The sequence below is a fragment of the Aeromonas sp. sif0611 genome (assembly GCF_019218845.1).
Lineage (GTDB): Bacteria > Pseudomonadota > Gammaproteobacteria > Enterobacterales > Aeromonadaceae > Aeromonas > Aeromonas media.
In genome coordinates, this window is the sequence record NZ_JAHUWU010000009.1 from 55,922 (window position 1) to 141,134 (window position 85,213).

Sequence of the window (85,213 nt, forward strand, 5' to 3'; positions counted from 1 at the left end):
TGATCTGGGCGCCGCTCTCCACCTGCTGCTTGGCCACGTCCAGGGCCTCGTCGTAGAGCCCCTCCTTGATGAGGCGTTTGAACTTGGCCGAGCCGGTGACGTTGGTGCGCTCCCCCACGTTCACGAACATGGACTCAGAGGTGATGATGAGGGGCTCGAGGCCGGACAGCCGGCAGGCCACCGGCAGCTCGGGCAGGACGCGGGGCTTGATGCCCGCCACGGCGTCCGCCATGGCGCGAATATGGGTCGGGGTAGTGCCGCAGCAGCCCCCCACCAGGTTGAGAAAGCCGCTCTGGGCCCATTCGCGGATATGATCCGCCATCTCACCCGCGTCCAGATCGTACTCGCCGAAGGCATTGGGCAGACCGGCGTTGGGGTGGGCGCTGACGCAGGATTCGCTGATGCGGGACAACTCTTCCACGTACTGGCGCAACTCGTCCGGGCCCAGCGCACAGTTGAGACCGAACGAAATGGGTTTGACGTGGCGAAGCGAATGATAGAAGGCTTCCGTGGTCTGACCCGAGAGGGTGCGACCGGAAGCATCCGTGATGGTGCCGGAGATCATCACCGGCAGGCTGTAGCCCAGCTCTTCGAACACCAGATCCACCGCGAAGGCGGCGGCCTTGGCGTTGAGGGTGTCGAAGATGGTCTCGATCAGTATGAGGTCGGCGCCCCCCTCGATGAGGGCATGGGTCGATTCTGTGTAGGCGGCCACCAGCTGGTCATAGGTGACGTTGCGCTTGCCGGGATCGTTCACGTCCGGCGAGATGGAGGCGGTGCGGTTGGTGGGGCCCAGCACCCCTGCCACGAAGCGCGGCTTGTGGGGCTCTTTGGCCGTCCACTCGTCTGCCACGGCGCGGGCCAGACGGGCCGCCTCCCGGTTGATCTCGGCCGAGAACGCTTCCATCTCGTAGTCGGCCATGGCGATGCGAGTGGCGTTGAAGGTGTTGGTCTCGAGGATGTCGGCCCCGGCGGCACAGTATTGATCGTGGATCTCGCGGATCACCGCCGGCCGGGTCAGCACCAGCAGATCGTTGTTGCCCTTGATGTCGGTATGCCAGTCGGCAAACCGTTCACCGCGATAATCCGCCTCACCGAGCCTGTACCCCTGGATCATGGTGCCCATGGCACCGTCGATGATCAGGATCCGCTCCTTGAGACAGGCTTCCAGTTTCTTTGTTACGTCCGACTTCTTGCTCGACTCTATGCTCGACACCGCTTCTACCCCTTACATCCATGCAACTGCGTGAGGTCCATCCTAGCAGCAAAAAAATCAAATGGAAATCTAGCCGTCTATCTGTCCGAAATATCGAGCATATACTCACAAATAGGTAATGAGTAAGATGTGGCCCGAGAGTACCCTATGCCCGTCCTCAACGGGGATACGTGCTTGCTGTTTACTAAAGAGAAAAATAACTATGAGCGTCTACTACACACTCTGTTTCTTGGCAGCGTTGGCGATCTTCATCGCCTTTGCCAACCAGTATGTCGTGAAGATCCAGACCACCATCGCCATCACCGCAGGATCCATGCTGATCTCCGCCCTGATGGTGCTGTTTGGTAAGTTGGGTTGGTTCAATCTGGAACCTCTGGCCGTCGAGACCATGGAAAGCATCGACTTCCAGAACTTCCTGCTGAAGGGGATCCTGGGCTTCCTGCTGTTTGCCGGTGGTCTCGGCATCAATCTGAAGGCACTGCGCAGCCAGAAATGGGAGATCACCATTCTCTCCATCGCGGCGACCCTGCTCTCCACCTTCATCATCGGCTACGGCTTCTGGTTCATCGCCAAGCTGCTGGGCTGGGAACTGCCGCTGGTCTATTGCATGCTGTTCGGTGCCCTGATCTCCCCCACCGACCCCATTGCCGTGCTCGCCATCGTCAAGAAGATGAAGGCGCCTCCCCAGATCGCTATCCAGATCGAAGGGGAGTCCCTGTTCAACGACGGGGTCGGCCTGGTGATCTTCGCCACCGTCTTCGCCGTGGCCTTTGGCGGCGTCGAGCCCACCTTTGGCAGCGTGGCCGGCCTGTTCCTGCATGAAGCCCTCGGCGGCATCCTGTTCGGCGCCGTGCTGGGCCTCATTGCCCACGTGATGATCAGCGCCACCGACGACGGCTCCCTGGAGCTGCTGCTGACGCTGTGCATCCCGACCGCGGGCTTCGCCTTTGCCAACATGATCGGCGTCTCCGGTGCCCTGGCCATGGTGGTCACCGGCATCATGATAGGCAACTGGACCCGCCAGTCCGGCTTCTCCGAACAGAGCCGCCACCACCTGGATCACTTCTGGGAGTTGATGGATCAGTTCCTCAACGCCCTGCTGTTCCTGCTGATCGGCCTGGCGCTGGTGCTGCTGGATCTGGCCTGGCAAGACTGGATCCTGCTGGTCATCGCGGTGCCGCTCTGCCTCGCCGCCCGCTTCATCAGCGTCTCCCTGCCCTATGTGGCCTTCCGCAAGTTCCGCAGCTACAACCGCTTCTCGGTGCGCATCCTCACCTGGGGCGGCCTGCGTGGCGGTCTGGCCATGGCCATGGCGCTGGCGCTGCCCTCCGGGGTCATGGTGCTGCCAGAGCAGGGCGTCGATCTGCGGGAGGTGATCCTGGTGATGACCTACTCGGTGGTGATGTTCTCCATCGTGGTGCAAGGCATGACCATCACCCCCATGATCACCGCCGCCAAGAAGGCCAGCGGCGACTACTGAGTCAGCCGCAGGCAGTCACTGGCAAAGGCAGAAGGGCTCCCTCGGGAGCCCTTCTCGTTGGCGGTCTGGCAATGGAAGATGCGGCATCGTCGCGACATCGCACAATTAGTGTTTGCTTTTTATTCATTTCGAAGAGAGAATGCGCACCGGCTAGTTAATCAGCCCAGTTTATGTTCGCAATGCTTCAACGTTAGATGAATCCTGCCAGTACCCACATAACCTTCCTCTGATTTACTCGCCTTGAGAACCGTCAGGCTGTCTGCCTGCGTTGCCCGGCTCTCACGGTGCAGACCCGATCTGCCCACCCAATTTGAACTATGCATCCGCATATTCCTTGATAGTGCAGACGCCCTTATGGGGCTGGGTATTCCTGCGCGGATCTGACCGCGCCCATTGACCTACATTTGCAAATACAAGGAGCAATTATTTAATTTATATAGAGAAATACCATGATGAAAGCCGTACAAACACACAAACCCCTGCGTCGCAGCAAACCCATCAACCTGCCCGTGCAAGAGCATGACTATGATGCGTTTCTGATCCAGTTCAGCACCCGCTCCAGCGGTGGCTTCGCCATCTCCTGTGATGGCATCCCTGGCGAGTTCTCCATCGAAGAACTCAACTGATCCTGCCCACCGGCAGCACCCGATGCAGACAGGCCGCAACTCACGGCGGCCCCCTTGTCTCCCTCGCCTTCAGCCTTGTGATCCCCTCTTCTGATTGACGGCCCTGCCATCCCTCAGACAGTGCAGGCCTGGGTATCGGCCGCTTCCAGCAACAGGCACTCGTCGGCATCCTCGCTCAGCCTGACCAGACGGCTGCGCACCAGACCCAGCTTGCCCAGCAGCGCCACAGATCGCTCGTTGCCCGGGGTGACAATGGCGATGACCCGCTCGATGCCGAGCCGCTCCCGCCCATCCTTGATCGCCGCCTGCGCCGCCTCTATGCCATAGCCCTGACCACGCCAGGCGGGCAGGAAGGCGTAGCCGATGTCTTCGCACGGCAGGGTGTCGCGCTTGATGAGCCCGCAGATGCCCAACTTGGCCTCGTCTTCCCGTCGCATCACCAGATAGAGACCGTGCCCGTGCTGGGCATAGCTGACCGCCGGCCCCTGCTGGATGTAGTTTTCGGCGTCGTCCAGGGTGCGGATCCCGCGATCGCCGATGTAGCGATGGAAATCGGGGTCGTTGAGCAGTTCGAGAATGAAGGGGGCATCGTCGGTATTGAGCTCGCGCAGGATGAGGCGCTCGGAGAAGATCATGGCAAAGGGCTCGTGTGATGAGAACAACAGCCATCAAGACTGCCCCCACAGCCGGCGCTTGGCAAGATCCCCGGCCAAAAGGAGGCCATCATGGACCTCAAACCGGCGACCACAGCCCCCGGCAGCCGACATTTAGTCCCTGCCACATGAGTCGCACGGCGGTTCCGGCTATACTGCCCGCCCTATCCCAATCCACAGTACAACAAACAGGAGATCCCCCATGACGGACACCACCGAATTCTTTGACGAACAGACACTGCTGGAGATGGTGGACAACCAGCTCGCCGACGGCCATCCCCTGCAGGTGAAAGCCACCCTGATGCGGCTGGTGATGAAGGGCACCCCGCGGGACGAGGCGCTGCAATACATCGCCTGTGCCCTCGGTGCCGAGCTGATGGCCATGGAGGCCGAACAGGGCCCCTTCAACCTGACCCGCTACGCCGAGTTCCTCGACTGCCTGCCCGAGATGCCCTGGGCCGAATAACCCCCCCTCATCAGGCGGGCCGCGCCAGCAGCCATTATCATTATTGCCACCACCAATGACGGGAGTATGGGGCTATGCGCTGGCAAGATCGCCGTGAGAGCAGCAACGTGGAAGACAGGCGCCAACAGGGCAGTGGCAGCGGGGGCGGCGGCCTGCCCCTCGGCGGCAAGGGCCGCCTCATCCTGATTGTCGTGGTCATGGTGGCGGGTTACTACGGCGTGGACTTGAGCCCATTGCTCGACGAGCCGGCCCAGCAGAGCCAGGCGCCGCGCCAGAATGTGTCTCAGCTGGCCAGCGATCCCCTGGCCAGATTCACCTCTGTGATGCTCGCCTCCACCGAAGACACCTGGGGCGAGATCTTCTCCCGAAGCGGCAACCAGTATCAGCCCCCCAGGCTGGTGCTCTATCGCGGAGCCACCCAGACCGGCTGCGGTCAGGGCCAGTCGGTCATGGGTCCCTTCTATTGCCCCGCAGACAGCACAGTCTACATCGATCTCTCCTTCTATCAGGACATGCGCGACAAGCTCGGGGCCGATGGCGACTTCGCCCAGGGCTATGTGGTCGCCCACGAGGTGGGCCACCACGTGCAGTACCTGCTCGGCATCTCGACCAAGGTGCGCCAGCAACAACAGGGGCTGAGCCAGGCCGCGCAGAACAAGCTGTCGGTCAAACTCGAATTGCAGGCCGACTGTTTCGCCGGGGTCTGGGGTCACCATATGGAGAAGGAGCAGGTGCTGGAGCACGGCGATCTGGAAGAGGCCCTCAACGCCGCCCAGGCCATAGGTGACGACCGCCTGCAGCAGAGGGGTCAGGGCCGGGTGGTGCCCGACAGCTTCACCCACGGCAGCTCGGCCCAGCGCCTCGCCTGGTTCAAGCGGGGCTTTGACAGCGGCAAGCCCGCCAGCTGCGACACCTTCGCCGCCCGCTGAGCCGGACCAGACGACAAGGCCGGATCCCCAGGGATCCGGCCTTGTCGCATCCAGCAAACGGGAGATGAGCCTGCCGCCGTCAGGGGGCCTCATCCGGCAGCAGATCGGTAAAGACGAAGCCATCCCGCACCACTGTCTCCCCCACCCGGATCGCCAGGGGCCGTAGGAACATGGGGCCATCAAAGGCCAGGGTGTGGAACTCGCCGTTCTCACCGCACGGATCCACCCCGTCCGGCAGCGCCGCCAGCAACACCTCGTCGAACTCGTGCCCCCCCAGGCTCATATCCAGCTTCTTGGGGTCGAGCGTGCTGATCCTGGCCCTCAAGCCGGCGGCCATCATCTCCTGCGCCAGCTCGCTCGTGTCGCTACCCCAGAGCGGGAACAGGGGCGCTATGCCGGTGCCCGCCAGCTGTTTCTCTCTATAGGCGCGCACATCTTCGAGGAAGAGATCCCCGAATGCCATGTGGCGGATCCCTATGGCCAGCACCTCGGCGATGAAGCCGGTCATGATCCGGCCATACTCTTCGTTGCTGCAGGGCCAGGGCAGATCGATGCAGTGCAGTGGCAGCCCCACGCACGCAGCCTGCTCCGTCAGCAACTGCTTGCGCACCCCGTGCATGGCCACCCGCTCGAACGCCTGATTCAGGGTGGTGAACAGCCCCACCACCTCGATCGCCGGATCCTGGCGCAAGCGATGCAGGGCCCAGGCGCTGTCTTTTCCGCTGCTCCAGGAGAGCAGTACCTTTTTCTTCGTCATGACCTCTCCAATCCCTTGCCGCAAGGTGCTGCAAGACAGTGTTGCGAATTGTGCGATTTACATCGAGGGACACAAAAGCATACCCTCGTGGGTGAGCGTATCCCCGCAGAACGTGGGGGAGAATAACTAAAAAAACGATGGGAAACATAAGGATATGACCACAGTCAGCACACATTATGACCACAATCGCCCCCTCAACCGACAGGATTACAAGACCCTGAGCCTGGCGGCGCTGGGCGGCGCCCTCGAATTCTACGACTTCATCATCTTCGTCTTCTTCGCCGTGGTGATAGGCGAGCTCTTCTTCCCGGCGGACATTCCCGAGTGGCTGCGCCAGTTCCAGACCTTCGGCATCTTCGCCGCCGGTTACCTGGCCCGCCCGCTGGGCGGCATCATCATGGCTCACTTCGGCGATCTCATCGGCCGTAAGCGGATGTTCACCCTCAGCATCATACTGATGGCGCTGCCGACCCTGCTGATCGGCCTGCTGCCCACCTATGCCACCCTCGGCATTGCCGCCCCGCTGTTGCTGTTGCTGCTGCGGATCCTGCAAGGGGCCGCCATCGGGGGCGAAGTCCCGGGGGCCTGGGTCTTCGTGGCCGAACACGTACCCGCCCGCCGGGTCGGCGTCGCCTGCGGCACCCTCACGGCAGGGCTGACCGCCGGCATACTGCTCGGCTCCCTGGTGGCCACCGCCATCAACCGCGGCATGAGCCCGATCGAGGTGAGCGAGTGGGGCTGGCGTCTGGCCTTCGTGCTCGGCGGTGTGTTCGGCATCGTCGCCATGTACCTGCGCCGCTGGCTGCACGAGACCCCGGTCTTCGCCGAGATGCAGGCGAACAAGGCCCTGGCCGAGGAGCTGCCCCTGAAGACTGTGCTCCGTGAACACAAGGGCAGCGTCATCGTCTCCATGCTGCTGACCTGGCTGCTCTCAGCCGGCATCGTCGTGGTGATCCTGATGACCCCGACCTATCTGCAGAAAGTGCATGGCATCAGCCCCGCCGATGCCCTGACCGCCAACTCCCTGGCCATAGTGGCCCTCACCCTGGGCTGCATCTTCTACGGTCGCCTGATAGACAGCCTCGGCAGCGGCCCCACCTTCGTCCTGGGTTCCCTGCTGCTGGCCGGAGCCACCTATGCCTTCTACCACGGCCTGGCGGCGGGTATGGATCAGCTGATACCGCTCTACATGCTGGCGGGCTTTGCGGTGGGGATCGTTGGCGCCGTGCCCTATGTCATGGTCAACGCCTTCCCGCCCGTGGTGCGCTTCTCCGGGCTGTCGTTCTCCTACAACGTGGCCTACGCCATCTTCGGCGGGCTCACTCCCATGCTGGTCACCCTCTGGATGAAGAACGACGTGCTGGCACCCTCCCACTATGTGGTCAGTCTGGCCGGTCTCGGCTTCGTACTGGGCCTCTGGCTCTGGCTGCGCCAGCGCACTCGGCGTCAGGTCACGCCACAAACCGCCTGATCAATACGGACCCCGGACTGTCGGGGCCCGCTTGTTCCGGCTATATTCAGCCGGGCTCCCGTAGAGTTGCCCCCCCTTAAGGCCAGACCCGCGTCTGGCCCTGTTGTTTGCCAACCACCCCGAGGTGCAAGATGTTTTTCCAGGTCGTATTCATCGCCTTGCTCGCGCTGCTTCCCATGGTCAATCCCCCCACCACGGCGACCCTGCTGCTGGGATTGAGCAAGGGCATGTCCCGTGAGCACATACGCCGTCAGATCAATCTGGCCGCCATCTATCTGTTCGCCACCCTCTGCGTCAGCTTCTTCATCGGATCCTCCATCCTGGATCTGTTCGGGATCTCCATTCCCGGCCTGCGGCTGGCCGGTGGCCTCATCATCGCCTTCATCGGTTTTCGCATGCTGTTCCCGGCCCCCAGCCAGGCCGCCGGGGTCGACATCAACCAGAGCATCGCCTTCGTGCCACTCACCATGCCCAGCATGTGCGGGCCGGGCACCATGGCCCTGGTGATCAGCGGCGCCGCCCAGATTGCCGAGCTGCCCGACGAGTACAACCGTTTCGTCATCTATGCCGCCATGGTGACCGCCTTCGCCCTGATGAGCCTGCTCAGCTGGGGCGTGCTCAAGCTGGCGGATCCGGTCTGCAAGATCCTCGGCGCGACCGGCATCGACGCCATGACCCGCATCATGGGCTTCCTGCTGGTGTGCATGGGCATGCAGTTCTGCATCAACGGCATCAAGGAGGTGGCGCAGGATCCCGTGTTCCACGGCGCAACTACGGTGCAGACGGCCCCTGCGCAGTCACACCCCTCCGCCGCCCTCGATCACCTGCCGGCCCCGCACCAGCCCTGACTGAAAACGGTGTCATCTCGGCTCGGGAATCGTCACCGAAGTTGCGCCTGATCATGTTGTCCATGCACGGATGGGTTAGTCTGTTTTTTGTACAGGCAGGGTTCAGAGGGCCGCGGCTAACGTGACCGATGCAGACCCAATCACTTGAGGAGACATGCAAATGGAAGAGATGCTGACCGAGATTGGAAGCTACAGCCTGTTTCATGAATATCTGAACGTAGTCGGGGCCGCCAGCCCAGCCCTGACCCGGATCAAGAGCAGATGGGAATACAAGCGAAGCGATCGGCTGGTCGCCCAGATCAGGATAGATCCGCAAGGCCACGCGCGATTCTATATCGATGCCCGTGCCATATCGGTCAACTGATCCCCATCAACCCCCTCACCCGCCCCGGTCCACTGACCGGGGTTTTTTATTGGTGCGCCCCAAAGAAAACAAAACCCCGGCGGTGGGCCGGGGTTTGATTGCGTAGGGTCATGCCGCTGCGCGGCCAAGCCAACCTAGGAAGTGCCGCCCACGGTGAGCTGATCCAGCTTGAGAGTGGGCTGACCGACGCCGACCGGCACGCTCTGCCCCTCCTTGCCGCAGACACCCACCCCGCGATCCAGCGCGAGATCGCTACCCACCATGGAGACCTGACTCATGGCCTCGGGGCCGTTGCCGATGAGCGTGGCACCCTTGATGGGGGCAGTGATCCTGCCATCCTCGATGAGGTAGGCCTCGGAGGCGGAGAAGACGAACTTGCCGGAGGTGATGTCCACCTGACCGCCGCCGAAGTTGGGGGCATAGATGCCCTTCTTCACCGAGGCGATGATCTCCGCCGGATCGTGCTGGCCCGCCAGCATGTAAGTGTTGGTCATGCGCGGCATCGGCAGGGCGGCGTAGGATTCGCGCCGGCCGTTGCCGGTGAGCGGCACGCCCATCAGGCGGGCGTTCTGCTTGTCCTGAAGGTAGCCCTTGAGGATGCCGTTCTCGATCAGTACGTTGTAGCCCCCCGGCGTCCCCTCGTCGTCGATGGAGACGGAGCCGCGCCGACCCAACAGGGTGCCGTCATCGACGATGGTGCAGTGTTTGGAGGCGACCTGCTCGCCGATGCGACCGGCGAAGGCGGACGATCCCTTGCGGTTGAAGTCCCCCTCCAGCCCGTGACCCACCGCCTCGTGCAGCAGCACGCCGGGCCAGCCGGCACCCAGCACCACCGGCATGGTGCCGGCCGGCGCGTCTATGGCCTCGAGGTTCACCAGCGCCTGGCGCACCGCTTCGCGCACATAGCCAAACGCCCGGCTTTCCAGTCCGTCCAGCTCCAGGAAATAGTCGTAGCCGAAGCGACCACCACCACCGGCGCTACCGCGCTCCCGGCGATCGCCCTTCTCGGCGATGACGGTCACCGAGAGGCGCACCAAGGGGCGCACGTCGGCGGCCAGGGTGCCATCGGTAGCGGCCACCAGGATCTCTTCATAGACGCCACTGATGGAGGCCATCACCTGATTGATGGCGGGATCCAGGCTGCGGGCAAACTTGTCCATCTGCTCCAGCAGGGCGATCTTCTGCTGCTTGTCGAGGGTCTGCAGCGGATCCATGGCCGGATAGAGCAGGTTCGCTTCGGTTCTGGCCCAGGCCTTCACCTTGCCCTGGGCCCCGGCGGCGGCGATGCCGCGGGCGGCGGTCACCGACTGTTGCAGCGCCAGCAGGCTCAGCTCGTCCGAGTAGGCGAAGCCGGTCTTCTCGCCGCTGACGGCGCGCACCCCCACACCCTGATCGATGTTGTAGCTGCCATCCTTGACGATGCCGTCCTCCAGCATCCAGGACTCGTGCCAGCTGCGCTGGAAATAGAGATCGCCGAACTCCACCTGATGGCTCATCAGGCTGCCGAGCAGCTGCTGCAGCCGCCCTTCGTCGAGATCGTTCGGGGCCAACAATGAGGCACTAACCTGGCTCAATAGACTCAATCTTTCTCTCCACTCTCGCTGTGAGAAGTCGTAACGGTTAATTCATCCGGTGTGGGTTCGTCGGGTGCAATCAGCGGAGCTCATGGCCCCCGGCGCCAATCAATGCCACGGCATCACAACAGCCGGGCATGTTGCAGCACCGGCATGGTGCGTTTCAATTCGTCAACCAGCCCGGGCTCCATCTTCACTAGTACGGTGGCTGGGCCCGAATCCTGGCAGGCCAGCACCCGGCCCCAGGGATCGATCACCATGCTGTGGCCCCAGGTCTGGCGCCCCGTCTCGTGGGTACCCCCCTGATTGGCGGCCACCACATAGCACTGGTTCTCGATGGCGCGAGCCCGCAAGAGCGGCTCCCAGTGCGCCTCACCGGTCACGGCGGTGAAGGCGGCAGGCACCAGCAGCACGCGGGCACCGGCCCGGGCCAGCCGGCGATAGAGCTCGGGGAAGCGCAGATCATAACAGATAGAGAGGCCGAGGGGACCAAAGGGGGAGTCCAGCACCACGCACTCCTGGCCGGGGCTGAAGGTCTCGGACTCCCGGTAGCGGCCGTGGTTGTCGGCCACGTCCACGTCGAACAGGTGGATCTTGTGGTAGTGGCCTTTGAGCTCGCCGCTGGGATCGAACACCAGCGAGCTGGTGTGGATATGGTCGGAACCGGCGATGGTGGTGGGCATGGCCCCAGCCACCAGCCAGATCCCGTGCTCCCGCGCCCAGGCGGCCAGCTGGGTCTGGATAGGGCCCTCACCCAGGGCCTCTGCGCCATCCAGATAGCCCTGGCGCTCGCCAAACAGGGCGAAATTCTCCGGCAGCAGCACCAGCAAGGGGCGCTCCTTGGGCAGGGCCGCCAGCTCGGCGGCAATCTGTGCCCGGTTATCCTGCCAGTGACGGCCCGAGATCAACTGTATGGCGGCTAGCCACATGACGCGCTCCTTGTGATTGGGCAAGCCGCCGGACTCTGCATCCTCGGCTTGCGGGGGCATCCCAGCACTATGAGGGGTTCGGGCCCGGGACGAAAGGATTTTGGCACCGGATGCCGCTCCTCAGCGCCGGGCAGGTTCGCCGGGCTTGGGGGTCAGCAGGAAGGGGGTGACCTCCTCGGCGGGCAGGTTCGGCGCCACCGCATCCACCGCCTGCTTCTGCTGCTGGTTGAGCTTGATGCGGGCGCGATCCCGGCCGGCCTCGATCAGCTTGGGATCGTCCAGTGGGCCCGAGACCCGGAAGTCGATGCGGGTCACCACATCCACCACGGGCTCCAGCAGCTTGGAGAGGGCCAGCACATAGAGCCCGGTGATCGGAGTCAGGGAGAAGGCCGCCACCACCGGCAGGGTGCCGCCCAGGTTCGGGGAGAAGCTCAGATCGTAATCGAGATGCCAGCGCACCAGATCGGCGACGCCCTCGCCACGCAGGTTGCCCGCCGCCCCCTTCATGTAGAAGTCGTTGTTCTCCACCACCCCCTGCTTGATCCTGGCGGAGGCGGACATGGACTCGAAGTAGAAGCCCTTGTCGAACACGTCGCGAAAATCGAGGCGCAGCTTGCGCATCAGGGAGTCGAGGCTCAGCAGGGAGAGCAGGCGCGCCCCCTTGTCGTTGACCTCCCGCAGGGTGCCCCCCTCAAGCTGGTGATCGGCACTGCCTGCCAGGGTCGGCAAGTCCAGCCGGTAGGGCACGTCACGCCAGCTCAGATCCAGCGCCAGCTTGCCCGGCGCGTCGCCGATGGGCGAGGTGAAGCCGAGTCGCTTGAGCAGCAGTTCGCTGTTCTGGGTGCTGAGGTGGGCACGGACCCGGGTCTGCATCTGGCCGGGCTGCGCCAGCCACTCGGCGCTCCCGCTCAGGGTGCTGCCGGCCAGCCGCATCTCCAGCCCCTTGAGATCGAGCCGGTTGGCGCCGGGTACCAGTTCGCCTTTCAGCTCCCCGAGGGGCAACTCCCCGAAGCGACAATCCACGCAGCTGAAGGTGAGCCAGGGGATGGCATCCATGATGGCCTTGTCCTGACGGGCATCGGGCTCGGGGCTGAGATCGGATCCCTTGCCTGACCAGTGAATACGAGCGAACTTGGCGTCGATGGGCTGCCTGCCCGTCACGGGAATGCGCACCACCCCCATCACCTCGGGGCTGTCGATCATCACCTCGGTGGCCAGGTTCACCGGCCCCACGGTGAAGTACACCGCCTTGAGGTTGGCGCTGCCGATATCGGCCCGGGCGAGCAGACCATCGACCCCCCACTCCTGGGGCAGGAAGGCGGGGCCGACCACCGCGTTGCCGCTGGTCTGCGTCCCCTTGCCCGGCAACCAGCGCGTGAGCCGCGCCAGCCAGCCGGCCACGTCGGCCTGGGGCTGATTGATAGCGAGCAGCATGGGCTTGTCTTGCAGCACCCGGGCCCCGGGCTGGCCGACGTTGACCCGCACCCGGCTGAGGTAGGGAGCTCCCTCGCCGTACACCAGCCGGCTCTGCATATCCACATCGGCCCCCAGCACAGCGCGAATGTCGGCACTGCCGTCGCGGCCCCGTGCCGTGACTTTGAGGGGGAGCCGGCTCTCGGGCGCCTTGGTCAGTGGCACCGGCAGATCCAGCCCCATCCCCTGCAGGTTGGAGTCCAGCGCCAGCTGGAAGCTGAAGGCATTGTTCTCGGGCAGGGTCAGCCCCAGGGTCCCCGTCCAGTTGCTGCGCCCCTTGAGCATTTCGAGGGCGGGAATGTCCTGGCGCTGGCGGCGGCTGTCCCAGAGTCCCTTGAACTTGAGATCCGCCTGATAGCCGTGGGACAACTGTTTGCCCCGGTAATCCAGGGTCAGCGGCTGGTTCCACAGGCTGGCCTTGAGGTTGCTGAAGTGCGTGTGCTCGTTGTCGTATTCGAGTCGTCCCTGCACCTTCTCCAGGGGCAGATCCAGGGTGGCGATCCTGACACTGTTGTCATGGAAGCTCGCCTCCCCGCTGGCCTTGACCTCGCCCTTGCCATCCAGCGGTATGTCGAGCTTGACCGTGCCCTCCATGGGACCACGGATCTCGATCTCCCGCAGCGCCTGACCCACCGAGCCCGCGAGGGGAGAATCCTGCAGGTAACCGCTGATGGCCTGCCCCTCCCCCTGGACCCTGGCATCCACATAGAGGTGCGCCCCGGGGGAGAGATCCGGGATCCAGGCATGCACAGCGTCGGATCTGGCCTTGCCGAGGCGAGTGGCGCTGCTGCGCATGTCCAGACCCGCGTTCTGGAACAAGAGATCGATCTGCAGGTCGGTAAGGGGTTGCCAACCGGGGAAGAACTCGTAGGTGGCCTGCTCCAGCGGCACGGCGACCTGGAAGATCCCCTTGCCGTTGTCGTAAGGGAAGTCCCGGAACTCGCCATACCAGAGCAGGTCAGCCCCCTTGGCCTTGCCCCCCTTGATGGCACCGCTCAGGTAGTCAACCAGACCGTCGCTCATCACGGCCAGCGGATAATAGCGATCCGCATGGGCCGCATTCTTCACATTGATGCGGCCGGTCAGGGCGAGGAAGGGATGTTCGAACAGCTCGAGGCGGAAACGACTGGCGAGGTTCAAATCCTCGTTATCCAGCGCAATGTCCTGGCCGTAGAGCACCCAGCCTTGCGTCTCGCGCCACCAGTCGAGGCGCGCAAAGAGGCTGTCCACCGGGATCGGCACCTTGAAGTGACGGGCGGGATCCACCTTGCCCTTGCCCAGGGTCAGGCGGGCGCTGCCCCCGGCCGGGGTCAGCCAGAAGTCACCGTCCAGCTTCTGCAGGCCGGGCACATCGTGCCAGGCCTTGGTCTCGAAGCCCCTGAGCTGCCCGCTCAGGGAGAGCCCCTGCCAGTCGCCATCGGCCTGCAGCACCAGCTCCTGCAACTTGCCCTTGGGCTGGGTATGTTTGAGGGTCTTGGTCAACTCGGGATAGAGGCCGGACACCAGCTGGCTCAGGTTGGCGACCTGGTCGAGATCGATGGCGGGCACATAGCCCTGGATGCGGGAGCCGACCCGCTCTAGCTGCAACCGGCTCTGCAGCCAGGTCGCCCCGTCGAGCTTGAAGGTCACGTCGTGGCTGGCGAGCTGCCACTCCTCACCGTCGCGCCGCAGCTGGATCTTGCCGCCTCGCAGATCGAGCCGGTGCGGCTCACCCTTGACCTCGTCCTTCCAGATCAGGTGGTTGTTGCCAAAGGCCAGCAGGGAGTTGCCGAGCCTTCCCCCCTCGAACTCGCTCCACAGCTGGAAGTCGAGCTGCCCGGTCACCCTGGGTTCGCCGGCGTGGATCCGCGCCAGCATGGGACTGATGTCCAGCTCGCTGGCACCCAGGTAGAGCTGGCCCTTGAGCTTGTCGAGGCGCACTTGGGGGGCATCCACGTCGATGATGAGATCCAGGGTGCTCTCGCCCACCCCGTTAATCAGGTAGGCCTTGCCCACCCCCTGATGGCGCTTGCCGCGATTCTGCCAACGCAACTGGGCGATGTTGAGGGCACGCACCTCCCCCAGTGCCGTGGTGATGCTCAGTCGGCTGTCGTGAATGTCGAAGGTGGAGAGCTGGGTCAGCAGGAAGCGCAGCAGGGCCGCCTGCTGGCTGGGATTCTTGTCATTTTCCGGTGCCGCCGGCTGTGCCAGATCCAGCGCGATGTCGCCGTCGCTCAGCAACAACTGGCCGAACACCGGCTTCCAGTCGTTGAGGGAGCGCCAGAAGTCGAGGTGAGCCCACACCTTGCCGAGGCGCAGGGAAAAACGCCCCGAATCGGGGGCGATGGCGAGCTCTTGCAGCTCGAGGGCCGGGCCGCGCCGGGTCCAGCTCAACCCGACGTGCTCGACGCTCACCTCCAGCTGGTTGTCCCCCAGCAGGGTCGCTATCACGGCCTGCCGGTGCTGGTTGAGCAGGGGACCGCCAAGCCGTACCACGCTGACCAGGATGGCCAGCAGCACGAAGAGGACTCCGAGGGCCAACCAGCCCCGACTCAGCCAGCGATAGATCAATTACATCATCACCACATCGAATTGTTCCTGCCCACAGAGCGGCTCCGTCACCACCCTGACCTGCTTGCCGATGAAGACTTCCAGCTCCGCCAGACTGTGGGACTCCTCCCCTCGCAGGTAATCGGCCACCGAAGGCGCCGCATAGACGGTGAACTGATCCGCGTCGTAGGCACGGTTGACCCGGATGATCTCCCGCAGGATCTCGAAACAGACCGACTCCACCGTCTTGACCCGGCCGCGCCCCTTGCACTCGGGGCACTCGGAGCAGAGCACGTGCTCCAGGCTCTCCCTGGTGCGCTTGCGGGTCATCTCCACCAGGCCGAGCTGGGAGAAGCCATTGACGTTGGTCTTGGCCCTGTCTTTCGCCAGCGCCAGCTCCAGGCTGTGCAGCACCCGACGGCGGTGATCCTCGGACTGCATGTCGATGAAGTCGATGATGATGATGCCGCCCAGGTTGCGCAGCCGCAGGTGGCGAGCGATGGCGGCGGTGGCCTCGACGTTGGTGTTGAAGATGGTCTCTTCCAGGTTGCGATGGCCCACGAAGGCACCTGTGTTGATGTCCACCGTGGTCATGGCTTCGGTCTGGTCGATGATGAGGTAACCGCCGGATTTCAGCTCCACCTTGCGCTCAAGGGCACGCTGGATCTCGTTCTCCACATCGTAGAGATCGAAGATCGGCGACTCGCCGGAGTAGTACTCCAGCTTGCTGGCCAGCTCGGGCACATACTCGCCGGTGAAGTGCGAAAGCAGCTCGAAGCTCTGGCGGGAATCGACCCGGATCTTGTCGAGCTCGGCGCCGACAAAGTCGCGCACCACCCGGAAGGCCAGGCTGGGATCCTCGTAGAGGATCTTGCAGGGGGGGTACTTCTGCTTGCGCTCCAGGATCTTGCGCCACAGGCGCTTCAAGAAGGCGGCATCCTGCTCCAGCTCCTGCTCTCCCACCCCTTCGGCAGCGGTACGGATGATGTAGCCACCCAGCTCGTCCACATAGCCCGCCACGGTGCGCTTGAGGCGCTCGCGCTCCGCTTCGGACTCGATGCGCTGGGAGACGCCGACGTGAGCACTGCCCGGCATGAAGACCAGGTAGCGGGACGGCAGGGTGATGTCGGTGGTGAGGCGGGCGCCCTTGGTGCCGAGTGGATCTTTCACCACCTGCACCATGATGTCCTGGCCCTGGCGCACCAGCTCGGCGATGTTGCCCGCCTGGAACTGCTCCTTCTCCTTGATCGCCACGCACTCGGTGTGGGGCACTATGTCGGAGGCGTGCAGGAAGGCGGCCTTGTCCATGCCGATGTCGACGAAGGCGGCCTGCATGCCGGGCAACACCCGGCTGATCTTGCCCTTGTAGATGTTGCCCACGATGCCGCGCTTGGCCTGACGTTCTACATGCACTTCCTGCAGCAGCCCGTTCTCGACCAGGGCGACCCGGGTCTCTGAGGGGGTGACGTTCACCAGCAGTTCTACTGACATAAGTTACCTTGCCTTTCTAGTTTTGAATTCTGGCACGACGAACAACGGGTAACTCAGCAGCGAACTGCTGACGAGGGGATTACCGAGTCTGCTCGAGGTGCTGCTTGATCAACAGATCCGTCTCCAGCAGGGGCAGGCCGACCACGGCGCTGTAGCTCCCCTCAATGCGGCTGACGAACTTGCCGGCTATTCCCTGGATGGCATAGGCACCGGCCTTGTCACAGGGTTCACCGGTGCGCCAGTAGGCCTCGATCTCGGCCTCGTCCAGCTTGCGGAATGCCACATTGGTGGTCACCAACCGCACATCGCAGCGATCCGGGGTAGCCAGTGCCACCGCCGTCATCACCTGATGGACCTTGCCGGAGAGCGCTTCCAGCATGTCTTTGGCATCGAGCAGGTCGGAGGGTTTCTCCAGCACCCTGTCTCCCAGCACCACTATGGTGTCGGCCCCCAGCACCGGCAATGCGGTCGGGGCCGCGGCCACACCGGCCATCGCCTTGTCACGGGCCAGCCGGCAGACATAATCCTGGGGCTTTTCGCCCGCGTCCCGCTGCTCGGGCACATCCAGCCTGAGCACCTCGAAGCGGTAGCCCAGCTGGGTCAGCAGTTCATGCCGGCGGGGTGAGCCCGAGGCGAGATAGAGTTGCAGTTCGTTGTGCTTGTTCATATTCACTCAATGAGGCGAGACGCAGTTACAATCCGTTGTTTTTGCTCATGTTCACTTGATATTGAAGCGACGGCGTACCTTGCGCAAGACCATAAAAATCCAGGGCCATATTAACATCGTCGTCAACGTCGACCAAAAATAGGCCAGATTGAGACTGGCACGGCTGAACAGGTGCTCGGCCCAGAACACGGTGATCTTGCCCACCAGGGAGAGCAGACCGATGATCAACGCCTGCTGCCAGAGGGAGAAGTTGCGGATCTTCTGGAACTGGAAGGCCGCCAGATAGGTAGTGATGGCCATGGCCATGGCCCTCACGCCGAGCGTGCTGCCGAGCAGCACATCCAGCAGCAGGCCAGCCACCCAGGCGGTGCCGACGTTGGCCCGATGCGGCAGCGCCAGCGCCCAATAGATGAGCACCATGGCAAGCCAGTCCGGCCGGAAGGGTTCGAATTGAAAGGGAAGCGGCAGGATCGAGAGACACAGGGCCAGCAGGATCGAGATCCAGATCCAGATCCTGCCGCTGGCGGGTTGCAGCATCAGCGCGTCGCCTCCGCCGCCGAGGTGGCCGTCGCCGCAGAGGGCGCCGCCGCCGGCGTCATGGCCTCGTCGTCATGCACTTCCGGCTTCTTGTCGGTCCACAGCAGCAGCAGGTAACGCAACCTGTCCAGCGCCACCAGCGGCTTGGCCTCGATCTGGGCGAAGGGCTTGCCCTCCACGTAATCGGATCGAGTCACGGTCGCCACCGGATAGCCTTCCGGGAAGCGGCCGCCGAGGCCCGAGGTGACCAGCAGATCGCCAACCTGGACGTCGGTGTTGCGCGGCAGGTTGCGCAGCTCCAGCTTGTCCAGCTCGCCGCTGCCGGAGGCGATGGCGCGCAGATCGTTGCGCAGCACCCGCACCGGGATGCCGTGGCTGGAGTCGGTGATGAGCAGGACTCGGCTGGTGGTGGAACCCACGTGCAGCACCTGGCCGACCACCCCCTGATCGTTGATCACCGGCTGGCCGTTATAGACGCCATCCAGCGCCCCCTTGTTGATCAGCACCTGATGGCTGAAGGGGTCGGAATCCACCGACAGCAGCTCGGCCACCATCTTGCGGGACTCCTTGTGCACAGGCGAACCGAGCAGCTCGCGCAGACGCTGATTCTCGTGCTCCAGCTGATCCAGCTTGAGCAGGCGGGAGCGCAGAGTTAACAGCTGCTGCTCCTGCTGCTTGGTCTGCTCGATCAAACTGGATCGGGTCTGCACCTGGGTCGACATGGTGTCGAGCAGGGTACCGGGCGCATTGGCGATGTATTGCAGCGGGCTGACCAGCGAACTCAGATAGACGCGGACGTGCGTGAACACACCGAAGCGGGAATCCGCGACGATGGCAGCGACAGAGATGATGACGGCGAGAAACAACCGTAACTGAAGCGAAGGGCCTCTACCAAAGATGGGTTTCATGAGTCGTCAAAAAAGAGCCGGCGCTCGGCCGGCTTTGGGTCTTATTCGTAGTGGAACAGATCGCCACCGTGCATATCGATCAGTTCCAGCGCCTTGCCACCGCCACGGGCGACACAGGTGAGGGGATCTTCAGCCACGACGACCGGGATGCCGGTCTCTTCCATCAGCAGACGGTCGATGTCTTTGAGCAGGGCGCCACCACCGGTCAGCACCATGCCGCGCTCGGAGATGTCGGACGCCAGCTCGGGCGGGGACTGCTCCAGGGCGACCATGACGGCAGAGACGATGCCGGACAGCGGCTCTTGCAGCGCTTCCAGGATCTCGTTGGAGTTCAGGGTGAAGCTGCGCGGTACCCCTTCGGCCAGGTTACGACCACGGACTTCGATCTCGCGCACCTCTTCGCCCGGGTAGGCGGAGCCGATCTCGTGCTTGATGCGCTCGGCGGTGGCTTCCCCGATCAGGCTGCCGTAGTTGCGGCGCACGTAGCTGATGATGGCTTCATCAAACTTGTCGCCACCGATGCGCACGGACTGGGAGTAGACCACGCCGTTCAGGGAGATAATGGCCACTTCTGTGGTACCACCACCGATGTCCACCACCATGGAACCGGTCGCTTCGGAGACCGGCAGGCCGGCACCGATGGCGGCGGCCATGGGTTCATCGATCAGGTAGACCTCGCGGGCACCGGCGCCCAGCGCGGATTCCTTGATGGCACGGCGCTCGACCTGGGTGGAGCCGCACGGCACGCACACCAGCACACGGGGGCTGGGGCGGAAATAGTTGTTGTCGTGAACCTGCTTGATGAAGTGCTGCAGCATCTTCTCGGTCACGTAGAAATCGGCGATCACGCCGTCTTTCATCGGACGAATGGCGGAGATGTTGCCTGGGGTACGACCCAGCATCTGCTTGGCGGCATGACCGACGGCAGCGACCGATTTGGCGTTCCCGCGCTCTTGGCGAATGGCGACAACTGAGGGTTCGTTAAGGACGATCCCTTGATCTTTTACGTAGATCAGGGTGTTGGCAGTTCCCAAATCGATCGACAGATCGTTGGAAAAGACGCCTCTGAGCTTTTTGAACATGGCTACGGGAAATCCTAAGAATTTGGAGGTGCAGAAAACCGGCTAACTTTACCAATGCCCACCCCAATGGGCAAGCGCTCAAACTGTCGCCAGTCAATCAAGCGCGACAAAAATGCGAGTCATCACTCACCCGCTCAGGCCGACAAACACTACGAAACAAGGAGATAAGACGCAGGCTCACCCCAAAGCGCCCCTCTCCCCGTCCCCATATCATTTTCAGGGCATCACTTCGCGGCGATAAATAATGCGATCGTTGCCCCGATCCAGACCGAAAATGACCTCACCCAACAGGCTATTCGGGTCGGAAAGCCAGAGCGGGGCTGATGGTTGCAACAGCTGGTTCTCGAGCACTACCCGATAGGGGATACGAACAGCCGAATTCGGAACAGGTGCGGAAAAATGTAGCAAGAACTCACCTTTGTTTGCCGTCGCTACACTGGCTGGCGCAGCCAAACCACTGAGCGTCAAAGTGCTACTGAAAGATTGCGGCGGCATGGTTCCTGGTACCTGACCCGTGACTTCATAAGAACCATTGTTGAAACTAATCTTGTGCGTCGGATCCAATGGAACAAAACCTCCTTTGGCAAGAGATAGCTGTGTACAAACATCCGCTTGGTTGATTTTCCACGCCCCTCCTTCGAAATACTGCACCTGCAGCGGCAACGCCAGAGGGGCGCTGGCGACCCCTTGTCTGGTACTGGCCAGCAGGCGGCCGTAACGCAGTTGCTGGCTCCCAATTTTGACAGCGTTGCAGTTGCTCCCACAGGTACCGGCTCCATCAGCTTTCATGTCTACGCCAGCCAACAGTGTATAACCGCCGTCGTTGTCAGCCATCTTGACCCCGAAATCAAGCGACGGCAGCGGATCCTCGGCGCTGGCGCCGCGATCGAAGCGGGTATTGGCCAGCGGGATCGCCTGTTGATTGACGCTGGCAACCCCACCCACCCAGCTCAAACCCGGAGCCATACCGATACGGGCAGAGCGATCCACCCCATCGTTTCCGTTTTCCGCGACCAAGCTGACGCTGCCTTTGGCAAACTCACCTTTGTAATTCAGGGTGGTGCCCTGCTGTGCGTTACGGGCCGTGATGGCAAAACCGCTGGCGAAGGGTTGTCCCATGTAGCTGAACGGCGTGCAGGCCGGTGTGATAAAACCCCCGCTCAGGCTGTATTCGCTGGGGACGAAGCGACCAAGAGGCACACTGGTGGCGGCGGGGATGGTGTAACCGAAGTAGCCTGAGGCCGGCGGCGTCGCCGTCATCTGGAAGACCCCGACCTCGTTGACCGACTGGGTGACGGCGTTGAGGTTGCTGCTGCCCTTCTGATTGGAGTGGTCATAGCGGGGCGTGCCGACCACCGCCTCCTCACCGGGTTTAGGGGCCACCAGCTTGCTGCCGAGCACGATATTGGTCAGCGCGAAGTTAGGGGTCGCCAGATTGCCGCTGCAAAGATCGGTGTCGTTATCGGCCTGCCAGGCCACGCCCTGGATATTCAGTGAGAAGGTCTCCCCGGTTTTCTTGAATACCGGGCAGTTGGCGGCGTAGTCAGCGTTGGTCGCATTGACACCGCGCATGCATTCTCCCTGTGGTGCCTTGATGCAGAGCCCCACCGGGCGGCTGACGAACAGATCCGAGCCCGCCATCACCAGACCAGCGGTATCCCCGCTGCCATCGTGACGGGCATTGAGCCGTATCTGGCCCGCATCCGGATAGTTGACATTTTGCAGCGTCGCCTTGCCCTGACTATCGAAGTTCACGTTGATGACAGTGCCCGTCGGCGAAGCCACATTGGCGGCATAAGTCGAGACCGAATTGCCCTCTATCGTGACCTGACTGCCAAATGCATTGGCATTCGGGGTGACATAAGAACCCCAGAAGCTGACCGGCTTGCTCACGCTGGCGAAGCCGGGAACGCACTGCTGGGTCGCATCGTCTTTCTTGACGGCGCTGATCACCACATCCTGTGGCTTGTTGGCCAGGGTATCCAGCACATTGAATAGGAAGCCGCTGTCGGCAAAGCTCAGGGTACAGGCGGCGGCGCTCAACGCCCCGCTACCCGCCCGGCACAGGGTGGTGTTCAGGGGGTTGGTGGACGGAGTTGAACCGCTCACCCCAACGGTCACAGCTCCTGACAAGTTGTTGCGTAGTTGCAGGGACGTGCTGCCACCACTGAAGCTCACCATGGCGCTGCTGCCGTTGTAGCTCACCTGACCGCTCGCTATCCAGCCATTGCTGCCACTCTTTGCCGGTATCAGGGCGGCGCTCACCGGGTCCGTGAACAGCTGGCTACAGCTGGCATTGGCGCAGGCACGGATGGTCAGGGTCTCCGGGTTGCAGGTCAGGGCATTGCCGCTGTGGTCAAACTCGAAGTGATCGATCGCCGCGGTGACGGGGGGGGACATCTTGTCATTGATGGCGGTGGTGCCAGACATAAACAGGGAGCGACTGGTCGTTCTACCGTTGATAACGCTCGCGTTATTCATGTTCAATGCCTGATCGGAATATACCAGGCCGTTGACCAGGCTTTCACCATTCAAATTGACATTCTGGTATCCAAACAGCAGCACAGATCCCGTCTTGGCCGCGTTGAGACGCCCGCCATTAAACTCCACCGCGTTGACGAAGATACGTACATTGCCCCGGGTTTCAATCTCCCCGCCCTGATTAACGACGAGTCTGTCTATCCAATAATCCCCGGCGGGCAGCACCACTTTTGCTCCCCCCAAAGCGAGAGACTGGATTCTGTACTCTTGACGGGTGCTGGAGAAGGTCAGGGTGCAGGCACTGTAGAGGCTGATAGTCCCGAACTGGTATTGGCTGGCACTGCCCAGCGTCAATTGCTGCCCACTATTACAGTGACCGATGTCACCATCACTGCCCGAACTGCTCAGGAAGCTGTTATCCCCCGAGGTAGCCAATCCACGTATCGGATTTCCGGTGATGGTACAGAGCCGACGCGAGCCATTGGCATTGTCGCACGCATCCAGCGGCATGCCAGAACCCTGATTCGAGGCGCAGAAATTCAAGGCCATCCCTCCGGTCCCGGTGATCTTGGCCTGGTTGTTCTGGGTCAATGCGGGATAGCCCAGGCCATTGCAGGAGGCACTCGTATTGCCGCGGTGACCCTGGGCAACGGCAGGGAAATAGAGATTGTTGTCTATGGTCTCAAAGCCATGAGCCACGCCAGACAGTAGCGTGAGAGCCAATAGCCAGCGCGTCATGGATTCACCCCATCAAAGGCTTCCGCCACCAGGGTGCGGCTGACGGCAAAGTCCGGACTGGGATTGTTCAGATCGCGACGACCGCAGGCGCCCGTGCTCTGAAAGCGGTAACCGGTCTGGGTGACCCCAGCCACACTGACCACCACCGGCTTGCAGGTCAGAACCACGTTGCAATCCACCAGCCCCGGGACTGCAAAGGGGATGGATGTCAGGGCGACGCACTGTTGCGCGTCCCAGTGATCATTGGGGTAGAGGCGGTAGAGACCCACTTCCAGCCCGCTCTGGGCCGCCATCAGGGCGCGCACCCCGCGCACCTCCACCGTATTCTTCTCGCCGCTGTCCACCAGGAAGCGGCCCATGGCCGCTGCCAGCAGGCCCATGATGACGATGACGAAGAGCGCGATCATGATGGCGCTGCCGCGCTGGGGCGCCAACCTGCGAGGGGGCCTAAGGAACATTGAGCGTCTCCAGCTTGTGGTTGAAGAGGACGCGCTCGCCACGCTGCTCGAACTCCATCCGCAGTCCCACCTCGCTCTGATTGAAAGCGGCGGGCTCACGATAGAAGTAATAGGGCGAAAAACGGATATGCTCGGCCATCAGGACCGGCGTGCTCCCGTGAAAGTCAGTACCAATGGCGGCGCTGGCCCGGGTCAGGGAGGCATTCATCACGCAGTAACGCACCTGTTGGCGGGCAAAATAGATGCGCTGCCCCGGCGACTCCTTGGCGAAGGATCCATCCACCGTCAGCGGTAGCGCCCCCGACACGGATGCCCCAACAGAGGTGACGCTGGCCACGCAGTTGCCATGGAGGCACCCCTGCTCCAGGGTGATATTCGGATCGGCAAGGGGATAGACGATGGCCAGGTCCTTATTCCGCTCGGGCAGCACATCCGGCACCACTATGGTGAGCCCGGCGCTGGCCGCGGAGCCCAGATAGCGGCTGGCGGTGGCGATGGGCCAGAAGCGCAGACAGGCCCCCTGATCCAGAGGGTTGCCCGCCTCATCCTCGATGCGCACCGAGCCCGGCACCGCATCGCGCAGCTCGCGGTTGAGCCGCTCCAGGGCGAAGCGGGCATCGCTCATCAGCTGCTCCCGGCGGCTGGCATCCCCGTAAATCTGGGTGCCGATACCGATAAACTGGCTGGTAAAGGTGGCCATCACTCCGAGCAACAAGATCACCATCACCAGTTCCACCAGGGTGAAGCCCCGTGCAATGCGCTGGCTCATCAGTAGTTACCCCGGTAGAGCGCAAACTCGACTTCACTGCGATCAGGCAGCCGCACTGTCAGGGCGACGCGCTTGCCGATGAACTCGGCCCCCAGGCCCGGGCTCCCGAACAGGGTGTCCGGGGTGACGGCGATCCTGACCTGATAGTGGCGATACTCCTGGTCGCTGACCCCCTCGGCATTCGTCTGGGTAAACTGGTTGGCGTCCACCCAGTTGCCCGCGGTATCGAAATCATCCACGTCGTTGAAGGCGTAGGGGCGCGTCTCGCCCCCATCCGGACCGTAATCGGCGACTGGGGTGCAGGCGGGATAGATCACGGGAGGCGTGCCGACGGTCTCGCCACAGCGAAAACGGCCGCCATTGTGATCCGAGTGTTCATCGAAAGATGTTTGCAGCACCTCGTTCAGGATCCGCTGGGCCAGCTGGGCGCCCCGCACCTGCTGCACCGGATCCACTGACTGGGGCGCCTGATTGATGAGAAGCCCCAGGATGCCGGTCAGGGCAATGGCCAGCAGCACAATGCCGACCACGAACTCGATCAGGGTGAAGCCGCGACGGGCCTTAGGGGATCGCATGGATATACCCTTCCGGCTCGATGCGCAGCCGGGCGCTCTCCTGCCCGCTGCTCACCACCAGGTTGCAGCCATTGACGCAGGTGGAGGGTGAGAGCGGACGGCCGCTGCGCTTGTCGAAAGTAAAGCTGCCTTGCGGCAGGGTGATGCCGCCGGAGGCCGTGACGACGCGCCCCCGGCTCCGCTCGTCCGCCTTCCAGTTATCTATGATGGACCCGGGCGCACAACTGCCCGTCTGGGTCAGGTGAGCGAAGCGACTCTGCTCCAGCACCAGCTGGGTGCAGCGCGCCTCCCCTTCATGCATGTTCATGGTCTGCACCAGCCGCAGCCGGGTCACCAGCTCATCGCGCAGGGTATGGGTTTCAAAGCCGCCTTTGCCCAGCCACTTGGGCACGGCAAAGGCGGCCAGAATCCCGAGCAACAGGATCACGATCACCAGTTCAATAAGGGTGAAACCCTTGTGCATATGTGCCTTATGAAATAAAAAATGGACGGGGCAACATCAGATGCCCCGTTCATTTAAACATTACTTACAGGTTGCCAGAGAACCTGACACTGCGGCAGTAGCAATAGAAGTCGACGTCGCTGCAGTGTAGACAACATAGCAGCTATCGCCTTTGGCATTTGTGGGATAGAAATTAGCAGTGCCGCCAGCATCAGTAGAGCCGGAGCCACTGATCTCCCATCCATCCAGGTTAACGGCCTTCACAATCCCGTCAGCATTTGCAATCGGGTAACCAAACAGGACTTTCACAGTACCGCCAGCGACAGAAACTGATTTCTCTGTACTCGATGCCTCAACCCCTTCCAATGCAGCCTTGCTGTACACCAGACCTGATGCGCTTTGCAGTGCTGCCTGCACGCCTTGTGCTGCTGCTGCCTTGGCATCATCCTGCAGATTCAGGAACTTGGGCGCGGCGGTGACCGCCAGAATGCCCAGGATGATGATCACGATCACCAGTTCGATCAGGGTAAAACCCGCCTGCTTTTTCATTACGTTTTCCTCTGTTTATCAATTGATATGGGTGGTCACCTGGCCGGAGGCCGGGCGGTAGCTGAAACTCATGTAGGCATCGGTGCTCCCTTGCGGGTCCTGATAGCGCCCATCACTTCCCTTGCTCAGGCTGTTGACCAGATAGTAACGGCAGACCGAATCCAGTCCATTGTTGCTCACCGTGGCATAGAACTTCAGGTCATTGCCGCTACCGCGCACCTCGTCAAAGTTGGCAGTAGCCTTGGGAGGATTCTGCAACAAGCCCTCCCAAATATTGAGACAGCGGGCCGCCGTCAGATTGGCCGGGTCCACATCGGGAGCGCCGCTCGCCGCCGTGTCCATGGGGTAACCGGGGGAGAGCTCGCCATTGCTGACCTGGCTGTCGGTCGGCGTGGTCAGATAGAAACGGGAACCGTCGTAGAGCACGGTATTGAGACTGTCCTGTTTGGCACGCCCCTCGGCTTCCCACTGGGCCCGCACCAGGGAGACCCCGGTGGCGAAACCGCCGGACACCCCTTCCACGCTGGCCTTCTTCGCCTCGTCGGTCACGTCGAGAAAACGGGGCAAGGCGGTGACGGCCAGGATCCCCAGGATCACGATGACGATCACCAGCTCTATCAGGGAAAAACCGGCCATCTGACCTGGTCCCAGGCCGGTGCTCACTCTCTTTGCTGCCATGCTACCTCCGTAATGGTCCGCATTATTTCATGCAGATAGAAAAAAATCATGTGGCTGAAGCACTTGAGAGATCGCCTCACGGCTTTGCCAGCACCCGGCCATCGCTGAAACGGTAGCGCAACCAATGCCCCTCCCAACCAAACTCGCAGCCGCCCCCATCCTGGCTGGCGAGGGCCTGCCAGGATGGCGACCCCGGATCGTCCGGGCCGATCAGCATCAACCAGAGCTGGGTGCAGTTCCCGGACGGGGACTGCAGCGGCAACACCGCCAGCGGCCAGCCTCGCTCATCGAACTGCCAGGCCACCCCCTCTGCATGCAGCACGGCGGGTCGCCGCTCATCGAGCCAGCGCCCGTGCAGTCGCTGGGCCCGCTCGGTAAATTGCTCCCCCAGCAGGCTCAGGCTGACCGCCAGCGCCTCCTCCCTGTGGTTGCGATAGCTCAGTGCCAGAGTGGCAAGGATGACCAGCAGCAGGACGCAGGCGATCAACCGCCTGTAACCCCCCAGCCAGCGCTCATCCTGCTCGGACTGTCTGCTCATGCCTCTCTCGCCCCTTGTCTACCGCACACAGCATGCATCACTGGCTCCATTAGGAAGAGTGAAGATACCCCCTGCCATACCGGCAGTTTACTGACCGCGCACCGCTCGCATCACGCCCCCCACCAGGAGGAGTGAAGATACCGCCTACTGACCGCGCACCGCTCGCATCATGTCCCACATGGGCGTGAAGATACCGAGCGCCAGCACCAGCACCATGACGGCCACTATGCCGATCAGGATGGGCTCGATGCGGGCGGTGAGGCTCTTGAGGTCGTAATCCACCTCCCGCTCGTAGTATTCGGCCGCCTCGTGCAGCAGCTCGTCCACCTGGCCCGTCTCTTCCCCCACCGCGATCATCTGCATCACCAGAGGGGTGAACAGGCCACTAGCCCCTGCGGTGCGCAGCAGGCTCTCGCCCCGCTCTATGCCCGCCCGCATGTCGCGGATCTGCCCCGCCATCCAGGCGTTGTCCACCGCATCGGCCACCAGGGTCAGCGCCGTGTTCAGCGGCACCCCGGCCTTGAGCATCATGGAGAAGCTGCGGGCGAAGCGGGCCAGCAGGGAGCGCTCTATGATGGAGCCGACGATGGGCAGCCTGAGCTGCCATCGGTGCCAGGTCAGCTTGCCCCGGGCCGTGGCGACCCAGCGCCGCCAGCCGACGATCGTTCCCAGCAAGATGGCGAGCAGCAGCCACCAGTAGTGGACGAAGAAGTGGGAGGTGGCGAGCAGGATCCGGGTCGCGAGCGGCAGCTCCACCCCGAACTTGGCGAACATGCCGGCAAACACCGGGATCACCATGATGTTGAGGATCACCATGGCGATGCCGATGGCTATCATCACGAAGCTGGGGTAGCGCATGGCAGTCTTGATCCGCTTGCGGGTCTCCAGCTCCAGATCGAAATAGTTGGCGAGCTGCAGGAAGGCCTCCTCCAGCTGGCCGGTGTTCTCGCCGACGTGGATGATGGCCACGAACAGGCTGCTGAACACCTTGGGGTGAGCCTGCATCGAGCTCGACAGCGGCCGCCCGTTGCCAAGATCCTCCCCCAGGGCGTGGAGTGCCCGCTTGAGGGGCTTGCTGTGGGCGCTCTCCTCCAGCCCGGCGATGGCACGCAGTATGGGGATGCCCGCCCGGGTCAGGGCATACATCTGGCGGCTGAACACCACCAGCTCCTCCAGCTTGACGCCCCCCTCCAGCAGCAGCGACCAGTCGATGGCGGCGGATCTGGCCTTGCCCGCCTTCAGCTCGGTGGGCATCACGCCACGGCGCATCAGTTGCTCGGCGGCGGCCAGCTCGCTGGCGGCCTCCACCACGCCGTTGACGGCATTGCCTTGGCTGTCGCGGCCCTTGTACGCAAATGATCCCATGACTTAACCCAGATCCTCGGCCAGCCGCAGCACCTCGTCCACCGAGGTGATCCCCTCCCGGGCATAGTCGAGGGCGGTCAGGGCCAGCGGTCGGTAGTGCTCGTGCTCGCGCGCAGCCCGGGCAAAGCCCTCGGCGTCATTGCGACGCAGGGCATCCATCATGAATTGATCCAGCTCCAGCAACTCGTAGACCCCGATCCGGCCCGCATAGCCGGTGAAGTTGCAGCTCTGGCAGCCGCGCCCCTTGCGATAGACGTGCTGACCCGGCATCTCGCCGGAGAGCGCGCCAAGCCAGGTGGCCTGCCCCTCATCCGGCGCCGTCTCACAGGCGCAGTGTTCGCACACTCGCCGCACCAGCCGCTGAGCCACCACGGCCCGCAGGGCGCTCGCCACCAGATAGCCGGGAGCCCCCATGTCGATGAGGCGCAGGGCACTGGTGACGGCGTCGTTGGTGTGCAAGGTGGTCAGCACCAGATGGCCGGTGATGGCGCCGCGCAGGCCAATCTCCACCGTCTCGTTGTCTCGCATCTCCCCCACCAGCAGGATGTCAGGATCCTGCCGCAGGGTGGAACGCAGCACCTGGGAGAAGGTGAGGCCGATCTTGTGATTGACCTGCACCTGGTTGACGCGAGGCAGCCGGTACTCCACCGGATCTTCCACCGTGATGATCTTGTGGCTGGCCTGGTTGAGTTCGGAGAGGGCGCCATAGAGCGTGGTGGTCTTGCCGCTGCCGGTGGGCCCCGTCACCAGTATCATGCCGTGCGGGCGCTTGAGCTGGCGGCGGAAGCGGGTCAGGATGGCGGGTGGCATGCCGGTCTCGGCCAGCGACAGTATGCCGGTGGATTGATCCAGCAGCCGCATCACCACGGATTCCCCGTACTGCACCGGCATGGTGGACATCCGCACATCCACGTCACGACCGCGTACCTTCATGGCGAAGCGGCCATCCTGGGGCAGCCGCTTCTCCGAGATGTCGAGCCCGGCCACCAGCTTCAGACGCAGCACCAGCGCCTGGGCGATGCGCACCTCGCTCAGGATGTTCTCGTGCAGCACGCCGTCGATGCGCTGGCGGATGCGCAGCACCTTCTCGTCCGGCTCGATATGAATGTCCGAGGCTCCCACCTGCACCGCGTCTTCGAACAGGGAGCGCAGCAGCTTGGCCACCGTCGCCTCCCCCTCGTCTGCCCCGGCGTTGAGGCTGCTGGCACCCAGCTCGAAGCCGGTTTCCTGATGCTCCTCGTGCAGCTGCACCGCGAAGTTCTCTATCTCCCGGGTGCGGCGATAGAGGCGGTCGAAATACTCCAGCAACTGGCCTTCCCGGGCCACCGCCAGCACCAGCTCCCGCGGACTCAGCAGGGCGGCGATGGCATCGAGGGCGCTCAAGTCGGCGGGATCCGACATCACCACGGTGACCTTGTCGTCGCTGAGGTTGACCGCCAGCGCCCGGTAGCGGCGCGCCTGCACCTCGGGTAGCAGCATCACGGCCGAGGCGTCTATGGTGAGGTTGTTGAGATCGAAGAAGGGCACATCCAGCTGACGGGCGAGGAAGGTCAGCAGTTGCACCTCGCTGATGAAGCCGAGATCGATGAGGGTGGTGCCCAGCTTGCGGCCGGTGTGGCGCTGCTGCTGCAGGGCGAGCTGCAACTGATCATCCGAGATGATCCGCTCCTGTACCAGCAGGTCGCCGAGGCGCATTTTCAGTCTGGGTTGTGCCATGCAAACTCCAAAAAAGTGATCCCGGCTGCCCGTCAGGGGGCAAGCTGTGCAATTCGCTGTTCCAGCCAGCGGGTCGAGGCCTCGCCCAGGTTCCCGTGCAACTGGGCGTTGCGATAAGCATCCAGCGCACGCTGGCGATGGCCCTGGCCATCCTCGGCCACGCCGAGCCCCAGCCACCAGCGCCCCTGATCCGGCTGCTGGCGCAGCAGCTTGACGTAGAGCTCCGACGCCCGGGCAGGCTGACCCAGCTCCTGGGCAAGCCCGGCCCAGGTGGCGTAGTAATCCAGATTGGCGGCCAGATCCGGTTGATAGCCGGTCAGCCAGTCCAGCGCCTTCTGGCGATCACCGCCACCGATGGCCACCCGGGCCAACAGCAGACGCAGGTCGGCCTGCTCGGGATCCAGTCTCAACCCCTCTTCCAGCACCTGGCCGGCCTCCGCCAGCCGTCCCGCCCCATAGAGCAGGCCAGCCAGCTGTTCCCGTGCCCCCTGATTGTGCGGGTCATGGACCAGCACCTCGTAGTAGTTGTCCTGCGCTTCCTGCATCTGACCTTTGGCCATGGCGGTGGTCGCCTTGCGCTCGGCCAGGGCCGCCAGCTCAGGCTCGGAGAGCTCCACCGTCTCTATCTTCAAGATTCCGGGCTTGCGCGGGGCTGTCGACACTGGCGCCTCTTCGGCATCCTGCTCGGCCGCCAGCTCGGCATAGAGATCCGGCTGCAACTCTTCGTCGCTCGGGATGACGTCATCCTCTGGCGGCGTCTCGGCCAGAGTCTGCGGCGCCAGGTCGGCGGTATCGCTTGCCCTCGCCGCAATGGAGCCACCCACCCCAACCGCCCCGGAGGCGGCAGCCACCTGGGGCGCGGGGGCAACGGCAACCACCTCGGCGGCAGAGGAGGCAGGCAGCGTCTGCTCACCGCTCGCCGGGACGAGCCGGGTAGTCAACTGAACGGTCGGCTGCGCCGTCCGCTGGCTCTGCTGCCAGTAGATCCAGGTACGCCAGCCGAGGATGGCCAGCGCCAGGGTGCACAACAGGGTCAGCACCAGCATCCACCACCCCTGCTGACGCACCGGCGCCACATAGACGGCGGCGCCCTCGGATCCTGGCTGACGCTGCTCCAGATCTTTGAGCATCTGATTGATCACGCTCATGACCAGACTCCATAGGTCAGGGCAGCACCCAGCAGCAGCAACAGGGGCCACCAGCGTACCAAGGCGCCACGGCGGGCGTCGTCGGTATCGCGAACGGCGAGTCGCACCAGGGTGCTGTCGATCCGGCGCACCCCGCGACCATAGGCCAGCATCAGGCACTTCTGGGCCAGCACGTTGATGAGCCGGGGAATGCCGCGGGACGCCCGCCACAACAGGCGCAGGGCCGGGCCGCCAAACAGCGCCGCCCCGCGATAACCCGAGACGTGCAGCCTGTGCTCCAGATAAGCCCGGGTCTCGTCGCACCGCAGCGGCCGCAGGCAGTAGGAGAAGCCGATGCGCTGGCGCAACTGGCGCAGGTGGGGCTTGGCCAGCCGGACATCCAGCTCGGGCTGGCCGAACAGCACGATTTGCAACAGCTTGCTGGACTCCGTCTCCAGGTTGCCGAACAGCCGGATGGCCTCCAGGGTCTCGTCCGGCAGGGCCTGCGCCTCGTCGATCAGCACCACCACCCGGCTCCCCTGCTGGTGCAGGGTGATGAGGTGACGATGGATGCGATCCGTGAGATCCAGCTCGCTCTCTCCCTGCACCGCCAACCCCAGCTCCAGGGCCAGGGCGGTACGCAGCTCCCCCGGGGTGAGGTGGGGATTGGGCAACCAGGCCAGCCGCACCGGGCACGCCTCGGAGCCGAGCTCGCTCAGCAGCTTGCGGCAGAGCAGTGTCTTGCCGGTGCCCACCTCGCCGGTCACCTTGATGAAGCCCTCCCCCTGCGCCAGCGCCCAGTTCAGCACCTGCATGGCCTCCTCGTGGGGAGGCAGACCGTAGTAGAAGCCGGTGTTCGGGGTCAGGCCGAAGGGCGCCTCCTGCAAGCCGAAGTGACTCAGGTACATGCGCCCTTCCTGTGCCCATCACGGCCAGTGCCGACCAGGCCGAAGGAGAACACCTGCAAACCGGCATGGTTCAGGTACATGAGTCGTCACCGGCCTGGGGGCCTGTCGTGGCATCGAGCCACGGGCCGTAGGGGGCAAGGCCAATCGCATGCTGGTTCATGGCTTAACCCTTGGGCGGATACCATTTGTCGAGCAGCTCGGAGGAGCGTTGCAGCTCCTGCTGCCAGGTATCCTTCTCCACCACGGTCGGCTTGAGCAGGATCACCAGCTCGACCTTCTTGGTGCTCTCCCGGCGGTTGGTGAAGGCCTCACCGACCCAGGGGATGTCCCCCAGCAGCGGCACCTTGCTGACGATCTCCTGCTTGTCGGTCTTCATCAGACCGCCGATGACGATGATGTCGCCGTTGTTGGCCTGCACCACGGTATCCGATTCACGAATGGCGCTCTTGGCGAGCGGCAGCACCAGGGGATCCGCCGTGCCGACGTTGATGGTCTTGTTCTGCTCCTCGGTGTCGATGACGGAGGGATGGATGTGCAGCAGCACCCGGCCTGCCTCGTCGATCTGCGGGGTCACGTCCAGGGCGATGCCGGAGAAGAAGGGGGTCAGCTCCACGTTCGGCGTGACGATGGGCGCCGAGTTGCCCGAGGTGGTGGTGGTGGTCGAGGCGTTGGTGACGAAGTATTCGTCCGTCCCCACCTTGATCACCGCCTTCTGGTTGTTGGTGGCGGTGACACGCGGGCTCGAGAGGGTGTTCACGTCCCCCTGGGTCTTGAGCAGGCTGACCGCCACGTTGAAGTTGCCATCGGAGATGGTGAAACCGGCGCCGCCCCCCAGGGCCCTGAAGATCTGGTTGGGGGTCGAGGCGATGGGGCTGTCGAGCAGGGAACCGCCCCCCGTGATGCCCTTGTTGCCGTCCCAGCTGGCGGAGAGGCCGCTCCAGTCCACCCCCTGCTCGTAACCCTCGTTGAGGGAGACCTCCAGGATCCGCGCCTCCAGCACCACCTGGCGCTTGAGGTGTTCGCCGGACTGATCCAGAAACTCGCGCACCGCTTTCAGCTCTTTCGGATAGGCACGCACGGTGACCAGGCCCGCCTGGGGACTGGTGATGACGGCCCGCCCCTCGCCGGTACCGATCAGGGTCTGCAGGGCATCCCGCAGATCGGTCCAGTAGTCGTTGTTGCTGTCCGTCTCGATCCGGGTGCCGTTGCTGTTGTTGCTGTTGCCGTTGTCCCCGTTGGAAGAGCCGAGGTTGTTGTTGCCGCCGTTATTGTTGCCGCTGCTGTCGACGTTGTTGTTGCCGTTATTGTTGTTGTCGTTGGCGGTCACCCCGCCGGTACTGACCGAAGTCCGGGAGAGGCCGCGACGGGCCATCATCAGATAGTTGACCGGGATGGTCTCGGTGCGCAAACCCGCCGGATAGACATGAAACACGTTGCCCTTGCGCTGCACGTCGAAGCCGTACATGTCGCCGACCGTGGCCAGCGCCTCCTGCAGGGTCACGTCTTTCAATTCTACCGAGATGGCACCGGCCACCCCGGGGTGGACGGCCACGCTGTAGCGGGATCCCTTGAACAGGGAGCCGAAGAACTCCACCGCATCGACGTCATGGGCCGCGATGCGCAGCCGTTTCTCCGGAACCACCAGGGGCTGCTGGGGACGATTGAGCTGCAGCAGTTCGCTCTGCACCGAGGGAGGCAAAGTGGTCAGCGGCGCGGTCGGGGTCTGCTCGTTCATGGCCTGCTTGAGCGCGTCTTTGGCCTGCACCGGTTCGGGGTGCTGGTAGCTGGTACAAGCCGCCACCGCCAATGCGAGGGGAAGCAGACAGAAATGGTGTTTTTTCATGTTATTGGTGCACCTGACTCGCAATGAAACTCGACAAACCTGGCCCGCAGCATCCCGCGCGGAACCGACTTCACATCCGGATCTTGCTGCCAAACAGGGTCAATGTCTGACGCTTGCCCGCTTTCTCCAGTACCACGGCATCGGCGCTGATGCCCACCAGCAGAAAACCGTCGATCCGCTGGCCCACCCGATAGCTCTGACCGTTGAGCACCGCCAGCGCCGGTCCGTTGCCCAGGATGACGCTCTGCAACCTGGGCAGACCGGCGCCCTTGCTCGGGCTCGCCGCCGCGCCGCTGCCGGCCAGGGGGGCGGTCGGGTCCTGCAACACCTCTGCCTGGGCCAGCGGGCCCAGCAGGCAGCACAACAATGTCAGCCACTTAGCCACGAATGAACTCCTTGCTGGTGCTCAGGGTGTAGATCTCCATCTCCACCGCCGCCTTGGGGTGCTCAACCACCCTGTAGTCGAACCCTTTCCAGTAGAAGTGGCGAGGCAGGGCCTCCAGCGCCTTCAGGTACTGGTAGACATCGAAATAGCCCCCCTCCAGCTGGAGCCGGATCCCGTGCTTGAACAGGTTGGCCTTCTGCTCGCCAGCCATCAGCGGCTCGGGCTTGAGGGAGGTGAGCGCCAGCATATGCAGGTTGGCGGAGCGAGACAACAGGGCCTCCAGCACGGCCGGCATCTCGTGGGCCGGGATCAGATCCACCGTCTGGGCCTTGAGCTCTGCGTCCAGCCGGCCGAGGGATGCCTCAACGCCAGCCAGCTGCTGGCGCACCTGGGCGTTGGGATCCCGCCCCAGCCGGGCCTGCTTGCCCTGATTCTCCAGGGTCAGGATCTCCAGATCCCGCTGCGCCGCCGTCAGCGCCTGCCGCTCCTGGCTCAGGCGGGTGTCGGCGGCATCCAGCCAGCCGTAGATCCCGGCCGCCCCCAGCAGGATGATGCCCGTCAGCAGGATCAACACCCGCTCTCGCAGGCTGAGGGCGGCCACGCGCTGTGCCCAGGCCAGCCACTGTGCTTTCATCTCCATCATGGGGTCTCCCGTGCTATGCCGCTAAGCTGGAAGGCCAGCTGGCCAGCCTTGTCCCGGCTCAGGGTCAGCTCGCCAAACTGCTTGCCCGCCAGGGACGGGGTCTGCTTGAAGCGGTTCACCCAGGCGGGGACATCCTGACTGCGTTCGGCCACCCCGGAGAGGTTGATGCGCCCGTCACTTATCTCAATCCGTTGCAGGGAGAGGCGGGCATCCCGCAGACGGGCCAGATCCGCCATCACGCCGGCGTAGCCCTGGGATTTTTGCAGGGAGAGGCTGCCGAGCTGGCGTATCAGCGCCTGCTTGGCAGCCAGCTCCTCGCGCTTGTCGACCAGCTGCTGTTGCAGCTGACCGTCTGCCTGATGGCGCGCCAGCGCGGCATCGAGCCGTGTGGCCTCGCCGCGCTGCACATCGAGCAGCGCACGCACCTGGGCCAGCTCGCGGTCGACACCCCGCTGTTGCCAGCCATAGAAAAAGGTGGCCGCGACCAGCAGCAGCAGGCAGCCGCCCCAGACCAGGGCCATCTGATTGAGGCTGGCCCACAGGCGCCTTGGCCTGAATTCAGCGCCATAGAGATTGATATGGTGTTTCATCCTTCGCTCCTGCCCAGGGCGGCGCCGTAAGCGGAGAGATATTCGACACCGGCCTGCCACTGGGTCTTGTTGGCCATGGAGGAGTGAAGGATGACGTCAGCAACCCGGTTCATCGTTCGCCTCCCAGGGCCGCACCATAGGCACAGAGGTATTCGACACCGGCCAGCACCGCCTTGTTGGCCATGGCGGAGACCGGGAAACCGAAGACCTGTTCCAGGTGGCGGACCAGCAACCCGATGGCGGAGGAGGCGATGGCGAGTTGCAACTGGCCCGGCTCCGGCAGCTTGAGATGACCCGCCAGGTAGTCGAGGGAGCGCTGGATCTCCAGCGCCAGCCCGTCGAGCATCTCCTGATCGGGCTCATGGGTACCGGTGAGGCTGGCGAACCCGCGGAACTGACGGGAGAAGCAGAGCCCTCCCCGATGAAAGACCAGCAGTTGCAACTCCTGTCCCCTCGGCTGCCAGAGCAGCATGCGCACCGTCTGATCCGCCTCGTAGAGGGCCGTCATGGCCAACTCATCGCTGACGATGGCTTCCAGGGTCGCCACGCCGTTGACCGCGTCCGCCAGTTGCTGCACCCGCGCTTTGGGCACGCAGATCACGTTGATGCGCGGCCGACCCGCAGGGGGCGTCGGCAGGTCCACATAGTCCATGGCGAGCTGCAACACGGGTTCGTTGACGAAATCCTTGATGGCCCAGGGCAGGGCCCCCGCCATTTCGGCATCGGGCACGGCGGGCTTGTCGATCTGGATCTGCTGATAAAGGCTGGCGGCCAGGGCCACCCGCACCTTAGACTTGGCCAGGCCATGCTGGGCAAACAGCTCCCCCATGGCCCTGGGCCAGTCGTGAGGACCATGGATGGCGCGACTGGTAAAGATCGGGACGGGTTCCACACAAGCCAGCAGGATGCGATCGCTGGCCAGCAGGAGTCCCACCTGAGGGCTGGGGTGCGAACGTCGGAAAAGTGACTTCATCGAGACCTGGACCTGGCTGCATGAAACGGACTAAACCTTAACATAAACAGGCCATTAGCCTCCAACTTTATGACAAACGATGCATTGACGGCCAAGATGACCTCCCCCTGGGATGCGCCACTGGAACCCGCTCAGATCCCCTCCCCCCTGCACCCTGTCCACCACCCTCTGCTGGATGCCCACGGCGTGCGGCTCTGGTGCAAGCGGGATGATCTGATCCACCCGACCCTCTCCGGCAACAAGTGGCGCAAGCTCAAGTACCACCTGCAACAGGCTCGGGCGCAGGGCAAGACCCACCTGCTGTCGTTTGGGGGCGCCTACTCCAATCACATTCACGCCCTGGCGGCGGCCGGCCTCAGGTCCGGGCTGCGCACCACCGGCATCATACGCGGTGAGGCTGACAGCGTCAGCAACGCAACCCTGAGCGCGGCCAAAGGCTGGGGCATGGATCTCGTTTTTGTGGACCGCCAGAGCTACCGGCGCCGCCAGGATCCCGACTGGCTGGCCCAGTTCGCGGCACCTGACACCCTGATAGTGCCGGAGGGGGGGAGCAGCCCGCTCGCCATCCCCGGAGTCGCCGAGCTGGTGGCCGAGGTGCCCTTCTCGCCGGATCTCTGGGTGCTGCCCTGCGCCAGCGGTGGCACCCTGGCGGGGCTCATCGCGGGCAAGCGGGCACGGGAGCAGATCCTCGCCATCGCCGTGCTCAAGGGGGGTAGCTTCATCACCGACGAGGTGTGCCGGCTCTATCCTGCGGCGGCCATCACCGATGGCTGGCGCATTGCGCTGGATCATCACGACAGCGGCTATGCCAGGTTCAGTCCGGCCCTGTGGCAGTGGGTACAGGCCTTCAGCGCCCACACCGGGCTGCCGCTCGAACCCATCTACAGCGGCAAGGCGATGTGGGGGCTGTTCCGGGAACTGGCCACCGGGCGCATCCCCCGTGGCAGCGAGGTGGTCTTCATCCACACCGGGGGCCTGCAGGGGCTGGCGGGCCTCAAGGAGCAGGGCAGGCTGTAGGCCAGGGCGATTCAGGGGCCCGGAGAGGGGGCGGGCCGCCACTGAACCAGGCGGGCCCGTCAGGCGGGCATGATCAGCCGCTGTGGCTCGGCGAACCAGGGCCCCTGGCCCGCGTGCACGCCGAGATGACGCAGCATCTTCCACTCGTCGCCGCTCTCCACCCCGACCGCAATCACCCGGGTCTGGGTATTGGCGCAACCACCCACCAGGCTGCGCACCGCCATCTGGTTGACCTGTCGCAGGTGGATCTCCCGCACCAGGCTGGGGTGCAGCTTGAGGAAGTTGATTTCGAACTCCTTGATGTACTGAGTGCTCACCACATCCTGGCCCGCGTGATCGATGGCCAGCCGGCATCCCAACATGCGCAGCGCCCGCAGTGGCCGCTTGAGCGCCTCGTAGTGGCGGGTCACCTGAGACTCCGACAACTGCAGGATCAACCCCTCATTAAGGCTGCGCGGCAGTTGGAACAGCTCGAAGAAAAGATCCCGCTGGAACTCGCGATTGAGCAGGTTCTGGGCACTGAGCGACAGGCAGACGGGGCAGCTCGACTCCGGCCGCTGGCGCAGCAGGCGAAGGGTCTGGGCGACCACCAGCCGGTCCAACGGCAGCAGCAGGCCGGCCTTCTCCGCCATGGGCATGAAGACTCCTGCCTGCAACTCCCGCCCCTGCTCGTCATGAATGCGGATCAGCAGCTCCTGTTGCAGCACCACCTGGTCCCGCTCCTGCTGCACCGGTTGCAGATAGAAGGAGATCCCCCGCTCCTCGATGCGGCGGTTGATCAGGGTGCGCCAGCGCACCGTCCCCTTGTTGCTCGCCTCCTCGTCCAGCGACTTCTCGTAGAGGAACCAGCCGCTGTGACCCTGCAGGCGCGCACTCTTGAGCGCCAGCTCGGCCTCTTCCTGCACCTTGAGCAGGGAGTCCTCGGCCTGATAACAGACGGCACCGAGATAGACGGCCGTGTCCAGATTGACCGACTCGGGCCAGTGCAGCCGTTGCAGGCTCTTGAGCAACTGACTGGCGCCGTCCACCATCTCGCTCTCGGACATGTTGGGCAGCAGCACGGCAAAGACCTGGCCGGCGTAGCGGGCCTGCAGGGCGCCGCTGTGCTTGCGCACGAAGGTGCCGATGGAGGCGCTCGCCTCCATCAGCAGATCCTGGCTCGGGCGTCCGCTCAGTTCGGGATCCAGCTCCTCCAGCCCGGCCAGCTCGATCAGCAGGACACCACCACTGATCACGCTCGCCTCCATGATGGCGTTTTCCAGCCGGTTGTCGAAGAAGAGGCGGTTGCCAATGCCGGTGGTCTTGTCGACGAAGGCGTTGCTGCGGATGAAGTTGTCGAACCGGCTACGCTCCTTGCGGGCATCGGCCAGCTCGGCCAGCAGATGGGTGAGGGCCTGGCTGGCGGGGAGGGGCCATTCGTCGGCGGGATCATGGGCCAGCTTGGTGAGTTTGCCATCCAGGATCAGTTGGGCCCGCTCCGCCAGCAGCTCGGCACCACGCAGCTGCTGTCGCAACCAGCGAATTGAATACCAGAGACCGAACACCACGATGAAGACCCCGAGGGAGATGCCGAACATGGCCTGCATGGAGTACTCGAACTCCTTGAACGGCCTGTCCAGCTTGAACTCGGCCTGCATGCCGACCTGATTGGGAATGGGTTTGCTGTAGGGGATCAGCAGACTCTCGTCGGTCTGTTGCTGTACGTCGCGAAACCAGTAGACCCGCTGCCTGTCCTGGCGGATCTCCAACTCGACCACGTGGGAAGCCCGCAGCAGGGAGGGCAGCCAGCGGGCCAAGGCCTGCTGATCGTCGGTCACTCCCAGTTGCTTGTCGATGATCTCCACCAGGGAGTCGACCCGGTTCTGCTGCAGCTCCATCCCCATCTGGCGGAAACTGAATACCCCGCCCAGCATCACCACGGCCATGGCCGCGATCACGCACAGCGTAATAAAGGAGACGAGTTGAGTGGTCAGTTTCATGTGCCTTTCCGTAGCCGACAGCATCCATAGAGCCTCATGGTATCAGCCTTGGCCAAACCCCGCCTATGGATGAAGATCCCGCTTCTGCAAATAAGCGCGGCGGCCGCTCATGCCCGGGTGTGGGTCACTCGTACGGGGGGACTCGGGAGAGGAGAAAATCGGGCAACCGGCCAAACGGCGGGCAGAAAAATGGTCCCACTGCGGGGACCAAAAGAAACACTCATATCAAAACTAACACTCTGTGCTACTGACAAAAATAGATACAGGAGTATTGAACACACGGTGAGTCAAACCGCACTGCTACTCTAGCGATTTCAGATAAGCTGGACAATTGTCATTTATGACAGGTCAGCGATTGAATCTCCATCAATCAATTTGTCATATTTGTTGTATATCAATGGATTATGATTATTGTTCCAAGTGTGACCGATGTGACTCAAATCGAACCAGCTAATGCTATGATGTTGCCATCCATTTGCATCCCATGCGCCCACCGAGCAGGTATCCCTTGCGACGATCGTCTCCCTTCTGGATCAGTCTGCTGCTGCTCTGCCTGCCCGTGCTGGCAAGCCTTCCTCTCAGCCAGTTGCTGGGCAATCCCCTGTCCCACCAGCTGTTGCAGCAGAAAAAGGCGCAGATAGAGGCCGCGCTGACGGAACGCCACAAGACGCTGGATGACAATATCCGCACCCAGCTGTCCAGGTTCGCCTTCGATTGCGGTCCCGCAGACATGGCTCTGCTGCGGGATCCCCGCTTCTACAACAGTCATATCCGGCTGCAGGGGATCCTGCTCGCCTCCGGCCGTGGCTGTTCCAGCCTGGGGCTGGATCTGCCCTTCACCTTGGCCGAGCTGCCCCCCTATCCCGAACAGGAGCAGTTTGGCCTCACGGCCACCCAGGCCCGCTTCAACACCGAGCAGGAGCTGGTAGCCTATTTCAGACAGGGAGATCACGTTGCCTATTGGGTGCTGAACAACAGCTGGGGCCACGATCAGCTGCAATCCCCCTGCTCGGGCTGCTTCTATCTCGAGTTTGGCCAGCAGAGTCCGGGCAAGGTCACCGCTCTCTTCCCCCGTGGCGACAAATCCATCAAGCAGGAGCCCGGCAACCAGAGCCTGAGCTTCTTCGATGCGGATCCCCAGATCAGGCAGACCCTGTGGGCGGGCAAGGCACTGGAGGAGTATGCGAAGCAACAGGCCCGCCACTATGGCCTCTTGTATGGCGGTGCACTGGGACTCCTGCTGGTCGCCGCCTATTGGGTGCTGCGCAACTATCGCCGCTCCCTCAAGGGACTGCTGCAGGCAGGCCTGGTCCGGCGAGAGTTCATCCCCTTCTATCAACCCATAGTGGACAGTCGCAGCAGAAAGGTGGTCGGTTTCGAGGCGTTGCTGCGCTGGCAGCGGGGCCGGGAGCTGGTACCGCCAGGCACCTTCATCGACTATGCGGAAACACAGGGATTGATCCTGCCCATGACGGAGCAATTGCTGGAGCGGGTCATCGCAGATCTGCCCTGGCTGGAGCCGACGCAGTGGGTCAGCGTCAACATAGTGGCCGCCCACCTGGAACAACCCCATCTACGCCCTCTGTTGCAACGCCACGACTGGCCCTCCCCGGCCAGACTCACCTTCGAGCTGACCGAGCGCAAGCCGATCACCGATATCAAGGCGGCCATGGGGGAGATAGCGCTGCTGCAGGAGAAGGGGTATCACTTCAAGCTGGATGACTTTGGCACCGGTTATGGCGGTTTCGCCTACCTGCAGCGCCTCGGCATCCGCCAGATCAAGATCGACAAGATGTTCGTCGACACCATAGGCACCGACGATCTCAAACGCACCCTGCTGGACGCCATCATCGCCTTCGGCCATGAATCCGATATGGAGATGATCGCCGAAGGGGTCGAGACCCTGGAGCAGGTCGACTACCTGCACCGCCGTGGTGTCCACCTGATCCAGGGCTATGTCTATGCCAGACCCATGGCACTCCACAAGCTGAAGATCTGGCTGCTGGCATGGCGGCAGAGCCAGCCCGGCGGGCAATGAGCGCGAAACACGAGGGTTCCCGCCAGGAGACCCTCATTCCTTGCAACAAAATGATTCTCCTCTGACGGGACAACTCCCTTTATCATGGGCTGGCGCGCCCCTGTGGCGCGGCCTGTTGTCTCCCTACCCGTCGGCTACGGCCGCCCCGAGATGAGAACCACTGCCTATGAAGTCATTTATCCGGCAAGAGATTGCCCTGCCCGTTGGCCTGCTGACCCTGCTCTTCTTCAAGACCCTGGGCAGCAACCTGCTGACGGAAGCAACCCCTCTTGCGGTCTACCTGCCGGTGTCACTGGCCCTGCTCGCCATCGTCACCTGGGCCATCTTCTCCGTCGTACGTCACTCCGACGCCCTGGCCATCAAGCTGGGTGAACCTTTCGGCACCCTGATCCTGACCCTCTCGGTCATCTCCCTGGAAGTAGTCATGATCTCCTCCGTGATGCTGACCGGCGAGCCCAATCCCACCATGGCCCGCGACACCATGTTCGCGGTGGTGATGCTGGTGACCAACGGCCTGGTGGGCTTCACCCTGCTGTTTGGCGGCTGGCGCTATCACACCCAGAACTTCAATCTGGACGGGGTAAAATCCTACCTGGTCGCCATCATTCCCCTGGCCCTGCTCTGCCTGGTGCTGCCGAACTTCACCCGGGGCGGCACCCTCGGCAGCATGTCCAGCGCCATGTCCTGGATGCTGATCATCATCTCGGTGCTGCTCTACGGCGTCTTCCTGCTGATCCAGACCCGCAGTCACAGCCACTTCTTCGTCGACAGCGACCACGAGGATCACGAGGATCATCACGGCATACTGCGCAGCAACGTCTACCACACCCTGCTGCTGCTCGCCTACCTGGTGGTGGTGATCCTGCTGGCCAAGACCCTGGCCATCCCCATCAACTACGGAGTGCATGTGATGGAGGCCCCGGCCGCGCTGGGCGGTTTCATCGTGGCCTGTATCGTGCTTGCGCCGGAGGCGGTCGGCGCCATCAAGGCGGCCTTCAACAACCAGTTGCAGCGCGCCATGAACCTCTACTTCGGGTCCGTGCTGGCCACCATCGCCCTGACGGTCCCCTCGGTGCTGTTCATCGGCGCCCTGCTCGGGCAGGAGGTACGCCTCGGTCTCGACGCTGCCAACATGGTGCTGCTCATCACCACCCTGATGGTCTGCAAGGTGACCTTCAGCAGCGGCCGCACCCATGCGCTGCACGGTGCCACCCATCTGGTGTTGTTTGTCGTTTATCTGTTCCTGATGTTCGAACACGAATAACCGGCGCCAGCGCTCAGCGGGTGCTGTTCGTGGTCTACCTGTTCCTGATGTTCGAACACGAATAACCGGCGCCAGAAACGACAAGACCGCCCATCGGGCGGTCTTTTGTTATGTGCGGGCTGACCGCTTAGAGGCTGGGCAGCACCCCGGCCGGGATCAGATCGTTGTAGCTGGCGGCGCCCAGCAGGGCGGCGGCGGCCTCGATGTCCGGCGAGAAGTATCTGTCCTTGTCGTAGAAGCTGACCTCTTCACGCAGTCGCCCCTTGGCCAGTTCGATAAGCTCGGTGCTGCGCAGGGGGGCGCGGAAGTCCAGGCCCTGGGCGGCGGCGAGCAGCTCGACCGCCAGTATGCCGCGGGTGTTCTCCGCCATGTCCGCCAGACGGCGACCGGCGAAGGTGGCCATGGAGACGTGATCCTCCTGGTTCGCGGAGGTGGGCAGGCTGTCCACCGAGGCCGGGTGGGCCAGCGTCTTGTTCTCGGAGGCGAGCGCCGCCGAGGTGACCTGGGCAATCATGAAGCCCGAATTCACCCCACCATTGTTGACCAGAAAGGCCGGCAGGCCGGACATACGCGAATCGATCAGCAGCGCCATGCGTCGTTCGGAGAGCGAGCCAATCTCGGCGATGGCCAGGGCCAGGTTGTCGGCGGCGAAGGCCACCGGCTCTGCGTGGAAGTTGCCGCCGGAGAGGATCTCCTCGTCCTCGGCAAACACCAGGGGGTTGTCGGAGACCGCATTGGCCTCGCACACCAGCACCTCGGCGGCGTGGCGGATTTGTGCCAGACAGGCTCCCATCACCTGGGGCTGGCAACGCAGGGAATAGGGATCCTGCACCTTCTCGCAGTTGTGGTGGGACATGCCGATCTCGCTGCCATCCACCAGCAGGTGGCGATAGCAGGCGGCGGCGTCGATCTGGCCGCGCTGACCGCGCACCTCATGGATGCGGGCATCGAACGGCCGGCGGCTGCCCAGCGCCGCCTCCACACTCATGGCGCCTATGGTGATGGCACCGGCGAACAGATCCTCGGCATGGAACAACCCTTCCAGCGCAAACGCGGTGCTCGCCTGGGTGCCGTTGAGCAGGGCCAGCCCCTCTTTCGGCGCCAGGGCGATGGGCTCGAGCCCCGCAATCTTGAGCGCAGTGGCGGCGTCGATCAGCTCGCCCTTGTGGCGGGCCTTGCCCTCCCCGATCAGCAGACAGCTCATATGGGCCAGGGGGGCCAGGTCACCGGAGGCGCCGACGGAGCCCTTCTTCGGCACCACGGGATAGACTTCGGCGTTGATGAGGGTCATCAGGGCCTCGAGCACCGTCAGGCGGATGCCGGAGAAGCCGCGGGCCAGGGAGTTGACCTTGAGCACCATCATCAGCCGCACGGTAGCGTCATCCATGTACTCGCCAATCCCTGCGGCATGAGAGAGCACGATGGAGCGTTGCAGCTCGTCCAGCTGCTCCACCGGGATGCGGGTGTTGGCCAGCAGGCCAAAGCCGGTGTTGATGCCGTAGACCACGCGGTTTTGCTCTATCACCTTGGTGACCACGGCTGCGGAGGCGTGGATCCCCGCCAGGGCGGCCGGATCCAGGCTGACATGCACAGGCTCGCGGCTGACGCGGCGCAGGGTATTGAGGCAGAGCTTGCCCGGTTGCAGATTGAGTTCGAACATCTTATTTCGCTCCCTTGCCAGCTGTGTTCAGCATCGGCAGATCCAGTTTCGCCTCATGGGCACAGTTGATGGCAATCTCGTAGCCGGCATCGGCGTGACGCATCACACCGGTGGCCGGATCGTTGCGCAGCACGCGGCCGACCCGCTTGGCGGCATCATCAGTGCCGTCACAGACAATGACCACCCCGGAGTGCTGGGAGAAGCCCATGCCGACCCCACCACCGTGGTGCAGGGAGACCCAGGTCGCGCCGCCCGCGGTGTTGAGCAGGGCATTGAGCAACGGCCAGTCGGAGACGGCGTCGGAGCCGTCCATCATGGATTCGGTCTCGCGGTTCGGGCTCGCCACCGAGCCGGAGTCCAGGTGGTCGCGACCGATGACCACGGGGGCTTTCAGCTCGCCGTTCTTCACCATCTCGTTGAAGGCGAGGCCGAGGCGCACTCTATCCTTGACCCCGACCCAGCAGATCCGTGCCGGCAGGCCCTGGAAGGCAATGCGCTCGCGGGCCATATCGAGCCAGTTGTGCAGGTGAGGATCGTCCGGTATCAGCTCCTTCACCTTCTGGTCGGTCTTGTAGATGTCTTCCGGATCCCCTGACAGGGCCACCCAGCGGAAGGGGCCAATACCCTCGCAGAACAGCGGGCGGATATAGGCCGGTACGAAGCCGGGGAAGTCGAAGGCATTTTTCACCCCCTCTTCCAGAGCCATCTGGCGGATGTTGTTGCCGTAATCCAGGGTGGCCGCGCCGCGGGCTTGCAGGGTCAGCATGGCTTCCACCTGGCGCGCCATGGAGTGACGAGCCGCCTGGTTCACCTCCTGGGGCGCAGATTTTTGCAGCTCGCGCCACTGGGCGACGCTCCACCCTTGCGGCAGGTAGCCGTGGATCGGGTCGTGGGCCGAGGTCTGGTCGGTCACCACGTCCGGGGTGATGCCACGGGCCACCAGCTCGGCGAAGACGTCGGCGGCGTTGCCGAGCAGGCCGACGGAGACGGCGGTGCCGCTCTGTTTGGCTTCCTCGACCATGGCCAGCGCCTCATCCAGGCTATGAGCCTTCTTGTCGACGTAGCGGGTCTTCAAGCGAAAATCGATGCGGGTCTCGTCGCACTCCACGGCGATCATGGAGAAGCCGGCCATGGTGGCCGCCAGGGGCTGGGCGCCGCCCATGCCACCCAGGCCGCCGGTCAGGATCCAGCGCCCCGCAGGCGAGCCGTTGAAGTGCTGGTTCGCCACCGCGAAGAAGGTCTCGTAGGTGCCCTGCACTATCCCCTGGGTGCCTATGTAGATCCAGGAGCCGGCGGTCATCTGGCCGTACATCATCAAACCCTTCTTATCGAGCTCGTTGAAGTGCTCCCAGTTGGCCCAGTGGGGTACCAGGTTGGAGTTGGCGATCAGCACCCGGGGCGCGTCCTTGTGGGTCTGGAACACCCCGACCGGCTTGCCGGATTGCACCAGCAGGGTCTGGTCGTCCTCGAGACGGGTCAGCACCTCGACGATCTTGTCGTAGCAGGCCCAGTTGCGGGCGGCACGGCCGATGCCGCCATAGACCACCAGGGACTGGGGATGCTCGGCCACTTCCGGATCCAGGTTGTTCATCAGCATCCGCAGGGGCGCTTCGGTCAACCAGCTCTTGGCGGTCAACTCGGTGCCACGGGGGGCGCGAATGACCCGGCTCGGGTCGTGACGGGGATCCTGGTGTTGCACAGACATAGACACTCCTTGTTTATCAATGCAGCCGCCATGCGGGGGCACAGTGCCCCCTGGCGAGTCGGCCGACTACTTGGTTAGTTGATGGACCAGCCGGGCGGCCACGCGGGCGCTGCGGTTGTCCAGATCCAGACTCGGGTTGTACTCGGCCAGATCGGCGAGCCTGAGCTTGCCGCTGGCCCGGATATGGGCGATCAGGGGTTCGATGACGGCCAGCTCGACGCCGCGGGCGGCGGGTGCGCTCACCCCCGGCATCACGGCGGCAGGCAGCACGTCGAGATCCAGGGTGAGGTAGAGGTGGTCGCAGCGGGCGACAAAGGCATCCAGCCCGTTCAGAAGCTCGGGCAGGTCAGCCGGAGTCATCTCCTCGTCCAGCACGTGCCAGACCCCCAGTTCATTGGCGCGGGCAAACAGCGCTTGGGTATTGGCGGTCTCAGCCACCCCGAGGCAGGCGTAATGAAACGTTGTCCCCTGAGCGGCGCACTGCTCGGCAATCTGGAAGAAGGGGGTGCCTGAGCTTGCCAGCTCCTGCTTCATGCGCAGGTCAAAGTGGGCATCGAAGTTGATGATGCCGACCCGGCCACGGCCAGCCAGATGGCGATTGAGGCCGCTCCAGCTGCCAAACGCCACCTCGTGACCGCCCCCCAGCACCAGCGGGAAGTGACCCAGATCCAGCGCGCTCGCAACCCGTTCCGCCAGCCGGTCGTGGGCGGCATCGAGATCGCCGTCCTCGCAGCGCACGTCGCCGCCGTCATGGACGGGTCGGCCCAGGTGCCAGGCGGTGTTGGCCAGCAGCTTGCGTATCGCCAGCGGCGCGGCGGCGGCACCGACCCGCCCCTTGTTGCGGCGCACCCCTTCGTCACAGGCAAAACCGAGCAGCACCACGCCGGGCTCGCTGTCGGCTTGCCAGGGTTGCACCTTGTTGTGCCAGCGCAGGGCCAGTTCACCATCTTCCGGATCCTGGCGCCCCTGCCAGACCGACATATCGGCCATGTTGAACTTATCCATGGAGCGTCTCCTCCCCGTTGAGGACCCGGCTGACCAGTTGATCGACCCCGATCAGGTAGCTGATCTCGGAGGGGTGGGCGCAATTCCAGATCAGAAAATCGGCCTGCATACCCACCCTCAACTGCCCCAGACGCTCCTGCTCGCCGAGCGCCCGGGCGGCGTGGCGGGTCACCCCGGCCATGGCCTCCACCGGGGTCAGGCCGAACAGGGTGCAGGCCATGTTCATGGCCATGCGCAGGGAGACGATGGGGGCCGTGCCCGGATTGATGTCGGAGGAGACAGCCATGGGCACGCCCGCCTTGCGCAGGGCGGTGACCGGCGGCAGCTTGGTCTCCTTCAGAAAATAGAAGGCGGTAGGCAGCAGAGTGGCGACCACGCCACGGTGGGCCAGCGCCTGGATCCCGTCCTGATCCAGATACTCCAGGTGATCCACCGAGAGGGCGCCGAAGTTGGCGGCGAGCGTGCTGCCCCCCAGGTTGGAGAGCTGCTCCATGTGCCCCTTCACCGCGAGATTGTATTGATCCGCCGCCAGATAGACCTGCTCGGTCTGGGCCAGAGAGAAGCCGATGTGCTCGCAGAAGACATCCACCGCATCCGCCAGACCCGCCTCGGCCGCTGCCGGGATGATCTCCTGGCAGATGGTCTCGACCCAGGAGTCGGGATCGTCGCGGTACTCCGGCGGCACCGCATGGGCGGCCAGCAGGGTGGTCTTGACCCGGATGGGCAGTGCCTCCCCCAGTCGGCGGGCGACCCGCAGCATCTTGAGCTCGTCCGCCAGGGTGAGGCCATAGCCGGACTTGATCTCCACGGTAGTGACCCCTTCCCGGATCAGGGACTTGATCCTCGGCACCGCCAGCTCATAGAGCTGATCCTCGCTGGCCGCGCGGGTGGCCCGCACAGTGGAGAGGATGCCACCCCCCTTGCGGGCGATCTCCGCATAGGGGACCCCCTTCTGGCGCAGCTCGAACTCTTCAGCCCGGCTGCCGGCAAAGATGAGGTGGGTGTGGCAATCGATGAGGCCAGGGGTCACCAGCCTGCCCTTCATGTCGCGCCAGTGGGCGGGATGGGGCCCCTTGAGATCCTGCATGGGGACCAGGGCGTGGATCCTGCCCTCATGCACGCCGAGAGCATGGGGTTCCAGCAGACCGTAGTCCGCCAGATCGGGGCGCAGGGTGGCGGGTGTCACGTTGAGCCAGACCCGCTCGCAGTTCAACAGTTCCTTGTTCATACCGACCTCTAAATGTATATACAATAATTTATAGCCGATCTCTGATGAGAAAGAAAGGATCAAGTTCACATCTTGATAACAGCGGTTTCATTAGAGTTTAAGCACAAAAAAGCCCACCAATAGGTGGGCTTTGAAAACAAGATATGTATATACAATTAAGCCAGTCGGGTCTTGGAGCTCAACTTGTAGCGGGAGCCTGGCGAGAGCAGGCGGGCATAAGAGACCAGAAAGCCATCCGACCAGGTGCGGCGATGCAGCAGCAGGCAGGGGGTATCGACCCTCACCTGCAGCAAGCCCGCCTCGCCGGCGCTCGGCAGCACCGCCTCCACCACGTGCTCCATCTCGGAGAGGGGGCAGATTTCCATCAGATAGCTGTTCGGCGTCTGCCTCGTGAAGTCCTGCTCGCCATAGCCGGGCAGACGCTCGGCATCTACGAAACGCTCCTCCAGTTGCAGCGGCTCCCCATCGGCCTGATGGACGATAAGGCTGTGAAAGGTGGGCGCCCCGACCCGCAAACCCAGTCGCACCGCCACCTTCTCGTCGGCAGCCTGACGCTGCAGGCGGATCACCCGGGCACTGTACTGGCTGCCCCGCTCGGCGATCTCGTCGGCGATGTTGCGAATGGCCAGCAGCGGCGACTCGGCACGCCTGTCCGCCACGAAGCTGCCGGATCCGGCGGTGCGATTGAGCCAGCCCTCGGCCACCAGTTCACGCAGCGCCTTGTTGACCGTCATCCGGCTCACGGCAAACTGCTCGCACAGGGCGGCCTCGGTCGGGATCCTGTCGCCCGCCTGATAGTGGCGTTCGCGGATCCCGTCCAGGATGTGCTGTTTGATCTGCAGATAAAGGGCGGGTGCCACCAATGGATTCCTCAGCGACGACGGTGAGGCGGACGCATGTCCGGCCAGGCGCGGTAGACGTCCGGGATCTGATCAGGGCCGCTGATGCAGAGATCGAGATCGTGCAGCAGACCGTCCTTGATGCCGTAGATCCAGCCGTGCACCGCCAGCTCCTGCCCCTTGCGCCAGGCATTCTGGATGATGGTGGTGTGGCAGACATTGGCGACCTGCTCGGCCACGTTCAGCTCGCACAGGTAGTCGAAGCGCTCGTGCTCATCCTCGATGGCTTCGAGCTCTTCGCCGTACTTGAAATAGACATCCTTGATGTTGCGCAGCCAGTTGTCGATGAGGCCCAGCTCCTGGTTCTGCATCGCCGCCTTGACGCCGCCGCAACCGTAGTGGCCGCAGACGATGATGTGTTTCACCTTGAGCACCTCCACCGCGTATTGCAGCACGGAGAGGCAGTTGAAATCGGTGTGCACCACCAGATTGGCGACGTTGCGGTGGACGAAGACATCCCCCGGCAGCAGCCCCATCAGCTGGTTGGCGGGAACCCGGCTGTCGGAACAGCCGATCCAGAGGTACTCGGGCGCCTGCTGGGCGGATAGGGTAGCGAAGAACTCGGGATCTTCGGCCTTGATCCGTTCCGCCCACTCGCGGTTGTTGGTAAACAGGTCGTTCAACAGTTTCACTTCTGCTCTCCCTAACTGTGGCAGTGGCGGCAACATACCATACACAAGGGTAACCAAGGCAAGGCCGACCAGATCCCCGCGAAACAAAAACAGGGCCATCAGGCCCTGTTTTCTACAAGAGAATGCCCTCAGGCATCCATGGCGTCTTTCAGCTTCTTGAGTGCGTTCTTCTCAAGCTGGCGCACACGCTCGGCGAATGCCCTCAGGCGACCATCGCATCCTTCAGCTTCTTGAGAGCGTTCTTCTCAAGCTGACGCACACGCTCTGCAGACACACCGTAGTTGTCGGCCAGCTCCTGCAGGGTGGTCTTGCTCTCGTCATCAAGCCAGCGGGCACGGATGATGTGCTGGCTGCGCTCGTCCAGGGTGGCCATGGCCGCGCTCAGGCGACGGGTGGCATGGCTGTCCCAGTTGTCGTTCTCGATGGTGGCGGCCAGATCGGAAGACTTGTCTTCCAGATAATGGACGGGAGCGAAGCCACCTTCATCCTCATCGTCACCGACCAGGTCGAAGGCCTGATCGTAGTTGCTCATGCGCGCTTCCATCTCGGTGACGTCGGCAGCAGAGACCCCGAGATCCGCGGCAACGGCCTGAACCTCTTCGTGGTTCAGCCAGCCCAGACGCTTCTTGGACTTGCGCAGGTTGAAGAACAGCTTGCGCTGGGCCTTGGTGGTGGCCACCTTGACCATGCGCCAGTTGCGCAGCACATATTCGTGGATCTCGGCCTTGATCCAGTGCACGGCGAAGGAAACCAGGCGCACCCCGACACTGGGGTCGAAGCGCTTGACGGCCTTCATCAGGCCGATGTTGCCTTCCTGCACCAGATCGGCCTGAGGCAGGCCATAGCCGGAGTAGCTCTTGGCCACGTGAACGACAAAACGCAGATGCGACATGACCAGCTGACGGGCAGCCTCGAGGTCGCCACCCTGCTGCAAACGCATCGCCAGTTCACGCTCTTCCTCCGCGCTCAGCACGGGGATCGAGTTGACGGCCTGGATATAGCCTTCCAGACTACCTTGCGGAATCATAGCCATAGTGCGTTGCAATGAAGTTCCCATGTTCTACCTCTTACTTTTCAATCGAATCAGTCTAACACCCTGAGAGGGTCTGTCTACTGACCGGGAGTCATTCTGCGGCCCACATCAAACACAAGTCAAACATCGGCCTCAGCGTGAGCCCGGCCTATCTTAGGCCGACGGGATGAATCATAAATGAACGGTCAAAAAAAAGGGGTCACAATGAAGGACCCCTGAAAAGTAGCATGCTAAGTCCATTGTTGCGGAGCTCGCAACCTTCACATGCTTGCCAAGTCAGACGAGCAAGGCAGAGGGGCCACACCCGTATACATTCTGTTGCACTAGATAGACTGTTTATAAATCAAAAGGTTCACAGGATCCAAATATGATCCTTGGCGCAGGCATCATTCAGATTACTCTGAGAAAGTGGCCCGTGCCAGAAACGGGCCACTCTTTTACTTGATCCAGTTCGCAAAATCCAGCGCTTTAAAATGCTGATAAATTAATCAGGACGGTTCTATGTCACGAATGTGTCTGTGCACCGAGAACCAGGACGCGATCAACCCCAGCAAGGCCCCCAACAGTATGAGGTTGAAGCCGTCGAACGCCCCCATCCCCACCAACCGGAAGTTGCTGTTGTAAAGCCCCGCCAGCTCCTTCACCACCCCCTCGCTCCAGATCACCATCACCTCGGTCAGCCACCAGGCCAGCATGCCGCCGATGACCCCGAACCAGATGCCGGTGTAGAGGAAGGGACGGTGAATGAAGGCGTCGGTCGCCCCCACCAGCTTGAGCACTTCGATCTCGGAACGCTGGTTGAGAATATTGAGCCTGAGGGTGTTGCCGACGATCAGCAGCACGGCAGAAAGCAGCAGCACCGCTATGCCGGTGATGGTGTGGCGCAACAGGTTCATGATCCCCTGCAGCCGGGTCAGCCACTGCAGATCCAGCTTGCCCTGCTCGATGCCGGGTTCGTTCTCCAGCTTGGCGAGCAGCTCGGCGGCCCCTTCCGGATTCTGCCAGCGCGGATCCGGGATGACGCTCAGCACCGGCGGCAGCGGGTTGCTGTCGAGGTAATCGAGGGCATCGCCGAAACCGGAGATCTCGCGGAACTCCTTGAGCGCCTCGTCCCGGTTCATATAAGTGACGGATTCCACCTCGGGATAGAGCAGGATCCGCTGCTTCATGTCGAGGATGCTCTGCTCCGGCAGATCCTTGCGCAGATAGAGGGAGATCTGGGAGCTGGTCTGCCAGCTCCCTTCCACCACTTCGGCGTTCTTCAGCAGCACGTGAAAGCAGGAGGGCAGCGCCAGACTGACACCAAGCACCGCCAGCGTCATCAGGGAAGCAAGCGGATTGCGCCACAGCTCTCCCAAGCTGGCAAAGGCCTGACGCACGTGGTCCACACCGTACATCATCAGACGGCGCAGCGGCGGCTGTTTATGACGAACGATAGCCATCAGCTCTCCTCCTGCTCTTGGGAATACATGCGCCCTGCCTTCAGGGTCAGGGTGCGATAGCGCATGCGGGCGATCAGCCCCAGATCGTGGGTGGCAATCAGCACCGAGACCCCGAAGCGGTTGAACTCCTCGAACAGCCGCATGATGTCCATGGAGAGCTGAGGATCCAGGTTGCCGGTCGGTTCATCCGCCAGCAGCAGGGGCGGCTTGTTGACGATGGCGCGGGCGATGCCGACCCGCTGCTGCTCACCACCGGAGAGCATGCGTGGCTGGTAGCGCTCCTTGCCGAGCAGGCCGACCTTGTCCAGCGCCGCTGCCACTCGCTTGTTGATGTCCGCATGGCTGTAGCCATCGATCACCAAGGGCAGGGCCACGTTGTCGAACACGGTTCTGTCCATCAGCAGCCGGTGATCCTGAAAGATCATCCCGATCTGGCGGCGCACATAGGGGATCTGGCTGCGCTGGATATGACTGACGTCATCGCCATGGAAGAAGACGCGACCGTCGGTCGGCCGCTCCATCACGCTGATGAGCTTGAGGAGGGTACTCTTGCCCGCCCCCGAGTGGCCGGTCAGGAAGGCCATTTCCCCCTTGCGCAGGTGGAAGCTGACTTTCTGCAGCGCCTGATGGCCACCGCTGTATACCTTGCTGACCTTGTCAAAACGGATCATAACGGTTTCCTGATATTGACAAACCCCGACCTGGGTCGGGGTATGGAACACTTACTCATCGCGGCCGGACTCATTCATCGCGGCTGAAGAGTGCCTCGATAAAGTCGTTGGCAACGAAGGGACGCAGATCGTCGATCCCCTCGCCCACCCCGATGTAGCGGATCGGGATCTGGAACTTGTCGGCCACCGCGAAGATGACGCCGCCCTTGGCGGTCCCGTCCAGTTTGGTGAGGGTGATGCCGTTCAAGCCCACCGCCTCGCTGAACAGCTTGGCCTGGCTCAGGGCATTCTGGCCGGTGCCCGCATCCAGGGTCAGCATGATCTCGTGAGGCGCTTCCTCATCCAGCTTCTTCATCACCCGCACCACTTTCTTGAGCTCTTCCATCAGGTTGCTCTTGTTCTGCAGGCGGCCAGCGGTATCGGCGATCAGCACGTCGGCGCCGCGGGAGCGGGCAGCCTCGATGGCGTCATAGATGACGGAGGCGGAGTCGGCACCAGTGTGCTGGGCGATCACCGGAATGTTGTTGCGCTGACCCCACACCTGCAACTGCTCGACCGCAGCGGCACGGAAGGTATCACCCGCCGCCAGCATCACGCTCTTGCCTTCGGCCTGGAACTGCTTGGCCAGCTTGCCGATGGTGGTGGTCTTGCCGACACCGTTCACGCCGACCATCAGGATCACATAGGGTTTCTTGCTGGTGTCGATCACCAGCGGCTGCTCGACTTTCGCCAGCATCTCGCCCATGTCCTGCTTGAGCAGGCCATAGAGCGCCTCGGCATCCTTGAGCTGCTTGCGGTCCGCGTGCTGCACCAGGCTTTCAATGATGCGGCTGGTGGTATCCACGCCGAGATCGGCGGTCAGCAGCTGGGTCTCCAGCTCCTCGAACAACTCGTCATCGATCTTCTTGCCACGGAACAGGCCGAAGAAGCCGGAGCCGATATTTTCTCTGGTGCGCACCAGGCTGCGCTTGAGGCGGGCAAAGAAGCCCTCCCGCTGCGGCTTGTCCTGAGTGTCGTCATCCACGGCAGCGGCCAGCGGCAGGGCTGCCAGCGCGGCGGCATCCGCCTCCATCTCGGCCACCAGGCGCAAATCTTCCGCTCTCTGGGCCTCTTTGGCGATACGGGCTTCTTCCGCAGCCTGTGCCTCGGCGGCAACACGAGCAGCTTCGACAGCCTGAGCTTCAGCGGCAACGCGAGCAGCTTCCGCAGCCTGTGCCTCGGCGGCAGCGCGAGCGGCTTCCGCAGCCTGTGCCTCGGCGGCAATACGAGCAGCTTCGGCAGCCTGTGCCTCGGCGGCAACGCGAGCAGCTTCCGCAGCTTGGGACTCAGCGGCAACGCGAGCGGCTTCCGCAGCCTGAGCTTCAGCGGCAACACGGGCGGCTTCCGCAGCCTGGGCCTCAGCGGCAACACGGGCTGCCTCCGCAGCCTGGACCTCAGCAGCAACGCGAGCAGCTTCCACAGCTTGTGCCTCGGCGGCAACACGAGCGACTTCCGCAGCCTGAGCTTCGGCGGTAACACGGGCGGTTTCCGCAGCCTGGGCCTCAGCGGCAACGCGTGCAGCGTTGGCGGCCTCTGCTTCGGCGGCGATCAGCGCCTCATTGACGATGACGGGCTCGAGTTCGGAGGCAGGTTCCTCCACCACCAGGGGACCTTCATCAGGGGTCGCCAGGGGTGCCTCGTGCAATACAGCAGGGGCCTCGGTCAGGGAAACATCAGCGACGGGAGCGGGGGCAACGGGGGCCTCGGACTCGGCGACAGCCGGGGTGGCGTCAGGGGCCTGTGATTGGACGGCCTCAGCCTCTTCTTTCTTGCGGCCGAAACCCAGCCAGGAAAACAAACCTTTTGCCATCTAAAAAATACTCACTTCGTTGGCTGACTGCTAAGATAGCCGTCCCTTGGCGGGTCGGCATAAAAATGAACCGCCTTATACTACCACTTTATTTTCTGACGACGAAACGCGATGCCCAGAGTGAAATCCAGCCGTAACAGCCCGAGCAAGAGCCCAGCCCCCCAGGGGCGAGCGGGCGTGGTAAGAATCATTAGCGGCCAGTGGAAGGGCCGTAAACTGCCGGTCAGGGATGTGGACGGACTCAGACCCACCACGGATCGCGTCAAGGAGACCATCTTCAACTGGCTGGCCCCTCATGTCCGTGGCACCCGCTGTCTCGACCTGTTTGCCGGCAGCGGCGGCCTGGGGCTGGAGGCATTGTCGCGCTACGCCGAGCAGGTCACCCTGGTCGAAATGGACAAGGGGGCCGCCGATCAGCTCAAGAAAAACCTGCTCACTCTGGGTTCAAGCCAGGGACAGGTGATCCAGGCCGATGCGGTGAGCTGGCTACAAGGCCCCGCCACCCCCTTCGATCTGGTGTTCTTGGATCCGCCGTTTCGCCGTGAACTGCTGCCCCAGGTGTGCGATCTGCTGGAGCAGCGCGGCTGGCTGGCGCCGAATGCCCTCATCTATCTTGAACGGGAAAAAGAGATGAGCGATCTGCCCCTTCCTGCCAGCTGGAAACAACTCAAGGACAAACAAGCGGGTCAGGTCTGCTATCAGCTCTATCTGCGGGACATCCAGGATGACGCTGCGGTTTAAATGCCGGGTAGGTACGGGAGGTGGGCGCTATGCCCCTCCTCGTCAATCTGGGCAACGACTCAAGGACAAGCAGGCCGGTAGGTCTGTTATCAACTCTATGTACGGGAGGTAGGCGATGAAGCGGGTGTTTAATCTATTGGCGATGGGTGTGTTGCTGTTCTTCTGGTTCGGCGTGATGCTCGCCCTGCTGGGCACCCTGCCGGGCAAACTGAACGGCTTTCTGCCGGTTTGCGGCGTCATCGTGATACTGATGCACTGGGTACAGGCGAGCATGATCAAGGCCGCCTGCAAGCCCTACTTCGCGGTCACTCGCCTCGAATTCACTCAGGTGCTGATCTTCGGCGTGTTCGGCATGATGGAGATACGGGCCAAGCTGCAAGCCATCATAGATGCCAGACAGAGAGGCGAAACGCCGCCCAGGGTCGACTAACCACCGGCAAATCGAACCAGAAGGAGTGATGCGTCACTCCTTCGCTTTTTTCCCCAGGCTGATCCCGAGCTTGATGGAGAGCACCGCGAGCAGCAGCAGCATGGCGATGAGGGAGAAGAAGTTGCTACCAAGCTCCGGGTACTGCACCTTGAGCAGCGCCGAATGGCCGAACACCCCGATAAAGAAGCAGATCAGGATGCAACTGGGGGTATTGCCGACCATGGGCTCGTGGCGATAGTGCTGATAGAGCTGGTAGGCCGCCAACAACAGGGCGATCAGGGGGAAGAAGGAGAAGGGCACAACCGACTCGGTCAGCACCGACAGGAAGGCATCACCGCAGATGCCGATGAGCAGGGCCAGCAGCAGGGGTTTCTTCGGGATCGCGTTCGATTCATGCATGGGACTGTCCATCCTTGACTTATGAGAGAGATTCGCGGCGCTTGCGGTTCAGAACCTCGGCGCCCATGGCGATCATTCGCAACTGGCTGATGGTGCGTTCTGACAGGGCCCGGCACTCTTCGGGTGTCATGTCGAGGGCGTCGGCACCGGCGCTGAAGACGATGGTGACCATGGCTTCGGCCTGGATGTAGGCCTCTTCCCGTGGTGCCTGTGTGGTCGCCTCCAGATAATCGGTCAGCTCGGCGATGAAGTGCTGGATCTCGCGGGCCACCGCCTGGCGAAACGCCGCAGAGGTACCGGAACGCTCACGCAGCAGCAGCCGGAAGATGTTCGGGTTGTTTTCGACGAATTCCATGAAGGTTTGCACCGAGGTGCTGATGACGCTGCCACCACCGGCGATGCGCTGGCGCGCCTGGCGCATCAGCTGGCGCAGGGTCAGGCCGCCCTCGTCCACCAGGGTCAGCCCCAGCTCTTCCATGTCGCGAAAATGACGATAGAAGGAGGTCGGCGCAATGCCCGCCTCCCTGGCCACTTCCCGCAGGCTGAGGTTGGAGAAGCTGCGGTTGGCACAGAGTTGACTGAACGCCGCGTCGATCAGCGTACGCCGGGTCTTTTCTTTTTGTTGCGCGCGAATACCCACGAAAACAGTCACCTTGCGATTAGCGAGGCCAGATGATAACCCGAAGGCGGGGCCTGGATCAGGTTTGTCTCCGACTTTTTTACCATTGACCCGCATTCCGGCTCAATGGAGAATAGTGGACAGCTGTTCGCTGAATGGAGCCGAGTGAAATGGACCGCCCCCCGATCATCATGACCAACACCCTGCTGTTTGCCCTCTCCGGGCTGACGGCACTGATTGCGGTACCCTGGTACGGCCTGACCCATGGCTATGACCTCTGGCAGTGGAGCAGTTTCCTGCTGCTGTTCTGCTATTGCGGCATCTCCATCACCGCCGGCTACCACAGACTCTGGTCACACAAGGCCTACAAGGCCCACCCTGCCCTGCAATGGTTCTTCGCCATCGGTGGTGCCCTCGCCCTGCAAAACTCGGCACTGCACTGGTCGTCCGATCACCGCCGCCACCATCGCCACGTGGATGACAACCAGAAGGATCCCTACAGTGCGGGCCGCGGCTTCTGGTACTCCCACATCGGCTGGATGCTGCGGGAATACCAGCGCGAGATCTACCACGACTACAGCAATGTGCGGGATCTGCAGAACAATCCCGTGGTCGCCTTCCAGCACAGGCACTATCTGGCGCTGACCCTGGCCACCAACATCGGCATCCCGCTGCTGCTCGGCCTGATCCACGGCGATCTGCTTGGCATGCTGCTGCTCGCCGGGGTGCTGCGCATGGTGATGACCCATCACACCACCTTCTTCATCAACTCCCTGGCCCACATCTGGGGCAGCCAGCCCTTCACCGATCGCAACAGCGCCCGGGACAACGGCATCCTGGCCTTCTTCACCTTTGGCGAGGGGTATCACAACTTCCATCACCTGTTCGAGAACGACTACCGCAACGGCATCCGCTGGTGGCAGTTCGACCCCACCAAGTGGTTGATCCGCATCGCCGCCTGGTGCGGGCTGGCTAGGGATCTCAGATCCTGCCCTGAGGAGCGAATCGAGCAGGCCAGGCTGGAGATGCAGCTCAAACGCGCCCAGGCCAGACTGCACAAACAGGATGACAGGGAGCTGTGGCAGGCGCTGCTGCAGGAGGAGTACGACAAGCTGAGCCTGCAGATCCAGCACTACTACGCCAACCGCAAGCAGTTGCTGGAGCAGCGCAAGCGCAAGGCGCTGGCGCGCTACGACAGGCTCAAGCTGCAGCTGGAATATCGCAACCTTCGGGATGGCTTCCTCGTTGCCAAACGCAACTGGAGTCGCCTGCTGGCCGGCATCGCCTGAGACGCTCAGGAGCCCGGATCAAGAAGACCGCCAGCTGGCGGTCTTCTTGTATGCGCCCCAAAGGCGAGAAACAAAAAAATGGGGCGACACTCGCATGTCACCCCCTCGCAAATAGCATGTTCCGTATTGGGATCCGGCAATAACGGGGATCTTTTCTGCATCACGGGTTTCCGCTCCCGATCCGCAGTATCTGCCAGAACACTCCGGCCGACCCATTCCCTTACCCCCTTCACCCACACGGCAGGCGAGCCGCCGTGTTTGTCCTTGCAACCGAAATACTACGCAGTTAATTAAAATAAAAAACCGTTTTATACGGACCTCTATGCAGACCGGGTAGCGGCATCAGGGTTCACCACCAGATATAAAGTGATTAAAAACAATACGATAAAATCTCAATCCGGTTTTGGATGGCAAACGTTATCCTCGAAGGCGCACAAGGCTTTGCGAGATCTCGCACAAGCCAGGCCCCTCTCACAGCCAGGGGTGCAACGGCAACCAGTCGCTCAGTCGCGCCAGCAGACGCCGCAGCGTCGAGGGGGGCGCCACCACAGGATGCGCCGCTGCCTGTTGCCACCCGCAAAGCCAGTGCCTCAGCTCGGCACAGAGCGCCGTGCATCGCAGATGCAACATCAGCTCGGTGTTGAGCATCAGGGAGCGGGGATCCAGATTGAAGCTGCCGAGCAGGGCCTCCTCCTCCCCCATCAGGATCAGCTTGGCATGCAGACTGTGGGCCTCACCCGCCAGCTCGGCCAGCACTATGCCCTGCCGCTCGAGCCAGGGGCGGTGGCGCCGATAGGCGCCATACACCAGAGGCACGTCTGTGCTGGCCAGGGAGTTGGTCAGGATCTCGATGCCAACCCCCACCTGGCGTTGTCGTTTGAGATGGCGGCGCAGGCTCCGGGTCAGGATCAGGTAGGGGCTTACCAACCGCAGCGTCTCCCGATTGCCCGCCAGCTTGCGTCCCAAGCGGGGCGCCGTGGTCGGCCGGGAGATCAATCCCTTGCCGGGCCGGTCAAACCAGCACTCTCCGAACCCCGGATGCCAGCCAAGGGGAACCGGCACCCCATCGAACAGGCTGGCGGGCAGATCGTAGACCATGGCCACCACAGGGTCGGTCAGGGTGAGCAGAAAATCGTTCACTACGTGGATCTCGGCAGGCAGCAGGGGGCGCCGCAACAGGTGCCGGATGGGGTGGCTCCAGCGGCTGCGCCAGAACAACTCGAAGCCCTGCTCGACCTGGCGGCAGAGGGGGCCACGGCAGACCAGATCCAGATCGACGAAGTGAGGGGACGCCCCCAGCCCAAAGTAACGATCGCCGATGTTGCGACCCCCGATCACCGCCTCGCGGCCATCCACCAGCAGCAGCTTGTTGTGCATGCGGTGGTTGATGCGACGGAAGCTGAGCAGGCCTTCCAGCAGCAGGGTCAGGGGGCGCCAGCCCCTCAGCCAGAACGGATTGAACAGGCGAACCTCGATGCCGGGCTCTGCCGCCACCACCTCCAGGAAACGATTGTCGCCGGCATAGAGGTCGTCGATGAGCAGCTGAACCCGGACCCCTCGCCGCGCCGCATGGAGCAACTCCGACAGCAGCAGCTTGCCGCTGCTGTCCTCCTCCCAGCTGTAATACTGGGCCTGGATCCGGCTGCGGGCGCCACGGATCAGCTGGCAGCGGGCCTTGAGGGCGGTGCCGGGATCGTCGAGCAAAGCAAAGTCGGCGGTGAGCAAGGGTCATCTCCTTGTCATGAGGCAGTGGCATAACCCAGACAACCGCCCCGATTGCAGCATGTCAAGGAGTCGATGATGGAACTGCGCGACCACCCCTCCCTCAGCCAGCGACCACAGGCCAGCCAGCCGGATCCCACTCCCGCCAGGCTGCTGACCCCCTGGTACCAGCAGCACCGGGATCAGGGCTGGGAGACCCTCCCCCTTGCGCGTGAGGATGGCCTTTCCGACCGGCACTGACGCTCAGGGCTGCGCCGCCTCTATGGCCTCGGACTTGCCCTCCAACTGGGGCAGGCTGAAGCGGTAAGCCACGTAATACTTGTAGATGGTGCCGACGTAGTTGATGGGCCCCTGGCCGACCTCGTTGGCCACCAGCTGCTCCACGTTGCCAAACCAGACGTTCGGGTCCAGCCCCCTCTCCCTCGCCCTGGCCTGCAGCGCCTGCACCCGGTTCGGGCCCGCATTGTAGGCTGCCAGGGCGAACAGGTGGCGGTTGAGCCTGTCCATCCCGGGATCGTTGAAGTAGGTATCGAGAATGAGCCGCATGTAACGGCAGGCCGCCTCCACATTGCCTTCCAGGCTGGTGAGCCTGGCACCGCGGATCCCCACCTCGCCCCCTGTGCTCGGCAGCAGTTGCATGATGCCGACCGCCCCGCGGTGGGAGCGGACATTGGGGTTGAGCCCCGACTCCTTGTAGGCCAGCGCCGCCAGCATCAGCCAGTCGAGCTGATATTTGTCGGCCTGGGCTTCCAGCACCTTGCGGATGGTCGACAGCCGCCCCAGGGGATCCGGTGCCAGTATGTTGCTCATCTGGTCACTCTGGGCCATCAGGCGGCGCAGGGTCATGTCGCTGTAGAGGGTGCGTTTGCTCGACTCCGAGATATAGGCGTTCACCGCCTTGAGCAGTTCGGGGCTGTTGTTGCGCAGCGCCCAGGCACTGCGTCCCTTGTCCCGCAGCGGGATCAGCTTGTGGGCCTTGAGGCCCCCTATCATGTCGAGCCAGATCCGCCCCTTGAAGCTGTCGGTGACGGTCAGCGGTATGATGCCGGCCGCCACCATCTCCAGCAGATCCCCGTCCTGCAGGTACTCGGGCACCGTCTCTATGTAGACGGGGGGCAGCCCCAGCTCGCGGAACAGCCAGTTTAGCTGATGCAGGCTCTCGTAATAGCTGGAGCTGGCCCGTACCCAGATCCGCCGACCGGAGAGCTGGGTGATGCGGTTGAAGCCCGTCAGCTCCCGCTGGCTCACCACCCACTCCTCGATAGGCGAGATGAGCGGCTGGGAGAAGGTGACCTGCTCGCGCCGGGTCGGCGTCACCGTCAGGTTGGCCGCCACCAGATCCCCCCGCCCCTCGGTGAGATAGTCCAGCAACTTGTCCTGACGCACCGGGATGTAGATGATCTTGAGCTTGAGCTTCTCCCTGGCGAGATAGGTCTGGTTCAACCAGCGCTCGAAGCCTTGCAGTTGATTGACCAGGATGCCGTACTGGGCACCCTTGTCGAAGAAGAAGAAGCCCCGTTCATAGACCACCAGGGCCCTGAGTTCCTTCTTTTGCAGTATGTGTTCGAGATCCCCGGGTTGGGGCAGGAGTTTGGGTTTGACGTCCGCAGCGCGCGAAGGGGCATCACCAGGCTGGGAACCGAGATCCGCCGCCAGCAGAGGGAGAGAACAGAAGACCAACAGGGCCCAAAGCCATCGCATCATGATGTAGTCACCTTCTGTGGGTCGACTCGAGCCGGATGATTCCCCGCCAAGACAAGGCCTGGAACAGATGACAGAGTGCCATCAGGGTATCAGGTCACCCCTCTGCACCAGAGCGACGCGTGCCGGACTGGAACCGGAACGTCCGTGGGATAACTCACTATACAACGCAAAGAGAGGGAAAAGGCGAGGGGCAACGCAATACGGCAGGCAAGCCTGCCGTCTCATCAGGGGCTCAGATAGAGCGGGCACGCATCTCGAAAATCAGCTTCTCGGCGGTGCAGGTGAATTGCAGGCGGGCCTTCAGGATCACGCCGTCTGCGCCCTGGGTCAGTTCGCTGTCGATCACGGCTTCGGCGGTCACCTGCTTGGCCAGCGCCTCATAGGCTGCCAGCTTGGCACGGGCGTCGGCTTCTGCCGCAGCCTCGATCACCAGCTCCATCACATCGTCGCCTTCACCTATGATGGTGCCGATCTCGGCGAAACAGCCGCAGCTGTCGCAGGTTTCATTCAATTCCACTTTTTCGTCTACAGACATACTTCCACTCCTACTCATTTCGGATGTACTTCATCGTCACGCAAGGCTTTACGAAAATCCCTGATGGCGGTGCCCAGATCCTCACCGGCGCCGGCCAGGCGTTTGCTGCCAAACACCACGACGACGACCACCAGCAGGATCAACAGATGCCAGATATGAATTCCACCAAGTCCCATAGGGCGACTCCTGACAGATAGATACCCGTTGTTTGTATCAAAAGAAGGCGCAACGATTGTTGGGCAAAATCAAGGCAGGCGCAAGTTGGCAGGAAAATCGTCAAAAGACATAAAAAGATACGGCGGCCTTTGGCCGCCGTATGAGTCGGTGCTACTTGTCCCCTCAACCGCTACATCCTGTACCAGCCGCCATGAAGGCGAGAGACAGTTCGAGCATAGGGTCGCCAAGATATGAAAACAAATGGTATAAATTCATCTAAGAATTGAAGAGGATTCATATCATGTTGCTGGAACAGCTCGGGCGCATAGACCTTAATCTATTGATTATCCTGCAAGTCTTGCTGGAGGAGCGCAATGGCAGCCGGGCTGCCCGTCGCCTGCATCTGAGTCAGTCGGCCGTCAGCAAGGCGCTGGGCCGCCTGCGGGAAACCTTCGACGACCCCCTGTTCGTCCGTTCAGCCTACGGGCTGGACCCCACCCCGCGCGCCCTCGATCTGCAGCAGCAGTTGCAACCCATACTGCTGTCGCTGGACAACCTGATCCAGCCCCCCGCCTTCGATCCCGTCAGCACCGAGCGGGAGTTCGTCATCGCCAGCATGGACAGCGCCTTCACCCTGTTCGCGCCGCTCTACCTCAGCGAGCTCAAGCGTCAGGCACCGGGGATCCGGCTGCGTTACGAGGAGTGGACAGAGCACAGCCTGACCGAGATGAGCCAGGGTCAGGTGGACATCGCCTTCACGGTGCGTGAGAACTGCATCAATTCGGATTTCAGGCTGGATACCCTCCCCAATGCCATCTGCCAGCGACTGCTCGCCATCGATGATCTCACCTGTCTGGTACAGCGGGATCATCCGGCGCTGCGCGAACCCGAGTGGGATCTCCCCCGCTACCTGGCCTATCCCCACGTGCAGACCTATTGCGAGGGGCGCGACCGCTGGATGCTGGATCACAAGCTGGCGGAGCAGGATCTCTATCGCCGTATCGAGGCGACCGTGCCCTCCTTCGAGGCGGCGCTGCGCATGGGCATGCACTCGGACATGATAGTGACCCTCTCCCGGCTCTATGCCCGTCACGCGACCCAGGTCTATCCGCTGGTGCCGCTGCCGCTGCCCATCGCCCTCGACAGCATCTCCCACCTGCTCATCTGGCATCAGCGCCACGAGGAGGATCCGGGACACCGCTGGTTGCGGGAGACCCTGCTCGCCCTCATCATGGGCAAGCTGGAGAGCCCGCCCGGCGACCCGTCCCGCGCGGACGAGGCGCTGGCCGTCATGGACGCACAAGAAGAAAGGGGCTGCCTGGCAGCCCCTTTCTTCTTACCCCTTGCCCGTCACCGCCAGATAGTGGTGCACGCCATCCAGCAGCATCTGCACCGAGATCATCACCAGCAGCATACCCATCAGCCGCTCCACGGCGGTGAGTCCTCGCTCACCCAGCAGCTTGTTGAACAGCTCGTAGAACATCAGTATCACGGCGCTGGCGCCCCAGGCCATCAGCAAGGCCAGGGACCAGTCCGCCATCCGGGTCGGCTCCTGGTTCGCCAACAGCAGCAGGGAGGCCAGGATGGAGGGGCCCGCTATCATGGGAATGGCCATGGGCACCAGGAAGGGCTCCTCCCCCGCCGCCAGCCCGGTCACGCCACCGGGGCTCGGGAAGATCATCTTGATGGCGATGAGGAACAAGATGATGCCCCCGGCGATGCTGACCGCCTCCTGACGCAGGTTCAGGAAGCTCAGGATCTGCTGACCGGCAAACAGGAAGCCCAGCATGATGGCCAGAGAGAACAGCAGCTCGCGGATCATCACCTTGCGCCGCCGCTTGGGATCGACATGACGCAGGATGGAGAGGAAGACCGGCAGGTTGCCCAGCGGATCCATGATCAGAAACAACATGACGGCAGCGGAGAACGTATCCATACAGGTTCCCGGGCGTTGCCCAGGCCAAGCCTTTAACAGAGGGGGAGAGGGCGAAATATAACAAAGGAGACGGGATTCGGCGAGCGCCCCGGTGCGCTCGCCGCGGGATCAGCCGTGGTTGCAGATCTTGTCGGCCCGGGTCTGGAAGCCCTGTTCGGACTCGATGAACTTGCCGCGTTTGGCCAGAAAGTCGATCAGCGCCTCCACATCCATCTCGCTCGCGCTGCAGGTATGGAAACGGGCATCGGCGCCAAAGCGCGCCTCAATCGCCTCCTTGAGGCTGGCCCGGGTAAAATGGCCCCCCTCTTCCAGCATCATCTCCATTACTTCGTGACCGTGTATCGACTGGGACATCTCAAACCTCTTTAATCATCATGTCAGATGTTAATTAGAGCCTGAACCCCGTCTCCCGATCTTGATGTAAGCCAACAAAACGCCTTTTTTAGCGCCCCCGGGCTGGCCGGGAGCATCGCTTTGTCGATAATGTGGCAACCTGATCGGGGGATGGCTACACTAGCGCCCCTTTGCCATCGCAGACAGAAAATAAGGACATTGGCGTCATGCTGTTCCATGGATTGGTCTTCAAGCCCTGGCGGATCTGGACCCGCCGCCCACTCTGGTTGAAGACCCTGCTCGGCATGCTGACCGGGATCGGGCTCGGGCTCGGCTTCAGCGAGCAGGCACTGCTGCTCAAACCCATCGGCGTCCTGTTCGTGAACACCATACAGATGCTGATGGTGCCCCTCATCTTCTGCTCCGTCATCGCCGGTCTCACCGCCCTGCTCAAGGGCAAGACCCTGGACAGGATCGCCGGCAAGGCCATAGGTCTCTACCTCTGCTCCACCGCCGTCGCCATCTGCATCGGCCTGGTGATGGGCTGGCTGCTGGAACCCGGCATGGGCGCCAATATGGGACCCTACGAGCGGACCGGCGTGATGGTGCAACCGACCCTGGCCAGCGTGCTGAGTCATCTGGTGCCCCACAACCCGGTGCAAGCCATGGTGGATGGCAAGATCCTGCAGGTGATCGTGTTTGCAGTGGCCCTCGCCCTGGCCCTCAATGCCACCGGTCGGCGCGGCCGCCCCGCCATTCTGTTTTTCACCTCCCTGGCGGAGGGGATGTTCAAGCTGACCCAGATGGTGATGGCGCTGGCCCCCTATGGCGTCTGCGCCCTGATGGCCTGGATGACGGGCAAATACGGGGTGAGCCTGCTGCTGCCCCTGCTCAAGGTGATCGGCGCCGTCTACCTCGGCTGCCTGCTGCATGTGCTTGGGGTCTACAGCAGCCTGCTGATCCTGCTGGCCCGCCTCAATCCGCTGCACTACTTCAAGAGCATCGTCGACGCCCAGGCGGTGGCCTTCACCAGCAGCTCAAGCAGCAGCACCCTGCCCATCAGCCTGGCCTGCGCCGAGCGCCGGCTGGGGGTCTCCCCCGCCATCACCGCCAAGGTGCTGCCCATCGGCGCCACCATCAACATGGATGGCACCGCGCTCTATCAGGGGGTGACGGCGCTGTTCGTGGCCCAGGCGTTCGGGGTGGATCTGCACGTAGTGGACTACCTGACCATCATCAGCATCGCCACCCTGGCCAGCATAGGCACGGCGGGCACACCGGGCACAGGGCTGATGCTGCTGACCCTGACGCTGACCGCGGTGGGATTGCCGCTGGAAGGGGTGGCGCTGATCGCCGGAATAGACAGGATCCTCGACATGGCCCGTACCACGGTCAACGTCTCCGGCGACATCCTGGTGTCAGTGCTGATCGCCCGCAGCGAGAAGGAGCTGGATCTGGCGATCTATCACGATGCCAGCGCGGGGGAGGATATCGACTTCACCCTGCGCTGAGGGGCGAAAGAAGGGAGAGATCTCAGTGATCCTGGGGATCGTGATGGCAGCGCCAGCAGATATCGAAGTTGGCGCCGTTCTCCTCCCCGCACTGGCCGCACAACCAGCCGTTGCCCTGGCGCTGCTGGTAGCGCTCGATGATCCGGCCTGCCCGCCGGCGATCCTGCTCGCACACCATCAGGGTCACCTGCAGCAGATCCACGGGCAACTCCCCCAGCGCCCCCGAGAGTCCCTCCCCGCTTAGCCGCACCCGCACTCCTTCGACTTCCAGCGCTCCCTTCAGGGCATACGCCTCCAGGGAGTGAGAGGCCCGATACAAGTTAATCCACTGCTCCATATATCCTCTCCTCACAACAGCCTGCCTGATCATCGACCCGTCCCCAGAGGGTGGACCCCTCGATACCGGCTTCGAAGCCACTGCGCCGTGGCGACCCTCCACCGGCACTCAGGTTAATGGCCATTTTCATATGTCCGGCCATGCCGCTCACAGCAGATTGTCGATGCCGTAAGCCGGGCCATTGGCCACCAGAAAATCGATAAACACCCTTAACTTGCGCGGCATCAGCCGCCGCTCGGGAAACAACAGATAGATGGGCACCTTGGGCTGCTGCCAGTCCGGCAGCAGGGCCACCAGGGAGCCGTTGGCCAGCTCATCATGGCACAACATGGCGGGCAGAGAGGCGAGCCCCAGCCCGGCCTTCGCCGCCTCTCTGGCACAGGTGATGTTGTTGACCTGGAAACGGGACGGCGGATCCACCAGCACTTCCCGGCCATCCCGCTCAAAACACCAGTGTGAGGCGAGAAAACCGCTGCTCACCGCGACCCGCTCATGGCGTACCAGATCCTCGGGCCGGGCGATCGCCGGGCTGCGCGCCAGATACTCGGGGCTGGCGCAGAGCAGGCGTCCCGTGCTCCACAGGCGCCGCGCCGCCAGGCTGGAGTCGCTCATGTCGCCTATTCGCACTATGGCATCCAGCCCCTCGCTGATGGGATCCACGATGCGGTTGGTCAGCTCCAGATCCACTCTCAGCCCAGGATAGGCCTGCAGAAAGTGGGCCACCAGCCGGCCAACCACCAGTTGCCCCGTCTCGATGGGGACCGCCAGCTTGAGCGTCCCCGTCACCTCCTGCTGACTGGCGCTCAGCATCAGTTCGGCCTGGGCCAGCTCCTCCACCGCCTTGCTGCAGCGCAGGTAATACTGCTCCCCCGCTTCGGTCAGGGTGAGCTGGCGGGTGGAGCGATAGAGCAGCCGCACGCCGAGGTGCTGCTCCAGATCGGCGATGCGGCGGCTCACCGTCGCCTTGGTCATGCCCAGCTCCTGGGCCGCCGCGGTGAAGGAGCCCTTGTCGACGATGCGCACCAGAATCAAGGCTGCGTTCAGGTCCATTGTCTCACCAGTGAAACTGTATATCTCATGAATGGATACTAATCGAAACAGTGACACGATGTTAGCCTGCCCGCCACAGTTCAGGAAAAACCCATATCATGAGTCAACACAAGAAGATCCCCCTGCTGGCAGCCCTGCTGCTGGCCCTGCTCGGCATGTTGTTTGCCGCTTACTGGTATCTGCACGGCCGCCATTTCGAGAGCACCGACAACGCCTATCTGCAGAGCGAGGTGACCGGTATCGGCTCCAAGCTGCCCGGCTACATCGGCGAGGTGCTGGTGACCGACAACCAGAAGGTCAAGGCCGGCCAGCTCATCGCCAGGCTGGACGACCGGGAGTACAGAACCCGGGTGCTCGAGGCCGAGGCCGACCTGCACCTCAATCAGGCGACGGCGGAGAACCTGACTGCCACCCGCACCCAGCAGCTGAGCCTGATCCGTCAGGCGGAAGCAAGGGTCGCCTCGGCCAATGCCGAGCAGGTGCGGGCCCAGCAGCAGGTGCGCCGCGTCAGCCAGCTCAATCAGCGCCACTACAGCTCCCAGGACAGCCTGGACGAGGTGCGAGCCGGTCTGCAGGTCACTCAGGCCCAGGAGCAGGAGGCCAGAGCCGCCCTGCAGGCCGCTCGTGAGCGGCTGCTGGTGCTGGACGCCGAAGCCAAGCAGAACCAGGCCAGGCTGGCACTGAGTGAAGCCCAGCTCGAACAGGCCAGACTGGAACTCGGCTACACAGAGCTGCGGGCCCCGGCGGACGGCATCATCGGCAAGCGCAGCCTGCGGGAAGGGCTCTATGTGCAGTCCGGCATGCAGGTGGCCAGCCTGGTACCGCTGCAACAGGTGTGGGTCGAGGCGAATTTCAAGGAGACCCAGCTGCAGCACATGCAACCGGGCCAGCGCGTGGAGGTGATCCTGGATGCCTATCCGGATCAGCCGGTCGAGGGGATCATCGACAGCCTGGCCCCCGCCACCGGCGCCAAGTTCGCCCTGCTGCCGCCGGAGAATGCCACCGGCAACTTCACCAAGATTGTGCAACGGGTGCCGGTCAAGATCCGCATCCCCGAGCCGGGTGCACTGGCAGGCAAGCTTCGTCCTGGTCTCTCCACCGAGGTGATCGTCGACACCCGCACCCCTGATCCCGTGGTCGCCGCCCACTGATGGAACCCATTCCACGTCGCAACTGGATCGCGGTCATGGGGGGCCTCATCGGCGCCTTCATGGCCATCCTCGACATCCAGATCACCAACGCCTCCCTGAAGGACATTCAGGGCGCCCTCTCGGCCACCCTGAGCGAGAGCTCCTGGATCTCCACCTCCTACCTGGTGGCGGAGATGATCGCCATCCCCCTCAGTGGCTGGCTGAGCCGGGGACTGAGCGTGCGCCGCTACCTGCTGTGGACCACGGGGGCCTTCATCGTCGCCTCCGTGCTCTGCTCGTTCAGCTGGAACCTCACCAGCATGATCGTCTTCCGGGCGCTGCAGGGCTTCACCGGCGGGGCGCTGATCCCCATGGCCTTCTCCCTCATCGTCAGCCTGTTGCCACTGCACAAGCGGGCCACCGGCATGGCGCTGTTCGGCCTGTGCGCCACCTTCGCCCCCGCCATAGGCCCGACCCTGGGTGGCTGGCTGACGGAGCAGCTCTCCTGGCACTATATCTTCTACCTGAACGTGCCCCCCGGCCTGCTGGTGATGGCCATGCTGGCCCACGGTCTGGACAGGAAGCCGGTGGACTGGGAGGTGATAAAACGGGTGGATCTGGTCGGCATCCTCACCATGGCGGTGGGGCTGGGTCTGCTGGAGGTGGTGCTGGAGGAGGGCAATCGGGAGGACTGGTTCGGCTCGAGCTTCATAGTGCGGCTCACCGTCATCTCTGTGGTGGCTCTGGTGTTCTTCGTCATCAGCCAGTTGCTGCGCCGCCACCCCCTGGTCAATCTGCGGCTGCTGCACAGCCCGCGCTTCGCCCTGGCCTGCTTCGCCTACCTGGTGCTCGGCATGGCGCTGATGGGGTCCATCTATGTGCTGCCGCTCTACATGGCGCAGATCCACAACTACAACGCCCTTGAGATAGGTGAGGTGCTGATGTGGATGGGCCTGCCCCAGTTGCTGGTGCTGCCCCTGGTGCCCAGGCTGGTCACCCGGATAGATCCACGCTACCTGGTGAGCTTCGGCTTCCTGGTGTTTGCCATCAGCTGCTTCATGAATGTCAACATGAGCGCCGACTACGCCGGTCCCCAGCTGATCCAGTCGCTGATCGTGCGGGCCTTGGGCCAGCCCTTCATCATGGTGCCCCTCTCCCTGGTGGCGACCGCCAGCCTGACCCCGGAGGAGATCCCCTCCTCCTCCACCCTGCTCAACGTGCTGCGCAACCTCGGGGGTGCCTTCGGCATCGCCATCATCGCCACCCTGATCGACAACGACACCCGCATCCATGCCAGTCAGATCGGCAGCACCCTGGCCGCCACCAGCATCGAGGGGCAGAGCTACCTGTTGCAGCTGGCCCAGACCATGATGGCGCAAGGCTCGGATCCGGCGCTGGCGCAGCAGCAGGCCCAGGCCATGCTGTCGAACACCATCAACCGGGAGGCCGCCATCATGGCCTACAACCAGGTGTTCTACGTGATGGGCATCTTCCTGCTCATCGCCAGCGCCCTGATGCTGCTGCTCAGGCAACCGGCCCCCAGGGCGGCGGATGCAGAACCGCTGGAGGCGTAATCCAGAAACCAGAAACGGGCCGAGCGGCCCGTTTCTTTATGGTCGACGAAGCCTGCTTATCCCGCGAGAGAGGCGGCGATCAGGAACTGGGCGGCGAAGTAGCTGCTCATGATCCAGGCCGTGGCATGGGGGAAGGGGCGGCGGAAGCGATCGAGGGCCAGCATGCTGTCGGAGAAGAGGAACATCAGTGCCCCCACCAGGGCGGCGGCACTGCCCGCGGTGAGGGAGGCGTGCCAGGCCCCGGCGGCCACCCAGGCCATGGCGATGATCACCAGCATGTAGCAGAAGACGGGGATCTTCATCTCGCCGAGCCTGCCCCACAACAAGCCGAACACCATGCCGGCCACCAGCAACAGCAGCAGGCCGTCGATCAGCTTCAGCACCAGAGGGCCCTGGGCAAAGCCGACGATGTAGCAGAGGTGGGCGACAAAAAATGCCGCCAACCCCTGAATGAAGCGATCCCTTGGCAGCATCAGCAGCACGTCACCGGCCAGCGACAGGCAGAGGCCGAGCAGGATCCAGGCATGGGAGCCGTTGTGATCGTCACTCTGGTAACCGAATGCCAATGCGATGATGAACAGCATGGTCAGCGGCTTGCTGATGTAAAACTGACGGGAGTCTGAGCCATAAGCCGCGCGGATGTGCCACCAGCCAGATGCGATGATCAAGAAACTCAATAACATGCCCTGCTCCTCACCGATTGCTCGCACTCACACGGCAACCTCTTTAGTGCACGCAAGAGTAGCAAATTCCCCCGCCCAGTGGCAGGGGGCGAAGCAGATGACACCCTACACCTAAAGTCTAATTGCCCCCTGCTCGCGGCTCGGGCATAAGAGACAGCTCTGGAGGATCACCATGGAAGACGCAATGACCAACTACCTGCCCGCCATCGATATCATGATGTGCCATCTGGGGATCAGCTTCGAACAAGCCTGTGAGCAGCTTGGTCTGAGTCAGCAAGAACAGCAGAGCCTGATCCTGCTGCAGAAACAGACTCAATCAAACTAATCCGCCCGGTATGGACATCATGATGTGCCATCCGGGGGGGCAGCGTCGAACAAGCCTGTGAGCAGCTTGGTCTGAGTCAGCAAGAACAGCAGAGCCTGATCCTGCTGCAGAAACAGACTCAATCAAACTAATCCGCCCGGTATGGACATCATGATGTGCCATCCGGGGGTCAGCTTCGAACAAGCCTGTGAGCAGCCTGGTCTGAGTCAGCAAGAACAGCAGAGCCTGATCCTGCTGCAGAAACAGACCCAGTCACACTAACCCTCCTGGCATCACGCCCACGGTATTGAAAACGGCGCCCGAAGGCGCCGTTTTTATTGGATGAGGAGTTATCAGCGAGTGGCCCGCCGGCGTTGCAGCCAGACCACGACCCCGAACAGCAGGAAGCCAGGCAACCACATCAGCTCCTTGTGCCAGCGTTCGGTTGGGGCCTTGACGACAAGGATCTCCTGGTCAAACTCCATGCCGGCCGCCGCCGCCGGACTGCCGAAGGTAACGTTGTCGATCAGGGTCTTGCCATCCTGCTCGTACAGGGTCAGCCCCAGACTGGCCAATTTCTCTTCCCCATTGGCTCCGGCAGGTACCGCCAGCAGCACGGTGGACTGACGCAGCTTGCCCACCGCATCCTCCCCCTGGATCCGCAGTCGCAGCGTACTCTCCGCTTCCACCTCGCCCAGGGTCTGGGCCAGTTGGGCCGGCGGCGTCTCACGATAGGGATCGTGCACCATATCCATCCAGAAACCGGGACGGAACAGGGTGAAGGCCACCAGCAGCAGCAGCACGTTTTCGTACCAGCGACTCTTCACCAGGAACCAGCCCTGGGTGGCGGCGGCGAAGATCAGCATGGCGACGGTGGCCACCACGAAGATCAGCACGCCGTGGGCGAAGTCCACGTCGATCAGCAGCAGATCGGTGTTGAAGATGAACAGGAACGGCAGCGCCGCGGTGCGCAGGCTGTAGTAGAAGGCGGTGATCCCGGTCTTGATGGGATCCCCCTTGGAGACGGCGGCCGCCGCGAACGAAGCCAGTCCCACCGGCGGGGTCACATCCGCCATGATGCCGAAATAGAACACGAACAGATGGACCGCGATGAGCGGCACGATGAGGCCGTTCTGCTGCCCGAGCGTCACCACCACGGGGGCCAGCAGGCTGGACACCACGATGTAATTGGCGGTGGTGGGCAGCCCCATGCCGAGGATCAGGCTCAGCAGGGCGGTAAGGAGCAGCATCAGCAGCAGGTTGCCCATGGAGAGCATCTCTACCAGATCTGCCAGCACCAGGCCGACCCCGGTCTGGGAGACGGCACCGACTATGATGCCGGCGGTGGCGGTGGCGATACCGATGCCGATCATGTTGCGGGCACCGGCCACCAGACCTTCCTTCAAGTCCACCAGACCATCACGAGTCGAGCCGTAGTCATGCTTGCCGTCGGTGCGCAGCCAGTTCAGCAGCGGCCGCTGGGTCAGCAGGATGATCACCAGCATGACGGTGCCCCAGAAGGCCGACAGCCCCGGCGAGAGGCGCTCCACCATCAGGCACCATACCAGTACCACCACCGGCAGCAGGAAGTGCAGGCCGGAGAGCAGCACGGCACGGGTATTGGGCAGCTCGGTCAGCGGCTGGTCCGGATCCTCGGCGGGCAGTGGTGCATTGCTGGCCGCTATCTTCAGCAGGCCCAGATAGACGGCCGCCAGCAGCAGGGCGATCCCGGGCAGGGCATAGTCTCCCAGCGCCGGCTTGAGCCAGCCCAGGCCATGGTACACCGCCATCGACAGGCCGCTGATGAGGGTGGCACCGAAGGCGAAGCCAGTCAGGCGACGCAGCCAGGGCTTGGGTTGATGGCCGCCGATGGGCTCCATGCCGAGCTTGAGCGCTTCCAGGTGGACGATGTAGAGCAGCGCGATATAGGAGATGGCCGCCGGCAGGAAGGCGTGCTTGATGATCTCCACGTAGGGAATGCCCACGTACTCCACCATCAGGAAGGCCGCCGCCCCCATCACGGGGGGCATGATCTGGCCGTTGACCGAAGAGGCCACCTCGACCGCCCCCGCCTTCTCCTTGGAGAAACCGACCCGCTTCATCATGGGAATGGTGAAGGTGCCCGTGGTGACCACGTTGGCGATGGAGGAGCCGGAGATGACACCGGTCAGGGCCGAGGCCACCACGGCCGCCTTGGCCGGGCCACCACGCAGGTGACCGAGCAGGCTGAAGGCCAGCTGGATAAAGTAGTGCCCGGCACCGGCCCGCTCCAGCAGGGCGCCGAACAGCACGAACAGGAACACGAAACTGGTGGAGACCCCCAGGGCGATGCCGAACACCCCCTCGGTGGTGATCCACTGGTGGTTCGCCAACGCGGTGAAGCTCACCCCGCGGTGAGCCAGCAGCCCCGGCATCCAGGGGCCGGCCAGGCTGTAGGCGAGAAACACCAGGGCGATCACCGCCAGGGCCGGGCCCAGGGCGCGGCGAGCCGCCTCCAGCAGCAGCGGGATGCCGATGCAGGCGGTGACCAGATCGGCGGTGGTGAGGTTGCCGGGACGCTGGGCCAGGGCCTCATACATGACGAACAGATAAGCGGCCGCACTGGCGGCAATCAGACCGAAAGCGATGTCGCCGAGCGGTACCCTGTCTCTGGGGGAACGCCGGAAGGCCGGAAACACCAGATAGGCCAGCAACAGGGCGAAGGTCAGGTGAATGGCACGGGTTTCGGTGTCATTGAGTACGCCGACCCCGAAAATGAAGGGGAGCGGCGAGGCGATCCAGAGCTGGAACAGAGACCAGGCCAGCGCCAGCCCGGTGATCAGCCAGCCCATGAGACCCAGCGGTAGCCGAGCGCCCACATCCTGGGCGATCAGTTCCTCGGTAGAGAGTTGTTTTTCTTGCATAGGGTTAACTTTTGCCTGCGAGTACAACGACACGACACCCGCTGCCGGTGTGGCAGGCGGGTGTCGAAGAGAACGATGGAAGGCCGGCAGGCCTTCAATCAGAGCCAGCCACGCTCTTTGTAGTAGCGTACGGCACCTTCATGCAGGGGCGCGGAGAGACCCACCTTGATCATGTCGGCCTCTTTCAGGTCGGCAAAGGCCGGATGCAGACGCTTGAAGCGGTCCAGGTTGTCGAACACCGACTTCACCAGCTGGTAGACCACTTCAGGATCGGCCTTGGCACTGGTGGAGAGCACCGCCTTGCCACCGATGGACGGGGTCGGCTTGTCGCTGCCCTTGTAGATGCCACCCGGGATCTCGGCCTTGGTGTAGTAGCTCTTCTCGGCCAGCAGCTTGTCGATGTCGGCACCGGTCACGGGCACCAGTACGGCATCCGTGGTGGTGGACGCTTCCTGGATGGCACCGTTCGGGTGACCGACGAAGTAGCTCATGGCGTCGATGTTGTTGTCACCCAGAGCGGAGGCCTGCTCGGCCGGCTTCAGCTCGGAGACCAGGCCGAAGTCGCTCTTCTTCCAGCCCTTGACCGCCATGATCTCTTCCATGGTGTCACGCTGGCCGGAGCCCGGGTTGCCGATGTTGACGCGCTTGCCCTTCAGGTCATCGAAGCCGGCGATCTTGGCGTCGCGGCGGGCGAGAATGGTGAACACTTCGCTCTGCAGGGAGAAGACGGCGCGGATGTCATCCATGGCCCCCTCGGCCTGGAAGGGCGGCAGCCCCTTCATCGCCTTGTACTGGTGGTCGGACTGCATGATGCCGAAGTTGAACTCACCGCTGCGGATGCCGTTGACGTTGGCCACGCCACCGCCACTGGCCGGCGCGTTGCACTTGATCTGGTGATCGGCGGCGCCGCGATTGAGGAAACGACAAATGGACTGGCCCGCCACGTAGTAGACGCCGGTCTGACCACCGGTGCCTATGGTCACGAAGCGCTCCTGCGCTTGCAGCGGACCACCGAAAGTAGCACCGACCAGGGCAGCCGACAGGGCGCACGCCAAGGATAATCCTTTCATGTTCTTCATCCTTTTCATTGATTTATCTCACCCGATTCCCGGGTGAATATGAGACGGACCCGCATCAAGACTGGGTCTGCCTATACAGCCTCGTACGAGGAAATGGTCGAGCGGCGAACGCCCTTCCATAAGCCACCATCATCCTGCGGTGAGATAATCAGCGTCATGCCGATCGGAGGTGATCTGACCACAACCTGGTCAGTTCAAAAGATTTAACGCCCCTGATTAAGCACATAGCGCCAACATAAATCAAACAAAACAGCAAAATGGCGGATTTAAATAGCGAGAATTTTGAAGCGGATCATTTATTTCTCTGCCGAAGATTAATTACATGAGCCGGTGAATGGAAGCAATAAAAAAGCAGCCAGAGTCTTTTGTAACCCTTTGCTGGCAAGGGCTAGCATCTTGGTTCGTTATATCGAAATAACGGCCATATCCAGCATGAATACCATCTTGATGACGGCTATATCGCCAAGATGCAGGAACCCCGATCGACCGTCGTCACCGACGGCCTGACCGGGGTTCTGTTACAACTCGTTTTCATCTACCCCTGACGATCACGCCTTGCTACCGGCCAGCTCCAGGATAAAGGCGAACTCCAGAGCGATGTCTTCGTAAGCCTTGAAACGCCCCGACTTGCCGCCGTGGCCGGCGTCCATGTCGGTGCTCAGCAACAGCTGGTTGTTATCCGTCTTCAGCTCACGCAACTTGGCAACCCATTTGGCGGGCTCCCAATACTGCACCTGGGAGTCGTGCAGCCCGGTGGTGACCAGCAGGTTGGGGTAGGCTTGCGCCTTGACCTGATCGTAGGGGCTGTAGCTCTTCATGTAGTCGTAGTAGCGCTTCTGGTTCGGATTGCCCCACTCGTCGTACTCCCCGGTAGTAAGGGGAATGGACTCGTCCAGCATGGTGGTGACCACGTCGACGAAGGGCACCTGGGCCACCACGCCGCGATAGAGCTGGGGCGCCTGGTTGATGACGGCCCCCATCAGAAGGCCGCCGGCGCTGCCACCCATGGCGTAGACCTGATCCCTGGCACCATAACCCTGGGCCACCAGCGCCTCGGTCACGTCGATGAAGTCGTGGAAGGTATTCTGTTTCTTCAACAGTTTGCCATCTTCATACCAGGGACGCCCCAGCTCCTCGCCACCCCGGATATGGGCGATGGCATAGACGAAGCCTCTGTCCAGCAGGCTCAGGCGTGAGCTGCTGAAGTCGGGATCCATGCTGGCGCCGTAGGAACCGTAGCCATAGACCAGCAGCGGGTTCTTGCCCTCCTTCTTGAACAGATCCTTGCGATAGACCAGCGACACCGGCACGTCCACACCGTCGCGGGCGGTCACCCAGACTCGCTCGCTGGCATACTGATCCGCCTTGAAGCCCGCCACCGGCTGCTGCTTGAGCAGGGTGCGCTTGCCGCTGTCCATGTTCAGTTCATAGGTGGATGAGGGCGTGGTCATGGAGGAGTAGCCATAGCGCAGGGCGCTGGTGTCCGGCTCCGGGTTGTAGGCGAGCCAGGTGACATAGGCGGGATCGTCGAAGGCGATCTCTTTCTGCTCGCCGCTCTGCCAGTTGAGCTGGCGCAGCCGGGTCAGCCCCTTGCTGCGCTCCTCCAGCACCAGCCAGTCCCTGAACAGGGCATAGCTCTCCAGCAGCACGTCCGGATTGGGGGCTATCACCGCCTTCCAGCGATCCACCGGGCTCTCCCTGGTCTCGTAGAGGCCGAAGTTCTTGCCGTCCTTGTTGGAGCGCACATAGAAGCGGCCGCGGTAGTGATCCAGGCTGTATTCGTGATCCACCTGACGAGGCAGGAACAGCCGCGGCGCCTGGACCGGCGTGTTGGCATCGATGAGGCGCGCCTCGCTGGTGGTGGTGCTGGAGAGGGCGATGACGATGAAATCTTCCGAGGTGGTGGCGTAGAGGCTCACATAGAAGGAGTCATCCTTCTCCTCGTAGACCAGCTTGTCCTTCGCGGGATCGCTGCCCAGCTCGTGGCGATAGACCTGATAGGGCAGCAGGGTCTTGGGGTGCTTGCGCACATAGAACACCGTCTTGCTGTCGTTGGCCCACACCAGGTTGCCCGAAGTGTTCTCGAGCTTGTCGGCGGCCCAGGCGCCGCTCTCCAGATCGAGGAACTGGATCTGGTACTGACGGCGGGAGAGGAAGTCTTCCGCCACCGCCAGCCAGCGGTTGTTGCGGCTCACCTCCAGGGCCCCCAGCGAATAGAACTCGTGACCTTCGGCGCGCTGGTTGCTGTCCAGCATCAGGTTCGACGCCTGCTGGCCCTCCACCTTGCTGCGGGAGTAGATGGCGTACTCCTTGCCCGGCTCATAACGGGTATGATAGCGGTAGCCGTTCTTCACATAGGGCACCGACTCGTCCTGCTGGGGGATGCGGGCCACCATCTCCTTGTAGAGCTGGTCACGCAACGGCTGGACCGGCTTGAGCATGGCCTCGGTGTAAGCGTTCTCGGCCTTGAGATAGTCCAGCACCTCGGGTTTCTGCCGCTCGTCGTCACGCAGCCAGTAGTAGTTGTCGATCCGGACGTCCCCGTGCTTTTTCAGGGTATGGGGGTGCTTGGCGGCCACAGGAGGCAGGATGGGAGTTTCGCTTGTCGGCATGACGGGCTCTTCATTGGCATGGGTACAGGGCACGGCAACCAGACAAGCCAGCAGCAGCAACCCTCGGGGAAAGATGAACATGTCGCATCCTTTGCGCTGTAACAGGGCAGGCAGGCTCGCGGGGAGCGCCATGAATTGACGATCAAGCCGCCGCCGCTCGCTCCGCCGGTGCGGAATCAAGGCTGGCAAACCGGAACATCGCCCCTGAGAAAATAAATTGGCGATCAATCTGCCCCTTGTCGCCCTGGGTTGCAAGTGATCCCCTGACATTCGGCACGAAACCATGAAAAAGGGCCACCCTCTCACAAGGGTGGCCCTCCAACTCTGGTCATGAACGACACGGGTTCGCTCAGGTGTGCCTCACATGATGGAGTGGTGCCGACTCATGACCAGTGTTCGTCAGCCGGAATAGCTCGACCAGACGGTGGTCGCGCCCTCCTCACTGATGCTCAGCACCTGATAGGGCTGACCGGGGATGTCCATGCCTGGCGCACTCTGGGGCATGCCCGGAATGGTCAGGCCACGGATCGCCGGTTTTTCCTTGAGCATCTTCTGCACGTCGGCAGCGGGCACATGTCCCTCCACCACATAACCATTCACCACCCCGGTGTGGCAGGAGGCCAGTTGCGGGGTGATGCCATGCTGCTGCTTGATGGGATCGAGCTGCTCGGTTTCCACGACCTTGACCTCGAAGCCGTTATCTTCCATGTGCTTGACCCAGGTCTCGCAGCAGCCGCAGTACTTGGATTTGTAGACGGTCATCTGCTCCGTTGCCAGGGCAGAGAAACTGATGGTACCGGCCAGCAGGGCCAGTAACAGGGACTTGTACATAACTCACCTCAGATAAGAAGAAATACCCAATGAACAGGGGACAAATCGACTCAACCGAGTGTGCGAGGGGGACGCTCCAGCCGTGCCCTCGGGGCATCCGGCACATAGAGAGAAGGGGAGAGGTAATCCGGGGAGTCAGGTTCCAGCATGGCCACCGTCAGGCTGTCGCCGGTCAGCACCGTCATGGCGAGGGCCGACGTGAAGCTGCCACAGGGCATGGCCTTCTCCAGGGTGCGCTCGCTCTGGCTGCAGTGGGGCGTCAGGGTACAAAGATCGGTCGCGGCCCGGCTGCCAAACGACATCAACACCAGCACCAGACTCCACAGGGGGAGCCAGCGACGGGCGTGAGCGAGTTGGCGACGGGTAAAAACCATGACATGACTCAGTAATCAAAGGAGGCCTATGGTAACCCCTGGCCCCGGGGGAGGGTCAAGCCTGCCACCTGAGGGAGATCAAAAGAGGGTGAGATGGGCCGAAGGCCATGGCACACTCCCCCTGACAGCGTGGCGCCAAGAGAGGTGCGTACTACCAAGGCCTTCTCGTCCACCACTGGCGGCTCAGGGCGCTTCTTGATAACGTCGCCATTCGATGCATCTTATTCGCCGACACGAGTCCCGCTCAGGTTATGACCCCATGAAACGCATTCTGGTTATTTTCTCGCACCCGGCGCTGCAGAGCTCCCGGGCCAACCGGCAACTGCTGCAGGCCATCGACGGCCTGGAGGGGGTCACCCTGCACGACCTCTATCAGCAGTACCCGGACATGTATATAGACGTGAAGCGCGAGCAGGCACTGCTGGCGGAGCACGATCTCATCGTCTTCCAGCACCCCTTCTACTGGTACTCCTGCCCCGCCATCATGAAGGAGTGGATGGACCTGGTGCTGGAATATGGCTATGCCTACGGCCCGGAGGCTCATGCCCTGGCCGGCAAGCAGTGGCTCTCCGCCATCACCACCGGGGGCGCCCCCGAATCTTATTGCAGCGCGGGTTACAACCAGCGGCCCCTGCTCGACTTCCTGCTGCCGTTCCAGCAGACGGCGCAGCTCTGCGGCATGCACTGGCTGCCTCCCTTCGTACTGCACTCCTTCCACAAGCTCAAGGATCCCCAGGCCCTGCACCGCTGCGGCCAGGACTATCGTCAACTGCTCTGCGCCCTGCGCGATGAACAACTGACCCCGGCCCAGCTGGGTGCGAGCCCTTATCTGCGCGATCTGCTGGAGGTGCTCTGATGGGACATGGCTTGCTGTTTGACGCCTTGATCTACCTCTCGGCGGCGGTGATCGCCGTGCCGCTGGCCAAGCGCTGGGGGTTGGGGTCCGTGCTCGGTTATCTACTGGCGGGCATCATCATAGGTCCCTTCCTGCTGGGGCTGGTGGGGGAGCAGAAGGATGTGATGCACTTCGCCGAGTTCGGGGTAGTGCTGATGCTGTTCCTGGTCGGGCTGGAGCTGCGTCCCGCCCTGCTGTGGCAGTTGAAGGGCCCCATCCTGGGGACAGGTGGCCTGCAGGTACTGCTCACCACCGCCACCCTGACCGGGGTGGGCTATCTCATCGGCCTGCCCTGGCAACAGGGGCTCGCCATCGGCCTCATTCTGGCACTCTCCTCCACCGCTATCGTGCTGCAGAGCCTGCAGGAGCGCAAACTGATGCAGAGCGAGAGCGGCCGTTCCGCCTTCGCTGTGCTGTTGTTCCAGGACATCGCCGTCATCCCCATCCTGGCTATCCTGCCGCTGCTCGCCATCGCGCCGGTAGCCAGCAACGGCAATCCGGACCTGGCAGGCTGGCAACACGGTCTGCTGGTGGTTGCCGCCATCGCCGGCATAGTACTGGGCGGCCACTACCTGATGCGACCGGTATTTCGTGCCATCGCTCAATCCCACATGCGGGAGATCTTCGTCGCCGCAGCCTTGCTGCTGGTGATCGCCATCGCGGTGCTGATGGAGTCGGTGGGGCTCTCCCCCGCCCTGGGCTCCTTCCTCGCCGGGGTGGTGCTGGCCGACAGCGAGTATCGCCACGAACTGGAGGCGGACATAGAGCCGTTCAAGGGACTGCTGCTCGGCCTGTTCTTCATGTCGGTGGGGGCCGGCATCGACTTCGGCCTGTTTGCCGCCCATCCCCTGCTCATTCCGTCCCTGGTGGTAGGCCTGATGGTCTTGAAATGGGGGGTCCTGATGGTGCTCGGCCTGGTCATTCGCATCTCACCGAGCCAGCGCTGGACCTTCGCCCTGGCGCTTGCCCAAGGGGGGGAGTTCGCCTTTGTGCTGTTTTCATTCGCCACCCAGAACAAGGTACTGCCCAGTGACATCATCTCGCTGCTGACCCTGGTGGTGGCGCTCTCCATGGCGCTGACGCCGCTCTTGCTGATCCTCAACGATCGGGTGATCCAGCCATGGTTCGACTACCGCAACCAGGCCGACACACCCGAGCACGAACAACCCGAGCTGGTCGAGCACCCCGTCATCATCGCCGGTTTTGGCCGCTTCGGTCAGATAGTCGGACGTCTGCTGCACGGTCACGGCATCGGCACCACCATCCTCGAACAGGACGCCAGCCAGATAGAGATGCTGCGCAAGTACGGCTATCAGGTATTCTACGGGGATGCCAGCAGACTCGACCTGCTCCATGCCGCTGGCGCCCACAAGGCCAGGCTGCTGGTGCTCTCCATCAACGATCCGGCCACCTCTCTCGAGGTGATCGAGATGGTGAAGAAACACTTCCCGCACCTCAAGATACTGGCCCGCGCCCAGGACAGGCCCCATGCTCACGAGATCCTCCGTCACGGCGTCGACAGCGTGCACCGGGAAACCCTGGGTTCGGCCGTGGATCTGGGGGTAGAAGCACTGACCCAGCTGGGATTTCGGGCCAACCAGGCCTGGCGTGCGGGCCAGGTGTTCAAGCAGTATGACAACCGGCTGCTGCGGGAACAGGTCAACTACCTGGATGATGAACACACCTATATCAACAAGAGCCTGCAATACCGCGAGATCCTCTCCGATCTGCTGCAAGACGATCAGGAAGGACAGGAGCGTACCCACGCTCACAACTGGAACAGCGGTCTGCCCGACAACAACAAGGAAGCAATATGATTGCCTATTACCCCATGCTCAAACACCTGCACATGACCCTGGCCCTGGTCAGCCTGTTGCTGTTCATCTACCGCTGGAGCCTGGCACTGGCTGGCAGCGGGCGATTGCAACAGAAGTGGCTCAAGGTGCTGCCCCATATCAACGACACTTTTCTGCTGCTGTTTGGCGTGCTGCTGGCGGTGACCCTGCAGATGAGCCCGGGGCAACAGCCCTGGCTGATGGCCAAGCTGATCGCCCTGGTAGTCTACATAGGTCTCGGGGTCATGGCGCTCAAGCGCCCTGCTCGCGGCCAGAAGCTGGTGGCCGGTGTGGCGGCGCTGGCGGTGTTTGGTTACATGATTGGCGCCGCCATCACCAAGTCAGCCTGGTCCTGGGTGGCCTGACCCCCTCTTTGCCGGTGAGGGCTCAGTCCCTCACCCCCTTTCCCACCTCCCCCCTCTCATTCTCCCTACACATTTCCCCCCGACCGTGACAATAGGGGAAAAGAAGTGAACGCTTTATTTTGGCAAAAAAAGGCTCCACACAACCCCCTTCATTTTTGTTTTTATGATATTTATCAATTTCTTATCTCGATATGTATGAAAATGGCGACAGTTGTCGCAGCAAAACTTGCGACATAGACTGTCGCAAGCCATGGCTAGGATACACTCAACGCTAAACCAGTGAAGGCATGCACCATGAGTAAGAAGCTGTTACGACAACTGACCTTGGCGCGTTGCATCCCGCACCGCCCTTACAAGCTGACCGCCAGCCAGCTCCAGGTAAAACTGGAAGAGGAAGGCATTCACGTCAGTCTGCGTACCGTGCAACGGGATCTGGAAGAGATGTCCGGCATGGGACTGTTCGACCTCACCTCCGATGAGCGCAGCAAACCTCACGGTTGGTGCTTCGAGCGCCACGGACTGAACGACTTTGCCAACATCATGCCGCTCTCGCTGGCGGTGGCCCTTAAAACCTGGAGTGATCAGGCGAGCCAACTGCTACCGGCGAGTGTATTGACCGAGTTGAATCCTCTGGTCGACAAGGCCAGCCAGGTGATCCGGGACAGTCAGAGCGAGCTGGCGGAACGTTGGCTCGAGAGCGTGCATCAGTCGCCGCGCCCATTTGCCGGCAACCCGGAGATCCGCCGCAGCACCCTGATCCGCGACGCCCTCTGGCGTGGTCGCAAGTTCAGCGCCGAGATCCAGCGCGTCATCAAGGAGCGCACCGTGTGGCTCTGTTATGACCGTATCAATCCGCTCGGGATCCTGAACCAGCCCGATGGCCCCATCCTGCTCTGCACGTTGTCCGAGCTGGATCCCAAGGTCTACGGCATTCCGTTCGATCACATAAAAAATGTGGAACTGACCAACTTCAGCGCCACCCAGCCGAAGGATTTCAATGTCCAGAGGCTGATCCGCGACCAGGGCTATCAGGACGTCAGCGGTCCGATCCGCTTCGTCGGGCGCATCGACGCCAACTGCCCCACCCTGATCGATGGGCAGATCCCGGGACACAACCCGCGCATGACCCGCTACGACAAGCGCAGCGTGGTGGTGGAGACCGAGGTCCAGGATACACCCGAGTTCCGCTCCTGGTTGAACAACATGAGCGGCAACCTGGAAGTATTGGCACCGGAGTCCCTGCGCAAGGCATATCCGACACCGGGTACCCGGGTCAGCTGAGCACAATCGGATGAATGATGAAAAGCCGAGCATGAGCTCGGCTTTTGTCTGTTTTTCATACATAATTATTCAATTAATTTTTAACTCTTACATCCCAGATTGAACCTTCTGTACCATCGTTTTCCTCCCTGTTTTTGGTTGTAAGAGATCCGCCATTCCTCCTGTAAGACCCCTCAGTGTTGAGCCGTACGTGAAGCCATCCCGAGAGCCCCATGCTTTCCTGAGAAACTAAATAAGACACTGATAAAAAAGACAAATTAAGATTAATGGTTGATATCTATTCAGCATCCGACGCTATCTGATGGCCTTTCATGCCTTGTTCCTGCCCACGATTGCCTTAGTATGGGTCTCACAAGGATGGCTGGTTCGGCAGGATGCAGGAACAGCGCATAAATAGGAAAAGCCACAGGACGTGGCAGGACACCTCAGGATGAGGTTGATAACCCGGATGGTTATCACAAGGAATGACAGGACAACCGCAGGATGCGGTCGAAGGACACCTCGGGATGAGGCAGGGTGGCACGGATAGTCACTCTTCAGGATGACAGGAACCCCGCAGGAGCGGCAGGAACAGCTTCAGGATGAAGCGAGATGACCAGGGTGGTTATCTGTCAGGATGACGCAAGGAACACCACTGGATGTGGTAATGGACACCTCCAGGATGGAGAGGGTGAAGCAATCAGGAGTGATTGCCAGGCTAGGATGGCCACAGGACACCCCAATGGAATGGGAAGGGGAAATTCCAAAGGAAAGGATAGAGTCAAGGATTGCAGGGAGCATGGCAGTTCAGGGACTGGACGAGATGACTTGAGGGGACGGCACACGCCGTCCCCTTTTCTTTATACCCACTTCAGCGAATCAGCCCATCCTGGGGTCGCGCTTACCCCATGTCCCGAAGTGTTGCCTGAATCACCTCACCCGCAGGCATAAGGAGCATCGCGTGGACGACTCCTGGCCACAGTTATCGAAACCAATATCCATTGAAAGCAGAACGCCTTGGCTCCCCCAGAGACGCTACTTCATCACTTCTTTATTCATCGAGCAGCGCAGTCTGTTGAGTGGACGATTTGCCCCCTCCCTCTACATCATATGCACCAGAGAAAAATCAGTGGCGGAGTGCCTAGAAAAGCCGTGTGATACCTGGTGACAAATAGAGATCATGTGGCAACTCGCCGATATCTCGAGCTTTTAGTGGTGATAGTGGTGTTTCGGGGTGCTTGAAACGAAAAAAAGCCCAGTCGTGAGACTGGGCTTCTTGTTAGTGGCGGAGCGGACGGGACTCGAACCCGCGACCCCCGGCGTGACAGGCCGGTATTCTAACCGACTGAACTACCGCTCCGCTGTCTGGTTAGCTTTTTGCTAAATTGTCTGCCGCTTCATTGAGG

Annotated in this window: 77 protein-coding genes, 1 tRNA gene and 1 pseudogene (1 of these 79 only partly in view); 23 read left to right on the top strand and 56 right to left on the bottom strand. The window is 62.6% G+C overall.

What is annotated here, in order from left to right; genetic code table 11:
- Positions 1-1,216, bottom strand: partial view of a methionine synthase gene (metH, locus tag KW824_RS17775; RefSeq protein WP_218410572.1) — the 5' end (the start) only. It extends 2,480 nt beyond the left edge of the window; the window shows 1,216 of its 3,696 coding nt (coding positions 1-1,216); it begins with the start codon at positions 1,214-1,216; the stop codon falls past the left edge of the window.
- A 202-nt stretch (positions 1,217-1,418) separates the two neighbouring features.
- Between metH and KW824_RS17780 the strand changes: the two genes are divergently transcribed.
- Entirely contained in the window at positions 1,419-2,696 is a 1,278-nt protein-coding gene (locus KW824_RS17780; RefSeq protein ID WP_041206775.1) for a sodium:proton antiporter, read from the top strand.
- Positions 2,697-3,145: 449 nt separating this feature from the next.
- A complete protein-coding gene (locus KW824_RS17785) occupies positions 3,146-3,322 on the top strand; it encodes a hypothetical protein (protein WP_005326732.1) in 177 nt (58 codons plus the stop codon).
- 113 nt (positions 3,323-3,435) lie between these two features.
- Here the strand turns inward: KW824_RS17785 and KW824_RS17790 are convergent, their stop codons facing one another.
- The gene (locus KW824_RS17790; protein WP_041206779.1) at positions 3,436-3,957 is read right to left on the bottom strand and encodes a GNAT family N-acetyltransferase; all 522 of its coding nucleotides are present in this window, start codon (positions 3,955-3,957) and stop codon (positions 3,436-3,438) included.
- A 220-nt stretch (positions 3,958-4,177) separates the two neighbouring features.
- Between KW824_RS17790 and KW824_RS17795 the strand changes: the two genes are divergently transcribed.
- Both KW824_RS17795 and KW824_RS17800 read left to right on the top strand, forming a co-directional pair.
- Positions 4,178-4,441, top strand: coding sequence for a hypothetical protein (locus KW824_RS17795; protein ID WP_005331711.1), 264 nt, complete (start codon positions 4,178-4,180; stop codon positions 4,439-4,441).
- Positions 4,442-4,515: 74 nt separating this feature from the next.
- Positions 4,516-5,370: a neutral zinc metallopeptidase gene (locus KW824_RS17800; RefSeq protein WP_218410574.1), complete on the top strand. Its 855-nt coding sequence runs from the start codon at positions 4,516-4,518 to the stop codon at positions 5,368-5,370.
- A gap of 79 nt (positions 5,371-5,449) precedes the next feature.
- On the opposite strand, the gene KW824_RS17805 is transcribed toward KW824_RS17800, so the two are convergent.
- Positions 5,450-6,127, bottom strand: a complete 678-nt coding sequence (locus KW824_RS17805; RefSeq protein ID WP_218410576.1) for an adenine nucleotide alpha hydrolase — start codon at positions 6,125-6,127, stop codon at positions 5,450-5,452.
- A gap of 154 nt (positions 6,128-6,281) precedes the next feature.
- Here KW824_RS17805 and KW824_RS17810 point away from each other — a divergent pair, with 154 nt between their 5' ends.
- The 3 genes from KW824_RS17810 to KW824_RS17820 all read left to right on the top strand — a co-directional run bounded on the left by KW824_RS17810 (position 6,282) and on the right by KW824_RS17820 (position 8,810).
- Positions 6,282-7,598 carry an MFS transporter gene (locus tag KW824_RS17810; protein ID WP_218410578.1) on the top strand — a complete coding sequence of 439 codons (1,317 nt, stop codon included), beginning with the start codon at positions 6,282-6,284 and terminating at the stop codon, positions 7,596-7,598.
- 131 nt (positions 7,599-7,729) lie between these two features.
- Positions 7,730-8,446 (top strand): MarC family NAAT transporter, encoded by a 717-nt coding sequence (locus KW824_RS17815; protein ID WP_161507621.1) that lies wholly within the window; start codon positions 7,730-7,732, stop codon positions 8,444-8,446.
- A 160-nt stretch (positions 8,447-8,606) separates the two neighbouring features.
- Complete coding sequence (locus KW824_RS17820; RefSeq protein WP_041206780.1) at positions 8,607-8,810, top strand: hypothetical protein; 204 nt, start codon at positions 8,607-8,609, stop codon at positions 8,808-8,810.
- Positions 8,811-8,944: 134 nt separating this feature from the next.
- Here the strand turns inward: KW824_RS17820 and tldD are convergent, their stop codons facing one another.
- The 25 genes from tldD to KW824_RS17945 all read right to left on the bottom strand — a co-directional run bounded on the left by tldD (position 8,945) and on the right by KW824_RS17945 (position 36,778).
- Positions 8,945-10,393, bottom strand: a complete 1,449-nt coding sequence (tldD, locus tag KW824_RS17825; RefSeq protein WP_043129449.1) for a metalloprotease TldD — start codon at positions 10,391-10,393, stop codon at positions 8,945-8,947.
- 113 nt (positions 10,394-10,506) lie between these two features.
- The gene (locus KW824_RS17830; protein ID WP_218410580.1) at positions 10,507-11,313 is read right to left on the bottom strand and encodes a carbon-nitrogen hydrolase family protein; all 807 of its coding nucleotides are present in this window, start codon (positions 11,311-11,313) and stop codon (positions 10,507-10,509) included.
- A 120-nt stretch (positions 11,314-11,433) separates the two neighbouring features.
- Positions 11,434-15,336 carry a YhdP family protein gene (locus tag KW824_RS17835; RefSeq protein ID WP_218410582.1) on the bottom strand — a complete coding sequence of 1,301 codons (3,903 nt, stop codon included), beginning with the start codon at positions 15,334-15,336 and terminating at the stop codon, positions 11,434-11,436.
- The gene (gene rng, locus KW824_RS17840; RefSeq protein WP_005328020.1) at positions 15,337-16,806 is read right to left on the bottom strand and encodes a ribonuclease G; all 1,470 of its coding nucleotides are present in this window, start codon (positions 16,804-16,806) and stop codon (positions 15,337-15,339) included.
- 79 nt (positions 16,807-16,885) lie between these two features.
- Entirely contained in the window at positions 16,886-17,473 is a 588-nt protein-coding gene (locus KW824_RS17845; protein ID WP_005328019.1) for a nucleoside triphosphate pyrophosphatase, read from the bottom strand.
- Between the two features lie 51 nt (positions 17,474-17,524).
- Positions 17,525-18,010 carry a rod shape-determining protein MreD gene (gene mreD, locus KW824_RS17850; RefSeq protein WP_005328018.1) on the bottom strand — a complete coding sequence of 162 codons (486 nt, stop codon included), beginning with the start codon at positions 18,008-18,010 and terminating at the stop codon, positions 17,525-17,527.
- On the bottom strand, positions 18,010-18,918 hold the full coding sequence (gene mreC / locus KW824_RS17855) for a rod shape-determining protein MreC (RefSeq protein ID WP_218410583.1): 909 nt from the start codon (positions 18,916-18,918) through the stop codon (positions 18,010-18,012). The genes mreD and mreC overlap by 1 nt, the downstream gene beginning before the upstream one ends.
- Positions 18,919-18,959: 41 nt before the next feature.
- Positions 18,960-20,000 carry a rod shape-determining protein gene (locus KW824_RS17860; RefSeq protein WP_005308111.1) on the bottom strand — a complete coding sequence of 347 codons (1,041 nt, stop codon included), beginning with the start codon at positions 19,998-20,000 and terminating at the stop codon, positions 18,960-18,962.
- 216 nt (positions 20,001-20,216) lie between these two features.
- Positions 20,217-23,219 carry a DUF6701 domain-containing protein gene (locus tag KW824_RS17865; RefSeq protein WP_218410584.1) on the bottom strand — a complete coding sequence of 1,001 codons (3,003 nt, stop codon included), beginning with the start codon at positions 23,217-23,219 and terminating at the stop codon, positions 20,217-20,219.
- Positions 23,216-23,626 (bottom strand): MSHA biogenesis protein MshP, encoded by a 411-nt coding sequence (locus tag KW824_RS17870; RefSeq protein ID WP_218410631.1) that lies wholly within the window; start codon positions 23,624-23,626, stop codon positions 23,216-23,218. The genes KW824_RS17865 and KW824_RS17870 overlap by 4 nt, the downstream gene beginning before the upstream one ends.
- A 40-nt stretch (positions 23,627-23,666) precedes the next feature.
- The gene (locus KW824_RS17875; RefSeq protein ID WP_218410585.1) at positions 23,667-24,446 is read right to left on the bottom strand and encodes a PilW family protein; all 780 of its coding nucleotides are present in this window, start codon (positions 24,444-24,446) and stop codon (positions 23,667-23,669) included.
- Positions 24,446-25,021 carry a prepilin-type N-terminal cleavage/methylation domain-containing protein gene (locus KW824_RS17880; RefSeq protein ID WP_218410586.1) on the bottom strand — a complete coding sequence of 192 codons (576 nt, stop codon included), beginning with the start codon at positions 25,019-25,021 and terminating at the stop codon, positions 24,446-24,448. The genes KW824_RS17875 and KW824_RS17880 overlap by 1 nt, the downstream gene beginning before the upstream one ends.
- Positions 25,008-25,484 (bottom strand): Tfp pilus assembly protein FimT/FimU, encoded by a 477-nt coding sequence (locus KW824_RS17885; RefSeq protein WP_171273074.1) that lies wholly within the window; start codon positions 25,482-25,484, stop codon positions 25,008-25,010. Before KW824_RS17885 ends, KW824_RS17880 begins: the two co-directional genes overlap by 14 nt.
- Before the next feature lie 60 nt (positions 25,485-25,544).
- Positions 25,545-26,012, bottom strand: a complete 468-nt coding sequence (locus KW824_RS21120; RefSeq protein ID WP_218410587.1) for a prepilin-type N-terminal cleavage/methylation domain-containing protein — start codon at positions 26,010-26,012, stop codon at positions 25,545-25,547.
- An 18-nt stretch (positions 26,013-26,030) separates the two neighbouring features.
- Entirely contained in the window at positions 26,031-26,690 is a 660-nt protein-coding gene (locus tag KW824_RS17895; RefSeq protein WP_218410588.1) for a prepilin-type N-terminal cleavage/methylation domain-containing protein, read from the bottom strand.
- 76 nt (positions 26,691-26,766) lie between these two features.
- A complete protein-coding gene (locus KW824_RS17900; protein WP_218410590.1) occupies positions 26,767-27,228 on the bottom strand; it encodes a hypothetical protein in 462 nt (153 codons plus the stop codon).
- Positions 27,229-27,372: 144 nt separating this feature from the next.
- Entirely contained in the window at positions 27,373-28,593 is a 1,221-nt protein-coding gene (locus KW824_RS17905; RefSeq protein WP_218410591.1) for a type II secretion system F family protein, read from the bottom strand.
- 3 nt (positions 28,594-28,596) lie between these two features.
- Complete coding sequence (mshE, locus tag KW824_RS17910) at positions 28,597-30,309, bottom strand: MSHA fimbrial ATPase MshE (RefSeq protein WP_218410592.1); 1,713 nt, start codon at positions 30,307-30,309, stop codon at positions 28,597-28,599.
- Between the two features lie 32 nt (positions 30,310-30,341).
- Positions 30,342-31,457, bottom strand: coding sequence for a lipopolysaccharide assembly protein LapB (locus KW824_RS17915; protein ID WP_218410593.1), 1,116 nt, complete (start codon positions 31,455-31,457; stop codon positions 30,342-30,344).
- Positions 31,454-32,344, bottom strand: coding sequence for an ExeA family protein (locus tag KW824_RS17920; protein ID WP_171273068.1), 891 nt, complete (start codon positions 32,342-32,344; stop codon positions 31,454-31,456). Before KW824_RS17920 ends, KW824_RS17915 begins: the two co-directional genes overlap by 4 nt.
- Before the next feature lie 163 nt (positions 32,345-32,507).
- Positions 32,508-34,187 (bottom strand): pilus (MSHA type) biogenesis protein MshL, encoded by a 1,680-nt coding sequence (gene mshL / locus KW824_RS17925; RefSeq protein WP_218410594.1) that lies wholly within the window; start codon positions 34,185-34,187, stop codon positions 32,508-32,510.
- 70 nt (positions 34,188-34,257) lie between these two features.
- Complete coding sequence (locus KW824_RS17930) at positions 34,258-34,572, bottom strand: MSHA biogenesis protein MshK (protein WP_043129479.1); 315 nt, start codon at positions 34,570-34,572, stop codon at positions 34,258-34,260.
- Positions 34,565-35,212, bottom strand: a complete 648-nt coding sequence (locus tag KW824_RS17935) for an MSHA biogenesis protein MshJ (protein WP_161507878.1) — start codon at positions 35,210-35,212, stop codon at positions 34,565-34,567. The genes KW824_RS17930 and KW824_RS17935 overlap by 8 nt, the downstream gene beginning before the upstream one ends.
- Positions 35,212-35,805: a PilN domain-containing protein gene (locus tag KW824_RS17940; RefSeq protein ID WP_139439242.1), complete on the bottom strand. Its 594-nt coding sequence runs from the start codon at positions 35,803-35,805 to the stop codon at positions 35,212-35,214. The genes KW824_RS17935 and KW824_RS17940 overlap by 1 nt, the downstream gene beginning before the upstream one ends.
- A 109-nt stretch (positions 35,806-35,914) precedes the next feature.
- Positions 35,915-36,778, bottom strand: a complete 864-nt coding sequence (locus KW824_RS17945) for an MSHA biogenesis protein MshI (protein ID WP_218410595.1) — start codon at positions 36,776-36,778, stop codon at positions 35,915-35,917.
- Positions 36,779-36,874: 96 nt separating this feature from the next.
- On the opposite strand from KW824_RS17945, the gene KW824_RS17950 reads away from it, so the two are divergent.
- On the top strand, positions 36,875-37,795 hold the full coding sequence (locus tag KW824_RS17950) for a 1-aminocyclopropane-1-carboxylate deaminase/D-cysteine desulfhydrase (protein WP_218410596.1): 921 nt from the start codon (positions 36,875-36,877) through the stop codon (positions 37,793-37,795).
- A gap of 59 nt (positions 37,796-37,854) precedes the next feature.
- Here the strand turns inward: KW824_RS17950 and KW824_RS17955 are convergent, their stop codons facing one another.
- Entirely contained in the window at positions 37,855-39,774 is a 1,920-nt protein-coding gene (locus KW824_RS17955; RefSeq protein ID WP_218410598.1) for an EAL domain-containing protein, read from the bottom strand.
- 508 nt (positions 39,775-40,282) lie between these two features.
- On the opposite strand from KW824_RS17955, the gene KW824_RS17960 reads away from it, so the two are divergent.
- Both KW824_RS17960 and KW824_RS17965 read left to right on the top strand, forming a co-directional pair.
- On the top strand, positions 40,283-41,812 hold the full coding sequence (locus KW824_RS17960; protein ID WP_218410600.1) for an EAL domain-containing protein: 1,530 nt from the start codon (positions 40,283-40,285) through the stop codon (positions 41,810-41,812).
- A 166-nt stretch (positions 41,813-41,978) separates the two neighbouring features.
- Entirely contained in the window at positions 41,979-43,076 is a 1,098-nt protein-coding gene (locus KW824_RS17965; RefSeq protein ID WP_043129491.1) for a calcium:proton antiporter, read from the top strand.
- A 127-nt stretch (positions 43,077-43,203) separates the two neighbouring features.
- Here the strand turns inward: KW824_RS17965 and hutH are convergent, their stop codons facing one another.
- The 10 genes from hutH to ftsY form a co-directional block, all read right to left on the bottom strand.
- Positions 43,204-44,736, bottom strand: a complete 1,533-nt coding sequence (gene hutH / locus KW824_RS17970; protein ID WP_218410602.1) for a histidine ammonia-lyase — start codon at positions 44,734-44,736, stop codon at positions 43,204-43,206.
- 1 nt (position 44,737) lies between these two features.
- A complete protein-coding gene (gene hutU, locus KW824_RS17975; protein WP_042650568.1) occupies positions 44,738-46,441 on the bottom strand; it encodes a urocanate hydratase in 1,704 nt (567 codons plus the stop codon).
- A 66-nt stretch (positions 46,442-46,507) separates the two neighbouring features.
- The gene (hutG, locus tag KW824_RS17980) at positions 46,508-47,446 is read right to left on the bottom strand and encodes a formimidoylglutamase (RefSeq protein WP_218410604.1); all 939 of its coding nucleotides are present in this window, start codon (positions 47,444-47,446) and stop codon (positions 46,508-46,510) included.
- Positions 47,439-48,674, bottom strand: coding sequence for an imidazolonepropionase (gene hutI, locus KW824_RS17985; protein ID WP_218410606.1), 1,236 nt, complete (start codon positions 48,672-48,674; stop codon positions 47,439-47,441). Before hutI ends, hutG begins: the two co-directional genes overlap by 8 nt.
- Before the next feature lie 155 nt (positions 48,675-48,829).
- Positions 48,830-49,534, bottom strand: coding sequence for a histidine utilization repressor (gene hutC, locus KW824_RS17990; RefSeq protein ID WP_043131324.1), 705 nt, complete (start codon positions 49,532-49,534; stop codon positions 48,830-48,832).
- Positions 49,535-49,545: 11 nt separating this feature from the next.
- Positions 49,546-50,205, bottom strand: a complete 660-nt coding sequence (can, locus tag KW824_RS17995; RefSeq protein WP_041206790.1) for a carbonate dehydratase — start codon at positions 50,203-50,205, stop codon at positions 49,546-49,548.
- Positions 50,206-50,407: 202 nt separating this feature from the next.
- Positions 50,408-51,262, bottom strand: a complete 855-nt coding sequence (gene rpoH / locus KW824_RS18000) for an RNA polymerase sigma factor RpoH (RefSeq protein ID WP_218410607.1) — start codon at positions 51,260-51,262, stop codon at positions 50,408-50,410.
- A 464-nt stretch (positions 51,263-51,726) separates the two neighbouring features.
- A complete protein-coding gene (gene ftsX / locus KW824_RS18005; RefSeq protein ID WP_005323432.1) occupies positions 51,727-52,680 on the bottom strand; it encodes a permease-like cell division protein FtsX in 954 nt (317 codons plus the stop codon).
- On the bottom strand, positions 52,680-53,351 hold the full coding sequence (ftsE, locus tag KW824_RS18010; RefSeq protein WP_005323433.1) for a cell division ATP-binding protein FtsE: 672 nt from the start codon (positions 53,349-53,351) through the stop codon (positions 52,680-52,682). The genes ftsX and ftsE overlap by 1 nt, the downstream gene beginning before the upstream one ends.
- 70 nt (positions 53,352-53,421) lie before the next feature.
- Positions 53,422-55,200: a signal recognition particle-docking protein FtsY gene (gene ftsY, locus KW824_RS18015; protein WP_218410609.1), complete on the bottom strand. Its 1,779-nt coding sequence runs from the start codon at positions 55,198-55,200 to the stop codon at positions 53,422-53,424.
- A 111-nt stretch (positions 55,201-55,311) separates the two neighbouring features.
- Between ftsY and rsmD the strand changes: the two genes are divergently transcribed.
- Entirely contained in the window at positions 55,312-55,941 is a 630-nt protein-coding gene (gene rsmD / locus KW824_RS18020; RefSeq protein ID WP_182787320.1) for a 16S rRNA (guanine(966)-N(2))-methyltransferase RsmD, read from the top strand.
- A 115-nt stretch (positions 55,942-56,056) separates the two neighbouring features.
- Complete coding sequence (locus KW824_RS18025; protein WP_182787318.1) at positions 56,057-56,371, top strand: DUF1145 domain-containing protein; 315 nt, start codon at positions 56,057-56,059, stop codon at positions 56,369-56,371.
- Between the two features lie 33 nt (positions 56,372-56,404).
- On the opposite strand, the gene KW824_RS18030 is transcribed toward KW824_RS18025, so the two are convergent.
- Positions 56,405-56,770, bottom strand: a complete 366-nt coding sequence (locus KW824_RS18030; protein WP_182787316.1) for a YijD family membrane protein — start codon at positions 56,768-56,770, stop codon at positions 56,405-56,407.
- Positions 56,771-56,789: 19 nt separating this feature from the next.
- Complete coding sequence (gene fabR / locus KW824_RS18035; RefSeq protein WP_005323438.1) at positions 56,790-57,410, bottom strand: HTH-type transcriptional repressor FabR; 621 nt, start codon at positions 57,408-57,410, stop codon at positions 56,790-56,792.
- 149 nt (positions 57,411-57,559) lie between these two features.
- Between fabR and KW824_RS18040 the strand changes: the two genes are divergently transcribed.
- On the top strand, positions 57,560-58,678 hold the full coding sequence (locus KW824_RS18040; RefSeq protein ID WP_182787314.1) for a fatty acid desaturase: 1,119 nt from the start codon (positions 57,560-57,562) through the stop codon (positions 58,676-58,678).
- Positions 58,679-59,149: 471 nt separating this feature from the next.
- Here KW824_RS18040 and KW824_RS18045 read toward each other — a convergent pair whose 3' ends face one another.
- The gene (locus KW824_RS18045; protein ID WP_182787312.1) at positions 59,150-60,403 is read right to left on the bottom strand and encodes a phospholipase D family protein; all 1,254 of its coding nucleotides are present in this window, start codon (positions 60,401-60,403) and stop codon (positions 59,150-59,152) included.
- Between the two features lie 75 nt (positions 60,404-60,478).
- Between KW824_RS18045 and KW824_RS18050 the strand changes: the two genes are divergently transcribed.
- Positions 60,479-60,640: a hypothetical protein gene (locus tag KW824_RS18050; RefSeq protein WP_171268562.1), complete on the top strand. Its 162-nt coding sequence runs from the start codon at positions 60,479-60,481 to the stop codon at positions 60,638-60,640.
- Between the two features lie 3 nt (positions 60,641-60,643).
- Here KW824_RS18050 and KW824_RS18055 read toward each other — a convergent pair whose 3' ends face one another.
- The 3 genes from KW824_RS18055 to tatA all read right to left on the bottom strand — a co-directional run bounded on the left by KW824_RS18055 (position 60,644) and on the right by tatA (position 62,815).
- Positions 60,644-62,104, bottom strand: coding sequence for a lytic transglycosylase F (locus tag KW824_RS18055; RefSeq protein WP_042650557.1), 1,461 nt, complete (start codon positions 62,102-62,104; stop codon positions 60,644-60,646).
- A gap of 232 nt (positions 62,105-62,336) precedes the next feature.
- Entirely contained in the window at positions 62,337-62,639 is a 303-nt protein-coding gene (locus KW824_RS18060) for a YfcZ/YiiS family protein (RefSeq protein WP_042650556.1), read from the bottom strand.
- 14 nt (positions 62,640-62,653) lie between these two features.
- Complete coding sequence (gene tatA, locus KW824_RS18065; RefSeq protein WP_005323446.1) at positions 62,654-62,815, bottom strand: twin-arginine translocase TatA/TatE family subunit; 162 nt, start codon at positions 62,813-62,815, stop codon at positions 62,654-62,656.
- A 281-nt stretch (positions 62,816-63,096) separates the two neighbouring features.
- On the opposite strand from tatA, the pseudogene KW824_RS18070 reads away from it, so the two are divergent.
- Positions 63,097-64,062, top strand: a pseudogene (locus KW824_RS18070) (LysR substrate-binding domain-containing protein); the annotation flags it as partial.
- A gap of 69 nt (positions 64,063-64,131) precedes the next feature.
- Here KW824_RS18070 and KW824_RS18075 read toward each other — a convergent pair.
- Positions 64,132-64,731 (bottom strand): YhgN family NAAT transporter, encoded by a 600-nt coding sequence (locus KW824_RS18075; RefSeq protein ID WP_025325409.1) that lies wholly within the window; start codon positions 64,729-64,731, stop codon positions 64,132-64,134.
- A 108-nt stretch (positions 64,732-64,839) separates the two neighbouring features.
- Positions 64,840-65,085 (bottom strand): YecH family metal-binding protein, encoded by a 246-nt coding sequence (locus KW824_RS18080; protein ID WP_043131294.1) that lies wholly within the window; start codon positions 65,083-65,085, stop codon positions 64,840-64,842.
- A gap of 206 nt (positions 65,086-65,291) precedes the next feature.
- Between KW824_RS18080 and KW824_RS18085 the strand changes: the two genes are divergently transcribed.
- Positions 65,292-66,575, top strand: a complete 1,284-nt coding sequence (locus KW824_RS18085; protein WP_043131292.1) for a dicarboxylate/amino acid:cation symporter — start codon at positions 65,292-65,294, stop codon at positions 66,573-66,575.
- Between the two features lie 22 nt (positions 66,576-66,597).
- Here KW824_RS18085 and KW824_RS18090 read toward each other — a convergent pair whose 3' ends face one another.
- Together KW824_RS18090 and KW824_RS18095 are read right to left on the bottom strand one after the other, a co-directional pair.
- Positions 66,598-66,912 carry a DUF2007 domain-containing protein gene (locus KW824_RS18090; RefSeq protein WP_218410611.1) on the bottom strand — a complete coding sequence of 105 codons (315 nt, stop codon included), beginning with the start codon at positions 66,910-66,912 and terminating at the stop codon, positions 66,598-66,600.
- Positions 66,913-67,059: 147 nt separating this feature from the next.
- Positions 67,060-67,962, bottom strand: a complete 903-nt coding sequence (locus KW824_RS18095) for a LysR family transcriptional regulator (RefSeq protein ID WP_005332192.1) — start codon at positions 67,960-67,962, stop codon at positions 67,060-67,062.
- A gap of 98 nt (positions 67,963-68,060) precedes the next feature.
- Here KW824_RS18095 and KW824_RS18100 point away from each other — a divergent pair, with 98 nt between their 5' ends.
- Together KW824_RS18100 and KW824_RS18105 are read left to right on the top strand one after the other, a co-directional pair.
- Positions 68,061-69,113 (top strand): HlyD family secretion protein, encoded by a 1,053-nt coding sequence (locus KW824_RS18100; protein ID WP_218410613.1) that lies wholly within the window; start codon positions 68,061-68,063, stop codon positions 69,111-69,113.
- Positions 69,113-70,666: a DHA2 family efflux MFS transporter permease subunit gene (locus tag KW824_RS18105; protein WP_043131284.1), complete on the top strand. Its 1,554-nt coding sequence runs from the start codon at positions 69,113-69,115 to the stop codon at positions 70,664-70,666. The genes KW824_RS18100 and KW824_RS18105 overlap by 1 nt, the downstream gene beginning before the upstream one ends.
- Before the next feature lie 56 nt (positions 70,667-70,722).
- Here KW824_RS18105 and KW824_RS18110 read toward each other — a convergent pair whose 3' ends face one another.
- The gene (locus KW824_RS18110) at positions 70,723-71,349 is read right to left on the bottom strand and encodes a lysoplasmalogenase (protein WP_042650024.1); all 627 of its coding nucleotides are present in this window, start codon (positions 71,347-71,349) and stop codon (positions 70,723-70,725) included.
- A gap of 172 nt (positions 71,350-71,521) precedes the next feature.
- Between KW824_RS18110 and KW824_RS18115 the strand changes: the two genes are divergently transcribed.
- A complete protein-coding gene (locus KW824_RS18115; RefSeq protein WP_081934535.1) occupies positions 71,522-71,674 on the top strand; it encodes a hypothetical protein in 153 nt (50 codons plus the stop codon).
- Between the two features lie 332 nt (positions 71,675-72,006).
- On the opposite strand, the gene KW824_RS18120 is transcribed toward KW824_RS18115, so the two are convergent.
- The 5 genes from KW824_RS18120 to KW824_RS18140 form a co-directional block, all read right to left on the bottom strand.
- Positions 72,007-74,556 carry a TRAP transporter permease gene (locus tag KW824_RS18120; RefSeq protein WP_218410615.1) on the bottom strand — a complete coding sequence of 850 codons (2,550 nt, stop codon included), beginning with the start codon at positions 74,554-74,556 and terminating at the stop codon, positions 72,007-72,009.
- A gap of 98 nt (positions 74,557-74,654) precedes the next feature.
- Positions 74,655-75,626, bottom strand: coding sequence for a TAXI family TRAP transporter solute-binding subunit (locus KW824_RS18125; protein ID WP_042650028.1), 972 nt, complete (start codon positions 75,624-75,626; stop codon positions 74,655-74,657).
- A 557-nt stretch (positions 75,627-76,183) separates the two neighbouring features.
- Positions 76,184-78,328 carry a S9 family peptidase gene (locus KW824_RS18130; RefSeq protein WP_218410617.1) on the bottom strand — a complete coding sequence of 715 codons (2,145 nt, stop codon included), beginning with the start codon at positions 78,326-78,328 and terminating at the stop codon, positions 76,184-76,186.
- A gap of 318 nt (positions 78,329-78,646) precedes the next feature.
- A complete protein-coding gene (locus tag KW824_RS18135) occupies positions 78,647-79,078 on the bottom strand; it encodes a DUF411 domain-containing protein (protein WP_005332167.1) in 432 nt (143 codons plus the stop codon).
- A 50-nt stretch (positions 79,079-79,128) separates the two neighbouring features.
- Positions 79,129-79,452, bottom strand: coding sequence for a hypothetical protein (locus tag KW824_RS18140; protein ID WP_171273046.1), 324 nt, complete (start codon positions 79,450-79,452; stop codon positions 79,129-79,131).
- Positions 79,453-79,711: 259 nt separating this feature from the next.
- On the opposite strand from KW824_RS18140, the gene KW824_RS18145 reads away from it, so the two are divergent.
- From KW824_RS18145 to KW824_RS18160, 4 genes are all read left to right on the top strand, one after another.
- Complete coding sequence (locus tag KW824_RS18145; RefSeq protein ID WP_042650020.1) at positions 79,712-80,308, top strand: NAD(P)H-dependent oxidoreductase; 597 nt, start codon at positions 79,712-79,714, stop codon at positions 80,306-80,308.
- A complete protein-coding gene (kefC, locus tag KW824_RS18150; protein WP_218410618.1) occupies positions 80,308-82,164 on the top strand; it encodes a glutathione-regulated potassium-efflux system protein KefC in 1,857 nt (618 codons plus the stop codon). Before KW824_RS18145 ends, kefC begins: the two co-directional genes overlap by 1 nt.
- A complete protein-coding gene (locus KW824_RS18155; protein ID WP_005332163.1) occupies positions 82,161-82,547 on the top strand; it encodes a SirB2 family protein in 387 nt (128 codons plus the stop codon). The genes kefC and KW824_RS18155 overlap by 4 nt, the downstream gene beginning before the upstream one ends.
- A gap of 294 nt (positions 82,548-82,841) precedes the next feature.
- Positions 82,842-83,828, top strand: coding sequence for a YafY family protein (locus KW824_RS18160; protein WP_043131274.1), 987 nt, complete (start codon positions 82,842-82,844; stop codon positions 83,826-83,828).
- 1,262 nt (positions 83,829-85,090) lie between these two features.
- On the opposite strand, the gene KW824_RS18165 is transcribed toward KW824_RS18160, so the two are convergent.
- Positions 85,091-85,167: transfer RNA gene (locus tag KW824_RS18165), tRNA-Asp, on the bottom strand.
- Positions 85,168-85,213 lie beyond the last annotated feature (46 nt).

Excerpts from the sequence above, each read along its gene's own strand:
- KW824_RS17780 (WP_041206775.1), top strand. The coding sequence starts at position 1,419 with ATGAGCGTCTACTACACACTCTGTTTCTTGGCAGCGTTGGCGATCTTC.
- KW824_RS17785 (WP_005326732.1), top strand. The coding sequence starts at position 3,146 with ATGATGAAAGCCGTACAAACACACAAACCCCTGCGTCGCAGCAAACCC.
- KW824_RS17790 (WP_041206779.1), bottom strand. The coding sequence starts at position 3,957 with ATGATCTTCTCCGAGCGCCTCATCCTGCGCGAGCTCAATACCGACGAT.
- KW824_RS17795 (WP_005331711.1), top strand. The coding sequence starts at position 4,178 with ATGACGGACACCACCGAATTCTTTGACGAACAGACACTGCTGGAGATG.
- KW824_RS17800 (WP_218410574.1), top strand. The coding sequence starts at position 4,516 with ATGCGCTGGCAAGATCGCCGTGAGAGCAGCAACGTGGAAGACAGGCGC.
- KW824_RS17805 (WP_218410576.1), bottom strand. The coding sequence starts at position 6,127 with ATGACGAAGAAAAAGGTACTGCTCTCCTGGAGCAGCGGAAAAGACAGC.
- KW824_RS17810 (WP_218410578.1), top strand. The coding sequence starts at position 6,282 with ATGACCACAGTCAGCACACATTATGACCACAATCGCCCCCTCAACCGA.
- KW824_RS17815 (WP_161507621.1), top strand. The coding sequence starts at position 7,730 with ATGTTTTTCCAGGTCGTATTCATCGCCTTGCTCGCGCTGCTTCCCATG.
- KW824_RS17820 (WP_041206780.1), top strand. The coding sequence starts at position 8,607 with ATGGAAGAGATGCTGACCGAGATTGGAAGCTACAGCCTGTTTCATGAA.
- KW824_RS17830 (WP_218410580.1), bottom strand. The coding sequence starts at position 11,313 with ATGTGGCTAGCCGCCATACAGTTGATCTCGGGCCGTCACTGGCAGGAT.
- rng (WP_005328020.1), bottom strand. The coding sequence starts at position 16,806 with ATGTCAGTAGAACTGCTGGTGAACGTCACCCCCTCAGAGACCCGGGTC.
- KW824_RS17845 (WP_005328019.1), bottom strand. The coding sequence starts at position 17,473 with ATGAACAAGCACAACGAACTGCAACTCTATCTCGCCTCGGGCTCACCC.
- mreD (WP_005328018.1), bottom strand. The coding sequence starts at position 18,010 with ATGCTGCAACCCGCCAGCGGCAGGATCTGGATCTGGATCTCGATCCTG.
- mreC (WP_218410583.1), bottom strand. The coding sequence starts at position 18,918 with ATGAAACCCATCTTTGGTAGAGGCCCTTCGCTTCAGTTACGGTTGTTT.
- KW824_RS17860 (WP_005308111.1), bottom strand. The coding sequence starts at position 20,000 with ATGTTCAAAAAGCTCAGAGGCGTCTTTTCCAACGATCTGTCGATCGAT.
- KW824_RS17865 (WP_218410584.1), bottom strand. The coding sequence starts at position 23,219 with ATGACGCGCTGGCTATTGGCTCTCACGCTACTGTCTGGCGTGGCTCAT.
- KW824_RS17870 (WP_218410631.1), bottom strand. The coding sequence starts at position 23,626 with ATGATCGCGCTCTTCGTCATCGTCATCATGGGCCTGCTGGCAGCGGCC.
- KW824_RS17875 (WP_218410585.1), bottom strand. The coding sequence starts at position 24,446 with ATGAGCCAGCGCATTGCACGGGGCTTCACCCTGGTGGAACTGGTGATG.
- KW824_RS17880 (WP_218410586.1), bottom strand. The coding sequence starts at position 25,021 with ATGCGATCCCCTAAGGCCCGTCGCGGCTTCACCCTGATCGAGTTCGTG.
- KW824_RS17885 (WP_171273074.1), bottom strand. The coding sequence starts at position 25,484 with ATGCACAAGGGTTTCACCCTTATTGAACTGGTGATCGTGATCCTGTTG.
- KW824_RS21120 (WP_218410587.1), bottom strand. The coding sequence starts at position 26,012 with ATGAAAAAGCAGGCGGGTTTTACCCTGATCGAACTGGTGATCGTGATC.
- KW824_RS17895 (WP_218410588.1), bottom strand. The coding sequence starts at position 26,690 with ATGGCAGCAAAGAGAGTGAGCACCGGCCTGGGACCAGGTCAGATGGCC.
- KW824_RS17900 (WP_218410590.1), bottom strand. The coding sequence starts at position 27,228 with ATGAGCAGACAGTCCGAGCAGGATGAGCGCTGGCTGGGGGGTTACAGG.
- KW824_RS17905 (WP_218410591.1), bottom strand. The coding sequence starts at position 28,593 with ATGGGATCATTTGCGTACAAGGGCCGCGACAGCCAAGGCAATGCCGTC.
- mshE (WP_218410592.1), bottom strand. The coding sequence starts at position 30,309 with ATGGCACAACCCAGACTGAAAATGCGCCTCGGCGACCTGCTGGTACAG.
- KW824_RS17915 (WP_218410593.1), bottom strand. The coding sequence starts at position 31,457 with ATGAGCGTGATCAATCAGATGCTCAAAGATCTGGAGCAGCGTCAGCCA.
- KW824_RS17920 (WP_171273068.1), bottom strand. The coding sequence starts at position 32,344 with ATGTACCTGAGTCACTTCGGCTTGCAGGAGGCGCCCTTCGGCCTGACC.
- mshL (WP_218410594.1), bottom strand. The coding sequence starts at position 34,187 with ATGAAAAAACACCATTTCTGTCTGCTTCCCCTCGCATTGGCGGTGGCG.
- KW824_RS17935 (WP_161507878.1), bottom strand. The coding sequence starts at position 35,212 with ATGGAGATGAAAGCACAGTGGCTGGCCTGGGCACAGCGCGTGGCCGCC.
- KW824_RS17940 (WP_139439242.1), bottom strand. The coding sequence starts at position 35,805 with ATGAAACACCATATCAATCTCTATGGCGCTGAATTCAGGCCAAGGCGC.
- KW824_RS17945 (WP_218410595.1), bottom strand. The coding sequence starts at position 36,778 with ATGAAGTCACTTTTCCGACGTTCGCACCCCAGCCCTCAGGTGGGACTC.
- KW824_RS17950 (WP_218410596.1), top strand. The coding sequence starts at position 36,875 with ATGACCTCCCCCTGGGATGCGCCACTGGAACCCGCTCAGATCCCCTCC.
- KW824_RS17955 (WP_218410598.1), bottom strand. The coding sequence starts at position 39,774 with ATGAAACTGACCACTCAACTCGTCTCCTTTATTACGCTGTGCGTGATC.
- KW824_RS17965 (WP_043129491.1), top strand. The coding sequence starts at position 41,979 with ATGAAGTCATTTATCCGGCAAGAGATTGCCCTGCCCGTTGGCCTGCTG.
- hutH (WP_218410602.1), bottom strand. The coding sequence starts at position 44,736 with ATGTTCGAACTCAATCTGCAACCGGGCAAGCTCTGCCTCAATACCCTG.
- hutU (WP_042650568.1), bottom strand. The coding sequence starts at position 46,441 with ATGTCTGTGCAACACCAGGATCCCCGTCACGACCCGAGCCGGGTCATT.
- hutG (WP_218410604.1), bottom strand. The coding sequence starts at position 47,446 with ATGGATAAGTTCAACATGGCCGATATGTCGGTCTGGCAGGGGCGCCAG.
- hutI (WP_218410606.1), bottom strand. The coding sequence starts at position 48,674 with ATGAACAAGGAACTGTTGAACTGCGAGCGGGTCTGGCTCAACGTGACA.
- rpoH (WP_218410607.1), bottom strand. The coding sequence starts at position 51,262 with ATGGGAACTTCATTGCAACGCACTATGGCTATGATTCCGCAAGGTAGT.
- ftsX (WP_005323432.1), bottom strand. The coding sequence starts at position 52,680 with ATGGCTATCGTTCGTCATAAACAGCCGCCGCTGCGCCGTCTGATGATG.
- ftsE (WP_005323433.1), bottom strand. The coding sequence starts at position 53,351 with ATGATCCGTTTTGACAAGGTCAGCAAGGTATACAGCGGTGGCCATCAG.
- ftsY (WP_218410609.1), bottom strand. The coding sequence starts at position 55,200 with ATGGCAAAAGGTTTGTTTTCCTGGCTGGGTTTCGGCCGCAAGAAAGAA.
- rsmD (WP_182787320.1), top strand. The coding sequence starts at position 55,312 with ATGCCCAGAGTGAAATCCAGCCGTAACAGCCCGAGCAAGAGCCCAGCC.
- KW824_RS18025 (WP_182787318.1), top strand. The coding sequence starts at position 56,057 with ATGAAGCGGGTGTTTAATCTATTGGCGATGGGTGTGTTGCTGTTCTTC.
- KW824_RS18030 (WP_182787316.1), bottom strand. The coding sequence starts at position 56,770 with ATGCATGAATCGAACGCGATCCCGAAGAAACCCCTGCTGCTGGCCCTG.
- KW824_RS18040 (WP_182787314.1), top strand. The coding sequence starts at position 57,560 with ATGGACCGCCCCCCGATCATCATGACCAACACCCTGCTGTTTGCCCTC.
- KW824_RS18050 (WP_171268562.1), top strand. The coding sequence starts at position 60,479 with ATGGAACTGCGCGACCACCCCTCCCTCAGCCAGCGACCACAGGCCAGC.
- KW824_RS18055 (WP_042650557.1), bottom strand. The coding sequence starts at position 62,104 with ATGATGCGATGGCTTTGGGCCCTGTTGGTCTTCTGTTCTCTCCCTCTG.
- KW824_RS18060 (WP_042650556.1), bottom strand. The coding sequence starts at position 62,639 with ATGTCTGTAGACGAAAAAGTGGAATTGAATGAAACCTGCGACAGCTGC.
- tatA (WP_005323446.1), bottom strand. The coding sequence starts at position 62,815 with ATGGGACTTGGTGGAATTCATATCTGGCATCTGTTGATCCTGCTGGTG.
- KW824_RS18075 (WP_025325409.1), bottom strand. The coding sequence starts at position 64,731 with ATGGATACGTTCTCCGCTGCCGTCATGTTGTTTCTGATCATGGATCCG.
- KW824_RS18080 (WP_043131294.1), bottom strand. The coding sequence starts at position 65,085 with ATGTCCCAGTCGATACACGGTCACGAAGTAATGGAGATGATGCTGGAA.
- KW824_RS18085 (WP_043131292.1), top strand. The coding sequence starts at position 65,292 with ATGCTGTTCCATGGATTGGTCTTCAAGCCCTGGCGGATCTGGACCCGC.
- KW824_RS18090 (WP_218410611.1), bottom strand. The coding sequence starts at position 66,912 with ATGGAGCAGTGGATTAACTTGTATCGGGCCTCTCACTCCCTGGAGGCG.
- KW824_RS18095 (WP_005332192.1), bottom strand. The coding sequence starts at position 67,962 with ATGGACCTGAACGCAGCCTTGATTCTGGTGCGCATCGTCGACAAGGGC.
- KW824_RS18100 (WP_218410613.1), top strand. The coding sequence starts at position 68,061 with ATGAGTCAACACAAGAAGATCCCCCTGCTGGCAGCCCTGCTGCTGGCC.
- KW824_RS18105 (WP_043131284.1), top strand. The coding sequence starts at position 69,113 with ATGGAACCCATTCCACGTCGCAACTGGATCGCGGTCATGGGGGGCCTC.
- KW824_RS18110 (WP_042650024.1), bottom strand. The coding sequence starts at position 71,349 with ATGTTATTGAGTTTCTTGATCATCGCATCTGGCTGGTGGCACATCCGC.
- KW824_RS18115 (WP_081934535.1), top strand. The coding sequence starts at position 71,522 with ATGGAAGACGCAATGACCAACTACCTGCCCGCCATCGATATCATGATG.
- KW824_RS18120 (WP_218410615.1), bottom strand. The coding sequence starts at position 74,556 with ATGCAAGAAAAACAACTCTCTACCGAGGAACTGATCGCCCAGGATGTG.
- KW824_RS18125 (WP_042650028.1), bottom strand. The coding sequence starts at position 75,626 with ATGAAAGGATTATCCTTGGCGTGCGCCCTGTCGGCTGCCCTGGTCGGT.
- KW824_RS18130 (WP_218410617.1), bottom strand. The coding sequence starts at position 78,328 with ATGTTCATCTTTCCCCGAGGGTTGCTGCTGCTGGCTTGTCTGGTTGCC.
- KW824_RS18135 (WP_005332167.1), bottom strand. The coding sequence starts at position 79,078 with ATGTACAAGTCCCTGTTACTGGCCCTGCTGGCCGGTACCATCAGTTTC.
- KW824_RS18140 (WP_171273046.1), bottom strand. The coding sequence starts at position 79,452 with ATGGTTTTTACCCGTCGCCAACTCGCTCACGCCCGTCGCTGGCTCCCC.
- KW824_RS18145 (WP_042650020.1), top strand. The coding sequence starts at position 79,712 with ATGAAACGCATTCTGGTTATTTTCTCGCACCCGGCGCTGCAGAGCTCC.
- kefC (WP_218410618.1), top strand. The coding sequence starts at position 80,308 with ATGGGACATGGCTTGCTGTTTGACGCCTTGATCTACCTCTCGGCGGCG.
- KW824_RS18155 (WP_005332163.1), top strand. The coding sequence starts at position 82,161 with ATGATTGCCTATTACCCCATGCTCAAACACCTGCACATGACCCTGGCC.
- KW824_RS18160 (WP_043131274.1), top strand. The coding sequence starts at position 82,842 with ATGAGTAAGAAGCTGTTACGACAACTGACCTTGGCGCGTTGCATCCCG.